Below are 112,661 nucleotides of genomic sequence, written 5' to 3' on the forward strand. Positions count from 1 at the left end.
CCTGCACGACGCCTTCAAGCTGGCAGTGCATGACCCGCAGCACTTGGCCGTGCTGGCCCGCTTTGACATGCCCGTGCGTTACCTGGACAGCGAGGCCTATGCGGATGATGTGCGCCAGGTCAACGCGCAGGAGATCGCAACGGTGGAAGCCCTCGGCCTGCGCCCCGGCGGCTGAGTAGCCCCGGACCTTGGAGTAGAGCGCCTTCACCGCTTGACTGTCGGATTGGGCGTCAGCTGAGCGGTCGAAGAGGGGGCGCTTCAGGCACCTTCGGCGGGGTCGTACAGCACGCCCGCCGCGGCGAAGCCGCCATCCACGTTGAGCATGTGTCCGGCGACGAAGGCGCAATCATCCCCGCTGAGGAAGGCGACCGCGCCGGCGATATCCGCCGGCGTGCCGTAGCGCTTCACCGCCATGCGGTCGAGGAAGGCCGCACGCTGCCGCGGACCGTGCGCCGTGCGGGCGATCTGCGTCGGGCCCGGCGCGACGCCGTTCACCACGATGCCGTAGGGGGCGAGTTCGACCGCGAGCACCTTGGTGAGGGTCTCGATGCCTCCCTTGCTCGCCCCATAGGCAGCTCGCCCGGTGCCGCCGAACTGGCCAGACACCGAGGAGACCATGACGATCCGGCCGCCGGGCCCGCCCTCGACGTCTCGCGCCATCGCGCGCGCCGCGGCCTGTGCCGTCACGAAGCAGCCGAGCAAATTCGTCCGGATCACCTTCTCGAAGGCCGCCACTGGCATTTCCAGTACCGGGACACGGTCGGTGATGCCCGCATTGCAGACGGCTATGCGCAAACGCCCGAATTGTGCTTCGGCCTCCGCGACCGCCGCAGCCGCGTCCGTCTCCGAGGCCACATCCATGCGGAACGGCTGTGCCTTTCCTCCGGCGCGCCGAATTCCGTCCGCGACCGATGTCGCGCCTTCGAAGTTGATGTCCGCGACCAGCACGGACGCGCCCTCGCTGGCGAGCCGCTCCGCGATGCCAGCGCCGATGCCCGAGCCGCCCCCTGTCACGAGGGCTGTGCGTCCTGCGAGCCTCACGGCGTGTCGTCCGTCTCGACGGCGATAACGCGGGCTGGAGCACCATCGGAGTCAGGGAGGCGGATCGGCAGGCCGATCATCTGATTGCGCGCCTGGCGGAGCGCGCCCGTGTTGCAGAGATACTCGAACATGATCACCCCGCGCGCGAGCAGGTGGAAATGCGTGACGTGTTCCGGCAGGGGCGGGCGAGCCTCGCCGGTCAGGAAGAAGCGGATGCAGTGGTCCTGCGGGAAGTCGAAGCCGACCGCCTTGATCCCGCGCTCGCGCAACCAGATCGAGCCCTCCGCCGTCATCCATGGGGCTTGCAGCCAGAAATCCGGCGTGTCGATGCTCGCCCGCTCGTCCCAGCGGGTGCGGATCAGGGCGAAGTCGCCGGGCTGGAGATGCGCGCCAGCGGCGGCCAGGCGCTCCAGTTCGATCGGGGTGTTCGCCGGAACGTCCGAGACATCCAGCACCGCACCGGGACCGACCGTCATGTCCAGCGCGATGGCGTCCGTGGTGAAGCCCTCGGGATCGACGTGGCGAGGGCTGTCCATGTGGGTGAAGGCATGGACGTTCCAGCCTGCCCAGGTCGCCTGACCGGCGCCGGCGTCGTGGCTCTTGGCCAGACGGCGCTCGACCGGCCAGCGAAAATGACCGGTCCGGACGGGGGTGGAGAGATCGATCAGGCGCGACATGGAGATGGTCCCTACCCGTCCCGCCAGGGGCGCTGCTGCCAGACGGCGCGCAGAGCTTCCGCCTCGCGGAAGACGAGGGCGCGCGTCTCCTCCGCGCTGCGGTAGCGCAGTGGGATGAAGAGTCGCTCGGCCTCGGCGGTCCAGGCCGGGTCGCGCATGGTCGCCGCGATCATGCTGGAGAGGCGCTCCCTTATGGAGGGTGGCGTCGCGGCGGGGACGACGAGGCTGCGCACGACGCCGGTGTCGAGCGGGTAGCCAGCCTCCCGGAAGGTGGGCACCTCCCTCGTCATGGCGAAACGCTCCGTTCCAGCCGTGGCCAGGGGGCGCACCCTTCCCTCCCGGATCAGGGAGACGCTTTCACCCATGTTCATGGAGGCGACCTGGATGTGCCCCGCTATCAACGCGGTCACCGTCGGCGCCTGACCCGCATAAGGTATGTGATTGAGGCGGATGTCGGCCGCGCGCTCAAGACCGATCATGAGCAGGTGGTCATCCGAGCCGATCCCGGCGGTGCCGACCGCGACCACCCCGGGATTGGACCGTGCGAAGGACACAAGGTCGGCCACGGTGCGGAACCGGCTGTCGGGAGCGACGTGGAAACCGCTCGGATCCTCCACGATCGAGCCGAGAAAGGCGAAGTCCTCCAGTCGGTAGCGCGGCTGGCGCTCGATCATGATGGTTTGGAGGCTGGGGGTGATGACGGTGCCCATGGTGTAGCCGTCTGGCGCGGCCTGGGCCGTTGCTGTGTAGCCAACCTCGGCCCCGGCGCCGGGGCGGTTGATGACGATGAAGCGCGCCCCGGGCAGGCGCCGTTCGAAATGGCTCGTCATGGCGCGGATGTTGATGTCGGTCCCGCCGCCGGGTGGGAAGGGAACGATGATCTGAATCGGCCGCTCGGCCGGCCAGGCACTGGCGCCCCCTGGAGCGGCCTGCTGCGCTCGCGTAATCTGCGGCGCAAAGAGCATGCCGTTGGCAAGACCGGCACCAAGACTGGTGGTGGCGGTCAGCAACCCACGACGCGACATCCTCATGCGGCGATCCCCCTCTCGGCCCGTCCTCATCGGGGTGGGCTCGTCTTGCCGGGGAGACTAGCACCGCAACTCGGCACGGCAAGGCGTTCTGGGTTTATCGCTCCGACACGTCACGACAACACCCATTGCCCGCGTCGCCCATTGCCTGCACAGTTTCTTCGTTCGGGAGATTGGACGCATGTCGGGACCCGTTCGGATTGCGATGGTCACGGGTGCGCAGCAGGGCATCGGCCGCGCTGCCGCACTCGCGCTCGCTGCCGATGGCTGCGACATCGCAATCAACTGGCTTGATGACGAGGAAGCCGCACGCGCACTTGCTGGGGAGATTGCAGCTCTCGGACGGCGCAGCGTGCTGCTGCGTGGTGATGTTTCGTCGGTGGATGAATGCCGCTGCTTGGTGGCTGATACCGTCAGCGGGCTCGGCAGGATCGACCTGCTCGTCAACAATGCCGGCATCTTTCCCCGCGTGCCCTTCCTGGAGATGACGGAAGCCGAGTGGGATCGCGTGACCACCGTCAATCTAAAGGGCAGCGTCTTCTGCGCACAGGCCGCTGCGCAGGCCATGGTCGAGGCCCGGACCTGTGGGGCGATCATCAACCTCAGCTCCGCCGCACTGCGCGGCATGCCGCTGGGCGTGCACTATGCCGCGACAAAGGCCGGGCTGGTCGGTGCGACGCGCTCCATGGCGCTCGCCCTCGCACCGCATGGCATCCGCGTGAACGCCATCGCGCCGGGCCTGACCGACACGGCCCAACCGCGCTACGGGAACACCGAGGAAGAGCTGGCCGAAATGGCGAAAGCCATTCCCCTCGGACGCATGGGGCGCCCTGCCGACATTGCGGAGTTGGTGGTCTTCCTCGCATCGGACCGCGCCGAGTGGATCACCGGACAGACCTATCACGTCAACGGCGGCGCCTACATGCGGTAGCGCAGCCCGAGCAGCTTGGAGACCAGGACGATGAAGCACGACACGAATCTCGGGCGCCGCACCCTCCTGGTCGCGGGAAGCACGGCTCTGGCACTGCCCGCACTCGCGCAAGGGCGGGCCGGCCGCACCGACAAGGTCGTTTTCGGCATCGGGCTTTCTGCGCCCTTCGCGCCCTATGTCGCGCTGGTCGATCGTGGCATCGCGGCGCGGCACGGGCTGAATGCCGAGTATCGCATCTTCGAGTCCTCAATCGGCGGCATGGAAGCCGTGGTCACCGGCAACGCACACGTGGCCTTCGGGAGCGAACTCTCGGCCCTGCGGCCGCGCGCGTCCGGGGCGCGCATCCTTGGCGTCGGCCGGCCCTTGGTGTCGGATAAGGATATTGGCATCGGGGTCAGCGCAGCCATCCAGGGACCGCAGGATTTCCGAGGCAAGCGCGTCGGCATGATCCGTGGCACGGCGGCGGACTACCTCTTCCATCTGTTCTGCCGACGCCATGGTCTTACTGAAGGCAATGGGCCGAACGACGTCCGTATCCTGGCCGTCCAGGCGCCGGAATGGGTGCCGGCACTTCAGCGCGGCGACATCGATGCCTTCTTCGGGTGGGAGCCGTGGCTGACACGCCTGCCGACCATCGTGCGTGGCGCGCGCGTCTACGCCTATTCGTCCGACGACGGCCTGTATCAGCTCTGGTACACCATGGTGTTCCGGGAAGACTGGGCGCGCGAGGACCCGGACAGCGCCGGGGCCGCATATCGCGCGGTGGCGGACGCCATGACTTGGGTGAATGCGAACCGGGACGAGGCAGTCCAGCTTGCCGCACGCACCTTCCGGACACCGGTCAACGACATGCGCGTGCAGATGGCGGGAAACACCTACCTTCTCGACACGAAGCGCGAGCATCCCGTGCGGATCAAGCAGGTCGCGGCCTGGGCGAAGGATCGAGGGCTGCTCAACGCCGACAATACGGACCGGCTGGTCGATGACTACTACTACCCCGAGATTGCGCGGCGATACGCACCACAGCTGACGGATTTCTGAGCGGCATGAGCTTGATCCGCTTTGCCGGCGTCGACTTCCATTACGGTCCGGCGGGACCTTCAGCTTCCGCCATCCTGAAGGGTTTCGACCTCGAGATCGCGCGGGGCGAGTTCTACGTCCTTCTTGGTCCGTCGGGATGCGGCAAGACGACGGCGCTGAACCTCCTCGCGGGATTCGAGAGGCCGAATGCGGGCACTCTCATCATGGACGGCCGGCCCATTGGCGCGCCCGGGATGGACCGCGTCGTGATCTTTCAGGGCGATGACAGCCTCTATCCCTGGTTGACGGCGCAGGAGAATGTTGAGTTTCCGCTGCGCATGACCGGCATCAGCGCGGGCGAGAGGCGGAGGCGGGCCAAGCTCTGGCTCTCCCGGGTCGGGCTGGCGAACCATGGGCAGAAGTTTCCGCACCAGCTGTCGGGCGGCATGAAGCAGCGCATCCAGATCGCGCGTGCCCTGGTCTGCGATGCGCCCGTCCTGCTGATGGATGAGCCCTTCGGGGCGCTTGATGCCCAGACGCGGACGATCCTTCAGGACGAGCTTGTCGCGATCTGCAGCGGCTCCGGCGCGACCGTCTTGTTCATCACGCATGACATCGCGGAGGCCATCATCCTGGCCGACCGCATCGGTGTCATGCGCGCGGGCCCAGGCAGCGCCATCAAGGACGAGTTCGCGCTTGATCTCCCTCGCCCGCGCAACCGCGGCAGCGTTGAGTTCGCCGCAGCCTATGACCGCATCCAGCGTGTGCTGGGTGAGGAGGTGAGGAAGGTCGTCTCCCGGGAGGCGGCAGCGTGAGCAGTGCAGGCCATTATCTTTCCTGGCTTGCCCTGCGCGTTCTCCCCTTCATCGGCCTGATCTTCCTTTGGGACGCTGCGGCGAGAGCATTCGACGTGCCCGTGCTGTTTCCCACGCCCCTCGCGACCTGGGATAAGGCAGTGCAGCTTGTTGGCGAGGGACAGCTGCAAAGCGACATCGCCATCAGCCTCTGGCGCATCGGGGTCGGATTTGCCGTCGGCTGTGTCCTCGGAACGGTCCTGGGCCTGATGATGGGATTGTCGCGCCCTGTCGCCGATATCCTCGGCCCCTTCGTCCACACGCTGCGCTTCATCGGACCGATCGCCTGGATCTCGGCGGTGATGATCTGGTTCGGACTGGGCGAGACCTCGAAGATCGTCCTGATCGTCTACACCACGACCTTCGTCGTGCTTGTCAGCGCCATGATCGGCGTGATGACCATCCATCCCAACAAGCTGCGCGCGGCCCGTGTCTTCGGTGCGCGTGGCTGGCGGCTGTTCCTCTATGTCACCTTTCCCGCGACGCTTCCGCACATCCTCTCCGGCGCACGGCTCGCGATGATGAACTCTTTCATGACCATCATCGCGGCCGAGATGGTCGCGGCCCGCGAGGGTCTCGGGTTTCTGATCTTCAACTCGCGCCAGTGGATGGAGGTGGACGCGATCTTCGTCGGCATGATCGCGCTCGGCCTTCTGGGGCTCATGGCGGACATGCTGATGGTCCTGCTCACCGGCCTCCTGTTCCGCCGCTTCAGGCCGCTCTCGCCTTGAACGCCGCGGTCCGGCAATCGCTGCTCCGCAGCGCACTGGCCGTGATCGGCTTCCTGGCGATCTGGGAGGTCGCGGGACGGACCGTCTTCATTCCCGCCGTTCTGCCGGCACCCAGCGTGATCCTCGGCGAAGCATGGTCGCGCGCGGCGTCGGGGCTGCTGGGCGTAGACGTCGCGATGAGTGCCTCCCGGATCATCGTCGGCTTCCTGGCCGGAAGCCTGCTCGGGGCCGGGCTGGGCCTGCTGTTCGGGGCCGTCGAACCGGTTCGCCGAGCCTTCGAGCCCATCGTGCAGTTCTTCCGCTTCATCCCCCCCATTGCATGGCTCACGCCGGTCCTCATCTGGTTCGGCATCGGGGAGATGGGGAAGTGGGTGCTCATCACCTACACCACGACCTTCATGGTGTTGTTGAACACGCTGGCCGGCTTTGCGGAGCCGCAACGCGACCGCATGCGCGCCGCTCGGGTGTTCGGAGCCGGCCCCTGGCGCGCCTTCTGGCATGTGCGGCTGCCTGCGACCGTGCCCTGGATCCTCGCCGGCATGCGCATCGGCATGGGGAATTCCTTTCAGACCCTGATCGTCGCGGAGATGCTCGCGTCGAACGAAGGGCTGGGTCACCTCATCCTGAACAGCCGGATCCAGCTCTCGACCGAGCGGATGTTCGTGGGCATTCTTGGGATCGCTGTTCTGGGTATCGCTGCGGATCTTGGCTTCCGCGCTCTCACCCGCCGCCTGTTCAGCCGCCATCGCCTCGGTTGGTAGCAGTCAGGGACGAGCGCGGGGGATGATGTCCAGTTCACGGCGCCACCCATTCGGGCACCCAGCTAGCCGGAGCAGCCTTCAGGTCTCCAACGGCGGGACCGTGCCCGGCTTCGGGTCCACCGGCACCAATCGGTGGAGACCAGCCGCCTCCTCAAACAAGGCTGCGGCCTGCAGCGCCACATCCTCGCGACGTGGGGGAGCCGCGATCTGCAGCCCAATGGGACGTCCGTAGCGATCGAACCCACAGGGCACGGCGACCGCAGGGCAACCAGCCAGGGTAATCGCCGCGTTGAGCATGGACCCAGCCACGTAATGTTCCAGCTTCACGCCCGCGATGCTGACCGGGTTGCGCAGCATCACATCGAACGCGGGCGTTGGGGCGCCAGCGGTGACAAACACATCGTATTTCGCGAAGAGCGCAGCCATGCGCCGGTAGAAGGCGGCACGCTCGCGGTCGGCCCAGGCGAGGCGACTCGGCGTTGCCGAAAGGCCGCGCTCCGTATTCCAGATGATGTCCGGCTTGAGCATGTCACGCTTGGTGAGAATCTGCTCTTCGCGATCCACGACGAAAGCTTGGCTGCGCAGGACAAGAAAGGCCTCGGCCAGATCCCCTAGATCGGGCGCGAATTCTTCCACCGTGCAGCCAAGTGCCTCGAAGCGCCGGACCTCGCGTGCGCAAATCTCGCGCGTCTCGCGATCCACCGGGAGTTGGCCGTTGAAGTCGGCTGTGAAGGCGACGCGGCGCGGGCGATGTCGCCCGGCCTCGGCGACGACCTGGGCGTAGGGGACCGCAGGCGCATCATAGGTGAGCGGATCGAGCGGACACCAGCCTGCCATGGTGTCGAGAAACAACGCGACATCGGCGACGGTCCGCGCCATCGGCCCCTGTACGGAAAGCGGCGAGAAGAGGTTATTTGGGGTCCCACGCGTCACGCGCCCCGGCGAGGGCCGCAGCCCGACGACGGAGCAATAGGTTCCGGGCCGACGCAGGCTGCCGGCATGGTCCGTCCCCTGAGCGAGCCAGGCCTCTCCCGTAGCGACCGAGACGGCGCCGCCGCCCGTGCTGCCGGCGCAGGTGAGCGAAGTGTTCCAGGGGTTGCGCGTGCGGCCGAAGACCTCATTGAAGGTCGAGCCGCCAGCGCCGAATTCCGGCGTGTTCGACTTGGCGATCACGATACCGCCGCGCGCTTCGATCCGCTTCACGACCGGGTGCGAGTCTGTCGGCACGTGATCCTTGAAGATGGGCGACCCGTATGTGGTGCGCACCCCCGCGACGTCCGTCAGATCCTTGATAGTCACGGGCAGGCCGCCGAGCCAACCCGGCGCGTCTTCGGGCTCCTTCCTCTCCCCGGCCATCAGGCGCTTCGCATGGTCGCGTGCGCGGTCGAGGCAGAGCGTGGGGAGTGCGTTCACCGCCGGCTCCACTTCCGCGATACGGGCAGCTGCCGCCTCGATCAGGTCGAGAGGTGAGATTTCCCCGCGTCGCAGCAGCGCGACGGCCTCTGTCGCTGTAAGGCGGATCAAATCGGAGTGCATTCCTTGTGAGCCTCCCATGAAGACCGGAGGCCCATTCGCCCCTCAGTGATCTTTGCCCGTAGCCTGGGCCATGGAAGCATGGTTTCCCCCGGGCGGCGAGATTGGGTGAGCCTTTCGCTGCCTGCGGCGTGCATCGCTCGGCAGCCGGCTCCCTTTCGGCGAGGCGCTGCACCCTCAAGCTTGCTTGAACGACCCTAACCCATGCACCGGCACTCCGGCATTGGATCCGCAGTTGGCAGGCGAGCGGCCGCTGACCCCGGCAAGACCATGAATTTCCATCGGGCAAAGTCCGCGCTACGGAGGAATCCGGATTTCATCCAGGGGGCCGATAGGCATCTTGCGGCCCACTGCAATTTTCTGGTGATCCATGTCCGAGCAAGAGCTTATCTCTTCCGCCTTCTACATCGCCGCCTTCGTGCTCGGCGTCTGGCTCTACCGGATCATTTCCGAGGAGCTGAGGGCACGTGCCGGGAGAGGTCCACATGACTAAGACCTTCCAAGCCTTTAGCTGAGCTTGCTGCGCCAAACACACTGAATGGAGAGGCGGGGCGAATCCATTCCCAAGGAACATTGGTTCGCCGCCAGCTCCCCCTTCGTCCTCCTCCGCACGGGTGCCTTGCGTTGGGCCGCTCCATGCTGGCTCAATCCGCCGCACACTTCGAAACGGACAGCGTGTTGTCGAAACCGGCCCCCGGTGCAAGCATCGGCCAGCACAAGGGCAGGGAGACATCAGGTCAGATGCAGCCATCCCGGGAGGGCGCGATCGCGCGCGCCGAAGACTGCTTCGATAGCGGCCGCTACCTCGAAGCCCTGCGCCGGCTGGTGGCCGTTCCCACCGAGAGCCAGATGCCAGACTCCCAGCCCGCGCTGCGCCGCTATTGCAGCGAAACCATTCCCGAGCTGGTGCAGGGAATGGGCTTCGAGGGCGTAGTCGTCGAGAACCCCATCCCCCGCTTCGGCCCGGTCTATGTCGGCACGCGCACCGAGGACCCCGCGTTTCCCACCGTGATGATCTATGGCCATGGCGACGTGGTGCGCGGCCTGGCCGGGAAGTGGGCCGGTGGGCTCGATCCCTTCGCCGTCACCGTCCAGGGCGACAAGTGGTATGGCCGGGGCACGGTGGACAACAAGGGTCAGCACCTCATCGCCATTGAGGCGCTCCGCGCCGTCCTGGCCGAGCGTGGGCGGCTCGGGTTCAACGCCAAGCTTCTGATCGAGACCGGCGAGGAACAGGGCTCGCCCGGGCTGCGCGACCTCCTCATCCAGCAGCGCGACGCGCTTGCCGGGGACGTGTTCATCGGCCTCGACGGGCCGCGCCAGACCACCTTCATGCCCGAGATCAAGCTCGGCTCGCGCGGCGGCATCGCCTTTGACCTCGTGGTGCATCTGCGCGATCAGGCACACCATTCAGGCCACTGGGGCGGCGTGCTGCGTGACCCCGGCTTCGTCCTGGCCCATGCGCTGTCCAGCATCGTGACGCAGGATGGCAAGATTCTGGTGGAGGGCTGGACACCCAGGGCGGTCCCCTCGAGCGTGCGCCAAGCTATCGCAGGGCTGGTCTTCGAGGATATTCCCGGCTTGCCCGAGGAGGACCCGAGCTGGGGCGAGCCCGGCCTAACCAAGGCCGAGAAGATCTTCGGCTGGACCAGCGTCATCGTGCTGGCGCAGATCACGGGCCACCCCGACGCGCCCACCAACGCCGTGCAGGGCGAGGCGCGCGCGCGGCTGCAGATCCGCCACACTGCCGATGTGCCCGCGAAGGATTTCGTGCCGGCGCTGCGCGCCCATCTGGATTCGCGCGGCTTCGAGGCGGTGCAGATCATTCCCGTCACGGAGCGCGACGTCTTCGGCGCCGCCCGCACCGACCCGCACAATCCTTGGGTCGGCATCGTGGCCGACAGCATGACGCGCACCGCGGGTCGTGCGCCTAACATCGTGCCCAACTCCTCGGGCTCCAACCCTTCGGACATGTTCATCGAGGAACTCGGCATGCCCGTGCTCTGGATTCCCAACTCCTATGCCGGCTGCAACCAGCACGGGCCAGACGAGCACGCGCTTGCACCGCTTCTGCGCGAGGGGCTGCGGCTGATGGCAGGGATCTGGTGGGACATTGGTGAAGGCGGGCGCGGATAGGCGCGCCAGCCGGACATCTCGTGCAGGGGAAAAGATTTCCGCAGGAAGTGTTTGCGGCTGAAGGTCGCCTTCGGCAAACTCGACGCAATGGCGAACCGGGTGGCCATGGTGCCGCACCAGCTGGGACAGGGCGGAATGGGCCGAATGAAGAATGATGCTGTGGGCCGCCCTTCCGTCGTCACGACAATCAAGGAGGCGCCAAGCATGAGAAGACTGCTCCTGGCGGCTGTGGCCATGGCTGCGGCGCTGACCACCGGCATGCCCCCAGTGATGGCGCAACCCGCGCAGAACACCATCCGCTGGTTCTCCGACACTGAGCCCGCGAACCTCTCCCCCTACTTCAACTCGACGCGCGAGGGGGTGATCTTCGGTTTCCACGTCTGGGACGCGCCGCTCTACCGCAACCTGCAGACCGGCGAGTACGAGATGCACCTCGCGGAATCAGTTCGCGTCGTCGACGACACCACGATCGAGCTTCGCATCCGCGAGGGCATCGTCGCCCATAATGGCGACACGGTGGATGCGCGCGACGTGGTGGCGACGGTCGAGTTCGCGCTGAACCCTGCCAGCCAGCTCACCAATCTCGGCCGTACCCGCTGGCTGTCGGGCGCGGAACTGGTGGATGACCGCACCGTGCGCCTGCGTACCCCGGCCCCCTTTGGACCGTGGCAGGAATATCTGACCACGCTGCTGATCATTCCGCGCGCATCGCTGGCAGGCGGCCGTGACGGAATGGGTCGTAACCCGATTGGCACCGGGCCGTACCGGGTCACGGAAGTCAGCCCTGGCCAGCGCATCGTCTTCGAACGCTTCGACCGCTATTTCGGCGGCGCCAAGGGCCGGCCTGAGGTAGAGAAGCTGATCTTCCGTCGCGTGCCCGAGGCCAATACCCGCGTGGCCGAGCTGCTGACTGGCGGCGTGGACTGGATCTGGCGCGTCACCCCCGACCAGGCGCGCAACATCCAGCGTCGGCGGGGCGTAACCGTTGCTTCCGGCGGGACGGTGCGCTTCCACTACCTGCAGATGGACGCGGCCGGCCGCACCGGCACCGAGGACAATCCCTTCCGCGACCTGCGCGTGCGCCGCGCGGTGAACCACGCCATCGACCGCGCCGGCATCATCCGCAACCTGGTGGGTGAAGGCGCCGACCTGCTGCAAACCCCCTGCCACCCCGATCAGTTCGGCTGCGTGCAGGAAGGCATCACCCGGTACGACTACAACCCCGCCCGCGCCCGTGAATTGCTGGCCGAGGCTGGCTATCCCAATGGCTTCACGGTGAACATGGGCGGCTACCGCGAACGCCCCTGGGCCGAGGCGATCATCGGCAATCTGCGCGCTGTCGGCATCACGGCGAACCTGCAATGGGCGCAGTACGACGCCTACCAGCGCGCCACGCGCGAGGGGCAGATGCGGCTTGCCTACGGCTCGTGGGGCTCGACCTCGCTCTTCGACATCGCGAACTCCACCTCCTACTTCTTCCGTGGCTCGCCCGACGACCTGACACGGGATCCGGAGGTGATGGCGCTGCTCGAACGCGGCGACAACACTACCGACCCTGCGGCGCGCCGCGAGGCATATGCGGCGGCCATTCGCCGGATCACGGAGCAGGCCTACTGGGCGCCGCTCTGGACCTTCCCGCTGACCTACGCCCACAATGCGCAGCTGCACTTCACCCCGACGGCGGACGAGGTGCCCCGCTTCTATCGGTCGCGCTGGAACCGCTGATCCATGCTGCGCTTCACGCTTCGGCGGCTGGTCCTGGCGGCATTGGTCGGCATCGCCGTCTCCTTCATCGCCTTCATGCTGCTGCGGGTCTCGGGCGACCTCGCCATCGCGCTTGCCGGCGAGGATGCGAGCCCGGCGGATGTCGAGCGCATCCGCCAGGAATACGGCCTCAACCGCCCCATCATCGTGCAATACGGGGAGTGGCTGTGGCGGGCCCTACGGGGTGACCTGGGACGCTCGCTCTTCTATCCGGAGAGCGTGGCGAACCTGATCCTCACGCGGCTTCCCGTCACATTGTCGCTGGCGGGGATGGGGCTCGTGGTCGCGATCGTCATTGCGCTTCCACTCGGCATTGTCGCGGCGCTGCGGCGCAACACCTGGGTGGACCGGACGGCGCTGGGCATCGCCGTCATCGGGCAGGCCATGCCGAATTTCTGGTTCGGCCTGCTCATGATCTTTGTGTTCGGCCTCGCACTCGGCTGGCTGCCCATCTCGGGCTCGGACAGCTTCGCCCATTTCATCATGCCGGCCATCACGCTGGGCTGGTTCTCGGCACCGGTCCTGATGCGCCTGACGCGCGGTGGCATGGTGGAGGTGATGACCTCGGACTACATCCGCACGGCGCATGCCAAGGGCCTGCCCGCTCGGGTCGTGGTGCTGAAGCACGCGCTGCGCAACGCCATCGTGCCAGTGGTGGCACTGTGCTCCGTGCAGTTCGGCAACATGCTTTCGGGCTCAGTCGTCATCGAGACAGTCTTCGCGTTGCAGGGGATCGGCTATCTGGCCTGGGAGGCGATCTCCCGCCGCGACTTCCCTGTGGTCCAGGGCATCCTCCTCCTGGTGGCGCTGTTCTACGTGGTCCTGACGCTGTTGGCGGACATCGCCAATGCCTGGCTCGACCCTCGGATCCGGCGAGGCTGACATGAGTGACGCCACCCTCCCGAAGCCGACTGCGCCCGCGCTGCAAAAGAAGCGCGGACGCATCCTGGGCAATCCCGGCCTCGTCGTCGCCGCCCTGGTGCTCGGGCTGATCACGCTGATGGCGGTCTTCGCGCCCCTGATCGCGCCGCACGACCCCTATGTGCAGGTCCTGGACGACCGCCTCATCCCGCCCGCCTTCGTGGACGCGGAGATGTCCGACCCGCGCTACCTGCTGGGTACGGATAACCTGGGGCGCGACTACCTTTCCCGCCTGATCTATGGCGCACGGATCTCCCTGCTGATCGGTTTGCTCACGGTGCTCGTCTCCGGCGTCATCGGGACGACGCTGGGGGTGGCGGCCGGGTATTTCGGCGGCCGCGTGGACACGGTGGTGTCCTTTCTCATCACCACCCGCCTTTCCCTGCCGGTGGTGATGGTGGCGCTGGCCGTCGTGGCCGTCGCCGGGGGCTCGCTGCGGGTGGTGGTGCTCGTGCTCGGGCTGCTGCTGTGGGACCGCTTCGCCGTGGTCATGCGCAGCGCCACCATGCAGCTGCGCAACCTGGAATACGTGGCGGCGGCGCGCTCCGTCGGCTGTTCCACGCCGCGCATCCTGCTGGGCGAGATCCTTCCCAACCTCGTCTCCGCGCTGGTCGTGGTGGCCAGCTACGAGATGGCGCAGGCCATCCTGCTGGAGGCCGCCCTCTCCTTCCTGGGCCTCGGCGTGCAGCCGCCGCTGCCCTCCTGGGGGCTGATGGTGGCAGAGGCCAAGGAGGTGATGCTGTTCGACCCCTGGGTCATCCTGCTGCCGGGCCTCGCCATCTGCATCCTCGTGCTGGCGATCAACATGCTGGGCGATGGCATCCGCGACGCCACGGCGCCGGAGGGCCGCTCATGAGCACGCCGGTCCTCGATGTCCGGCATCTGGCCGTGCAGATCCCCGTGGCGGACGGCGTGCTGCACGCGGTGCGCGACGTGTCGCTCACCGTGGCGCCGGGTGAGACGCTCTGCGTGGTGGGCGAGAGCGGCTGCGGCAAGTCGCTCACCTCGCTGGCGGTGATGGGGCTGCTGCCTTCCACCGCCCGCCGCACCGCCGAGCGCATGAGTTTTGCCGGCGAGGATCTGCTGACGATCACGCCGTCGCGCTTGCGCGCGCTGCGCGGCAACCGCATGGCGATGATCTTCCAGGAGCCGATGACCAGCCTCAACCCGGCCTGGACCATCGGCGACCAGCTCACCGAGCCCTTCCTGCGCCACGGCAAGGGCAGCCGCCGCCAGGCGGTGGACCGCGCGGTGCAGCTTCTCGAGCGCGTGGGCATCGCGGCCGCCGGCCGGCGCCTCGTGCAATACCCTCACGAGCTTTCAGGCGGGCTGCGCCAGCGCGTCATGATCGCGATGGCGCTGATGTGCGGCCCCGACCTGATCCTGGCCGACGAGCCCACCACGGCGCTCGACGTCACCATCCAGGCCGAGATCCTTCACCTGCTCGCGGAACTCCAGCGCGAGATGGGTATGGGCCTCCTGCTGGTGACGCACGATCTTGGCATCGTGGCGCGCGTCGCCCACCGCGTGGCGGTGATGTATGCCGGCGAGGTGGTGGAGAGCGGCCCCACCGTCACCGTCTTCAACGACCCGCGCCACCCCTATACGCGCGGGCTCATCGACTGCATTCCCATTCCCGCGCGCAGCAGGCCCGGAGTGCCGCTCGGCACCATCCCCGGTCTGGTGCCCAACCTCGTGGGTGGCATCGAGGGCTGCGCGTTCCGCGAGCGCTGCGCCTTTGCCACGGCCCCCTGCACCCGCACCGTCCCCGTCAGCCACGGCGGCGACGGGCACGCCTGGCGCTGCGTGCTGCCCGAGGGGGTGCCCTCCCTCCTGGAGAACCCCGCATGAGCGGTGAGGCGCGCCCCATCCTCGAACTGCGCAACGTGGTGAAGCGCTATTCGGTGGGCCGCGGCCTCTTCGCGCGGAAGCGCGCGCTGATGGCGGTGGGCGGCGTCTCGCTCGCGGTGCAACGCCGGCAGGTGCTGGGGCTCGTGGGAGAATCCGGCTGCGGCAAGAGCACGCTCGCCAAGATGGTTCTGGGCCTCGAGGTGCCCACCGAGGGCGAGGTGCTGATCGACGGCCGCCCGATCGCGAGCCTTGGCCGGCTGGAGCGGGCACGTCTGGTGCAGCCGGTCTTCCAGGACCCGTATTCCTCGCTGAATCCGCGCAAGACCGTCGCCTCCATCGTGGGGCTGCCGCTCTCCGTGCATGGCGAGGGGAGCGCGGCCGAGCGTCAGGGCCGGGTGGAGGAGATGCTGCGCCTCGTGGGCCTCGCCCCGCGCCATGCCGCTGCATATCCTTCGCAGCTTTCCGGCGGGCAGCGGCAGCGCGTCGCCATCGCGCGTGCGCTGATCCTAAAGCCGCAGCTTCTCATCTGCGACGAGCCGACTTCCGCCCTCGACGTTTCCGTGCAGGCGCAGATTCTGAACCTGCTGATGGACCTGCAGTCGAGGCTCGGCCTGACCTGCCTGTTCATCAGCCACAACTTGGCCGTGGTGCAGATGCTGGCGACGCGCGTGGCCGTGATGTATCTCGGCCGCGTCGTGGAAGAGGGGCCGACGGCCGAAGTGATGGTCCACGCCCAGCACCCGTATAGCCGTGGCCTGCTAGCGTCGGTGCTCACGCCCGACCCCTCCCTTGGTCTGCCCGAGACGGGGCTGGGCAGCGTCTTCCCCGACCCCCTGGACCCACCCCCCGGCTGCGCCTTCCACCCGCGCTGCCCGCTCGCCTTCGACCGCTGCGGGGTGGAAGCGCCGCTTCTCCTCGCGCATCGGGGCAATGCGCGCGCCGCCTGCCATGCGGCCGAGCGCCAAGCGATGGCGGCGGCGTGATGCGGATCCGCAGCGTCTCGGCAGAGGTGCGCAGCCTGGCCAAGCTCGGCAGTGCCGCGCGCGGCTACGCGGCGCTGGACGCGCCCACCTTCGTGCTCTGCCGCGTCGAGGGCGAGGATGGGCTGGTCGGCCAGGGCGTCACCGGCCGCTTCCTGGCGACGCAGGTCGCGGACCTCATCGCGGGCGGCATGGCCGAGGCGCTGGTGGGGCAGGATGCAAGCCGCATCGAGGCCATCGGCCCTGCCCTCGCCGCGCGCTTCAACCCGCGCGGCGCCGGGACCGTCTTCACCGCTGCACTTTCCGCCCTCGACATGGCGCTGTGGGATTTGCGGGCACGGGCGCTCGGTGAGCCGCTCTGGCGGCTTCTGGGCGGAGCGCGGGAGACCGTGCCCTGCTACGCCACGGTCGGCCTGCCCGGCTACGACGAAGCGGAACTCGTCGCCGTCTGCAAGCAGTCCGTGGACGCGGGCTATCTCGGCGTGAAGATGCTGGTCGCGGCGGGTGGCCGCTCTGTTGCCGAGGATGCGGCGCGGGTGCGGGCCGTGCGCGCGGCCATCGGCCCCGCTGCGCGACTCATCATCGATGCCAATTGCGGAATGAACCTGGGCGACGCGAAGCGCCTCGCGCTCATGGTCGAGGAGTGCGACATCGCCTGGTTCGAGGAGCCGCTGCGCGACAACGACATCGAGGCGCTGGTGGCGTTGCGCCGGGCTGTGCGCGTCCCGATCGGCGCGGGTCAGATGATGCACGGGCTCGTCTGGTTTCGCGAGGCGCTGACGCGCGGCGCGCTCGACTGGGTTCAGCCCAACGCCGCCTTCTGCGGCGGCATCACGGGGCTGATGCGGGTGCTGGCGCTGGCCGAGGCGCATGGCCTTCCGGTGGCTCATGCAGGCGGGTGGGACATCGCCAACGCTGCCGCGCTTGCCGGGCATGGTGTGGGCGGGTGGCTCGAGATGCATGGCGCCCAGGCCTCGCTGCGCGCGATGCTCGCCGAGGATATGGTGGCCGAGGGTGGCGTAATGCGCTTGCCCGAGCGGCCGGGGATCGGCTTCGCCTTCCGCTGAAGGCGCCTTGTTCCAGCATCGCACCGAAAGTGGGTCGCGTGACGGCCACGACTGGTGATGACTCCGATCGTGAGGGCTCAAGGCCGAGCGCTTCAGGGACGCGAATCGGTCGTCGCATCTGAGGGCTGCTCCCTCCCTGAGGTCGGCAGGGTTCCGTCGCCCTCCGGACCACTGGGACCGGCCGCGCTTCGCGATGATGGCTCCGCTGTGCGCCACCTTTGCCGCGCTGTCCCGTCCCCCTTTCAGACGCCTGGCTCGAGGTCCCACCGAACACCTCCGAGGGTTCGGGAGATGCCGCCCCCGGCGCGAGAGCATCATGACACCCAGGCAATCTCCTATTGCAAATGAGAATCATTCCTAATAAGCGGGCAGCCACCGCTTCGTTGCATCAACCCGGAGGCAAGCTGGCTTGACGATTCACCTTTCCCCCCACCGCGCCGGGCGGAATGCAGGGATCGGCTCGCGCAGCGTGGCGGCGATCCTGGGCGGATACGGGCTGGCCTCCCTGGCCGCCATGTCGCTCGCGCTGCTCCCAGGGCCGCCGGCCGAGGCCGTGCTCTGGGGCATGATGGCCAGCTATGCCGTGATGGCCGCGGCGGTGATGTGGTGCTTCGCCGCGGGAAGCGCGCTTCGCGCCTGGACCGGCCTCCTCATCCCCGCGCTGCCGCTGGTGGCCTGGCTCTGGATCAACGTCGGAGGCGGCGCGTGAAGGGCGGCTTCCGGCAATCCATGGCGTGGCTCCATACCTGGAGCGGCCTGCTGGTGGGGTGGGTCCTGTTTGCCGTCTTCCTCACCGGCACCGTCAGCTATTTCCGGGCCGAGATCTCGTTCTGGATGCGGCCCGAGCTGCATGCGGCGCGCGTTGCGCCGGATGCGGCGGAGAACGTGCTGCGCCGCATGCACGCCCTGGCGCCCTCATCCTCCAGCTGGATCATCAACCTTCCGAGCGAGCGCGACCCCCTAGCGCGCGTCTTCTGGCGCGACCCCTCGGCCGGCGGCAACCGGTTCCGCCGCGCCATCCTCGACCCCGCGACGGGCGAGGACCTGCCGGCGCGCGAGACGCTAGGCGGGGATTTCTTCTACACCTTCCACTACCAGTTCCATCACATGCCGGTCCTCTGGGGCCGATGGATCATCTCCGTCTGCGCCATGTTCATGCTGGTCGCGATCCTCAGCGGCATCGTGACGCATCGCCGGATCTTCGCGGATTTCTTCACCTTCCGGCCGCGCAAGGGCCAGCGCTCCTGGCTGGATGGCCACGCGGTCACGGCGGTGCTCGCCCTGCCGTACCACCTGATGATCACCTACACGGGCATCGTCACCCTGATGCTCATGACCATGCCCTGGGGCGTGCAGGTCGCCTTCAAAGGGGACAACCAAGCCTTCAGCGCCACCGTGTTCGGGCTGGAACGCCCGTCCCCGCGCAGCGGGCAGGCGGCGCCGCTGGCCCCGGTCATGCCGATGCTGGACGCAGCCTCGCGCCACTGGGGCGGCGCGCAGCCGGGCCGCATCACGGTGAACAATCCGGGCGACGTCACCTCCACGGTGCAGGTGTTCCGCGTTGATGACGACCGCCTCTCCGTGAACCGTCAGGTGGTTTCCTTCAACGGCGTCACGGGCGCCATGGTCTCGGCTTCGGGCGGCAACCGGCCGGCGGCGGAGACGCGCGGTGTCATGGTGGGGCTGCATCGCGGCGTGTTCGGCGGCGGCGCGATGCGCGCCCTGTTCTTCCTTTCCGGCCTGATGGGCACGGTGATGGTGGCCACCGGCATCATTCTGTGGGCGGTGAAGCAGCGACAGAAGCTGGGCGCGCGTGCCGGCGCAGGCACGCGGCTGGTGGAGGTGCTCAACGTCGCCGCCATTGGCGGGCTGCCCATCGCAATGACGTCCTATCTCTGGGCCAACCGGCTCCTGCCGGTGGAGATGGCGCAGCGCTCCGCTTGGGAGGTGCATGTCTTCTTCATCGCCTGGGGCATTGCGGCGATGCACCCGCTTCTGCGCACGCATCGCCGTGCCTGGGTGGAGCAGCTCGGCCTGGGCGCGGCCCTGCTTCTGCTGCTGCCAGCGCTGAATGCGGTGACCACGCATTCCCATCTCGGAATCACGCTGCCCGCCGGGCAGTGGGCCCTGGCCGGGCTCGACCTGCTGGCACTCGGATTCGGCGCGGCGCTCGCCTTCGCGGCGTGGCACGTCGGACAGCCAGTGGCCGAGAAGCGGCACGCGCGCCATCCAGCGCGCCAAGTCAATCCCGTTCCGGCGGAGTAGCGCGATGCTGCCCCTCGGCTTCGTCTCCGCCTTCGCGGGGTTTGCCGCCCTCTGCCTCGCCATGGAGCGCCACCACGGCGACGCCCTCGGCACGCGCCGGATCCCGGCACGGCGCGCCCTCGTGCTGCGCGTCGCGGGCTGGCTCCTCCTCGCCCTTTCGCTTCCCCTCTGCGCATCCGGCTGGGGATGGGGAATGGGAGTGGTGGCGTGGTGCGGCACCTTGAGCGCGGCCGCGCTGCCGCTGGTGCTGCTGCTGAGCTACGCGCCTCGCCTCATCACCTGGCTGGCCCTCGCATTGCCGCCCCTCGCCGGCTTGTCGCTGGCGCTCCGCACACCCTGAACCACCAACAAGGAGAGAACACCGTGTCCCGTCACCTTCCCACCCTCGCCCTTGCCTCCCTGGTTGCGATCCTGCCGGGAATGGCCTCCGCGCATCAGATCTGGCTGGAACGTGAGGGCAGCACCGCCCGTGCCTATTTCGGTGAGCCCGTGGAGAACCTGCGCGAGCCTCGCGGCGGATTGCTGGACCGCATCGCCTCGCCGCGCGTCTTCCTGGGCGAAGGCGGCCAGCCCTTGACGCTGCGGCGCACGGAGAACGCCATCGAGGCCACGCTTCCCGCAGGCACTGGCGATGTGCGTCTCGTGGAGGAGGGCCTCGGGACCCATGGCCAAGCGGAGACCGGCCGGACGAAGCCGGTCCTCCTCGCGCGCGAGGGCCGCAGCGAGACGCGCCCGGCGATGGAGCTGGAGCTTGTCCCGGAAGCTGCGGGCGGGAACCGCTTCACGCTCATGTTCCGCGGCCAGCCGCTGCCACGTGCGGAGGTGACGCTGGTGGCCCCGCCGCGCTGGGAGCGGCGGATGCGGACTGATGCCGAGGGTCGAGTTTCCTTCGAGACCCCCTGGGCCGGCCGCTACGTGGCCGAGGCGGTGCATATCGAGAACGCGCCGGGCGGCGACGGAGACGGCGCCTATGCCCGCCGGCGCCTCGTCTCCACCGTCTCCTTCACCGTGGCCCAGGGCATCGCCTGGACGGGGCGCTAGCCCCACCCGCCCGCGAAGGGCCGCGACGCTTCCATCCTCGCTGTGAGGGCGCAGTGCCCCGGAACCGGCCCTCGGGCCGGGACGGTGGCGCATGCGCGGAGCGTCGCGGCGGAACCCAGCAAACCCCCAATGAGTCCAAGGAACGATTGAGATGATCCGCTCTCGCGCAGAATGTGGCGATCCGACACCCGGGCAGCAGGCGATGGCGGCGACCCGTGGTGGTCGCCGGCGCCGGGCCAGTGCCTGCAAACCGGGCCGGATCGGCGTGCCGCTCGTCGCCGCGCTGATCGCGGCAACGGCGCTGGAGGCGAATCCCGCGCTGGCGCAGGACGGGGCGCCGGAAGGCGGCGGCCTCGAACTGCCCGAGGTGCGGATCGACAGCGGCCTCCTCCGGGGATGGGCGCCGGTGCGCGGCTATGTCGCCGATGTCTCCGCGACAGGCACCAAGACCGACACGCCCATCATCGAGACGCCGCAATCCCTCTCCGTCGTCACGCGCGACCAGATCGAGGCACAGGCGGCACAGAACCTCAACGCCATCCTCCGCTACACGCCCGGCGTGACGGTGGAGACGCGCGGCGTCGTCGGCCGGTTGGACCAGTACACGGTCCGCGGCTTCAGCGCGCCGCAATTCCTGGACGGGATGCGGACCTTCGGCGGGCGCGATGCCAATCCGAGCGTCGATCCCTACCGGTTGGAGCGGGTGGACATCCTGCGCGGGCCGGCCTCGGTGATGTTCGGCCAGTCGGGACCCGGCGGCCTCGTGAACCTCGTCAGCAAGCGCCCGACCGAGACCCCCTATCGTGAACTGCTGCTGCAGGGCGGCACCTGGGGGACCTTCCGCACCAGCGTGGATCTGAGCGGCGCCCTGAACGAAAGCCGCACCTTGCTCGGCCGCGTCATCACCTCCTACTCGCGCTCGGACACGCAGATCAACGGAGCGCGGGAGGAGCGCTATTTCATTGCGCCCTCCATCACCTGGCGGCCAACCCCGAACACCGACATCACCTTCCTTGGCCTTTATCAGCGCGATCCCTGGGGCGGCACCTACGGGGCGGTGCCGGCCTATGGATCGGTCCTGCCCAACCCGCGCGGCCGCATCTCCTCCAGCCTGTGGGACGGCGACCCGAGTTTCGACCGCCTGAACCGCACGCAGTACCAGATCGGCTACCTCGCGGAGCATCGCTTCAGCGACTCCCTGCGCGTGCGCCAGAACTTCCGTTATGCGCATTCCGAAGGCGAGTACCGTCAGCTTTACGGAATCTACTCGGCCAACCTGCTCACGGATTTCCGCACCGTTCAGCGTGCCATCACGGGCACGAACGTCACCTTCGACTCCATCACCCTGGACAACCAGGTGGAAGGTCGCTTCCGGACCGGGCCCCTCAATCACACGCTGCTCGCGGGCCTGGACTATTATAACGTGGCGAGCGACACCTACAGCGGCAGCCTGACGGCCGGCGTGCCGCCGCTGGATGTCTTCGCGCCGATCTATGGGCTTCGCATTCCCAACCTCAACTTCCAGACCCGCGCGCGGCAGGACCAGAACGGCACCGGCCTCTATGCTCAGGACCAGATCCGGGTCGGGCCCTTCGTGGTCCAGCTCGGCGGCCGCTATGACTGGTACAACTCCGACATGCGCAACCAGACGCTGGCGACCGGTGCGACGACGCGGGCCACGATGGACACCAGCGCCTTCACCGGCCGCGCGGGCATCGTCTACCTGACGAGCTTCGGCCTTGCGCCCTACTACTCCTACTCGGAGAGCTTCGAGCCGCAGAGCGGCACCTTCGCGCCCGCGCGCGGCGGCGGCGCCTTCGACCCGACGACCGGGCAGCAGCACGAGATCGGCATCCGCTACCAGCCACCGGGGGTCAATGCACTGTTCTCAGCCGCGATCTTCGACCTGCGGCGGCAGAACGTGCTGACGACGGATCCGAATGACAGCCGCTATTCGATCCAGACCGGGGCGATCCGCACGCGTGGCCTGGAGCTGGAGGCGAAGGCGAGCCTCACCTCCGGCTTCGACGTCACCGCCTCCTACGCCTATCTGGACAGCGAGGTAACGAGCAGCAACGCCACCGTCACCGCCAATCGTGGCATCGTGGGGGCGCCCGTCACCTCACGGACCGAGCGGGGGACGATGCCCATCGCCGTGCCGCAGCACACGGCCTCGCTCTGGGGCAGCTACACGTTCCAGGAGGGGTCGCCGGCTGCGGGGCTCAGGGTCGGCGCCGGCATCCGCTATGTCGGCGCGACGTGGGGCGACACGGCCAACACGCTGCGGGTGCCCGACTTCACCCTGGTGGACCTGTCGGCGCGCTATGAGCTTGGACGGTGGAGCCCTTCCCTGGAGGGGGCCTCGCTGCAGGTGAATGTGAATAACCTGCTCGACAAGAACTACGTCTCGTCCTGCAACACCTATGCCTGGTGCTGGTATGGCTTCCGCAGGTCGGTCATCGCCACCTTGCGGCACCGGTTCTAGGCACTGACCCGCCCGAAGCCACGAAGGCTGCCACCCATGAGGTGGCAGCCTTCAGGCCCCGATGACGGGGGGAGCATGAGCCATCAAGATGGTTCATGCCATGGAAGCGTTCCGCCGCACCGCAAATCCGCTCGGCCCAGCTGCCGATCGCAGCGGACCGGGACCGACTGCAAGGCGCGCCGTGGCGCGTCCCGAAGTTACCCGCGCGCGCGCGGAACCGCGACAGGAGCCGGGGCAGGAGCCGGTGCCGGAGCCACGTAGGTCGTGGTCGGCGGCGGCGGCGGCGGATCCTGGGCGCACGCCGCGAGCATCGCGGTGGCGAGCCCAATGGCAGCCACGGGAGCAATCCGGGACATGCCGCGGCGAACCAGCCCTTCGGAATCAGTAAGCATCTGCTTCTCCTTGCATCGACTCGTAGACACAACGCGAATTGGAGAGCAACGATCCGTAGTCAGTCAAACTTTTCCTTTCGTGCGTGGATCAACAAAGGTCGTTAAATGGTTTTCGTTCATGCGTCGGGATGCAATTCCGAGTTCGGTCACCAGGAATCTGCGACCCTGACTCGTTCCAAGATTTCTAGACGTAGCGCCATTTCGGGCGGCCCGTTCGCTCTCGCCGCCGCATGCGCCCTCGCCGCATGCGGTTCCGACCCGGCGCCTGAACCGGTCCTGGCGGCGCCGCGGTCCACCGAAACGGGAATCGACCGGCTGAGAGAGGGCTCACCCCGACTGGTCGTCGCCGGCGAGCGGCTGAATTCCCCTCTGCTGCGGCGCTTCTATGCGCGCCACGGCTTCGAACCGGTCTGGACGACCCGGCAGGCCCAGGCGGATTTGCTGAGGGCGGCGGTTCTGCGCGCCGGCGGGCACGGGCTGGACCCCGAGATGTTTCACGCCAGCGCGCTGCGTCGCCTATCGGATTTGTCGCAGCCCGATCGCGATTTGGTTCTTTCGAATGCGTTTCTCTCATATGCTGATGCATTGGCCCACGGCGCCGTCCCGGCTGACCGCCGAAGGCCCGGAGAGGATTTGAGGCCGGAGCCGGTCGATATAGCAGCCACGCTCGATGGGGCGATCACCAGATCCGACGACCCCGTTGCGGCGATCGAGGCGCTGGCTCCGGGAAATTCGGCTTACCTGGCATTGCGCGAGGCCCTGCAACGCCATGGCACGAATGCATCGGCCGGCGACCCGGTCAGCAGGAATCGGCTGCGCGTCATCGAAGTGAATCTTGAGCGGCAGCGCTGGCTGCCGCGCCGGCTTCCAGCGGATCGTGTCTGGGTCAACGTGGCGGACCAAAAGCTGGAGCTTTATCGCGCCGATCAGCCCGTTTTCGCCACGCGGGTCGTGGTTGGCAACGAGGCGGATCACCGCCAGAGTCCAGAGTTCCGCGCCACGATCGAGGGGAGCTTCTTCAACCCTCCCTGGGTCGTCCCGAGGGATATCGTGGCATCGGAGCTCCTGCCGAGGATCCAGCGTGATCCGAATTATCTGGCGAAGAATAACATGGTCATGCTGGAGAATGGCGAGGTGGAGCAGCGCCCAGGCCCCAATACGGGGGTCGGCGCCATCATGCTCGATATGCCGAACCGCTTTGACGTCTATCTGCACGACACTCCGGCCCAGTACCTCTTTGGCCGCGACAATCGCCGCCTGAGTTTTGGCTGCATCCGCGTCGAGAATCCGCGCGCATTCACGGCGCTGCTGATGGAGCAGACCCTTGAGGCGATCGATCAGGTGATCGGGACTGGCGTGACCACCCGGCGTGCCCTGCCGAAGCCGACGCCGGTTTTCGTGATCTACCAGACTGCCTTCGTGGATGCAGAAGGAATGGCGCAGTTCCGACCGGATTTCTACAACCGCGACGCCCGTATTTGGCAGCAGCTCCAAAGACGCCCCTCAGCCGAGCGAATGAACACGGTTTCCTGACGGGAGAGCTTCCGGGATCCGTGGATTGGGCGGTGCTTGGCGGCCAATTCCGGGCATCTTGCCCTTGGCGGACGGCGGCACGCTGAGGAATAGCGCGTGCCGCCGCCCCTCCTTCGGTCATGCCCCCCCTTCCACGGCGCGGCGGAAGGCCTGGTCGAGGTCGCGGATCAGGTCCTCCGGATGCTCGAGCCCGACCGAGATGCGGATGAGCCCTTCATGTACGCCGGTCGCGGCACGGATCTCGGCAGGCACTCCGGAATGCGTGGTGGAGGCCGGATGACAGACGAGCGACTCCGTCCCTCCCAATGAGACGGCCAGCTTGAAGATCTTCAGGTTGTTGAGGATGCGGAAGGCCAGTGTCCGGTCATCGTCCACGACAAAGGAAAAGGTCGAGCCGGGACCAGAGCATTGACGCTCATAGATGGCTCGGTCGCGCTCGGCGGTGAACAGGGCGGGGTGCAGCACCTGGCAAGGAATACGCCCATTGGTGGCCAGCCAAGTCGCGACCTTCATGCCGCTCTCGGCGGCACGCTCCATCCGCAACGACAGGGTCTCCATGGACCGCGACAGCATCCAGCAGGAATGCGCGTCCAGCTGGAATCCATAGGCCGACCGCGCCTGGCGCACCGGCTTCAGCATCTCCCTTCAGCCAGTGACACCCCCGGCCACGAGGTCAGAATGGCCGCCGACATACTTGGTCAGCGAGTACACGCAGAGATCCACCCCGAAATCGAGCGGCTGTTGGAACACCGGGCCGAGTATCGTGTTGTCGCACACGATGATCGGGCGCCCATCCGCCTCGCGCGACCATTCATCCACGGTGCGGCGCACGAGCGCGAGGTCGATCATCGCATTGGTCGGATTTGCGGGAGTCTCCAGGTAGACGAGCTTGACCGGTCCCTCCTGCCTGGCCCGATCCAGCGCGGCGAGCAGGCTCTCGGCGCTGGCGCCGTCGGTGAACGGGAAAGGCTTGATGCCCCACTGCGTGAAGACCTTGCCGAAGAGCGTCTCCGTTCCGCCGTAGAGCGGCGTGTAATGCACGATCGCGTCGCCGGGCCGGAGGTAGCTCAGCGCGACCGAGCTGATCGCCGCCATGCCCGAGGAGGTGATCAGGGCCGCTTCGGCATGGTCGTAGAGGGCGAGCCGATCCTCGACGATCTCAAGGTTGGGGTGGTTGAAGCGGGAATAGACCAGCCCGCCCAAGCCCATCCCGGAGGGCGCCAGCTTGCGCCCGGCGACGACATCAAAGAACTCGGCCCCCTGCTCGGCCGTCTCGAAGACAAAGGTCGAGGTGAGGAAGACCGGCGGCTTCACCGCGCCCTCGGACAGTGCCGGATCGTAGCCGAATGCCATCATCTGGGTCTGCGGGTGGAGCGGACGCCCATCCAGGTGGGTCCGGCGAAAATCCTTGGTTACGACTGCCTCCGCGCCTGATGCCTGACGCACCGGTCGAGCATACGCCTGGGTAGTGGCGGAGTCTGGCTTCAGGCCACACTATCGCTTCTGAGGCCGTTAGCGGCTTCCCTGGACATCCGCGTCACCCCGTGCAGCATGGCGCGGAAGCGGGCCAGCCGGCACGTGGCACGATCCATCTCACTCCCGTCGAGGAAGGTGAATCCATGGCTCTGTCCCCTCCCCGTCCTTCGCCGTCCGGCCCCACCCACCTCGGCGCACCGCACCACCTCCGGCGGCGAAATCTGCTCGCCTTGGTCCTGGCCAGCAGCGGAGGCGCCGCGCTCGCCAGCGTTCCGGAGGTCGCGCGCATGCTCGCGCCCACGGGCCGCCTTCGGCTCGGTGTCTATCCGGGCAGCCCCACCTCCTTGATGAGGGGCGCGCAGCCCGGCGAGGAGCGAGGGCTGACCATGGACATTGGCAGGGAACTCGCGCGCCGCCTTGGCGTACCCTTCGAGCGCGTCGAGTTTCCGAGGGTCGCCGAGGTCCTGCGAGCGGTGGCGGCGGGCGAGGCGGATTTCACCATCAGCAATGCGACACCCGCCCGCGCCCGCGAGGTGGACTTTGCCAGGCCCCTGATTTCGATCGAGCTGGGCTTCCTGGTGCCGGCCGGCTCGCCGGTCTCCGCCATCGCCGATCTCGATCGCCCCGGCATCCGCATCGGCGTCGTGCAGGGCAGCACCTCCGAGCGGGTCCTCCCGCGAGAGATGAGGGCAGCCAGCGTCGTCGCTGCGCCGAACCTGAGGGAAGCGGCGCAGATGCTCTCGAGCGGAGCCCTCGAGGCGTTCGCGACGAACAAGGCCGTTCTGTTCGAGATGTCGGACAACCTGCCGGGGGCACGCATCCTCGACGGAAGATGGGGCGTCGAGCACCTTGCCATGGCGATCCCGAAGGGTCGCGACGAGGCCAGGCCCTATATCGAGAGCTTCGCCGAGGACGTCAAAGCCTCGGGTCTCCTGGCACGCGCCGTCGAGCGCGCGGGGCTCAGAGGATGGATCCCGGCTGGCTGATTATGTTCCCGCCCGCCAGGCAAGTTGCGGGAATGAGCACCGGTCCTTCCCCGTTGAGGGACATCAAGATGCAGGAGGCATGAAGGACCGCCATGGTGTCGGGACGAATCTGGGCGCTCGCGAGAGGCACGGTCGAGGGCTTTATCGAGGACGAGGCGATGACCCGAGGCGCCGCCATTGCCTGCTACACGCTCTTCTCCATCGCCCCGCTCCTCGTTGTCGCGGTCGCAATTGCCAGCACCATCTTCGCCGAGACTGCGGTCTGGGATGCCGTAACGGCGCAGCTTCACGCCCTCGTCGGCGAGGAGGGCGCCGCGGCCGTGCAAGGAATGGTCAGGGGCGTGGACATGGGCGGTGGCAGCAACCTGCCGGCACTCCTCAGTATCGGGCTGCTCCTGCTGACCGCCAGCGGGGTCTTCGCCGAGATCCAGGCAGCCCTGAACGTCATCTGGAAGGCCGCACCGAGCGCGATCTCGCTGTCCTATCTCGTCAGGGCCAGGCTGCTCAGCATCGGGCTGGTCGCCGCCACGGGCTTCCTGCTGCTGGTCTCGCTGCTGGCAAGCGCCGCCGTGGCCGCGCTCGAAGCCTGGGCCCGGGGCCGCCTGCCGAATCTCTCGGCCCTGCTGCAGGTGCTGGGCTTCGTGATCTCCTTCGTGCTCACCGCGGCGCTCTTCGCCGCCATCTACAAGATCCTTCCGGACCGCCGCCTGCAATGGAGGGACGTAATGGTGGGCGCGTTGGGCACGGCCTTTCTCTTCACTCTCGGGAAGACGCTGATCGGCTGGTATATCGGCGGCAGCGGACTGGCGCGGAGCTATGGCGCGGCCGGCGCGCTCGTGGTCGTGCTGCTCTGGGTCTACTACTCGGCCCAGGTCTTCCTGCTCGGGGCGGAGTTCACCCGGGCCTGGGCGGGGCTGGAGGGAAGCCAGCAGCATGCTCCAATCAAGCCGACGGATCCGCCCCCCAGTCGCGCGTAGCCCCCTTCTTCGGCGGTGCCTCAGCCGTTCCGGCCATGAGCGGGCCGACTGGCCGATCGCTCACGCCTTGGAGGTGCCGCCCGAGGACCCCGTGCCTGATGCAGCCCCCGCCGCTGCCGTCGCGCCACCAGCGACATTCATGGCCATCAGGCCCGCGGCGAGGCGGACCAGACAACGCGCGGCGCGTAGCCGGACGGCGGGTTGGCCGCTCACCCCTTCGGGAAGGGTGCAGCCCGCCAGGGTGATCGCCGTGCCGAGGATGCGCGCTTCGAGCGCGCCGACCACCTCCTCCGCGGATGCGGTGGGGCCGTGGGCGCCATCGAGCGCCTCCCCCGCGCGGTCAATTTCGGCCTCGACCTCCCCATCCTGGGCGGCGATGTCCATGATCTCCGCGGGCGGGTCCGGTTCCTCTCCCGCCAGGATGGCCATCAGGCCCAGCGAGGCGATCAGCGTCTGGATCGTCCCGCCATCGCCGCCGCGGGAGGCGAAGGCGCCAAAGGCCACCGCGAGCGCCGCCTCGCCCAGCACCTCCCGCGACGTGTCATCCATGGCCGCGATGGCTGGAGAAGGGTCGGGGGTCGCGTCGCCCGGCGCGGCATCCGCACCGGGAAGCGTCGGGATGCCGCCATCGGCGAAGGCACGCGTGATGGTGGCCAGAGCGTCGAAGAGGCGTTGTTCGGAGATGTTGGCCATGATCCGGTGGTGCTCCTCGGAGCTCTAAAGTCGCGGAGCGCCGGCCCGTTGCTACGGCCTGCCAACCCGCGTGGCTGCGTCCGATCACCACCGACGGCCCGGTGCAGCAGGCCCCGCCTCAGGACGCGAGGAATTTCTGAATGTAGAGCTGCCTCGCCCGATCCATGTGCGTGACCGACAATTGTTCCAGCGTGTCCCGGTCCCCGTCGCGCAGGGCCTGCACCATGGCCGCGTGCTCCTCGCAGGCCTGGGCCAGTGCGCCGGGATCGGCCGCACCATAGGCGCGGGCGGGGAAGCTCAGCCAGTCATGCAGGCGGATGGATTCCGCCAGGTAGGGGTTGTCGCAAAGGCCGAACAGCGCGCGGTGGAAGGCCATGTTCTCCTGATGGATGCGGATCAGGTCGCCGCTGCGCGCCGCCGCCGCATGGGCCTTCTCCGCCGCGATGACCTGCGCCATCCGGGCGCGCGGCACTGGCAATGGCGTCGCCTGCACGGCGGCGCGGTGCAGCACGGCGCGCATGGCATAGAGGTGGTCGAGCTGCTCCCGCTCGAAACGGGGAAGCTCCGCGCCGCGATGGCGCGGCTTCACCACGACCCCGAGGCGCTGCAACTCGGCCAGCGCCGCGCGCACAACGTGCCGCTTGGCGCCGTAATCCTCCATCAGGTGATCCTCGATCAGGCGCGTGCGCGGCAGGATGCGGCTGCGGATGATGTCGGTCTCGATGGCGGCGATCACGGCTGCCACCTGCTCCGGCAGTTCCACATCCAGGTCGAGGCGCGGCGCGGCGGGGGTTGGGGCGGATTTCACGGTGGCTCCTCCACGGGGGCCTCGCAGGATTATCGATAATTTTATCGGTTAGATTACCGACATCGACCTCCTTTGCAAGGTTGGCCGAAGCGCGCAAACCCCGGGCGCGAGATTTGAGGAACACGCCGCATGGATGCCTTGCCACCGGTCATGGACGGGGACGAACTGGTCAGCACGGACCCCGCGACCGGGGCGGTCGTCGGACGCGTCAGGACCACCACGCAACAGAACCTCGATGCGATGGTCGAGCGGGCTTGGCACGCCTTCCACCACTCGGGCTGGAAGTCGCTTCTGCCGCATCGTCGCGCCCTGGTGCTGCAGGCCATCGCCGACCGCCTCGTGACCGAGAAGGAGGCGCTGGCGACGCTCCAGATGCGCGACAATGGCAAGCCCCTCGCCGAATGCCGCGCCATGGTCGAGAGCGCCATCGGCACCTTCCGCTACTATGCCGGCGTCTGCGAGACGCTGGAGACCGACGTGACGCCGAGCCGCGGCGACTATGTCTCCTTCACCGTGCTGGAGCCCTTCGGCGTGGTGGCCTGCATCACGCCCTGGAACTCGCCGATCATGAACGACGCGACCAAGGTCGCGCCGGCGCTGGCGGCGGGCAACGCGGTGCTGCTGAAGCCGTCCGAGGATTCGCCGCTGCTGGCGCCCGAACTGGCGCGCATCGCGCGGGAGGCGGGGCTGCCTGAGGGGATGCTGCAGGTGGTTCAGGGCCGCGGCGCGGATATCGGAGCGGCGCTGGTGGCCCATTCCGGCGTGCGGATGATCAGCTTCACCGGCGGCACGACAACCGGGCGCGCCATTGGCCGCGTGGCGGGCGACCGACTGGTGCCCGTGGCGCTCGAACTCGGCGGTAAGTCCCCCCATGTGGTCTTCGCCGACGCCAATATCGAGCACGCCGTGGCTGCCGTGGTCGCAGGCATCTTCGGCTCGGCGGGCCAGTCCTGCGTCGCTGGCTCCCGCCTCTTCATCGAAGCCGGCATCTATGACGAGGTGCTGGCAAAGGTGGTGGAGCGCGCGCGCACTCTGCGCGTCGCGGCCCCGGATGCGCCGGGCGTGGAGGTGGGGCCCCTTGCCTCCTTCCATCATCGCGAGCGCGTGATCCGCTTCGTGGACCGCGCGCGGGAAGAGGGTGGCCGGATCCTGTGCGGCGGTGGCATGCCGGAGGGCGAGGAATACGCGAAGGGCGCCTACTACCTGCCCACCGTCATCGACGGCCTGCCCCCCGAGGCCCTGACCTGCCAGGAGGAGGCCTTCGGCCCCGTGCTGGTGGTCTTGCCCTTCCGGGACGAAGCCGATCTGATCGCCCAGGCCAACGGAACGGCCTTCGGCCTCGCCTGCGGCATCTGGACGGAAAGCTTCAAGCGCGCTTGGCGCATCGGCCGCGCGCTGGAGGCGGGTTCCGTCTGGATCAACACCTACAAGCAATCCGTCACCACCACGCCTTTCGGTGGCTTCAAGAACAGCGGGATCGGCCGGGAGAAGGGCATCGACGGCCTCCGCCTCTATGCACAGGTGAAGAGCATGTATTTCGGACTGCACGAGACCCCGATGTCGGTGGCCCGCTGACCATGGCGCACAAGGACAGCGCCGCCGTCCCGGTGAAGGACGCCCGCATCATGGTCATCGGCGGCGCGAGCCTCGTCGGCTCCGCCACCGTGGACGAGTTGCTGGCGCGCGGCGCCCGCGAGGTCGTGATCTTCGACAACCTCTCCTTCGGCGGACAGCCCAACATCGCGCATCTCGAGGGCAACCCGAAGGTGAAGGTGGTGCAGGGCGACATCCTCAAGCTGCACCAGCTTCTCGCCGCCACTGAAGGCGTGGACGGCATCGTTCACCTCGCCGCCTACATGACGCTGAACTTCGACCGCGACCCCTGGGGCGGCATCGACGTGAACGTCCGCGGCGTGCAGAACGTGCTGGAGGCCTGCCGTGCCAACAAGGTGCGGAAGCTGATCTTCTCCTCCTCCAACGCCGTCTACGGGTACGGCCCCGGCGTGAAGGGTGAGCTGGTGGAGGATACGCCGTTCCACGCCGCCGGTGCGCCGCCCGCCGCCATCCTCTACGGCGCCAGCAAGATCATGGGCGAGCAGCTTTGCCGCGACGCCTTCCGCAAGCACGGCCAGGACTACGTGGTGCTGCGCTACTCCACCGTCTATGGCGAGCGGCAGCACTACCGCGCCGCCAATGCCCTCTACATCGTCGAGACGCATGACGCCATCAAGCGCGGCGAGCGCCCGAAGGTGATCGGTGACGGCAGCGAGACGAAGCACTTCGTCTATGTCGGCGACCTCGCGCGCGCCAACTGCATGGCCCTGGAAGCGCCCGCGACCGATGTTGCCGTCAACACCTCCGGCCCCGAGCCGGTGACGACGCTCCAGCTCGTCACGCTGGTGGCCGAGCTCTCGGGCCGCCCCGACCTGAAGCCAGAGCATGTTCAGCCCGACCCGACGAAGGTCCGCCTCACTTCCGGCGGCGCCTTCGAGATCGTGCACAAGGCGGCCAAGGACGCCATCGGCTGGGAGCCGCAGGTGACGATGCGCGAGGGGCTGCGCCGCCTCCTCGCCTGGCGCGACGCCGCCACGGCCAAGGCTGCCGAGTAACCTTTCGATGCCGGGCGCCCAGCGCCCGGCACCACACGGCCGCCACGCTGAATGACGCGCCGAAGAAACTGGAGATGTCCACGATGACGCTGAACCGACGCGCGCTCGGCCTGCTGGCCGGCGCTTCCCTGCTTCCCGCGCCTGCCCTGGCGCAGCCCGCCTTCCCCTTGCGCCCCGTGCGCATCGTCGTGCCCTATCCGGCGGGCGGCGCCACCGACGTGATCGCGCGCATGATCGGCGAGAAGCTGCCCTCGCTCTGGGGCCAGCCCGTGGTGGTGGATAACCGCGCCGGCGCCGGCACCACCCTGGCCGCCGAGCAGGTTTCGCGCGCCGAGCCGGATGGGCACACGCTGTTCGAGACGACCAGCGCGCATACCATCAGCAAGAGCCTCTACCGCAACCTGACCTACGACCCGATCCGCGACTTCACGGCGATCACCCTGACCTCCGTGGTTCCGCTCGTGCTCGTGGTGTCGAAGCGCGTGCCGGCGACCGACCTCGCGAGCTTCATCGCCTGGGGCAAGGCGCAGCGCCAGGGCGTGACCTTCGGCACCACCGGGAATGGCACGGCGCAGCACCTCACCGCCGCCCTGTTCAAGCTGCGCGCGGAGGTGCCCTCCGAATACGTGCCCTATCGCGGCGACGCGCCGCTGAACACGGACCTTCTCGCGGGGCTGGTGGACGGGTCCTTCAGCACCCTCTCCGCCGTCCTGCCCTATATCCGCAGCGGCGAGATGAAGGCGATCGCCCTCGCGCATCCGCGCCGCATGGACGCGATCCCGGACGTGCCGACCTTCGCCGAGGGCGGGATGGCAGGCTTCGAGGCCGCGACCTGGTTCGGCACCTTCGCCCCGGCCCGCCTGCCCGAGGCGCTGCGGGAGCGGATCGCGCGCGACATCCAGGGCATCGTCTCCGACGCCGCCTTCACCCGGCGACTGGTGGAGATGGGCGGCGACGTGACCAATTACGGCCCTGCCCGCTTCGACGAATTCATTGCCGCCGAGACGGCGCGCTGGGCCGAGGCGGTCCGCGTCTCCGGCGCCACAATCAATTGAGGGTGCCATGACCGACGAAGAGATCCTGACCCGGGCCGGCGCCATTCCGGTCAGCACCTGGGCCGACGCCCTGGACCAGTTCGACGTCTGGGGCGTGGTGCAGGGAATGACCTTGCGTTCCGGCGAGGGCCGCATCTGCGGCTTCGCCACCACCGCGCGTCAGGTGCCCGGCCGCCTGCATGAGTTCGAGAAGGCCGAGTTCGCGGTGGGGCGCATCGTCTCCGCTGCCGCGCCGGGACGGGTCCTGATGGTGGATGTGGGCGGCGAGCCCATCTCCACCATGGGCGGCCTCGCGGCCTATGGAACGAAGCAGCTTGGCGCCGCGGGCGTGGTGATCGACGGCGCCTGCCGCGACGTGGACGAGATCCGCGCCACCGGCCTCTGGCTCGCCAGCCGCCATGTCGCGCCGACCACCGGCAAGGGCCGCCTGCGCCTGATGCCGCTGGGTGAGCCGGTCGAGATCGGCGGGATCACCGTGCGCCAGGACGACCTCGTCGTGGGCGACGAGACCGGCATCGTCGTGGTGCCCCGCGCCCTGGTGGCGGAAGCGCTGCCGAAGGCGGAGGCGCTGATGGCCGCCGACCAGGCGGTGGAGGAGCGCATGCGCGCCGGCCAGACCTTCGCCGATGCAGGCCGCGCCACCGGCTATCTCTCCCCGAAGGGCTGAATTCGGATGCTGCTGCAGATCGCTCCCATCGGCCCCCTGGCCGACCGTCTGCTGAGCGAGGAGTTCGGAGCCATACGCCTCTGGGAGGAGCCGAAATCCTGGCTCACCCAGCATGGCGCCGAGGTGGAACTGGTGGCCACCAGCGTGCGCGCAGGGTGCGGGCCGGAAATTCTGGCCGCGCTGCCCCGGCTGCGCGCCATCTCCAGCTGGGGTGTCGGGCACGAGACGCTGGACGTGGCGGGTGCACACGCACGCGGAATTTCGGTCGCCACCACACCCGACGTACTGGATGACTGCGTGGCCGACCTCGCCTGGGGGCTGCTGATGGCCGCCGCCCGTCGCATCCCCACCGCCGACCGTTACGTGCGCGCGGGACAGTGGAAGGAGGTGGGCCACTTCCCCCTCACCACCAAGGTCTCGGGCAAGAAGCTGGGTATCCTCGGCCTCGGGCGCATCGGCGCGGCCATCGCCCGGCGCGGCCTGGGCTTCGCCATGGAGGTGCGCTACCATGGGCGCGGACCGAAGCCCGGCGTTTCCTATGGCTTTGAGCCGTCCCTCAAAGATCTCGCCGCTTGGTGCGACTTCCTTGTCGTTGCCTGCGAGGGCGGGCCGGCCACGCGTCATCTCGTCTCGGCCGAGGTGCTGGATGCGCTCGGCCCGCGCGGCATCCTGGTCAACATCGCCCGCGGCTCCGTCGTGGATCAGGAAGCGCTGATCGCCGCGCTACAAGCCGGACGCTTGGGCAGCGCCGGGCTCGACGTGCTGCAGGGCGAGCCGGGTGCGCCCCTGGCGCTGCGCCAGCAGGACAACGTCGTCCTCACCCCGCATGTCGGCAGCGCCACGCACGAGACGCGCGAGGCGATGGAGAGGCTGGTGGTGGACAACCTCCGCGCCTTTCGCCGTGACGGAACGCTTCTCACGCCAGTGCGGGCCTGAGCGCGCTGGAACTCCCGAAGGAAAAAGAAGACATGACTCAGTTGCTGCGTCGCCGCGTGGTGCTCTCCCTCACCACCTTCATGCTCGCCGCCCCTGCCCTGGCCCAGACGCGCCGTTACCCGGACCGGCCCGTGGAGCTGATCGTCGGCTTCGCCGCTGGCGGCGGCACGGATGTGACCGCCCGCACCTTCGCCCGCTTCTTGGAGCGCGAGCTCGGCGGCGCGGTGGTGGTGAACAACCGCCCCGGTGCCTCGGGCGAGATCGGACTGGCCTATGTCGCGCGCTCGCGCCCGGATGGGCATGTCATGGGCATCACCAATATGCCCGGGCTGGTCAGCCTGCCGATCGAGCGCCGCGCGCCGCAATTCACGCTGAATGACTTCGAGTACGTCGCGAACCTCGTCGCCGATCCCTCGGCCTTCAGCGTCCATGCCGCGAGCCCGATCCGCGACTTCGCGGACCTCGTGGCCCGTGCGCGCCAGGCGCCGGAAACCATCAGCTTCGGCTCCACCGGGGTCGGCACGGATGAGCACTTGGCGCTGGTGCTGTTCCAGGCTGCGACCGGGGTGAAGCTGGTCCATGTGCCCTTCCCGGGCGCGGGTCCGATGCGCACCGCGATGCTGGGCCGGCAGGTGGATGTGGGTGGATTGAATGTGGGCGAGGTTGCGGCCACCCCTTCCGGACTCCGCATGCTGGTGCAGGGTGGCACGACGCGCTCGGCCTTCGCACCCGACGTGCCGACCTTCCGTGAAGCCGGCTTGGATGTCGCCATGAGCTCCGAGCGCGGCATCGTGCTCGCCAAGGGCACGCCGGAGGATGTGGTGGCGCGTCTGCGCGAGGCGACCGCCAAGGTGGCCCATGACCCTACCTTCCAGGAGCAGTGCCGGGCACAGTTCACGGAGCTGGACTACCTGGATGGCCCGGCATGGCGGGCGCGTCTGGCCGAGGCGGATACCCGCTTCCGGCAGATGTGGCAGCGCCAACCCTGGGCGGAGGCCTGACGCCTCGCATCGCGGCGTGACGGGCGGCTCCGTCGCTCGTCACGCGCTTCCTGGCGTCGGTGATGCGACGACGGAAGTGCGAAGTGGCAGGATTGAAGGAGTGGCGTCCCGTACGGGATTCGAACCCGTGTCGCCAACGTGAAAGGCTGGTGTCCTAGGCCTCTAGACGAACGGGACAGACCGTGACGCCGCGAATAGAGGCGATGCGTTCGGCGGTCAATCCTTCGGGGCGCATTGCCGTTCCAGTTCGTGATGCCGCCCCGACGAACTCTCCTTTCCCTGCTCGCCCTCACCGGGTGCTCGCCGACGGGTGTCGCGAACCTCCTCACCCCAGCAGGCGGCGTCTCCGTCCAGGCGGACATCCGTTACGGTCCGCTGCCCAGGCAAAGCCTGGATCTCTATTCCCCTGAGGGGCTGGCTGACACGGCCCCCCTCCTCGTCTTCCTGTATGGGGGCGGGTGGGTCAGTGGCAGCCGCGAGGATTACGCCTTCGTCGCACGTCCCCTGGCCAGGCTTGGGGTAATGGTCGCGGTGCCGGATTACCGCCTCTACCCCCAGGTGCGCTTTCCGGATTTCGTGGAGGATGCAGCGCTTGCCCTTCGCGTCTTGGCGGCTCGGGAATCGCAGCGCCCCCTTGTGGTCATGGGTCATTCGGCCGGCGGCTTCATCGCTGCGAGCTTGGCAGTCGACCCGCGCTGGGGTGTGCGGGACATGGTCCGCGGCTTCATTGGCTTGGCCGGCCCCTATGATTTCGGTGCCGAGGAAGCGTCGCCGCCCGACATCTTCGCCGGCACGCCCCGCATCGCCGCCGCCCCTGCTTCCGTTGATCTGCGCGGCGCTGCTTCCATGCTGCTACTCCACGGGGCGGCGGACCGGACGGTGGGGCCGTACCATTCCCGAATCCTCGCCGCGCGCGCAGTCGCAGCCGGGGTTCCGGTCCGGCACCGCGAGTTTCCCGGCATGGGCCATGTCGGCATCATCGCCGCCTTCGCCGGCCCCGTCCGCGGGCTCGGCCTGGCGCAAGGCAACGTGCTGGACGAAGTCGCGTCATTCCTGCGAGGCCTACCGCCGCTCGCATAGAAAAAGGGCCCCAGCGGCTTCCCGCCAGGGCCCTTCGTTGCTTGGCCGGTGGCCCTTACTGGACCGATTCCGGCTCCTTCTCCGCCTCGCCATCGCCCTCGGGCTTCGGCAGGGCGGCCATAGGCGCCTCCGCGATGTCGAAGGTCAGCGCACCGTCCTCGAGGTTAACCTTCACGCCGCCACCCTTGACCAGCTTGCCGAAGAGAAGCTCCTCGGCCAGCGGCTTCTTGATGTGCTCCTGGATCACGCGGGCCAGAGGCCGCGCGCCATAGAGCGGGTCGTAGCCCTTCTCGGCCAGCCACTCCTTCGCGGCCGAGGACATCTCGATCGTGACGTTGCGATCGGCCAGTTGGGCCTCCAGTTGCATCACGAACTTCTCGACGACCTGGGCCACGATCTCCGGCGTCAGCCCGCTGAAGGGGATGACGGCGTCGAGGCGGTTGCGGAACTCCGGCGTGAAGAGGCGCTTCACTGCCTCCTGGTCCTCGTCCGTCCGCACCTCCCGGCCGAAGCCGATGGCGGGCTTGGCGAGGTCCGCCGCGCCGGCATTCGTGGTCATGATCAGGATCACGTTGCGGAAATCCACGGTCTTGCCGTTGTGGTCCGTGAGCTTCCCGTGGTCCATCACCTGCAGGAGGATGTTGTAGAGGTCCTGGTGGGCCTTCTCGATCTCATCCAACAGCAACACGCAGTGAGGGTGCTGGTCCACGCCGTCGGTCAGCAGCCCGCCCTGGTCGAAGCCCACATAGCCCGGGGGCGCGCCGATCAGGCGGGAGACGCTGTGCCGCTCCATGTACTCGGACATGTCGAAGCGCAGCATCTCAATGCCGAGCGTCTTGGCCAGCTGCTTCGCGACCTCGGTCTTGCCGACGCCGGTGGGGCCGCTGAACAGGTAGTTGCCGATCGGCTTCTCCGGATCGCGCAGCCCGGCGCGGGACAGCTTGATCGCAGAGGACAGCGCCTCGATCGCCTTGTCCTGGCCGAAGACCATGGCCTTCAGGTCGCGCTCCAGGTTGCGGAGCGTCTCCTTGTCATCGGCACTGACGGACTTGGGTGGGATGCGGGCGATCTTCGCAACCGTCTCCTCCACGTCCTTCAGCGTCACGGTCTTCTTGCGCTTGTTCTCGGGCTGCAGCATGCGCGAGGCGCCGACCTCGTCGATCACGTCGATCGCCTTGTCCGGCAGCTTGCGGTCATGGATGTAGCGGGCCGAGAGCTCCACCGCCGCCCGGATGGCCTCGGGCGTGTACTTCACCTTGTGGTGCTTCTCGTAGTTGACCTTCAGCCCGGACAGGATCTTCACCGTGTCCTCGACCGTCGGCTCATTCACGTCGATCTTCTGGAAGCGCCGGACGAGTGCCCGGTCCTTCTCGAAGTGGTTGCGGTATTCCTTATAGGTGGTCGAGCCGATGCAGCGCAGCGTGCCCTGGGCCAGCGCCGGCTTCAGCAGGTTCGACGCATCCATCGCACCGCCGCTGGTCGCGCCAGCGCCGATCACCGTGTGAATCTCATCGATGAACAGCACCGCGCCAGGCTGCGCCTCCAGCTCGGAGACGACGGCCTTCAGCCGCTCCTCGAAATCGCCGCGGTAGCGCGTGCCGGCGAGAAGCGAACCCATGTCCAGCGAGTAAATGGTGGACTTGGCCAGCACCTCGGGCACGTCACCCTCGACGATCCTCTTGGCGAGACCCTCGGCGATGGCGGTCTTGCCCACGCCCGGGTCGCCCACATAGAGCGGGTTGTTCTTGGTGCGGCGGCACAGGATCTGGATCGTCCGCTCGATCTCCGAGTCACGGCCGATCAGCGGGTCGATCTTGCCCTGCCCTGCCTTCTTGTTGAGGTTCACGCAGTAAGTGGACAGGGCGTCCTGGTTGCGCCCGCCGCGCGGCTTCTCCTCGCGGTCGGGACCGCTGGAGTTGCTCTCCTCCTGCCCAGGGCCCGAGCCCTGGACGGGACGCGGCTGCGACCGGCCCGGCGCCTTGGCGATGCCGTGGGAGATGAAGTTCACCGCGTCCAGCCGCGTCATGTCCTGCAGCTGCAGGAAATACACGGCATGGCTCTCCCGCTCGCTGAACAGGGCGACGAGGACATTGGCCCCCGTCACCTCGTCGCGGCCGGAGGACTGGACGTGGATGGCGGCGCGCTGGACAACGCGCTGGAAGCCGGCGGTCGGCTTCGGATCGCCGCCGCGGTCGCTCACCAGCCCGGCGAGGTCCTTGTCGAGGAACTCGGTCAGGTCGCGCTTCAGCTTCTCGACGTCCACGCCGCAAGCGCGCAGCACGGTGGCCGCGTCGCTGTCGTCGCCAAGGGCGAGGAGAAGATGTTCAAGCGTGGCGTACTCATGCCGGCGGTCATTGGCGAGGCCGAGGGCACGGTGGAGCGTCTGCTCAAGGTTGCGGGATAGCATAGATCAACGCTCCCCTAGGAGTGGTCCGGTGCCTGGATCGGGCACGCGGAATGGTTAACGGACATGTGGGGCGCCCCCCTTGGGCCTCACAGCCTCCGACACATGTGAAAAACGCAACTCACGTCGGAAGGTCACTCCTTCTCGATAGTGCATTGCAAAGGATGCTGGTTCTGCCGGGCGAGGTCCATGACCTGGGTGACCTTCGTCTCGGCGACCTCGTAGGTATAGATGCCACAGACCCCCACCCCGCGCCGGTGGACATGCATCATGATGCGCGTGGCCTCGTCCCGGCTCTTCTGGAAAAATCGCTCCAGCACATGAACGACGAACTCCATCGGCGTGTAGTCGTCGTTCAGCATCAACACCTTGTACATGGCGGGCTTCTTGGTCTTCGGCCGTGGCTTGACCACCACGCCCGTCGCCGGCCCGCCCTCGCCTTCGCGTTTGTCGCCTTCCGCCATGGATTCCCGCTCAATCAATCAGAATGGGCTGTGCCCGCTGTCCCAGGATATCGGTCCCCGCGCGCCGGGTAAAAGGTCTCTGTCATCATCGGAGCACGGAATGAACAAAAGCAAAGCCCGGCGCGCTTTCGCGGCCGGGCCTCCCGGCGCCCTGTCGGGCGCCCCGGATGGAGGGGACCGGCGAACCGGTCCCCTTTTACCGCGCTTCAGGCGGCGAGGGGCTTGCCGACCTTCTCCATCGCCAGCGTCATGCGGGCGGAGAGCGGGGCGAAGCTCTGCTCGGCCAGCTTGAACGCGGCCTCCTGCAGCTTCACCGTGTCGTTCATCGCACGCTCGAAGGTCGTCTTGGCGAAGGAGGCCTGGAACTCGGCGGCTTCCTTCAGCGACTTCGCGGTCGAGAGGGTCTTCACACCCTCCAGCGTGTGGTCGGACAGGGCCTGGAGCATCGCCAAGGTCTGGCGGGAAAGGTCCTGCATGCCGGTCATGTACAGCTGGCTGGCCTTGGTGACGGCCTCCAGGTTGCCACGGCCGAACTCGGTGGCCTCCTCGGCGACCTTCAGCAGGTCGGTGGCGGTCTTGTTGGCCTGCTCGAGGCCCTTCTCGACGGCGGCGCGCGCCTGCACGCCCGTCTCGGCAACGGCCGTCTGGCCAACCTGCGCGGCGTCGGTCATCACCTTCTTCACATCTGCCTGGGACTTCATGGTCTCTACCCTTCCAATGCCTGTTCGGACCGTCCCGATCCCGAATGGGCATGGACGGCGCTTATGCTGCGATGCAGCAAAACCTATCTAGGCGAGGCGCAAGCTGGGTGCAAGAGATTTTTTGTGCAGCGCACAAAATCCGTTAACCTACGGATAGAGCCTGATTTTGCCCGAAACCGCTGGACAGGCCCAAGGGCTTGGTGTTCCCTGGACGCGGATGGTTCCGCGCCTGGGGGGGTGCGCATCCGTCAAATGGGGGGATTTCCTGAGATGCGACTGCCTGTCCTCGCACGGCAACTAGCCATGTGCGCTGCCTTTGCCGTGACCGCGGCCCTCCCTGCCAGGGCGCAGCTTCTCGAAAGTCCCCGCTACGCCTCCATCGTGACCGAGGCCCGGACGGGCAACGTGCTTTCCGCCGCCAATGCCGATGAGCTCCGGCACCCCGCCTCGCTCACGAAGATGATGACCCTCTACATGCTGTTCGAGGCCCTGCAGGCCGGCCGCATGGACCTTTCGACCCCCATCCAGTTCTCCTGGCACGCGGCCTCCCGCCCCCCCTCCAAGCTTGGCGTCCCGGCCGGCGGCACGATCAGCACCGAGACGGCGATCTTGGCCCTCGTCACCCGGTCGGCCAACGACGTCGCCTCGGCCGTGGGTGAACACCTGGCGGGCAGCGAAGAGGCCTTCGGCCGCATGATGACCATGCGCGCCCGCTCCCTCGGCATGACGCGCACCACCTTCCGCAACGCCTCCGGCCTGCCCGACCCCGAGCAGGTGACGACGGCCCGCGACATGGCGCTGCTCGGCCGCCGCCTCTTCATGGATTTCCCGGACCGCTACTCTTATTTCGCGGTGACGCAGTTCGCCCATGGGCGGCAGATGATCCGTAACCATAACGGCATGCTGCACGACTATCCGGGCGCCGACGGCATCAAGACCGGCTTCATCAACGCCTCCGGCTTCAACATCGTGACCTCCGCCCAGCGCGACGGGGTGCGGCTGGTCGGCGCCGTGTTTGGCGGCAATTCCTGGTACCAGCGCAACCGCCACATGGCTGAACTCCTCGACGACGGCTTCGAGCGAATGGGCGTGCGCCGCGGCGCCGTCATGGCCTCCGCCCCCGTTTCCCGTCCCGCCCCGATCCGCGTCGTGGCCCCCATCGCCATGCCGAACACGGCGGCTTCCCGTCGCGCTGCCGCTTCCGCCAGCCGCGCCGAGGGGAGCCGAGCCCAGGGAAGCCGCGCCGCGATGGCGCGCCCGGTCGCCCGGCCGTCGGCGCAGCTGCCAGTCCGCGTGATCCATCGCCCGACTGCCCCCACGCGCCCTACCGCTTCCCGCCCCGCTTCCGCTAGCTCCGCCGCGACTCCCGCGCCGCGCTCGCGCCCCGCGACCTCTCCCGCGCGCCCGGCCTCCCGGTCCACCCGAGGCTGACGCGCGCCCCGCTTGGCGAAGGGAGCCGGGCGTGGCATCCCGGCCCGACAGCTCTTGCGGAGTGAACGCCTCGTGACCAAGCCTCTCAGGAAGGCCGTGATGCCGGTGGCCGGCCTCGGCACCCGGTTCCTTCCCGCTACCAAGACCGTCGCCAAGGAACTCCTGCCGGTCGTGGACCGGCCTCTGATCCAGTACGCGGTGGACGAGGCGCGCGAGGCGGGGATCGAGCAGTTCTGCTTCGTCACCGGCCGCGGCAAGACCGCCATCGTCGAACAGTTCGACGTCGCCTACGAGCTCGAGCGCACGCTGGAGGAGCGCGGCAAGGCCAAGGAGCTGGCCGAGCTTCGTGCTGCCGCCCTGCCCCCCGGCTCCGTCGTGACCACCCGGCAGCAGGTGCCGATGGGACTCGGCCACGCCATCTGGAGCGCCCGGCACTTCATCAACGACGAGCCCTTCGCGATCCTCCTGCCCGACGACCTGATGATGTGCGACGTGTCCTGCACGAAGCAGCTGGCCGACGCCTATCGCGAGACGGGCGGCAACGTCGTCGCGGTCGAGGAAGTCCCCCGAGAGCGGGTGAACAAGTACGGCGTCCTTGCCCCCGGCAAGGATGATGGTCGCCTCGTCGAGGTGAAGGGCCTCGTCGAGAAGCCGAAGGTGGAGGAGGCGCCCTCCAACCTCACGGTCATCGGCCGCTACGTGCTGATGCCCGAGGTGATCGGTCACCTGTCCAAGATGGAGAAGGGCGCGGGTGGCGAGGTCCAGCTGACCGACGGCATGGCGAAGCTGATCGGTTCCCAGCCCTTCCACGGGCTGCGCTATCAGGGCCGGCGCTTCGACTGCGGCGACAAGCTGGGCTTCCTGGAGGCGCAGATCGCCTTCGCCCTGCGCCGTCCCGACCTCGCGGACGGAGTCCGCGCCTTCCTTCCCTCCTATCGCTGAGGCGCCCCATGGCTGGCTTTTCCCACAGCTTCGACCCGACGACTCTGCGCGAGTACGACATCCGCGGAATCGTCGGGAAGACCCTCTCGGGCGATGACGCCTTCGCCATCGGGCGGGTCTTCGGCACCATCGTGTCCCGCGCCGGAGGTTCCCGCGTGGCGGTGGGCCGGGACGGACGGCTTTCCTCGCCGGATCTGGAGCCACGCCTCGTCGCCGGGCTGATGGCGAGCGGCATGGAGGTGCTGCGCGTCGGCACCGGGCCAACCCCCCTGCTCTACTACGCTGCGTACGCGCTGGAGGCGGACGGGGCCATCATGGTTACGGGCAGCCACAACCCGCCCGACTACAACGGCTTCAAGTCGATGCTCGGCCGCAAGCCCTTCTTCGGCAAGGACATCCAGGAGCTGGGCCGCATGGCCGCCGCCGGCGACGTGGTGCCGGAAGCCAAGGGCAGCGAGCGCAGCGTGGACCTCGCGGCCGACTACGTCGCCCGGATGATGAAGGATTACGATGGCGGCGACCGGGCCCTCACGGTGGTCTGGGATCCCGGCAATGGCTCGGGCGCGGAGATCGTGAACCGGCTGGTGCAGGAGATCCCGGGCCGGCACACCGTCATCAACGGCACGATCGACGGCACCTTCCCGGCCCACCACCCCGACCCCACCGTGGCCAAGAATTTGGAGCAGATCATCGCCGAGGTGGCGCGGGTGGGCGCCGATCTGGGCATCGCCCTGGATGGCGACGCCGACCGCATCGGCGTGGTGGACAATGAGGGCAACATCCTGTTCGGCGATCAGCTTCTGGTCGTGCTGGCGCGCGACGTCCTGCGGCAGCGCCCGGGCGAGACCATCATCGCGGACGTGAAGGCCAGCCAGGTCCTGTTCGACGAGGTGGCGAAGGCCGGCGGCAAGCCGCTGATGTGGAAGACCGGCCACTCCCTGATCAAGGCCAAGATGGCCGAGACGGGCGCGCCGCTGGCCGGAGAGATGTCCGGCCACATCTTCTTCGCCGACAAGTGGTACGGCTTCGACGACGCTCTGTATTCCGCCGTGCGCCTGCTGGGCATCGTGGCACGGATGGACGGGACGCTGTCCCAGGTGCGCGCCGCCATGCCGCAGGTGATCAACACCCCCGAACTGCGCTTCGACTGTGACGAGGCCCGCAAGTTCTCCGTGGTGGAGGAAGTGCGCCAGCGCCTCGCCGCCGAGGGGGCGGATGTCTCGGCCGTGGACGGCGTCCGGGTGAACTCCTCCGATGGCTGGTGGCTTCTGCGCGCCTCCAACACCCAGGCCGTGCTGGTCGCCCGCTGCGAGGCGTCGAGCGAGGAAGGGCTGGAGCGTCTCAAGGCGCAGCTCGTCCGGCAGCTGGAAGCCTCCGGCCTCGCGGCACCAGATTTCTCGGGCAACAACGCGGGGCATTGACCCCGCGGCGCGGGCGTCACCAAATCTCCGAGCGCGGCCCCGAAACAAGAGGGCCGCGCGAAGGAGGAAGTCCATGACGACTCGCCGCGCGCTCCTGGCCGCCCCGCTTTTCCTGCCCGCGCTCGCCCGCGCGCAGAACTGGACCCCCAGTGGTCCCATCCGCATCATCGTGCCCTTCCCGGCCGGCGGCACGACCGACATCCTTGCCCGCCTTTACGCGCAGCGCCTGACGGAAACGCTCGGCAGTTCCGTGGTCGTGGAAAATCGCGGCGGGGCGGGTGGGTCCATCGGCGCGGACGTGGTGGCGAAGGCGGCGCCCGACGGGCAGACCCTGCTCTTCCACAACCTGACCTTCAGCACCACCACCGCGGCGCTGGAGCACATGGGCCGCGCACCGCACTCCATCGAGCGCGACTTCGCCCCCATCACCCTGGGCGCCAATGTCCCGATGATGCTGCTCGTCGCCAAGGATGTGCCCGTCAACAATCTGCGCGACATGGTGGAGTGGGCGAAGCGCCAGCCCACCACGCCTTTCTATGGCTCCACCGGCCCCGGCTCGACCATGAACCTGGTCGGCGAGGTGCTGAAGCGTGACGGCAGCTTCCCCATGGAGCACGTACCCTTCCGCGGCGCCGCGCCCCTGGTGCAGGAGATGCTGGCGGGCCGCATCCACTTCGGCGGCGACCAGCTTTCCTCCTCGCTCCAGCACATTCGCGGCGGGGCGCTGAAGCCCGTCGCCACGCTCTCGGCCACGCGCGCCCGCGCCGTGCCGGACGTGCCCACGGTGCGGGAACAGGGCTTCCCCAATGCCGAGCTTCTCGGCTGGAACGGGTTCTTCGCCCCGGCCCGCACGCCGGAGCCGATCCTGACACGCCTGCACACGGAGATCGCGGCAGCGGCGCGCCACGCGCCCGTCGCCGCCCGCATCGAGGAACTGGGCGCCGAGCCGGGCGGCAACTCGCCCGCCGAGTTCGGCGCCATGGTCCATGCCCAGGTTGCGCATGTGCGCCCGCTGGTGCGGGAGCTGCAGCTACAGATGGGCTGAACCCTAACGGGCGAGGCGCGACGCCGCCTCGCCCGACAGCCACGCCCCGGCCACCGTGCCGGCGAAGCGCGAATGTGCCGCTTCCCCGGCGAAGACCAGCCGCCCATCGCCCAGGGGCTGCGCCAGAACGGCGCGGCTGCCGTGATGCCCAGGCCGGGCATGGGTGTAGGCGCCCAGGAACAGCGGATCCGCGCCCCAGCGTGTCAGTGTCGCGGGGCCAAATGGCAGGTCCCCGAAGATGTCGCGCAAATCGCGCCGCGCCGCTGCCTCCAGCGCCGCTGGCCCTTCGCGCGACAATTCCCAGGCGTGCTCGCCGCCCACGAAGCCGAAAAGGTGGTCGCGACCGAAGGGACGGCAGATCCAACCGAAGGGAAGCGGCGCGGCGGCGCTGGGCACTTGGCGGACCGAATGAAAGGGCGGAACGGGGAAACGCTCCGGCTCCGGCAGGCGGAAGCCCAGCTTGGTGAGCAGCCCCATCGGCAGCCCATGGACCGCTTCCATCACCTCGGGCGGAAGGTCGGGGGTGAAGCGGATGCCGCCCGAAGCCAGCACCCCGGTCGAGACGGTGACGATGGCCGAGCGCGCCCGCACCGCGCCGAAGCCGCCTTCTGCCACGACGCCCGCCCCGTCCCAGCGCAGCCTCTCCACCCGTGCGCCGAGGCGGATGGGAAGTCCCTCCGCCAGACGCGCGACGATCGCACCCACACCCTGCTCGGGCAGGAGGTTCGGGCCGCCCAGATCCGTCTTGAGGAAATCCTCGAGCGAGATCGTCTCCAGCGGCGCCGCATTGATCTGGTTGCCGAGCCAGTGGGCGATGCTGGCACTCCAGCGTCCGCCGCGCGGCGCCACCTCCGCGACCGACACATCCGGTCCATCGCGCGAGGCCTCCACCGCCGCGTCGAAGTCATCGGCTGCGCTTGCGTGGTCGTCCAGCTCCTCCTTCGTCGCGAAGCGCGTGCCGAGCCAGAGGTGCCGCTCCCGCAACGCGTCATGGTCGCAGGCGGGGCCGGCATGGGGGGTGAGCGGATTCTCGTTGGCCTGGTGCAGCCATGTCGCACCATGGTCGAAGGGCGCGCCCAGCGAGGTGGATTCGGTGAAGGCGCGCCCGCCGACGCGCCCGCCGCCTTCCAGGACCACGCAGCTTCGCCCAGCGTCGCGCAAGGCCCGGGCCGCCGCGATGCCGGCGCATCCCGCGCCGATCACCACCACCTCTGGATCGCTGGGGATCATGCCCGCATCATGCGCCCGAAACCGAGGACCGACCATGATGCAGCCGCCGCCCGCCGAACCCGGAATGCGCGAGGAGGAGGTGGATACCCCTGCCCTCCTGCTCGACCTCGACGCCTTCGAGCACAATCTTGACACCATGGCGGCGCTGCTGGCCGAGCATCCGGTGAAGCTGCGCGCCCATGCCAAGACGCATAAATCGCCTGTAATCGCGCGGCTGCAGATGGAGCGCGGCGCCATCGGCCAATGCGTGCAGAAGGTGGCGGAGGCGGAGGTGCTCGCCTGGGGCGGCATCCCCGACGTGATGGTGACCAACCAGATCTGGGGCGTGCGCAAGCTGGCGCGGCTGATGGGCCTGGCGCGGATCAGCCGCGTCTCGGTCTGCGCCGACGACGCGGCGCAGGTTGCCGCGATCGAGGCAGCGGCCGAGGTGGCGGGCGTGCGGATCCCGGTGCTGGTCGAAATCGACGTTGGCGCCGCCCGCTGCGGCGTCGAGCCCGGCCCGCCCGCCGTGGAATTGGCGGAGCGCATCGCCGCCTCGCGCCACCTCCAGTTTGGCGGGTTGCAGGCCTATCATGGCTCCGCACAGCACATCCGCTCGCCGGAGCAGCGCGCCGAGACGATCCGCGGCGCGGCCGACGCAGCGCGGCGCACGGTGGAGCAACTGCGGCAGCGTGGCCTCGACTGCCCGGTGGTCGGCGGCGCCGGCACCGGCACCTTCCGCCACGAGGCGGCGAGCGGCGTCTATACGGAGATCCAGGCCGGCTCCTACGCCTTCATGGACGCCGATTACGCCCGCAACGAGGAGGCGCCGCCCTTCCGCCACGCCCTCTTCGTGCTGGCGACGGTGATGAGCGCGGCCCAGCCGCACATCGCCGTGGTGGATGCGGGCCATAAGGCCATCCCGACCGATAGCGGCCTGCCGCTGGTGTGGGAGCGGCCCGGCGTCACCTATGCCGGGGCGAGCGATGAGCATGGCAAGCTGACCGTGGAAGATCCGTCGCTGCGCCCGCGCCTGGGGGAGAAGCTGCGCCTCGTCCCCGGCCATTGCGACCCGACGGTAGACCGCTTCGACTGGTATGTGGGTGTCCGCAAGGGCCGCGTGGAAGCGCTCTGGCCGGTCGCCGCGCGCGGCGCCATGGCCTGAGGCTGAGGCGTGATCCGAGAGGGCGGAGCACGCCTCAGCAACTTTTGCGGGTCTGATTTACCGCCTCGGTGATTCACCTCGGCGGATCAGGCTCTAGAGATCCAGCGCGCCGTCGCGGATCGTCGGGGCGCCCTTCACCTCGGAGCGCTTGCCAAGCTGCGTGTCGAGGAGGGCGCGCAGCTTGCGCGTCGCCCCCTGCGCGGCCTCGTGCGGCGTCGCGGCGTGGTGCGTCACCGCCACGGGCTTCTGACCCGTTGGCCGTGCCTCCATGGCGCAGCGCATATCGGTGTCGCCGCCCTTCTTGGGAGAGTTGGCGTCGCCCAGATGCACCTCGATGCGCGTGATCTGGTCCGCGAAACGGCCTAGCGAACGCTGGATCTCCTCGGCCAGGCGTTGGGAGAACTCCTCGCTGCCGCGAACGCCGTCATCCGTGTTGATCTGGATCTGCATGCGGGGAAAACGGGGTCGGGCGGGGGTGGTTTCGCCCCTCACCCGCCCAGCAGCACGTCCCGCGCTTCGTTCACCTGGGCGGCAAGCCAGTCGCTGCCGCCGCGATCGGGGTGGGCGGATTGCATCAGGCGACGATGCGCGGCGCGGATCTCCGCCTCCGTCGCCCCTTCGGAGAGCCCCAGGACCGAAAGCGCCTGCTCCCGCCCCATCCGGCCGCCGGGGGAACGCGGTGGCTCCTCATGGAGGGATTCCTCTCGCCAGCCGGGGTGGGCGCGGTCGAGCCATGCTTCCAGCAGGCCAACGCTCTCATGATCCGCAGCCGCGCAATGCTCCAGCAGCATCAGCAGTTCCGGCAGGGAAAGGCCGGCGAGTTCCCGCCCACCGAAGGGGCCCTGGCGGACCCGGCCGGACAGGGCACCGGTTTCCATGTCGAGCCGCATCTCCAGCGTCTCGGTCTCGACGCCGCTGGCCTCGCCGCCCGGGGAAGGCCGTCGGAAGCGGCGTCGTGTCCACCAGCCTCGCAGCGCTTGGCCGATGGCGGGGCCGAAGAGAAACAGCGCCCAGAAAGCACCGGCCCCGCGCCCGCTCAGCAGCAGCAGCATCACCAGAAAAGCCCCAGCAATGCCGAGGAACCAGATCAGCACCACCTTCACCTGCCCAGGCTTCGCGTTGGCGAAGCCGTGCAGCAGCACCAGGGCCAGCACCAGCGCCAGCCCGCCCAGGGCGAGGTAGCCCACCGCCTAGCTCCGGCGCGGCGCGGGAAGCTGTCCCGCGATGCCCGAGGCCGCGCGTCCCGGCAGCTTCGCCAGCGCAGAACGCCCGCCTGCGGCGAAGACGGCCACGGCGCGAAGGAGGTCGCGCAGAGCATCCGGGCTTGCGGAGTCGAAAGGCGCCCAGGCCCCGCCCGACAGCTTGGCGATCTGACGGAAGCCCCATTCCACCTGCGGATTGCCGCCTTCCTGGAAGCAGAAGACCGGTGTGCCGCGCAGCCCAAGCTGCGCCGCGAGGTGGCCGATCGGGTCCAGCGCCTCCTCCAGCGCGTCGCCCACCAGCACCAGGGCGTGGACTCGCTCCGCCGTCGTCTCGCGCAGCGCATGCTCCAGGCAGCGATGGATTTGCGTCTGCCCCGCCAGCACCGAGACGCCGGACATACGCCGCGCCAGTTCGGCGGCATCAGTCAGGAAAGGCGTGGCGGCGAATTCGTGATGGCCGCGCCAGTAGCATAGCTGCACGGCCAGCCCGCCCAGCCCCTCGGCGGCCGCGAACATCTCGGCCTGGACGTGGCAGGCCCGGTCCCAGCTCGGCTGGCGGCTCGCCGTCGCGTCCACGGCAAAGAGCAACCGCCCACGCCCGGTGGGGCGGACGGCGGGAAGCGTATCGAGGCGCCGCAGGAACTCGGCCACGGCGCCGCCGGATTTGGGGGCGGGAAGCTGCGCCATAAGGGAAATGTGGGGCTGCCCCGGCACGAAACCAGGGCGCGCCGCCTCAGCCCCGGTTGACCTGCGCCCCCGCCACGGCGGCGAGGTTGGCGATGCCGCGCGCCGTCACGCTGGGCACCATGATGTGCACCGGCTTGTTCATGCCGAGCAGCATGGGCCCGAGCTGCAATCCCTCGCTCACCGCCTTGGCGAGGTTGAAGGCGATGTTGGCAGAGTCGATGCCCGGGAAGACGAGCAGATTGGCCGGCCCGTCCAGCGTCGGGTCGGGCACGGCGCGGGCGCGAATCGCCGGCACCAGCGCGGCATCGCCATGCATCTCGCCATCCACCTCGAGATCCGGCGCATGCTCGTGGATCAGGCGCAGCGCCGCGCGCATCTTGCGGGCTGATTCCGCGCCGGAAGCGCCGAAGGAGGAATGCGACAGCAGCGCCACCTTGGGCGGGATGCCGAAGCCACGCACCTCCTCCGCCGCCAGTTGCACCATCTCGCAAAGCTGCTCGGCCGTGGGATCGACCAGCAGGTGCGTGTCCACGAAAAATAGCGTGCCCGCCGGCAGGATTAGGGCGGACATCGCATAGGCGCGGCCCACGTCGGGACGCTTGCCGATGCAGGCCAGCACATGTTCCCAGTGGCGCATCCAGTCGCCCGTGCCGCCGACGATGGCGGCCTCGGCCTGCCCGGCTTCCAGCAGCAGGGAAGCAGCGATGGTGTTGCGGCTCTCGACCCGCCGGGCCGCCGCGTCGGGGGTGATGCCGCGCCGCCCCACCTTGCTCTGGTAGAGCTGCACCAGCGGCGCGAAGAGCTCCGGGTCTTCCAGCGGATGGACGACCTGGACGGAACCGCCAACCTCCATCCGCAGGCCGAGCGCCCGGATGCGCGCCTCCACCACCTCGCGCCGCCCGACCAGGATGGGCTCGGCCGTGCCCTCGTCCAGCACGGTCTGCACGGCGCGGAGCGTGCGCTCATCCTCGCCCTCGCCGAAGACGATGCGCGCGGGGCGGGAGCGCGCCAGTTCCTGCACCGGCCGCATCAAATTGCCCGAACGGAAGACGAAGCGCCCCAACTCGCGCCGGTAGATGTCGAGATCGGCAATGGGGCGCGTGGCGACGCCGCTTTCCATCGCGGCCTTCGCCACCGCCGGCGCCACCTCCAGGATCAGCCGCGGGTCGAAGGGCTTTGGGATGATGTATTCCGGTCCGAAGAGCGGCGGGGTGCCGCCATAGGCCGCGGCCACCACCTCGCTCGCCTCCACCCGCGCCAGGGCAGCGATGGCCTCGACGGCTGCGACCTTCATCGCCTCGTTGATGGTGGTCGCGCCGGCATCCAGGGCGCCGCGGAAGATGAAGGGGAAGCAGAGGACGTTGTTGACCTGGTTCGGGTAGTCCGTGCGGCCCGTGGCGACGATGGCGTCGGGCCGCGCCGCGCGCACCGCCTCGGGCAGGATCTCGGGCTCGGGGTTCGCCAAGGCCAGGACGAGGGGGCGCGGTGCGAGGCGGCCCAGCCACTCGGCCTTCAGCACGCGGGGCGCCGAAAGCCCAAGGAAGATGTCGGCGCCGTCCAGCACCTCCTCCAGCCGCCGCGCCTCCGTGTTTTGTGCGTAGCGCGCCTTGTAGGGGTCGGTGTTCGGACGGCCCTCCCAGACCACGCCCTCGATGTCGCAGACCGTCACGTTCTCCCGCCGCAGCCCCATGGCCACCAGCAGGTCCAGGCAGGCGAGGGCCGCCGCGCCGCCGCCCGTGTTCACCAGCTTCACCTCCTCCAGCCCCTTGCCCTGGACGAGGAGGCCATTGCGGATCGCCGCCGCGACGATGATGGCAGTGCCGTGCTGGTCGTCGTGGAAGACGGGGATGTTCATCCGCTCGCGCAGGCGGCGCTCGATCTCGAAGCACTCGGGCGCGCGGATGTCCTCCAGGTTGATGGCGCCGAAGGAAGGTTCCAGCGCCGCCACCACCTCCACGAAGCGGTCGGGGTCGAGCGCGTCCACCTCGATGTCCACGGAATCGATGCCCGCGAACTTCTTGAACAGCACCGCCTTGCCTTCCATGACCGGCTTGGAGGCAAGCGGGCCGATATTGCCCAGCCCCAGCACCGCGGTGCCGTTGGTGATGACGGCGACCATGTTGCCGCGCGTCGTGTAGTCCCAGGCGGTCTGCGGGTCGCGCGCGATCTCCTCGCAGGCGGCAGCGACCCCGGGCGAATAGGCCAGCGAAAGGTCGCGCTGGGAGGCCATTCGCTTGGTCGGCTCGACGGTGAGCTTCCCAGGCCGCGGCAGGCGGTGATAGTCGAGCGCGGCGCGGCGGAGGTCTTCGTCCATCGGTGTCCCCTGGTCGGGACCGACCATACTATCCTTGGCGCGCCGGCAAAACCGCGCTGTCATCCCTCCCGGACAGGAAAGCGCAGCCTCGCCACGGCCCCATGCGTGCCGGAAAGCTGGAACTCCCCGCCCAGCTGGTCGGCGAGCTGCCGGACGATCTGCAGGCCGAGGCTGTTGGAACCACGCAGGTTGAAGCCGTCCGGCAGCCCGGCCCCGTCATCCTCCACGGACAGGGCGGCGACCCCCTGCCCCTCATCCGCCAGGGCGACCACGAGGCTGCCCTCCCGCCCATCGGGGAACCCGTGCTCCACCGCGTTCGCGATGAACTCGGCCGCGACGAGTCCCACCGGGATGGCCCGTGCCGGGGACAGGGCGATGGGTGCGGCACGCAGGACGTGCCGCACCCGGTCGCTCACGCCGGCGGCCGCCAGATTGTCCTCGCACAATTCCCGCAGGAACTCGTCCATGCGGATCTCCGTCGCCTCCGGATCGTGAAGCTGGCGATGCAGGCGGGATATCAGGTCGAGGCGCCGCCGCGCGTCCTGCAGCACGTGCTGCGCCCGATCATCCGTCACCGCCCGACTCTCGACGGCGAGCAGGGAGGAGACCATCTGCAGATTGTTGGAGATGCGGTGCTGTAGTTCGCGATACAGGGTCTCGCGCGACTCAGCGAGGCGCCGGTTGCGCTCCCGCTCCTCCCGCACACTCCGGAGCGAATGGGTCATGGCACGGATCAGGGCGATATCCACCGACGCGATCAGCGCGAAGAAGCCGAGGGCCAAGGCTCCGCTCAAGTTCAGCTCGAACGAGCCGATGGGCGCGAGGAAGAAGTAGTGGGATGCGATCAGCGAGGCGACGGCCACCGCGGTCCCGGCCCGCGCACCGCACAGGAAGGCAACGATGATCACCGCGGGAAAGAAGGTAAGGAACGGGAAGCCAGAGGGCAGCAGAGAATCCAGGGCGACGCGCGCCCCGAACGCCACGAGGAACGCCAGAAGGGCGACGCCCCAACGGAAAAGCGGGCCACGCGGCGCAAGCGCGAGCCCTGCGAGGAAACGCGTCATGCGCAAGGGGATTCCCGGTGGGCAGAAGCGCCGCGCCTCTGCGTTCATCTATTCCGGGCGGGCCGGATGGTGCGGTCGAGAAGATTCGAACTTCCACGGGGTTGCCCCCACTAGCACCTCAAGCTAGCGCGTCTACCATTCCGCCACGACCGCGACGCGGGGTGGCTTTAGCGCAGGAAAGCCATGGGTTCAACCGGCCCCGAATGGGTGATTTCCCCAGGTCTCACCCTCTACCCCGATGCCCTGTCGCAAATGAGGGACCATGTCGCGGCGATTCGCGACTACGGCGCGCCCGAGCGGGTCTGGATGGTGGAGCATCCGCCCAGCTACACGGCCGGCACCTCCGCCAAGCCCGAGGAACTGCTGGAGCGGCGCTTCCCGCACTACGAGGCTGGGCGCGGCGGGCAATGGACCTATCACGGCCCGGGCCAGCGCACCGCCTATGTGATGCTGGACCTTGCGCATCCGCATGGCGGTGTGCCGCCACGCGACGTGCGCTGCTACGTCCATGCCCTGGAGGAATGGATGATCCGCGCCCTGTGGCGCTTCAACGTGAAGGGGGAGCGGCGCGCGGGCCGCGTTGGCATCTGGGTGGCCGACACGCCGGTCGGCGAGGCGAAGATCGGCGCCATCGGCGTGCGCGTGTCGCGCTGGGTGTCGTGGCACGGCATCGCGCTGAACGTCGAGCCGGAACTTTCGCATTTCGCGGGCATCGTGCCCTGCGGCATCCCCGAATTCGGGGTGACCAGCCTCGCCCATCTCGGCATCACCGCGACGATGGAGGAGCTGGATTCCGCCCTGATGGCGGAGTGGCCGGGGGGGGTGGGGGAGAAAAACCCCCCCCCCCCGGGGCCGCCGCCCCCCCGCCAGAAAAACCGGGGCCCTGATGGCGGAGTGGCCGGGGGTGTTAGGCTATAAAACCCCCGGCCCTTCGGCTCAGCGGCCGCGCGCCATGAAGACGCGGCCCGAATCGTCGCCGGGGCGGCGGCGCGGAGCCTCACCGCCACGCGGCGCGTCGGGACGGCGCTGCTGACCCTGCGGCTTCGCCTGCTGCCCCTTCGCCGGCGGCTGGTGACGCCCCTGCGACTGCTGCGGCTTGCGCGAGGGTTGCTGGTCCCCGCCCCGACCCGGACGCGGGCCGCGCTGCGGGCGCACCGGGGTGGCGCGGTCATCCAGGCGGCCGGACTTGTCGGCGCGCTGGTCCTCCATCGGCACGGATTGGCGCGTCAGACGCTCCACCGCACGCAGCAGGCCCAGCTCGTCCGGCGCCACCAGGGCCACCGCCTCGCCCTCGGCCCCGGCGCGCGCGGTGCGGCCGATGCGGTGGACGTAGGTTTCCGGCACCTCCGGCAGATCATGCTGGATGACGTGCGTCACCTCGCGCACGTCGATGCCGCGCGCGGCGATGTCGGTCGCCACCAGGATGGGCGCCCGGCCCGACTTGAACTCGGCCAGCGCCCGCTCGCGCTGGCTCTGGCCCTTGTTGCCGTGGATGGCATTGGCGGACAGTCCGTCCTGCTCCAGCGCCTTCACGATCTTGTCCGCGCCGTGCTTGGTGCGGGAGAAGATCAGGGTGCGGCCCACGCCCTCGCCGCGCAGCAGCTTGGCGAGCATCGCGCGCTTCGCGTTCGGCTCCAGCAGGATGGCGCGCTGATTCACGCGCTCCGCCGTGGTGGCGACGGGCGTCACCTCCACGCGCACCGGGTCGCGCAGCATGTCGCGCGCCAGGTTGGCGATGTCCGTCGGCATGGTGGCGCTGAAGAACATGGTCTGCTGGCGCTGCGGCACCGCGGCCACGATCTTGCGGATCGGCGGCAGGAAGCCCTTGTCGAGCATCTGGTCCGCCTCATCCAGCACCAGCACCTCGACATGGTCGAGGCGGGCGTGGCGCGTCCCCATGTGGTCGAGCAGGCGGCCCGGCGTCGCCACCAGCACGTCCACGCCGCGGGCCAGCGCCTTCTGCTGCGGCACATGGCCGACGCCGCCGAACACCACTTCGGTCGAGAAGCCGAGGTGCTTGCCGTACTTCTTGAAGCTGTCCGCGATCTGCGAGGCTAGCTCGCGCGTCGGGCTCAGCACCAGCACGCGGCAGCCGCCGCGCGGTGGGCGGCCGCCGCCCTGCTTCAGCCGATGGAGGATGGGCAGGGCGAAGGCAGCAGTCTTGCCGGTGCCGGTCTGGGCGATGCCCAGCACGTCGCGGCCCTGAAGGGCGGCCGGGATGGCCTGGGCCTGAATGGGAGTGGGAGTCTCGTGCCCGGCTTCCGCCAGCGCCTGCAGCAGCAGGGGGTCGAGGCCGAGTTCAGCAAAATTGGTCATGAATCATCCTGCGGCGCGAGCGCACCGCGTGTCGTCGTATAGGGGGAAAGCCCCGCGTTCTGGGCCGTTCCGGGCTTGAGAGCCTCATGGAACCGGCAGGACGGGCCCGGGCTTTCGCCAGGCCGGCTAACGCGGCCGGTTCCGGGCGGGCCAGGAGGCCCGCGCGACATTTCCAACATGCTGCATTGCAGCGGTGATTGCAAGGTCAGGCGGTCGGCAGGCGGCGGAATCCGGGTTCTTCCGGATCATCCGCAATGCTCTCCTCCAGCGAATCGACCCGCGCCGCGGGCGGGCCGCGACGGCAGGCCAGCAGGACGGCCTGCACCGAGGGGCGGTCGCCGGCCAGCAGCGCCTCCACCGAGCCGTCGCGCCGGTTCCGCACCCATCCGGCGAGGCCATGCGACCGCGCCTCCACGACCAGCCAATCCCGGTAGCCGACGCCCTGCACGCGCCCGGCGATGCGGACCAGCGTCGCCATCAGCGCGCCAGCGCGGCGAGGCGCGCGGCCAGGGCGATGTCCGCCCCCACGCGCGTGCGCCGCTCCTCCGCCTCCCAATCCAGGCCCCAGCGCTCCTCCTGGAACAGCTCGTCCAGGACGGCGAGGCGATGCGCCTCCTCGGGCGTGAGGCCGCCGCGCGTGACGGCGAGCCCCAGCACGAGGGAGCCGAGCGCGGGCACCAGCACCCCGAGTGCCGCGAGCGGCACGGGAGGATGCGCCGCAACCGCCGCCTCCAGCGCGCGCAGCGCCGCCGAGGGTTGGCGCATGGGCATGATGCCCTCCGTCACTGCCAGTTCCGCGCCGAGCGTGTCCCGCGACCAGTCGAGCCAGGGCTGCCACGCCTTTGCCTGCCGCGCCGCCAGGGCAGGGTCGTCGGCGCGATAGCAGAGCAGGTCCGTCTCCCCGTAGCGGGCGATGGCGGCGACGGTGGGCGCCGGGTCGGGCGCGATGCGCTCCGCCGCCGTGCCGACGAGGCGGGTGAGCGGCACGTCGTCCCACCGCATCTCCCCGCCCTTGCCGCCGCCCGCCGCCTGCCATTCCGCGGCCAACGCCTCGGCGAGAGGCGCCTGCTCGACGGAGAGCGTGCCGCCGCCCGGAAGGCGCACCGGGCGCCCGTCCAGCCGGATGGCGAAGCGGCCATTTTCCGCCACCACCCCCGCCTCGTCCCAGAAACGCTTCATCGCAGCAGTCCCCGCAGCAGGTTCTCGATCACCGGGGCCGGGTTGGAGGCCGGGTTGCGCCCCGGGTCGGCGGGGCGCGCGGCAGGAGCAGGCACCGGCCCGTCGCGACCGCCCCGCGCGATGCGCAGCGCCGCGCCGCATTCCGGCAGGGATGGCCCGGCCTGGTTGGGCAGCACGCCGCCCAGGCCGGGCACCAGCCGCTCCAGCTGGTTGCCCAGATCACCGGCCAGCGCCCCTTCCACCAGTCCACGCGATTCCAGCCGCGGATCCAGCAACGTGCCCGTCACGGGGATCGGCGCGCGCACCCGCACTCCCGCCACGCGGAGATCCACTGATATGCGTCCATTCAGCGTCTCGTCGCGCAGGTTGATCGTTCCCTCGCCGGCCGCGCGGCCCGGCGCGCCTTCGAGGTAGAGCACCTCCGTCCGCGCCACGCCGCGGTCGAGCCGCCAGCGGAAGGCGCCGCAAGACAGCGGCACGGCGCCACCCGCCCCCGGCACCACCTGTCCGACCGCGCTGGCCCAGCCGCCAGTCAGCCGCCCCTCCGTCACGGCGAGGCCGAGATGGCCCGTGGCGGTCGCCGCCAGGGCACGGCTGGTCGGGCCCTGCCCCCGCAGATCCATGTCGAGATCCGCGCGACCCTGCACCGGCCCGCCCCGCGTCAGCGCACCGAGGTCAAGCCCCTGCCCGCCCCCAGCCAACTGCAGAGCCGGCGGATCGGCCGTCGCATCCGCCGCGACACGGAGGTTGAGACGCCCGCCCGGCACTGTGGCCTGGAACGGGTCGAGCCGCGCGCGCCCGCCCTCGTTGACGAGACGGCCGGACACGTCGCGGTAATCCGTCCCATTCCAGCGCAGCGTGCCGAAGCGGAAGCGCAGGTCGGAATCGAAGAGCCGCAGCGCCGAGACATTCACGGGCACATCCGGGATCAGCCGGGCCGGGCCTGCTGGCGCGGGGGCAGGTGCCGGCGCCGCCTGGGCCGCCGGGGCGCCTTGTGCCGGAGCACGTGCGGTGAGCGCATCCACGTCCATCCGGTTGGACTGCACCTCCCCGCGCAAGGATGGCCGGCCGCCCCAGGCCAGTTCCAGCCCGCCGCGCAGATCGCCGGCCGAGGAGTTGAAGTTCAGATCCTCCAGCACCGCGCCCGTCGTCCCGCGCGCCGTGACGCGCGCCGCCAGCGCCACGTCGCGCAGCGGCGGCAGGGCTATGCCGGCCAGGGCAGCGACGGGGGCGAGTTCAGGCGCCCTACCCTCCAAGCGCAACGCGCCGGGCCATTGCCCGGACACAGCGAAAGTGCCGCCCGCCGCCTCGGCGCGAAGTGCGACGGGGGCCGGGCGCCCTTCGGTGAAGGCAATAGGCGTCGCCTCGCCAGTCACCACCAGGGGTTGGCCGCGGAACTGGCCGCGCGCCTCAAGCCGCGCCGGGCCGTCGAGCGCCGCCATGGAAAGCCGCGCCCCTTCCAAGGTGAACTCAGGCAGCGCACCGCCCTGCGCCGTCGCCTCCAGCGAGGCGAGGCGCGGCGTGCCGCCCACGATTCCGCCCTCTGCGCGCAAGGACACGCCGGTCAGCGGCGGCAAGGGGCGACCCGCGAGGCCAGACAGGTCGGCGAGGCGCGGCGCCTGTGCTTCCAGCCGCCCCTGCCAGCCCTCGCCCTCTCGCCGGGCCTCGGCGGAGATGCGCGCACCGGGCAGCGTGGCGGAGAGCCGTCCTCCCCCCGGCCCGCCCCGCCCTTCGACCAGCGCCTCCGCCCCGCGCGCCACCAGTGTCGCGGTCAGGTCGAAGGGCTGGCCCGGCCCGGCGCCGGCGATGCGGGCACGCGGCACGGTGATGCGCTCACCCCCAGCCGTCACCACCCAGTCGCGCAGCGTCACCTCGCGGATGTCGAGCACGGTCCCATCTTGCGATTGGGGCGCTGCCGGTTCGGGAGCGGGTGCGGCCTCGGGCCGGCGCGGCGCGAAGTTCCAGTTGCCACGCTCCAGCAGCAGGTCGCCGCCTTCAAGCGTCAGGGCGCGCACCTCGGCCCGCCCGCCGATCAGCGGCAGCAGGGCGAGGCGAAGCTCGGCGCGGCGCAGCGTCAGCATCTCGGGCCGTGAGCCACCCTCGACATTGCCCAAACGCGCGCCCTCCAGCATCACCACGGGCACGAGGCCCGGCGTCAGCGCCAAGCGGTCCGCGGCAAACTCGCGCCCGGTGGCGCGCGACACCGCCTCGACGAGGCGCGGCCGGAAGGAGTCCGCGTCGAAGAACAGCAGGAAGCCGCCGACGACCAGCAGCGGCAGGAGGATGACGACGCTCAGCGCCACGAGCATCCAGCGCCTCATGCCCGGCGCCTCGACGGACGGGGGGCGGGGTTGTCGAAGCCCAGGAAGCGCATCGTTTCCTCCATGTGCGGCGGAACCGCCGCCTCGACCTCCAGCGTGCCTCCTTCGGGATGCGGCAGGCGCAGCGCGCGGGCATGGAGGTGAAGCTGCCCCGACAGCCCTTCCACATGCGCCGCCGCGCCACCGTATTTCCCGTCGCCCAGGATAGGGGTGCGCAGCGCCTCAGCGCAGTGGACGCGAAGCTGATGGGTGCGTCCGGTCAGCGGTTCCAGCCGCAGCAACGCCGCTCGGCGGCGCGCCTTGTCCAGCACGGCGAACTCGGTCGTGGCGCGGCTGCCCTTGGGGTCGGGGATCATGCGCTCGCCGCGCGGGCCGCCCTCCTTGGAAAGCGCCATCTCGATGCGGCCGCCCACGTGCTCCGGCTCGCCCACCACCACGGCCCAGTAGGTCTTGTGCACGTCGCGGCCCCGGAAGGCCGCGGCCAGCGCCCCCGCCGCGGCTTGGCTGCGCGCCAGAACCAGCAATCCGGAGGTGTCACGGTCCAGGCGATGGACGAGGCGCGGCCGCTCCTCCGCATCGAAGCGCAGCGCGTCCAGCGCACCGTCCAGGTGACGCGTGATGCCGGGACCGCCCTGCACCGGCAGGCCATGCGGCTTGTCCAGCACGATCACGCTTTCGTCACGGAACAGCACCCGTGCCTGGAGATCGCGCGCCAGGGCCTCGGGCACCGGCTTGGCCTCGGCGCGAGGCGCGGGTTCGGTAGGCATGGGCGGGACGCGCAGCTCCGCCCCAGCAGGCAGGCGGGTATTGGCCTCGGCCTTGCGCCCATCCACGCGGATCTGGCCGGTGCGGAGCATCTTCTGCAGCGCTCCCTGGGTGAGCGCGGGAAAGCGGCGCTTCAGCCAGCGATCGAGGCGCGTATCAGCCTCGGCGGGCGGGACGGTGAGGATCTGGGGCATGGCCGCATCATAACGCAGCCGGGCCGCCCTGGTCAGGCGGCCCTTTCGGGCGGCCGGTCCACGGCCCGCACACCGCGCAGGAAGGCCAGTGTTCCCGCGAGCCGCGCCGACCACTTGTCACGCGAGGGATGAAAGGGCCGGAAGGCCAGCCGCGCCGCCAGTTCCACCGCGAGGCCCAGCCCATGCGCCGTGGCCCGCGCCCCACCACGATGCTTGCGCTCGACGTGCAGCGCCGACCACGCCATGTGCCAATGCTTCCACCATTCGAGGCGCGGCGAAGGCGCGGAGGAACGCCCGGCCGCATGGTCCAGCGCCGCGCCCTGCACGTGCACCAGCGAATACCCCGCTTGGCGCAGGCGGAAGCAGAGGTCGTCATCCTCGAAATAAAGGAACAGATCGTCGTCGAAGCCGCCCACGGCGCGGAACGCGTCCATGCGGAAGAACATGGCCGAGCCGCCGACATAGGACGCGCAGCAATCGCCCGAGGGCATGGCGGGCGCCGCTCCGCCGCGTAGCTCGAACAATCCAGGCCGGCCGAATTGCAGCGCCCCGTCCGGCGTCCAGGAGCAGGGCGCGAGCATCCCTGCATCGGGGTAGCGCTGCGCCGCCTCCAGCAACGCCTCGAACATGCCGAGGCGGCAGCGCACATCGGCGTTCAGCAGGATGCCGAAAGGCGTCGTCACCTCGGCGAAGCCCAGATTGGCCGCGCGCCCGAAGCCCAGATTGCGCTCCGGCCGCAGCACGCGGGCGCGGGGCGCGAGGCGGGCGGCGAAGTCGGCGCTGCCGTCGCCACTCGCATTGTCCACCACGACCAGCGGCACCGCCTCCGGGATGGAGGCGAGGCAGCCGGGAAGCACCTCCGCGCTGTTGAACGACACCACGACGGCGGAAACCGCGCCGATCCCCTCCGTCATGCGTGCCGTGCCCACATCAGTCCTGCGCCCACTCCCAGGCATAGCCCTTCGTGGAGCGCTTCAGCCGCCCGGCAGTCGGGCTCGGGAAGTGGATGGGCAGCAGCACCGTGTCCGTGCCCGCCACCTCGGAGAAGACCTTGCGCCGAGTCGCACGCGCGGCCTCCGGGTCCCAGCAGAAGATGGTCGAAAGCTCGGGATCGGAGCATTGGAGCTGGTGGTGGAACATGTCGCCGGTGATCAGCGCACGCTTGCCGCCCCTCTCGATGCGCAGGCAGCAATGGCAGGCGGAATGGCCGGCGGTGAGCATCAGCGAGATGCCCGGCTCGATCTCGAACCCCTCCTCCACCAGCAGTGCCTGCCCAGCCTCGACGATCGGCTTGCAGTTCATGCGCCACACGCCGCCGGCGCCGCCCGGACGATCGACGCCCTCCTGGTCCAGCTTTTCCCACGCCTCGTACTCGCCTTTGTGGAAGACGTACTTCGCGCGCGGGAAGAAGGGCACCCAGCGCCCGTTCTCCAGCTTCGTGTTCCAGCCGGAGTGGTCGATGTGCAGGTGGGTGCAGAAGACGTAGTCCACATCCTCCGGGTTCAGCCCGGCGGCGGCCAGCTCGTCCAGCCAGCGCTGCTTCGGGAAATCCATGGGCGGACCGTAGCCCTTGTCCTCGCCGGTGCAGGTGTCCACCAGGATCACGTGGCGCGCCGTGCGGACGATGAAGGTCTGGTAGGTGATGACCATCTTGCCCGACTCGCGATCGAACACCTCGGGCTGGAGCTTGGCGATGTTCTCGGCCTGCTTCGCGGAATCGTAGCCGAGGAAGAAATCCTCCGGCCGCCGCCACGGACCGTCGCGCTCGATCACGCTGGTGATGGACACGTCGCCGACGCGCAGTTCCTTCATGTCGTTTCCCCTGATTGCGCGTGCAAAGCTGCCCCCTTCCAGCGCGGGAGGGAACCCCGCCCCGTCAGGCCCCGCGCGCCAGGAGGCCGCGCGCCAGAGCCTCGAAGGCGGGAACAGGAAGCTCCTCCGCCCGCTTCTCCCCGGCGATGCCGGCGCCCGCCAGCAGCGCCTCGGCCCCGCCCAGCGACTTCAGCGCGCCGCGCAGCATCTTGCGGCGCTGGCCGAATGCGGCGGCCGTCACGCGCTCCATGGCCCGGAACAGCGCCTGCTCCGGCTGCTCCGCCCGCGGCTCCAGCACCACCACGGCGGAGTGGACGCGCGGCGGCGGGCGGAAGGCGCCGGGGGGCAGGCGCATCCCGATCCGGCACGTCGCCACCCATTGCGCGATCACGGCGAGGCGCCCGTAATGCTCCGTGCCCGGCGCGGCCACGATGCGTTGTGCGACCTCCTCCTGGAACATCAGCACCAGCCTCTCCCAGGCGGCGGCCTGTGCCAGCCAGCCGAGCAGCAGCGGCGTGCCCACGTTGTAGGGCAGGTTCGCCACCACCTGGCGCGGCGCCGGCAGCGTCGTCCCGTCGAAGCGCAGCGCATCCTGCCGCAGCACAGTGAGCCGCCCGGGATGGGCCGCCTCCAGCTCCGCCAGCGCGGCCAGGGCCCGCTCATCGAGTTCGACGGCGGTGAGGTGCGCGAGCGGCGTCCCGAGCAGCGCGCGGGTGAGGCCGCCGGGGCCGGGGCCGACCTCCAGCACGTGGCGCCCCGAAAGGTCGCCGGCCAGCAGGGCGACGCGGCGGCACACCGCCTCGTCCAGCAGGAAGTGCTGCCCCAGCGCCTTGCGGGCATCCAACCCGAAGCGCCGCGGCACCTCGGACAGGGGGGTCAGCGTTTCCCCGCTCAGGCGCGGGTCTCGATGATGGCGCGGCGGCGTAGGTCGCGCAGCAGCTGGCGGCTGATCACCTCCACCCGCTCGCGCAGAATCTGCGCCCGCGCCTGTTCGGGGGTGAAGCGCGGCGCCTCGCGCTGCTCCCGCTCGCACACCATCAGCAGCAGGATGCCGTCATTCGAAATGACGGGCTGCGAGGCGCGCCCGATGGGCAGGGAGGCCAGAAGCTGCCGCAGCGGTGGCGGGTTCAGCCCCTCCAGCCGCAGCGGACCCGGATCCGCCGGGCGGTCGCTGGTGCGGGGCTGCTGCTCCATCGCCTCGCAGCCGCGCAGCGTGGAGGAGAGGCGCTGCGCCCGCTCCAGCACCTGGCGGTGCTGGTCCGTCGGGTTCTGCGGGTCGAGGCGCGTGGCGAAGGGCAGGAAGAGCTGCCGCACCGAGATCATGGTGGAGCGCTGCTCGGTCCCGGCCTCGCGCTTCGCGCGCAGCGTCACGATCTGGTAGCCGCCTGCGACGCGGATCGGGTTGCTGACCGCACCCGGCGGCATGCGCTCGACGATGGCGGCGACCTCGGGGTCCAGCGAGCGCGGGACGACCCAGCCGATATCGCCGCCCTGGAGCGCCGATTGCGACTGGCTGAACTGCGTCGCCACCACCGGGAAGGGAGAGCCGCGGCGAAGCTGGCCGATCACGTCCTCGGTGAAGCCGCGCACCTCGGCTTCGGTGCGGGGGTCGTCCACAGGAATGAAGATCTCGCCGAGCAGGTACTCGGTCTGGCCCCGGCGGGCCTCATGCGCGGCGATGGCATCGCGCACCTCGGCCTCGGTCACCTCTGCCTGCGGGCCGAGGGTGACGCGCAGCAGGCGGCCCCAGCCGATCTGCACGCGGATCTGATCGTAAAGGACGCGCGGCTGCACCCCGGCGGTGCGAAGCTGGGCGCGCAGCGCGCCGGAGGGCAGGCCGTTGCGCGACTCGATCTCGCGCACCGCGTCGGCGATGTCGTTGTCGGTCACGGCGATGCGCTGGCGCTGCACTTCCTGCAGGCGCAGCTTCTCGTCGATGAGGAGACGCAGCACCTGCGGCTGCAGCCGCGCCAGCGTCTCCGGCTGGACGGGAACGCCGGCATTCAGCGCGAAGAGCCGAGCGCGCGACGCCACCTCGGCCTGCGTCACCACGTCGCCATTCACCACGGCGAGGATGCGGTTGGTGGAGGCAGGCGCTTCCGCCGCGCGCGGGGCCGCGCCGCGAGTCTGGGCAGGGACGGACCCGGCCATCAGGGCCAGGAGGGCGAGGGAAGAGGCGGCGACGCGGAGCATGGTTGCGCGTCTTAGCCCAGTTCCGCGTCAGACCGGAACTGCCCGCCCTGGCAGGGTTGCCACGGCACTGTCAGATCGCCCGCAGGAAGTAGTCGCCCACGGTCTTGAAGCCGACCCGCACGAGGAAGACGGTGTTGCCCAGATACTCGCGGTTGGTGACGGGATCGCTGGCGAAGCGGCGCAGGAGTCTGCCTTCGACGATGAAGCATTCATCCTCGTAGCCGCCGGAGGCGATGACCGCGACCGGTTCCTGGCGCCGCACGTCGTAGCGGACGCTGGCATTCAGGCGCCACACCCCGCCGGCCTGGCTTCGCACCTGGCCGCCCACGCCGAAGGACACCTCGTTCCGTCCCTGGTCGCCGGTCAGGAAAGGCAGGGGCGGGGCATACAGGTATCCGGCGGTGAAGGAGAGGCTTTCCACCGGCCCGACCCGCCCCAGGGAAAGCCGCGCCACGGCCTCGCTCTGCCGGTGCTGGCCGGTCTCGCTGTCCAGGCGGGTGCGGCCGGTCAGGTCCAACCACGACACGGGCGAGATGCCGACACGTCCCACGTAATCGGACCAGCGGCGCTCAAGCCCAGTGTTGCGCGGGAAGATCGCCTCGTCCGACATGCGGTAGGAGCGGCCCACGATGCCCTCGACCCGCCCGCCATTGGGGAAGGACCAAGCGCCGCGCAGCGCCGCGTCCACGCGCGTGCCGCCCTCGAACCGGTCTCGCCCGGTGAAGCGGTCCAGCTGGAACAGATTGGCGTCATTGAACTCGAAATCGACCGCGTCCTCATTCGGGAACATGGTCTGGCGGCCGGTGGAGGGTCCCGTCACCACCTGCACGCGTGGCTCGATCAACTGGCTGCCCCAGGCGCCGGCATCGCGCACAAGCGGCATTCGCCAATCGAGGGCGAGGCGGAAATTGCCTGCCACGTGCTCGCCATTGGCCGCAGGCTGGGGAACGGTCAGCTTTTCCTGCCCCCGTGCCACGACGCCGCGCAGGTCGCCCTGCGCGCGCACGGTCCAGATGCCACCCACCGCATCATGGAAGGGGCGATCCCACCGGGCCCGTGCCGTGACGCGCTGGCTCCAGGCACCCACGGGGCGCGTCAGGCCGAGCAGGCCGGAATCCACCGTCAGATAGCCGCCCAGGATCTTTCGTCCCGGCGCCCACTCATAGAAGGCGTTGGGCGTGACATATGGCGTCTGGCTGAGATTGTCGGTGGAGCGCAGGCCTTGATAGGCGCGCACATCCACACGCGCATACGACTCGGTGCCCCAGAAACCCTCCGCATAGATGTCGCTGACCAGGAAGCGCCGGATGTCGAAGCGGTAGGTGCGGAGATACTGCTCGGAGGAGGCGCGGTTCAGGTTGAAGCCCGCGCGCCAGTTCTCGTTAAGGGCGACGCGGCCGCGCGCGAAGATATGGCCCGAAAGCTCCGGGCTGGTGCGGAGCCCGGCCGAAAGCCGCTCGGCATCGTTGCCGTCGAAATAGCCGATCGAGCCCTGGATCTGCAGCTCACCGTTGTTGAACCGGCGGCGATATTCCAGGCCGAGATTGGGCAGAACATGCTGCGCGATGATCGGCGTCACCAGCAGGTCCTGTGTGTCGTCGATGGCCCAGAAATATGGGACCTCGGCGAAGGCGCCCAGGAAGCGCGTGTAGCCCAGCGTCGGGAACAGGAAGCCCGAGGCGCGCGGTGATTGCGGATCGGGGTGCGAGAAGAAGGGCGTGTAGAGCACCGGCACGCCGCCAATCTGGATCGTGGCGTCGCGGTAGGAGATGCGCTGCGCCTCGCGGTCCTGCGTGGCGAGGCGGGCACGCATCTGCCATAGCGGCGGGCGCTGCGGGTCTTCGGCGCAAAGATTGCAGGACGAGTACACGACGCGCGCGAGGTCGGTGACCGTGCCCCCCGTGCGCCGCGCCCCGTTGGCCGCCATGCGGGCATTCTGCGCGAGTCGCGCCCGGACCTCGCGCAGCACGCCGTCGCGGAAGCCCCCGGTCAGCTCGACTTCCTCGGCATAGAGGATCGTGCCGTCCGCCTCGATCAGCTGCACCTGGCCGCGCAGGATCGCGACGCCCGTTTCGCGCGCGTAGATGAATTCCTGGGCACGAAGGAAGCGCTCGCCCTGCCAGGCCTCGACATTGCCGCGCGCGGTGACGATGCCCCGCTCGCGGTCATACTCCACCTCCTCGGCAGTGAAGGTGACGGGCTGCTCGCCGCCCGAGGGCTGGGCCTCGGAGCGTGGCGTGGAAGGCGCGGCGGGCGGCAGCGCTGGCAGGTCCCGCAGCGTCGGCCCCGGCACGCTCGCCAAGCCCTCGGCGGAGGGGGCGAGGTTCACCACGGAGCCCTGCGCGAGGGCGCTGCCCGAGGCGACAGCGAGCGCGAGGCCCGCGGCACCGCCCAGGAGGAGGGAATGGCGGCTCCAGCCGCGATGAAAGGGGGGCGGGGCGGCCATTATCCGTCCTCCTGATGGACAAGCAGTGCGGCGGAAGTCAGCAATCCGGTCAAGGCTGGCACCCAGGCGGCGATCGCCACCGGCAGGGCGCCGCTCTCACCGAATTCGCCAGTGACGCGGTCGAGCACGAAAAGCGCGAAGCCTGCGGCCACGCCAGCGCCGATCATGCGCGCGACGCCGCCGCGGCGCGAGTGCCGCATGGAGAAGGCAGCGGCCAGCAGCGCCATGGCGACGGCCAGCACGGGCGCGCTCAGCATGGACTGGAATTGCAGCCGGTGCCGCAGGGCCGAGAACCCGGCCGCCTCCAGCACCGCGATGAAGCCAGGCAAAGCCCAGAAGGACAGCGTGTCGGGCGAGGCGAAGCTGTCCTCGATGCGGTCGGGTGTCAGGTCGGTGGGCAGGGTCATGGTGCCGGCGGCGCGGGGCTGGCGGTCGGCGCCGAACACCACCGCCTCGTCGAGCAGCCATGAATTAGGCATCAGCCGCGCATGCGGCGCCTCGACGCGCTCCAGCGCACGGTCGGCGGCGGAAAGCCGCCAGATCGTCACCTCGGTCAGGACGAACTCCGCCCGGGCCGAGGCGAGAAGCCGCGCCGGCCGGCCGGACACGATGGCGACCCCATTCGGCTCGATGCCCCGATCGGACTGGCGCAGCCAGAGCCGCCCACCCGCCAGCGCAGTCACTCCGCCGCCGGCGCGCAGGAAGGTGGCGTCGAGCCGCTCGGCCCGCGCCAGCATGGCCGAGGAAAGCGGCGAGATGGCGGTGATGGACACGACGCCGAAGGTCAGCGCCACCGCCACCGGCCCGGCCAGGAAGCCCCAGGCCGAAACGCCGGCCGCCCGCGCCACGATCAGCTCGGAAGCGCGGGCCAGGCGCCAGAAGGCGACAATGCCGCCGAGCAGGACGGCGAAGGGCAGGATCTGCATGGCGACGAACGGTACGCGCAGCCCGGCGATGCCGGCGACGAGGCCGAATGTCGCCTCCGGCCGGGTCGAGGCGCGGCGCAGCAGCTCGATGAAGTCGAACATCGAGACCAGCAGCGTCAGCGCCGCCAGCATCAGCACCGTCGCCCCCAGGAAGCGCCGCGCGACATAAAGGGTGAGGGTCGGCGCCAGGATCATCGCGCCCAGCTCCGCAACCGCTTGGCGAGGCCAGGCATGCCGCCCACCACCCAGGCGGAGATGATCCCCGGCAGCAGCGCATGCAACCAGATCAGGAAGATGAGCTTCGGCTGCCGCGCAGCCATGGAGCCGATGCCGAGGCCCAGCGCCAGCAGCCCGACCATGACCAGCGCCCCGATGGCGAGTGGCCCGGTGCCGCCATGGCGCCGGAATCCGGCGGTGAGCGCCACCGACAGCGCCATCATGGCGAAGCTGAGCGCCGTGAGCGGGCCCGCGAGGCGCTGATGCGCCTCCGCCAGGAAGCGGCGCCGGTCGCGCACCGAGACCTCTGGCTCAGGATGGAACAGCTCCTCCAGCGTGCGCTCCTGGGCGTTGCGGAAGCGGATCGACTCGCCTCCCCTCCCCGCCCGGGCGAGGTCCAGGCTGTTCTCCTGGAAGGACAGCACGGAGAGCCGCGGCACCGCGTTCCCATCCGGCTGCGCGGCGCGCTGCAACTGCTGACGCTGGCCGTTGAACAGCGTCACGCGCGGCCCCTCGGGCGTCTGGGTCAGCCGGCCGCTTTCCGCGAGGATCGTCACCGGCGCGCCGCGTTCCCGCGAATCATGGACCAGGATGCCGCGCAGCGTCCCGTCCGCGTCGCGGGAGCGCGTATAGACGGTCAGCTCCTCGCCCACCGAGGAGAAGACGCCCTCCTGTAGGAGCAACCCGGCCATCTGGTTGCGGATCTCGAACTGCCACTCGCGGAATGCCCGAGCGGAAACCGGCGTAAGCCAGAGATTCAGCACGTAGCAGAGCATCGTCGCCACCGTGCCGATCACCAGGGCCGGCCGCGCGAGCTGCCAGTTCGACAGCCCGGCGGCGCGCATCACCACCAGCTCCCGGTCGCTGGCGAGGCGGACATAGGTGAAAAGCGTCACCACGAAGGTGGTGATGGGCAGGATGATCCCGAAGAAGGAAGGAAGCAGCAGCCCTGTCAGCTCCAGGAACACCAAAAGCGACAGGCCGCGGTCGAGCACCAGTTCGATGAAGCGCAGCGACTGCGTGAGCCAGACCAGCGCCGCCAGCCCAATCGTTACGGCGAGGAGGGCAGCGCCAAGCTGGCGCATCATGTAGGTGTCGAGGCGACTCATCACCCGGTCATGCGTCCCCGGGCAGCACCTTGCCCGGATTCATGATGCCCTTCGGGTCCAGCGCCGCCTTGATGGCGCGCATCGCCGCCAGCTCCGCCCCGCCGCGCCACTCCGCCATCATGTCGGTCTTGAGCCGCCCGACGCCGTGCTCCGCGCTGAAGGAGCCGCCGAGGCGGCGCACCACCTCGTTCACCGTCTCCATGATGTCGTGCGATCGGGCGAGGAACGCCTCGGCCGTCATGGCTTCCGGCTGCTGCAGATTCATGTGGATGTTGCCGTCCCCCATGTGGCCGAACGGCACGGGGCGCGAGCCGGGAATCAGCGCGCGGCAGGCTTCCGACGCCTCGCGGATCAGCGTGGGCACGGCGGAAACCGGCACGGAGACGTCATTCTTCACGGAAGCGCCCGCGCGCTTCTGCGCCTCGGGATGCTCCTCGCGCAGGCGCCAGATCGCCGCGCGCTGCGCCTCGGACTCGGCGAGGGCAGCATCCGTCACCTCGCCCGCCTCCATGGCCGCTTCCAGCACGGTTTCCATCAGCGCGCGCAAACCCGCGCCTTCCCGGCTGGCCGAAAGGTCCACCAGCGCGTAGTGCGGCGACGCCTCGGAAAGCGGCAGGGTCGCGCCTTCGACGTAGCGGGTAACGAGCTCCATCCCGATGCCGGACATGTACTCGAAGGCGCGCACGGCGCCCTCGTCCGCGGCGCGGAAGCGGCGGAACAGCGCCAGCGCCGTATCCTCGTCCGGCACGGCGCAGAGCGCAGTGGCTGTCTCGCGCGCTGCCGGGAAGATGCGCAGCACCGCACGGGTGATGATGCCGAGCGTCCCCTCTGCACCAACGAAAAGGTGCCGGAGCGCATAGCCCGTGTTGTCCTTGCGCAGCCGCCGCAGTCCGTTCATCACCGAGCCATCGGGAAGCACCACCTCGAGGCCCAGCATCAGCTCGCGCGCATTGCCGTAGCGGACCGTGGTGTTGCCGCCCGCATTGGTGGAGAGCAGCCCGCCGATCATCGCCGTCCCCTCGGCACCAAGCGAGAGCGGGAAGAGCGCCCCGTGCTCCTCGGCCGCGCGCTGGGCATTGGCCAGGACGAGGCCGGCCTCGACCGTCATGGTCATGTCGGCCGTGTCCACCTCCAGCACGCGGTTCATGCGCGCGAGGCTGAGCACGACCTGGCGCGGCTTCGCCTCCGGCGTGGCGCCGCCAACCATGGAGGTGTTGCCACCCTGCGGAATGATGACGATGCCTTCCCGTGCGCAGAGGCGCACGCAGGCGGCGACCTCATCCGTACTCGCGGGGCGCAGCACGGCCATGGCCTCGCCGCGCCACAGCCCGCGCCAGTCGCACAGATAGGCTTCCATGTCGGCCGGATCGGCGATGATGCCGCTTTGGCCAAGGATGGCGGCGAAATCCGGGGGAAGGCTATCCAGGGACATGGATGGGTTATACCCGCCCCGGCGCGAGAGTCACCGAGGAGCAGCAGCGCGGGCCAGACGATCGCGGATCGCCTCGGCCAGTCCCTCGCCCGGAACCGGCATGACGGCGATCCGTGCGAGGCCACGACGCGACCCTTCCGCATCCAGGAAGCGCAGCCCGGCAAAAAGGCGCGCCGCCGCTTCCCGCAAATCGCCCGCTTCCGAAAGCTGGAAGCTCAGCCCTGCGCCGGACGGGGCCGGGCCGAAGGCGAGCAGCGCCTCGTCCGGCCCGGCTTCGCTCGCATCGAGCCGCACCGGCAGGCCCGGCGCGTAGTGGGACAGCAGCAGCCCCGGCGAGCGCAAGGTCGGGCTTGGCCCGGCATCCAGCTTCAGGGGCCGCCCGACCGGGCCGATCACGGCTTCGATCGCCTCGGTTGGGACGCCGCCCGGGCGCAGCAGCACGGCACCGCCTCCCGAAAGGTCCAGCACGGTGGATTCCAGCCCCACCGCGCATTTGCCCCCTTCGAGCACCGCTGCGATGCGGCCGCCCAGCTCCTCCAGCACATGCGCGGAGGTGGTGGGCGAAACGCGCCCGGAACGGTTCGCGGAAGGTGCGGCGACCGGCGTTCCAACCGCTTTCAGGAGGTCCAGTGCGATGGAATGCGCAGGCACCCGCACCGCCAGAGTGTCCAACCCGGCCCCGGCCAGTAGCGCCACGCGGGAATCCGTCCGGCGCGGCAGAACCAGGGTCAGCGGCCCCGGCCAGAAGGCCTCGGCGAGGGCACGGGCGCGCTCGTCGCGGCGCACCTCGGAAAAGGCCGCGTCGGCATCGGGGAAGTGGCAGATTAGCGGATTGAAATGAGGCCGCCCCTTCGCCTCGAAGATCGCGGCGACGGCCCGGTCGTTCCGCGCATCGCCGCCCAAGCCGTAGACCGTCTCTGTGGCAAAGGCGACGAGTTCGCCCGCCCGCAGCAGGGTCGCCGCCTCCCTCGGATCGTGCAGCAACCGCGTCACGGCCGCGTGCCGAAAGCCAGGAACCCGTCCTGCCGGTAGCCCGGCTTGCCGTATCGCAGAGGGCGGCCCTGGAGATCCAGCACGGCGCCTCCCGCCCCTTCCAGCACGGCCTGCCCGGCCGCCACGTCCCATTCCATCATCGCGGCGCGCGGGCGGGGCGACAGATCGGCCTCGCCCGCCGCGAGGCGGGCGAATTTCAGCGCCGAGCCAAGCTTCAGCACGCCGGCCAGCTTCATCCCGGCGCAATGCTCGGCCACCGCCGCCTCGTCGGAGCGGGAACGGCTCTGCACGACGATCACGCCCTCGGGCGGCGGGCGGCGGGTGCGGAGCGGCGTGCGTCGCCCCTCCGCGTCCTCGGTCCAGGCGCCGATCCCCTCCCCGCCAGCATGGACGAGGCCGCGCGCCGGTTCCGCTAGCACGCCCAGCACCGGGCGGCCCGCTTCCACCAGGGCGATGCAGGCGCAGAACTCGTCGCGGCCCGCAGCGAACTCGCGCGTGCCGTCGAGCGGGTCCACCAGCCAGAAGACCGGCGCGGGCGGCGGGGGGTCGGAGGATTCGCAGGCCTCCTCCGCCACCACGGGCCAATCGGGCGCCAGGGCCATCAGCCCTTCGGTGATGATGGTTTCGGCCAGACGGTCGGCGGCGGTGACCGGACTCTGGTCGGATTTGCGCTCCACCGCGAAGCCGGCCCGCCGCACCGCCATGATGGCCTCTCCGGCCTGCCGGGCGAGGCGGGCCATGGCGTCGAGGAGGCGGTGATGTTCCATGCTCCGGGCTTATCGCCCCGACCCACATGACGCAACGCGGGGGGCAGCCTATCCTTGTGGCACCTCTTCGCGGAACCGGAGCCTCCATGCCCGACATCGCCTTCACCAAGCCGACCCTGCCCCGCTCCGGCGCGCTGGTCCTGCCCTGCTTCGAGGAGGAGGATCTGCCCTCCCTGGCGCAGGCGCTGGACAAGCAGGCAGGCGGCATCGTCAACCGCGCGGCGCAGGCTTCGGCGTTCAAGGGGCGCAAGGGCCAGTCGGTCCTGCTCTGGGCGCCCGTGCCTTCGCTGACGCGCGTCATCCTGGTCGGCCTCGGCAAGCGCGAGGCCTTCCGGCCCGAGGAAGCGGGCGGCAGCCTGATCCCGCATGTGCGCATGGAGCGTGAGGCGACGGTCGCCACGGAAGCGATCTCCGGCGCCGAGGTGGCGGAAATGGCGTTGGGCGCCATGCTGCGGAACTGGCGTTTCGACCGCTACCGCACGACGGAAAAGCCGGAGGACAAGCCCAAGCTCGCGAAGCTCTTCTTCGCGACGGCCGAGGCCAGCGCCGCCAAATCCGCCTTCCCCGCCCTGCGCGCCGTGGCCGATGGCGTCTTCCTGGCCCGCGAACTCGTCGCGGAGCCGGCGAACATCCTCACCCCCGCCGTGCTGGCCGATCGCTGCCGCGAGCTGGAGCGCCTGGGCGTGCAGGTGGAGGTGCTGGGGCCGAAGGAGATGCGCAAGCTGAATTTCGGCGCGCTACTCGGCGTGGCGCAGGGCTCGGCCAACGAGGCGCGCATGGTGGTGATGCGCTGGAACGGCTCGGGCCGCCGCAAGCCGGAGAAGCCGCTCTGCTTCATCGGCAAGGGCGTCACCTTCGACACGGGCGGCATCTCCATCAAGCCGGCAGCGGGGATGGAGGACATGAAGTGGGACATGGCCGGCGCCGGTGCCGTGATCGGGCTGATGGCGGCGCTGGCCGGGCGAAAGGCCAAGGCCGACGTGGTGGGTTTGGTGGGCCTCGTGGAGAACATGCCCTCCGCCACCGCGCAGCGCCCCGGCGACGTGGTGACGACGGCGAGCGGCCAGACTGTCGAGGTCATCAACACCGACGCGGAAGGGCGTCTCGTCCTCGCTGACGTGATCCACTACGCCATCGAGCGCTTCGACCCGCAATTCGTCGTGGACCTCGCGACGCTGACCGGCGCGATCATCATCGCGCTGGGCCATGAGCATGCGGGGCTCTTCGCCAATGATGACGGCCTCGCAGCGCGCATCGAGGCGGCGGGCCGCGCGACGGGCGAGCTGTGCTGGCGCATGCCGATGGGCGAAGCCTATGACAAGCAGCTGAAATCCGAGATCGCCGACATGAAGAATGTCGGCGGGCGGCCCGGCTCCTCCATCAGCGCGGCGCATTTCATCGCACGCTTCGTGCAGGGCAAGCCCTGGGCGCATCTCGACATCGCCGGCACGGCCTGGAGCAGCAAGGACACGGCGACCGTGCCCAAGGGCGCGACCGCCTTCGGCGTGCGGCTGCTCGACCGTCTCGTCGCCGAGCATCACGAGGGGTGATCCGGCTCCGCCGCGCCCCCAGCGAGGGGGCACACCGCCTCCTCCCCGACCTCGAGCTGCCGCGCGGCGAGACAAGGGGTGAGGCAGGGCTGACCCGCATCGGCGCCGCCGGGACCGAATCCCCGCGCGACTTCGAGGCGCTGGGCGCCCGCGCCGTCGCGGCCGCGCCAGTGGAGGCGCGGCACCTTGCCCTGGATACACGCGGCTTTCCGGCCGGGGCGGCGCGCTCCCTGGCCATGGGCGCCGCAATCCGGGTTCATCGTTTTTCCCTGAAATCCGCGCCCGGCCACCGCAAGCTAGAGGTGGTGACCGACGCGCCGCGCAGCCTCGGCTGGGAGCGGGCAGAGGCGACCCTTGCAGGGATGGCATTCGCCCGCGACTGCATTGCCGAGCCGGCGAACCGCCTCTCGCCCGAGGGCTTCACCCAACGCCTCCAGGCGCTGGAGAAGGAAGGGCTTTCCGTTCGCGTCCTCGATGCGGCGCGGCTGAAATCTCTGGGCGCCGGCGGGCTGCTGGCCGTGGGGGGCGGGGCGGTCGAGCCGCCGCGCCTGGTCGAGATCCGCTGGAAGGGCAGCCTCGACGCGCCGCCCGTCGCCTTCGCCGGCAAGGGCCTGTGCTTCGACACGGGCGGCATCTCCATCAAGCCCGCGGCGGGAATGGAGGCGATGCGCGCCGACATGGCGGGCGCCGCCGCCTGCGCGGGCGCAATGCTCTCCCTGGCCCGCCGCCGCTCGCCCTGCCCTGCCGTCGCGCTTCTCGCCATCGCGGAGAATACGACGGGCGCCCGTTCGTACCGGCCTGGTGACGTCCTGCGCATGGCCTCCGGCCTGACGGTGGAAGTGCTGGATACGGATGCGGAAGGGCGTCTTGTCCTCGCCGACGCGCTGCACCTCGCCGCGCGGCGCCACCGGCCGCGCGCCCTGATCGACCTTGCCACCCTGACCGGCAGCGTCATCGTCGCCCTGGGCCATGTGCGCGCGGGGCTGTTCGGCAACGACGCCGCCCTCGCCACGGCCATCGCCGCAGCCGGCGAATCGGTGGGCGAGAGGGTCTGGCCCCTGCCCATTGGCGAAAGGCACCGCGAGGATCTGCGATCCGACATCGCCGACCTCCGGCAATGCGCCCCCGCTGGCTCGGGCGCCTGGGGCGGGCGTCTCCTTCCCGATGCCTGCCATGCCGCCGCCTTCCTGCGCGAGTTCGCCGGCAGCCTGCCTTGGGCACATCTCGACATCGCCGGCGTCGACACGGCGGAGGATGACGAAGGGCTTGCAGCGCGCGGCCAGCCGACCGGCTTCGGCGTCCGCCTGCTGGACGCGCTGGTGGAGCGGCATTTCGAGGATCCGCACAGGGTCTGACGAAATCCCGGCCGGGGTGGTAACCACTCCGGGTGACGGAGATCGGCTTCTACCACCTGACGCGCTCGCCGCTGGAACAGGCCTTGCCGCGGCTTCTGGGCCGCGTGCTGGAGATCCCGGCCCGCGCCCTCCTGCTCTGCCGGGACCCTGAGCGGCTGCGCGCGCTGGACGATGCGCTCTGGACATGTCCCGAGCCCGATTGGCTGCCGCACGGGACGGAGGAGGCGGCGGACCAGCCCATCTTCCTGACCGCCGAGGACCAGCCGCCGCCCAACGGGGCGCGTCACCTCTTCCTGGTGGACGGCGCCGAGTCTGCGCATCTCGCCCTCTACGAGCGCGGCTTCGACCTGTTCGACGGCAATGATCCGGCGGCCGTGGAGGCGGCGCGACGCCGCTGGCGCGCGGCGAAGGAGGCCGGGCACGGCCTCACCTACTGGCAGCAAGGCCCGCGTGGCTGGGAACGCAAGGCATGAATGACGACCCCACCCCGCCGGCGCTGGAAACGGCGAATTTCGTGCTCGAACGCCTCGACACGCTGCCGCGCTTCCGCGCCGGGATGGGCGCACTGGCGGGCTCCGAGATCGCAGGATGGGCGCTGGACACGGCGGACCCTTCCCGCCCCGTCACGGTGGAGATCTGGGTTGCGGGCGAATTGCTGGGCGCGGAGGAAACCGGGCTCGAGCGCGCGGACATTGCCCGCTTCGTCCCGGGAAGCTGGTCGGGCTTCCTGCTCGACCTGCGGCGCTGCGTGCCGGAGCGGCTCATGGCCGTGCTGCGCGCCCTCCTGCCCCTGCCCGACGATGCGCGCCCCCTGACCCTTCGCATCGAGGGGCTGGCGCAGCTCCCGCCTCACCCCTCCTCCAGCATCACGGCCGAGGCGCTGCGCCGGGCGATCATGACCCTGCCGCCCGGCCTGCTCCTCGCCGCGCAGGAGGAAGCGCCCTCGCCCGGCTATGGCGCGCTGCTCGCCACCCTCGCCGGGGAAGCGGCGCTGTTCGACGAGGATGCGCACCTCGCAGCCTATCCCGAGGCGCGGCGCACCGACCGCTCGGAACTGGCCGCGGCCTTCGACGACGCCCTTGCCCGCGCCCTGCCCCCCGCCGACCCCGAAGGCACCTATCCTTACGGCGATGCCGTGCTGCTGATGCGCGGCGAGGTGGCACTGGCTGAGGGCCGCGCGGGCGAGGCACGGCAGGCGCTGATGCTCGCCACCGCGCGCCTGCTCGGCGAGGCACTGGCGACGCATGCAGCGACGGCGCTGGACGCCGCCTGCTCTGCGCTGGAGGCTGGGCAGCTTGCCGCCGACCCCTGGCGGGAACGATTGCTCGCCCGCGGCGCCTTCTTTCTCGCCCTGGCGCTGGAGGACGGTCCGCACGTCGCCGAGGCTTGGCTCGGCCGGCTGGCGCTTCTGCTCGACCGGCTGCACACGGCCGATTCCGGCGGGCCGTCGCGCCTGTCCGATTTGCGCTGGTGGGTCCGCCTCGCCCCCTTCCTGCTCCGCAACCGCGCGCCTGGGGCCGGGGCGCTGCGCGCGCTATGCCTGGAGGCGTGGCAGCAGGCGCCGCCAGGCCAGCGCCATGGCAGGCCGATGCCGCCCACGCCGCGGATGCGGCGCATCCTCCTTCTCGCCTGGTCGGCCGAGGCCGCCGCCGCTGGTGAATGGAACGAGGCCCTGGCCGCCGCGCTCCAGGCCTCGCGCGAATTGCTCGCCCTGCGCGAGAACCCGTGGCGCCGCGCCATCCGGCCCGCCCTCCTGGCGCTGTTTGAAGCCACCGCTCCGGAAGCGCGCGATCATGCCGCCGTGCTGGCCGCGATCTTCGAGGCGAATGCCGCGCCGCGCCGCGCCCCGGCGGGACTTGCCTTTCTCCGGCTCTGCGGGCTGGCCGCGATGCCCGCGCGCCGCATCGCCCCGCGGCGGGAAGCGGCGCGGCCGGCGGTGGATGTCGCCTTCCTGGTCGGTGCCCCGGAAGGGGAATCGCTGCGCTACCGCGTGCTCAACCTGGTGGAAGCGCTGGAGGAGCGCGGCCTGCGCGCCGAGACCTTCCTGCCGCATGAGGGCGACCGCCTCGCCGCGCATTGCGGCTCGCTTGCGACGATGGTCGCCTTCCGCGCGCCGTTGGGCGAGCGGCTCGAATCCGGACTGTGCGCGGCGCGCCGCCTCGGCGCCCGCGTCGTGTTCGACGTGGACGACCTCACCTTTGACCCCGCCCTGGCGCACGAGATGCGCTCCCTCGCGGAGATGGACCGGCAGGAGCGCGAGGGCGCGATGGTCGGGCTGCGCCTGTATCGCGAGGCGCTGCTGTCCAGCGATGCCGTCACGGGCTCGACCGCCGCCATCGCCGAGGCGGCGGAGGCGCTGGGCCGCCCGGCGCGCGTCGTCCCCAACACCCATGGCGCCTTCGAGCGCCACATCGCCCGCCGCACGTCGCGCCAGGACGCGCGGGACATCGTGCGCCTCGGCTATTTCAGCGGCACCTGGACCCATCGCGGCGACTTCGCGCAGATGGAGCGCGCGGTGCTGGAGGCGATGCGCCGCCATCCGCAGACGCGCCTGCTCGTCGCGGGCGCGCTCCGGCTCGGGCCGGAATGGGATCAGTTCGCGGGACGCATCACCCGGGCGCCGCTGCTGCCGCATCCGCTGATGCTGGAACTCTACGCGCAGGTGGACGTGAACTTCGCCCCGCTGGAGCACGGCGCTCGGTTCTGCGAGGCGAAGAGCGAACTCAAGGTGTTCGAGGCGGGGCTGTTCGGCGTCCCCTCCATTGCCAGCCCCACCGCCCCCTACGCTGCGGCCATCACCGACGGGGTGGACGGTTTCCTGGCCCCGAGCGAGGCCGACTGGACACGGGTCCTGGACCGGCTGATCGCCGAACCGGAGCTGCGCCGCCGGATCGGCGATGCGGCCCGCGAACGCGCCCTGCAGCAATTCGCCGATGCGCGCGCCGGGGAGGCCTGGGAGGCTGCACGGCACGACCTCCTCGCCGCCATGCCGCGCCGGCTCTCCCTCTGCCTCCTCCCCCCATCTGGGAAGGCCGAGGCGGCCGAGGTACTGCGCCTGGGCGAGGCGCTTTCCCTGCTCGGCCACCGCGTCGCGCTGGACGCCGCGCCGGGCGGTGCTGCGGAGACCTCCTTGCCCATCGCTGCGAGCCCGGCCGGGCTCACGCCTGATCTCCTGCTGGCGACGGACGGCGCCAGCCTACCACGGCTGCGCGCGTTGGAGGCGCAGACGGATTCCCGCGTCGCACGGCTGATCCAGGTGGACGAGGCAGCGCGGGAGCCGCTCGGCGCGCGGCGCTTGGCTGCCGAAGCGGCACTCACCCTTCAGATGCCGCGCATCGCCCGCGGGGCCGCGTTGGCGGAACGCCTGGGCGCCGCGCGCTTCGACCCAGCGCCCGACCGCACCCTGTTCCACCCGCGCCCGGAAACAAGCCGTGCGGCGCGCCTCGTCGCCTTCCGCACCGACCCTGGCGACCCGCTTCGCTGCCACGAACTCGGTATCGCGGCGCTGGAGCAGCTGCGCGCCCTGGTGCCGGGGGTGGAGATCGTGGTTGCCGGCATCCCGGCGCCGAAGCCGCGCAAGCCGGAAGACCCGCCGCCGCGCCGCCCAGTGCGCGCCCTGCCCATTGGCCTCTTGGAGGAGAAGGCGTGGCCAGACCGCATCGCCCGCGCCACGCTCTACAGCGCCGCCACGGTGGGGCTGTGCTTCTCCCCCGACGGGATGGACGAGGTGGGGTTCGAGATGGTGGCTTGTGGCCTGCCGGTGGTGGACGCGCTCTCGCCCCTCGCCCCGCGCGAGGACGCGCTGTGCCGCCGCGTGGAGCCGGCCCCGGAGCACATCGCGCGCGCTCTGGCCGAGTTGCTGGACGACGCGGCCGCGCGGGAGACTCAGTCGTCGCGCGCGACAGCCGCGCTCGACGCGCTGCCCGGACCAATCGGGCAGGCGCGTCAGGTGGAAGCGTGGCTGCGGGGGCTGCTCAGCTCTCCATCATGATGCCGGTGAGCTGAGCCATCTCGCGCCAACGCTCGACTTCCTCGCGCTGGAAGGCCGTGAAAGGCACGGGGGGCATTGGCGCGGGGTTCAGTCCAGCCTGGGCGAGGCGCGGCGCCATCTCGGCCGCGCCTAGCGCGCCCAGGAAGGCTTCGGCCAGCCGCGTCACGCGCGCCGGATCCGTGCCCGCCGGCGCGAAGAGGCCGAACCACGCATCCACCGCCATGTAGGGCATTCCCGCCTCGGCGGCGGTGGGCAGTTCGGGGAAGCCCTCGATCCGCGAGGGCGCGCCGATGGACAGGGCACGTAGCCGGTTGTCGCGCACGAGGCTCACCACGCCCGGCCAAGTCGAGACGTAAAAGTTGACCACGCCTGCCACCGTGTCCTGCGTGGCCGGGCCGCCGCCGCGATACGGCACGTGCGTCGCATCCATGTTGTTCCGCCGCACGAAGGTCTCGGCGATGACGTGGGAGGCGGAGCCGGCCTGGGAGGAAGCGTAGGTGACGCGCCGCCCGTCACGCCCCATCGCCACCAGCCCCGCCATGTCGCGCGCCGGGGAGTTCGCCGGCACCACAGTGGCGTGATGCACCGTCGCCAGCCGTGCCACCGGGGTGAAGCTCTCCACGACGTGGTAGGGCAGGTTGCGCGCCATCCACTGGTTGCTGGCATGGGTCTGGTTGTGGCCCAGCACCACCGTGTTGCCATCCGCCGGGGCGCGCGACGCCGCCTCCGAGCCGATGATGCCGCCAGCTCCGCCGCGATTATCCACCACGATCGCCTGGCCCAGCGCGGCGCCCGCGCGCTCCGTCAGCAGCCGGGCCAGGATGTCGGTCGAGCCGCCGGGCGGCGCCGGGACGATCAGGCGCAGCGGCGAGCCGCCCTGGGCCAGCGCGAGGGCGGGCGCGGCGAGCGGCAACGCGAGGATATGGCGGCGGCGGATCATCTCTTTCCTCCCGGATTTCGGCGCCGAGCATAGCGGCGCCGGGCCAGCCCGGCGAGGCGGCTTGCTGCCCCCTGCCCCCGCCGATACAACCCTCGGCTCAGGCTGGGGGACGCGCGATGGCGGAAAAACAGGACGACATCCGGACCAGCATCGCGGCCGACTGGGCCGAATCCGACTACTATGACGAGGCGGAGCAGTTCACCGAGGTCTTCTGGACCCCAGGCTTCGTCTTTCGCCCGCGCTTCGAGAAGCTGGATCTCTCCAACGTCATCGAACTCGCCTGTGGCCGCGGCCGCCACGCCGCGCGCTGCATCGATCGCTGCGGCATGCTCTCGCTCGTGGACGTGAACCACAGCAACATCGAGGCGTGCCGCCGGCGCTTCGCCGGACACCGCAATGTCCGCTTCCTCGTCACGCCGGGCAATTCCCTGCCCGAATGCCCGGACGGACGCTTCAGCGCGCTCTATTGCTACGATGCGATGGTCCATTTCGAGCTGCTCGACATCGTGGACTACCTGCGGGAAACGCGCCGCGTCCTGCAGCCGGGCGGGCGCGCGCTGCTGCATGTCTCCAACAACATGCGAAACCCGGGCGGTCACTATCACGAGAACACGCACTGGCGGAATTTCGGCCACGTGGACATCGTGCGCCACCTCGCGGACCGGCTGGGGCTTTCCGTGCTGGAGCACGAGGCGTTCGACTGGTCCGGTGCACCCAGCCTCGACGCGGTCGTGCTGCTGGAGCGCCCGGGGGCCTGACCGTCAGGCGGTCTCCAGCGCCTCGCTCAGTTCCAGCCACTCCATCTCCAGCGCCTCGACCTCCTTGGCGATGGCGGCGCGCCGCGCCGTGGCACGGGCGATCAGGTCCGGCTTGGAACGCTCGTAGAGACGCGGGTCGGACAGGGCGCTGTCGATGGTGCGCGCCTCTTCCGCCAGCTTCGCCATCTGGGCTTCCACCGTCTTCAGGCGCTGGCGCAGCGGCGCGGCGGCGGCGCGGCTTTCGGCACGGGCGCGGCGATCCTCCACGCGCGGCGCGGGCGCCGCCTCGGGCTCGGAGGCCGCACGTGCCGCGCGGGCGCGTTCGGCCAGATGGACGCGATAGTCGTCCAGGTCACCCTCAAAGGGCTGCACCGCCCCATCGGCTACCAGCCAGAGCCGGTCCGCCACCAGCCCGACCAGATGCGGGTCGTGCGAGATCAGGATCACCGCGCCCTCGTAATCGGCCAGCGCCTTCACCAGCGCGTCGCGCGCGTCGATGTCGAGGTGGTTCGTCGGCTCGTCGAGGATGAGCATCTGCGGCGCCTCGCGCGTGCAGAGCGAAAGCAGCAGCCGCGCCTTCTCCCCGCCCGAGAGCGAGCGCACCCGCGTCTCCGCCCGGTCGGCATCCAACCCGAACCGCGCCAGCTGAGAGCGGCATTGCGTCTCGGTCGCCTTCGGCAAGGCCGCCTGCATGTGGGAGAGCGGCGTGCCGTCGAGGTCGAGGTCGTCCTCCTGGTGCTGGGCGAAGAAGCCCACGCGCAGCCGCCGGTCGCGGTGGATGTCGCCGGAAAGCGGCTCCAGCCGCCCGGCCAGCAGCTTCGCCAGGGTGGACTTGCCGTTGCCATTCGCACCCAGCAGCGCGATCCGGTCCTCCTGATCGATCCGCAGGTCGAGACCGCGCAGAACCGGAACGCCGCCATAGCCCACCGCGCCACGCCGGATGGTCAGAACGGGGGGCGGCAGGGTCTCGGGTTCCGGGAAGGAGAAGCGGGTGGGCACGTCCTCCACCAGTGATTCCACGGCGGGCAGCTTCTCCAGCGCCTTCAGGCGGGACTGCGCCTGCCGCGCCTTGGTGGCCTTGGCGCGGAACCGGTCCACGAAGGCCTGCATGTGGGCGCGCTGCGCGACGATGCGAGCGTTCTGCGCCGCCTGCTGCGCCTGCCGCTCCGCCTTCACCCGCACGAAGCTCTCGAAATTGCCGGGGTAGAGGGTGATGCGCTGCCGATCCAGATGCGCGATGGAATCCACGCAGCGGTCGAGCAGCCCCCGGTCGTGGCTGACGATGATCGCCGCACCGGGAAAGCGCTGCAGCCAGGATTCGAGCCACATCGCCGCCTCGAGGTCGAGGTGGTTGGTCGGCTCGTCGAGCAGCAGCAGGTCGGGCTGGGTGAAGAGCGCGCGGGCCAGCGAGACGCGCATGCGCCAGCCGCCGGAGAATTCGCGTGACGGGCGGGACTGGGCGGCGGCGTCGAAGCCCAGGCCGGAGAGGATGGTGGCGGCACGCGACGGGGCGGAATCCGCCTCGATGGCGATCAGCCGCTCATGGATCTCGGCGGCGCGTGATGCCTCCGGCTCCGCCTCCAGTTCCGCCAGCAGGGCGGCGCGCTCCGTATCGGCCGCGAGGACGATGTCCAGCAGCGGGGTCTCCCCGGCCGGGGCTTCCTGCGCCACGTGACCGAGCCGCGCCCGGGCCGCGAAGCGGATCTCTCCGGCATCGATGGGCTGCTCGCCGAGGATGGCGCGTAGCAGGGTGGACTTACCCGCTCCGTTGCGCCCGACGAGCCCGACCTTCCGGCCGACGTCCACTTGCAGGGACGCCCCTTCGAGCAGGGGGCGCCCCATCATGCGGAGGGTGACGTCACGGATGGCGAGCACGGTCATGGCGGCCCCTTCTATCCGCGGCGCCGCATTCCCGGCTAGGCGGGCTTGTCCTTGGCGGGCGGTTCGGGCGCCCATTCATCGGTGATGAGCTTCTGCTGCTCGCTCACCTCCCGCAATTCCTCCTCCGAGGGAGGGCGGGGGATATAGCCCTGCTTCTGCTTAGGGGCCTTCTTCGTCTCGTCCATGCACGGGCTCCTCTTGTCACGAAGGCTCAACGCATGAAGCGGCACCAGGACTTGCGCGGCGCGGCGCGCCCGGCCATAGCCCCGGCCATCCGAAGCCAGGAGACGATAGGCATGGCCACCGAGCGCACCTTCAGCATCATCAAGCCCGACGCCACGCGGCGCAACCTCACCGGCGCCATCAACGCCGTGTTCGAGAAAAACGGCCTGCGCGTCGTGGCGCAGAAGCGCCTGCGGATGACGCAGGAAATGGCGGAAACCTTCTACGGCGTGCACCGCGAGCGGCCCTTCTTCAAGGACCTCGTGTCCTTCATGACCTCCGGCCCCGTGGTCGTGCAGGTGCTGGAAGGCGAGAACGCCGTGGCCAAGAACCGTGACCTGATGGGCGCGACCAACCCGGCCAATGCCGCCGAGGGCACGATCCGCAAGCTGTTTGCCGAGAGCATCGAGGCGAACAGCGTCCACGGCAGCGACAGCGCCGAGAACGCGGCGATCGAGATCGCCTATTTCTTCGCTGGCTACGAGATCGCGCCGTAACAAGCGCGTGGGCGGGCGCCGCGCCATCGCGCGGCCCCGCCGAAAGCCGGGCTCAGCCCCAGAACAGGTAGAGGCCGACCAGCACCACCACCGTGATGCCGACAGCGAGCGGGATGCTCTTGGTGAAGGCATCATACAGGGCGCGCCGGTCGCCGATGATGTCCTCCGCCTTCACGGGGATGAAATCAATCTCGGTGTTGTGTTCGGCCACCTTCGCGCTTCCCTCAAAACTCAACTGGTGGCGTCGTGTGTAGGAAGCCCGGGGATTTCGGGCAAGGGGTTCGCCAGCGAACGCCCGCGCGCGCCCTCCGCCGCCACGATCGCGCGCCCCGCCTCCAGCCAGGCATGGCCGGCGACCAGCCAGCCCAGCGCCGCCGGATAGAGGCGGTGCTCCTGCTCCAGCACGCGTGATGCCAGCGTCGCCTCGTCATCACCTTCCAGCACGGGGACGGCGGCCTGGGCGAGGATCGGCCCCTCATCCACGCCGGGGGTGACGAGGTGAACGGTGCAGCCATGCAGCCTCACCCCCGCCGCCAGGGCGCGGCGATGCGTGTCCAGCCCCGGAAAGCTCGGCAACAGAGACGGATGGATATTCACCATCCTGCCTTCCCAGCGCCGGACGAATCCCTCGGTGAGGACGCGCATGAAGCCGGCCAGGGCCACGTAATCCACCTGCGCCTCCTCCAGCGCGGATTGGAGCTCGGCCTCGAAGGCTTCGCGCGTCCGGCCGCGGCTCGGCACCACCCTTCCGGGGACCCCAGCCTTCCCAGCCAGTTCCAGCCCAGGCGCGTCGCCCCGGTTGGACACGACCAGCGCGATCTCGGCCGGGTAGGAGGGGACGGAGGCCGCGGCGAGCAGCGCGGCCATGTTGGAGCCGCGCCCGGAAATCAGCACGGCGACGCGTGACCTCACAGCGGCAACTTCCCCTGAATCTCCACCCCCGGATCGCCGTCCTTCAGCACGCCGATGCGATGCGCGCCGACCCCGGCCGACTGCAGGGCGATAGTGGCGGCGGGCACATCCGTCTCGGCGACGACGAGAACCATGCCGAGGCCGCAATTGAAGACGCGCAGTATCTCCGCCTCCTCGACATTCCCGAGCTTCGCCAGCCAGGGGAAGACCGGCGGAAGCGGCCAGGATCCGCCCTCCACCACGGCACGCATTCCATCAGGCAGGACGCGCGGCAGGTTGCCCGGCAGACCGCCCCCGGTGATATGCGCAGCGGCCTTCAGGAGCCCTGCGCGATGGAGCGAGAGCACCGGCTTCACGTAGATCCGCGTCGGTTCCAGCAGCGCGTCGGCCACGGTGCCGCCCTCCGCGAAGGGCGCTGGGTCGCCCAGCCCGACTCCGGCGGCATCCAGGATCCGCCGCACCAGCGAGAAGCCGTTGGAATGCACGCCCGAAGAGGGCAGGCCCAGCAGCACATCCCCCGCCGCGACCTCGCGCGGCAGCAGCGCGTCCCGCTCCGCCGCGCCGACCGAGAAGCCGGCGAGGTCGTAATCCTCGCCGTGATACATGCCGGGCATCTCGGCGGTCTCGCCGCCCACCAGGGCGCAGCCCGCCTCGCGGCAGCCCTCGGCGATGCCGGCGACCACCGAGGCGGCGCGCTCCACCTCCAGCTTTCCGGTGGCAAAATAGTCCAGGAAGAAGAGCGGCTCCGCCCCCTGCACGACGAGGTCGTTCACGCACATGGCGACGAGATCGATGCCGACCTTGTCGTGCCGCCCAGCATCGATGGCAAGGCGCAACTTGGTCCCGACCCCGTCGGTGGAGGAGACCAGCACCGGGTCGCGGAACCCGGCGGCTTTCAGGTCGAACAGCGCGCCGAAGCCGCCGAGCCCACCCATCGTGCCCGGCCGGTCCGTGGCGCGGGCATGCGGCTTGATCCGCTCCACCAGCGCGTCGCCGGCCTCGATGCTGACTCCGGAAGCCGCGTAGGTCAGTCCGTTGCTCGGGGCGTTGGTCGGGGAACTGGTCAGGGAAGCCTCCGATGCGGTAAGGCGTTGAAAGGAGGGAGAATGGATGGGGGACCCCACGTGACCGACCGAATTCGCCGACGCGTAGCCCTCCTGGCCCCTCTCTCCGTGGTGGCGTTTTGCCTTCCCGGGGCGGCGCAAGACAACCCCCTGGTCCAGCGCGGGGTGCCGGCGGAGGCCACGGCGGAGAATGCAGTGCAGGCGCGCGACCGCGCCTTCGCGTCGGCGCGCCGCATCGCCTGGCAGCGCCTCCAGGCCGCGACCGGCGCTTCCGGCAACCCGTCCGATTCCCAGCTTGAATCCATGGTGAGCGCCATCGTGGTTGAGGAGGAGCGCACGACCCCGACCCGCTATGTCGGGCGGCTAACCGTGCAATTCGCCTCCGGCACGGCAGGGCTGAGCCGCTCCTCGGGCGGTGGCGGTGGGGGCGGCGTCTCCGTCGCCATGGCGCCCGTGGCCACCATCGAGGCGGCGGCCAGCTTCGGCAGCCTGGCCGAGTGGCTGGAGCTTCGCCGCCGCCTCCTCGCTGCCGAGCCGGTGGCCGGGGTGGAGATCTCGTCCATCGCCCTCAACCAAGCGCGACTGCGACTTTCCCTGCGCGCCCAACCCGGCGACGCGCAGGGCGGCCTCTACGCCGCCGGGATCGTGGTGGACGGCAATGGTCCCTCCTGGCGGATCGGCCTTGCCCCAGGGCGCTGAGCCCCCTTCGGCAGAGGGGCCGCCGCGTCACGCCCTGTTGACGCTGCCCAACCTCATCACCCTGGCCCGGCTTGTCATGGTGCCGCTGACCATCTGGCTGGTCGTGCAGCACCGGCTGGACCTCGCCTTCCTGGTCTTCCTCGCCGCCGGTATCTCCGACGCGCTGGATGGATGGCTGGCGCGGGCGCTGAAGGCGCGCAGCGTGGTGGGGGCGATGCTCGACCCGCTGGCGGACAAGGCGCTGCTGGTCTCGGTCTATGTCACCCTGGCGGTGATCGGCGTGCTGCCGGACTGGCTGGCCATACTCGTGGTCTTTCGCGACGTGATGATCCTGGGCGGGCTGATGCTGCTCTGGGTGCTGGGGCTGCGGCCGACCATCCGGCCGCTCGCCATCTCCAAGATCAACACCTTCGCGCAGCTGGCGCTGGCCGGGCTGGTCCTGTTCACCGAGGGCTTCGGCGTGCCGCTCGGCCCTTCCGTCAGGGTGCTGATCTTCGCCACCGCGATCACCACCGTGGGTTCCCTCCTTGCCTATGTCGGCGCGGCGTCGGGCCAGTTGCGGGGCCACGGATGAGCGAGGCCGCCCCCTCCCCCGGACGCGGCCGCCCGCGGCCCCGCACCGCCACGCCGCGCCAGCGCCTGATGCTGACGACGGGCGCGCTGGGCGTCGCGCTGCTCGTGCTCTGGATCTTCTCGCCGATCCTGACGCCCTTCGTGCTGGCGCTGGTGTTGGCCTATTTCCTTGACCCGGTGGCGGCGCGCCTCGCCCGCATCGGCATTCCGCGCGGCCTCGCCGCCGGGCTCCTGGTGCTCATGATCCTCGCCGCGGGGCTGCTCGCTGCGCTGCTGCTGTATCCCTTGGTCATCGCGCAGATCGGCGTCCTGCTCACCCGCCTGCCTGGCTACATCGCAACGATCGGCCAGGCACTGCGGGACTTCATGATCTCGCTGGAGGAGCAGGCGGGACCGGATGTCGTGGATGCGCGGCTGCGCGAACTCGTCATCGGCCAGGCGGGGGCCATGCTGGGCTGGCTCGGCACGGCGGCGACGCGGCTGATCGGCGGCGGCTTCGCGCTGTTCAACGTCTTCACCCTCGCCATCGTGACGCCGGTCGTCGCGTTCTATTTCCTGCGCGACTGGCCGCGCATGATCGCGCGCATCGATTCCTGGCTGCCTCGCCGCTCCGCCGCCACACTGCGTCAGCTGGCGCGCGACATGGACCGGGTGCTCTCCGCCTGGCTGCGCGGGCAGCTCCTGTGCTGCCTGCTGCTCGGCGCCTTCTACGCCATGACCCTGTCCGCCATCGGGCTGGAACTGGGGCTGATGGTGGGACTCCTCGCCGGACTCCTGTCCTTCATCCCCTATGTCGGCTCCTTCACCGGCTTCGCCATCGCCGTGCTGCTGGCGATCGGGCAATGGGGCACCATCGGCGCGGCACTGCTGGTGACCGCGATCTTCGGCGTGGGGCATACGGTCGAGGGCTATGTCATCTATCCGCGCCTCCTGGGTGACCGGGTGGAACTGCATGCGGTCTGGGTCATCTTCGCCCTCTTCGCCGGCGGTGTGGCCTTCGGCTTCCTGGGCGTCCTGCTCGCCGTGCCGCTGGCCGCGGCGATGGGCGTGCTCGCGCGGTTCTGGCTGCGGCGCTACCTCGAAAGCCCGCTCTACCTCGACCCGCCGCGGCCCTGATGTCCCAGCTCGTCCTGCCCATCTTCCCCCCGGCCGAGTTCCGGGAGGAGGAATTCATCGCCGATGCGAGCAACGAGGCGGCGCTGCGCTGGCTTGAGGCCCCCGAGCGCTGGCCGAACCGGCGCCTCGTCCTTGCAGGGCCGCTGGGCACCGGTAAGACGCACCTTCTGCACATCATGGCCGCACGCAATGGCTGGGAGCTTCGCGACGGTCCGGCGCTGCGCGGCCTGCCACCCGCGCCCCGTCGTGGCGTCGCGCTGGACGATTCCGACATGCCGGGCGAGGAGGCGGCTCTGTTCCACCTCGTCAATGCCTGCGCCGAGGCGGGGCATCCGCTGCTGATGGCCGCGCCACGCCCGCCCGCCGCCTGGCCCGTCCGCCTGCCCGATCTCCGCTCCCGCCTCGCCGCCAGCGGCCTCGCCACGGTGGAGGAACCTTCCGACACGTTGCTGGAGGCGCTGTTCCGCAAGCAGCTGGCCGAGCGCCAGCTCCAGCTGGATCCTGCGGTGCTTGCCGCGGTGCGGCTGCGCCTGCCGCGCTCCGCGGCCGCAGTGGCGGAGGCCGCGGCACGGCTGGACCGCGCCTCCCTCGCCGCCGGGCGGCTGACACGCCCCATCGCCCTTGCCGCCATCGAGCCGCTCGCCGCAGATGACGATCCTGAGACGGCAGGCAGTGACCCGGTGCGGCAAGGCCCGGCGCTGTTGTAGGCTCTCCCTCATGTCGCAGGCCGAAACCCTCCTCCGCGCACCCGAGATGGGCCCGGAGCGCTTCTTCAACCGGGAGATTTCCTGGCTCGACTTCAACAACCGCGTGCTGGAGGAGGCGGCAAACCCCCAGCACCCCCTGCTGGAACGCCTGCGCTTCGTCGCCATTTCCGGCTCCAACCTCGACGAGTTCTACTCGGTGCGCGTCGCGGGGCTGGTGGGGCAGGAGCGCGAGGGCATCACCATGGCCTCGCCGGACGGCCTTTCGCCGACGCAGCAGCTTGCGGCCATCGAGACCCGGGCCCACGAACTCGTGGAAGCGCAGCAGGAGGCTTGGCGCACCGTGCGCGGCCTGCTGCGCGAAGCACGGCTCTGCGCGCTGGAGGCGGACGAGCTTGGCGAGCCGGACATCGCCTGGCTGGAGACCTACTTCATGGAGCGGATCTTCCCGGTCCTCACGCCGCTGGCGGTGGACCCGGCGCATCCCTTCCCCTTCGTGTCCAACCTCGCCATCTGCATGGTCCTCAAGCTGGTGCGGGAGGAGGATGGCGGCACGATGCGCGCCCTCATCACCCTGCCGCCGCAGGTGGAGCGCTTCATTCGCCTGCCCGACGGAGACGGCGCCGGAATCCGCTTCGCCGCGCTGGAAGATGTGGTGACGCTGAACCTGCACCACCTCTTCCCCGGATTCATCGTGGCGGAGCGCGGTCTGTTCCGCCTGATCCGCGACACCGACGTCGAATTCGAGGAGGAGGCGGAGGACCTCGTCCGCTCCTACGAAAGCGCGCTGAAGCGCCGCCGCAAGGGCCGTGCCATCCTGCTGGCCGTCGAGGCCCGCATGCCCGCCGACATGGTGGATTTCGTGGCGGAGGAGCTGGATGCCGACCGCAAGTCGGTGGTGACGGTGGACGGGCTGCTCGGCGTCTCCGACCTGCGGCAGCTCATCGTGGATGACCGCCCGGACCTGCTCTTCACCCCCTACACGCCCCGCTTCCCGGAGCGCATCCTCGATTTTGGCGGCGACTGCTTTGCCGCGATCCGAACCAAGGACATCATTGTCCACCACCCCTATGAAAGCTTCGACGTGGTGGTGCAGTTCCTGCGCCAAGCGGCGCGCGATCCCAACGTGGTGGCTATCAAGCAGACCCTCTATCGCACGACTCGCGACAGCCCCATCACCAAGGCGCTGATCGAGGCGGCGGAGGCCGGCAAGAGCGTCACCGCCATGGTTGAGCTGAAGGCGCGCTTCGATGAGGAGCGCAACATCGCCCTGGCGCGCGAGCTGGAGGCCGCGGGGGTGCAGGTCGTCTACGGCTTCGTGGAGCTGAAGACCCACGCCAAGGTCTCGCTGGTCGTGCGGCGCGAGGGGGCGCTGATGCGCGCCTATGCCCATTTCGGAACCGGCAACTACCACCCGATCACCGCGCGCATCTACACTGACCTGTCCTTCTTCACTGCCGATCCGGCCCTGACGCGCGACGCCGCCAAGCTGTTCAACTACATGACGGGCTATGCCCGGCCGGAGGCGATGGAGAAGCTGGCCTTCGCGCCGCTCACCATCCGCCCCACGCTGCGCGGCCTGATCGAGCAGGAGATCGGCTTTGCGCGGGGCGAAAAGCCCGCCGGCATCTGGCTCAAGATGAACTCCCTCGTTGATGAGGAGCTGATCGACCTGCTCTACCGTGCCAGCCAAGAGGGGGTGCGCATCGAGTGCATCGTGCGCGGCATCTGCTGCCTGCGCCCGGGCGTTCCCGGTCTTTCGGAGAACATCCGCGTGAAGAGCATCGTCGGGCGTTTCCTGGAGCATTCGCGCATCTGCGTCTTCGGCAACGGTCACCGCCTGCCGTCGCGCCGCGCGCGGGTCTATGTTTCCTCGGCCGATTGGATGGCCAGGAACATGGATTGGCGCGTGGAATCCCTGGTGCCGATCGAGAACCCCACCGTCCATGCCCAGGTCCTCGACCAGATCATGGTGGTGAATTTGCGCGACGCCGCCCAGAGCTGGGAGTTGGAGCCGGATGGCGCCTGGCGCCGCCTGCCCCCCGACCCCAACCAGTTCTCGGCGCACGGATACTTCATGACGAACCCATCCCTCTCCGGCCGCGGCTCTGCCCTCAACCGCCCACCCCGGCGGACCCCGCGCCGCAAGGCCAACCGGCTCTACCAGGACTGAGCGCGTGGAGCCTGAACGCTTCGGGGTCGTGGACCTCGGCTCCAACTCCGTGCGCCTCGTCGTCTACGAGGGGCGGGAACGCAATCCGCACGCGATCTTCAACGAGAAGGCCGTCCTGGGCCTCGGTCGTGGCCTGCACACGACGGGAAGGCTGAACGACAACGCAGCCACCCAGGCGCTGACCGTGCTCGGCCGATACCACGCCCTTGCCCGCGGCATGGGCGCCGAGCCGATCGAGTTGCTGGCGACCGCAGCGGTGCGCGATGCCTCCAATGGCCAGGAATTCCTTGCCGGAGTGCAGGACGCCATGCCCGGCGTGGCGCTGCGCATCCTCTCGGGCCATGAGGAGGGACGGCTTTCCGCCGAGGGGCTGCTGCTCGGCGTTCCGCATGCCGACGGGGTGCTGGGCGATCTGGGCGGCGGCTCCCTGGAATTGGTGCGCCTCGTTTCCGGCCGGATCGAGGACACGGTCTCCCTGCCGATCGGCACCATCCGGCTCTGCGACCGCGCCGAAGGCGACGTGACCCGTGCCCGCGCCATCGTGGAGGCGGAACTCAAGACTGTCCCATGGCTGGGGGCCGCCCCCATGAAGGATCTCTTCCTCGTGGGCGGCACCTTCCGCGCCCTGGCGCGCATGCACATCGCCCAGACCGGCTACCCGCTGCATATCGTCCACCACTACGCCATCCGGCGGGAGGAGGCGCGCGACCTCGCGGGGGTCGTGATGAACGCGCCGCGCCGCGCGCTGGAGCGGATGCCCGAGGCGCCGGCCAAGCGCGCGGGCGACCTGCCCTTCGCGGCGGCGGTGCTGCGGCGCCTCCTCCGCGCCTCGGGCGCGGGGCGCGTGGTGTTCAGTGGCAATGGCCTACGGGAAGGCTGGTACGCCCGCCACCTGCCGGAGTCCGTACGCGCGGAGGATCCGCTCCTCGCCGCCGCGCGGGAATTGGGGCTGCGGCTGGGGCGCGACCGGGCCCTGCCGGATGCGCTGGTGGAATGGACCGCCCCCCTCGCCGAGGACGGGCCAGGCGAGGCGGAGCTGCGCATCGCGGCCTGCTGGGTGGCGGATACGGGCAGCCGCGACCACCCGGATTACCGCGCCGAGCAGGCGCTCTTGCGCCTCCTGCGCCTGCATGGCGTCGGGCTGGACCACCATTCGCGCGCCTTCCTCGCCCTCACCACCGCCATGCGCTACGACGCGGAGCCGGCGACGCCAGGGCTTGCCGTGGCGCGCGGCCTGCTCTCTGCCGCGACAATCCGCCGCTGTGAGGTGCTGGGCGCTGCCTTCCGGCTCGCCTTCACGCTTTGCGGCGGCGTGCCGGCGCTGCTGCAGGCCACCTCACTGGAGCGGAAGAACGGCACGCTGCGCCTCCTCCTGCATCCCGGAGCGGGCGTCTTCGTGGCTGAGCCGGTCCGGCGGCGGCTGGAGGCACTGGCCCTGCTGTTGGGGCTGGAGCCGGTGCTGGAGGCGGCCTGAGCCTCACATCGGACGGAACAGCGCCAGCACCAGGGAAAGGGTGGCGATGCTGAGCGTCGTGCTCACCAGCACGGCCGCCCCGCTCTCGTCAGCGCCGCTGCTGTAACGCCGCGCCAGCAGGAAGGCATTGGCGCCGGTGGGCAGGGAGGCGGTGAGCACCGCCACCGCCGTCTCCAGCGGCGAAAGCTCCAGCAGGCGGCAGAAGCCCCAGACCAGCAGCGGAAGCGCGCCCAGCTTGAGCACCACGGTCATCGCCGTGCGCCCCGCCGCGCCGCGCGCGTCGAAGCCGTGCAGGCTGCCGCCCAGGCAGAACAGGCTGACCGGCGGCGCGGCGGCGCCCAGCAATTCGAGCGTCGCCCGGGCCGGGGCGGGAACCGGCAGGTGGAGGGAGGACCAGACCAGCGCCGCCAGCACCGCCATCACCACGGGGTTCCGCACCACCCCACCCAGCGTGGCGCGAAGGAGCGGCCAGGACCGGGCGCCGGGGTTGCGCGCCACCTCGGCCACCACCGTCGCCGTGCCGAGCAGGACCAGCGAATGCAGTGCCAGGATCGCCAGCAGCACCGCCAGCCCGCGCTGCCCATAGGCGGCCGCGACCAGCGGGATCCCCATCATCACCGTGTTGCCGAAGGTGACGTTGAGGGCGAGCATTCCCGCCCCCGCGAGCCCCAGCGGCCGCCGCGCCAGCAGGATCGTCCCCACGTAGAGCACGGCCGCACCGCCGAAGAAGGCGAGCGCGGCGCCCCCGCCCCCGGCATGCCCGGCCGTGCCGCCCGCGAAGATGAGCGCCGGCGCCGCGAAGGAGAAGGCGAAGCCGGTGAGCCCCTTGAACCCGGCTTGGTCCACCCAGCCGCGCATCGCCGCCAGATAGCCGGCGAGGATCAGCGCGAAGACCGGCGCCGCGACGGAAAGCACCGTGGCGGCAGCATCCCTCATGCCAGCAGGCTTTCCACGAAGCCCGGCAGCCAGGGCTGGCGGGACCGGTGGGTGCGCGCGGCATGGAGGATGGCGCGCGCCTCGGCCACCGTCGCCTCGAAGTCGCGATTCACCAGGACGTGGTCGAACTCGTCCCAGTGACGCATCTCCTCGCGCGACGCGGCCATGCGGCGGAGAATCTCCTCCTCCGGATCCGTCGCGCGGCCCCGCAGGCGGCGCTCCAGCTCCTGCATGGAGGGAGGCAGCAGGAAGATGCCGACCACGTCGCTGGCCATGCGGTGCTTCAGCTGGCGGTGACCCTGCCATTCGATGTCGAACAACACGTCGCGCCCCGCCGAGAGCGCTGCTTCCACCGCGGCGCGCGGCGTGCCGTAGGAGCGGCCGAGGAAACGCGCATGCTCCAATAATTCCTCGCGCGCCACCATGGCGTCGAACTCCGCCTCGCTGCGGAAGAAGTAGTGCAAACCTTCCGTCTCGCCGGGGCGGGGGGCGCGGGTGGTGACGCTGACCGAAAGGGCGAGGCCCGGCTCGCTGGCCAGCAGCGCGCGGGACACGCTGGTCTTGCCGCCGCCCGGCGCGGCGGCGAGGACGAGGCAGACGCCGCGGCGCGAGGGCACGCTACTCAACATTGGCCGCCTGCTCCTTCAGCCGCTCGATCGCCGCCTTCAGCTCCAGCCCCAGCCGCGTCAGCTCCGTGCTCGCCGACTTGGAGCAGAGCGTGTTCGCCTCGCGCACGAATTCCTGTCCGAGGAAATCCAGGCGCCGCCCGATCGCCTCGCCTTCCTGCAGCAGGGCGCGTGCGGCGGCGATGTGGGAATCGAGCCGGTCCAGCTCCTCCCGCACGTCGGAGCGGGCGGCCAGCAGCGCCACTTCCTGCGCCAGACGCTCCTCGGGGAAGCGACGGCGCCCCTCCTCGCCCAGCAGCCGGTCCAGCGCCTCCTCCAGCCGGGCGCGCTGCGCACCGGGCTGAGTCTCCGCCTCCTGGCGCGCAGCGGCGGACAGCGCCGCGACCTCGTCCAGCAGCCCTTCGAGCACGGCACGCAGCCTCTCGCCCTCGCCGATGCGGGAGGAGGCCAGCGCGTCCAGGGCACGGCCGAAGGCGGCGAGCAACGCAGCGCGGCGCGCCTCCTCCTCGCCCTCGGCCGGTTCCGGGATCTCGGCGCGCAGGATGCCCGGGAGGGCCAGCAGCGCCTCGGCGCGGGGGGCCGGGGCGCCGGGGATGCGCGCGGAGAGTTCCAGCGCCATGCCCAGGGCACGTTCGAGCGCCGCGGGATCGGGGGAGAGCACCGGGCGCTGATCCCGCTGCACGGAGAGCGCGACCTGCACGCTGCCGCGCTTCAGCGTCTTACCGGTCGCCTCGCGCGCGGCAGCCTCCAGCGCCTCCATGCCCGGCGGAAGACGGAAGCGTAGTTCCAGCCCGCGCCCATTCACCGAGCGCAGCTCCCAGGCGAAGGGCGCCCCATCGGGCAGGGCGCCGGCCTCGCGCGCGAAGCCGGTCATGCTGGAAAGCGGGGAGGAGGCAGGCATGGCCGGTGTTTCCCGCGCCATGCCGCTTGAGGCAAGGTCTAGAACGGCGCCAGCTTGAACTCACTGTACACCGGGTCCCCGCTGCTGGCCGGGGTGAAGCGCGCGTCACCGAGGAGCTGGCCGCCGTTCATCGCCGCTTCCAGCTTCACCCGATGGGAGACGCGGTCCAGAAGCACCTCACCGACGGCGACGAAGCCGCCGCCTTCGACGGCACGCCCTCGCAGTTCACCCGTGCCCACGAGGCCGCCATGGGATTCGAGGCGGACCCTCACCTCTCCCGCCCCGGGTCCTGGCTCGACGAAAAGCCGCAGCCAGCCGCCGCGCGACGCGGTCGCGTTGAAGTGGGAACCGCGATAGCCGCCCGCCGGAACGGCCAGGACCGGCGCCGGGACTGGCTGCGCGGCGGGCGTCGCGGCCGCTTGGGCTTCGCGCGCCGGTGGCGCGGCCTCAGCCACCGTGGCAGGAGCGCTGGCGGATGCAGCCGGAGCCGGCACGGAGGGCGCTTCCGCAACAGGGGCAGGCCGGTCGCCTCTATACAGCCAAGCCCCGGCCAGGAGTGCGGCCACTGCCACAACCCCGAACCAGACCAGCCAGTTACGACGGGGTGATGCGGGCTCCCTCGGCGTAGGCTCGGGGACGAGGGCGGGCGGACCGGAACGGACGGGCATGGGTTCGGGTGCCAGACCCACCCGGGGTTTTGGCTCGGTCTCCGGCGTGGCCCGTGGCCGCATCGCATCCGCGGCCTCCACATGTTGCGCCCCCACATGCGGAGCGCCCTCCATCTCGGCGAGGAAAGTCGCTGCGCGGCCCAGCGAGTTCACGAGGCGTGGCAGGCCGCGCGACAGGATCGCCAGCACTTCCACCGCTTCGGCGCTGAACCGGTCCGGGTCGCTGCCAACGGCGGCAAGGGCGGCCGCGACGAAACGCCGCACCTCTTCGGGCGTCAGCGGCGCGAGGGGGACCAGCGCGGCCGGACAGGACACGCTCTCCAGCCGCCCGACGAAGCTTGGCAAGGCGGCAATGGCTACGGGGACAGAGGCGCTGCACAACCGGCGAAGCGCCGCGTCGTCCAGCGATCCCGCCTCGTCCACCAGAAGGGTCGAGCCAACCTCGTCAGGGTCGGCGAGCAGCGCATGTTCGAGGAAGCGAACCGGACGACCTTCGTCTCGAAGGCTTCGTTCCAGTTCGCGCAACAGAAGGGTCTTCCCTGAACCCGCCTCGCCCAGAATCAGGACGACGCGGCCTTGCCGCAACGCCTCCATCGCAGCGGCACGGGCGCGCTGCCAGGAAGCGTGCGGGATCGCGTCCGCCACCTTCATCTGCAACTGAAAAGGCAGACTGGCCGCTGGCGGCCGCGCCAACTCGTTCACCCGTGCCCCCGGTCAGTTCCTGGCGGGTTCTTACACCCACTTTGGCAGAAACGCACCAAGAGAGGGAAAGTTTGTCCGGGTGGGATGGTACCCCACCCGGGCTGTGTCAGCTACGCTGGATCAGTTCGATCTTGTAGCCGTCCGGGTCCTCGATGAAGGCAATCAGCGTGGTGCCGAACTTCACCGGCCCCGGCTCGCGCGTAATCCTCACCCCCTCCGCGCGCATCTTCTCGCAGCTTGCGTAGATGTCGGGCACGCCGATGGCCAGGTGGCCGAAGGCGCCGCCCATCTCGTACTTCTCCACCCCGTAATTGTAGGTGAGCTCGAGCACGGTCTCCTTGCTTTCGTCGCCATAGCCTAGGAAGACGAGGGTATACTTGCCGTCCGGCACGTCGTTGCGGCGAAGCTCCCGCATGCCGAGGTGCTTCGTGTAGAAATCGATGCTGCGCTGCAGGTCGCCGACGCGCAGCATGGTGTGCAAGTAGCGGAAGCTCATTCCATTCACTCCTCGATTCCGGTGATGAAGATTTGCGCCTGCTCCGCGGCGCGCAAGGCTTCGGCACGATCGGCGATGATGGTTCCCCCCGCGCCCACGGCGATGCCGCGCAGCCCAGCCACCCTGGCCCCCTCGACCGTGCGCGGGCCGATGGCCGGCGCGTCCACGCGCATCTCCTGCCCGCGCTTGGGCAGCTTCACCAGCACGCCGCCCGGCCCTTCCCGGCGCAGCGTCGCGGCACGAGCCAGCAGGGCATCCGTGCCCTCGATCGCCTCGATCCCGAGGACGAGGCCCTGCTGAACCACCACGGCTTGCCCGACATCCTGGGCCGCCAGGGCATGCAGCACCGCCACGCCACGCGCGATGTCTTCGCGCGCCGTAGCGTCCGGCTCCGGCCCCACGAGCAGGCCGGAGGGCGCCATCGCCCCCTGGATCAGGGATTGCGGTGCCACGACGTCGAACCCCTCCTCCTCCAGGATTCGCACCAGCCCGCGCAGCAGTGCATCGTCCCCGCGAAGAAAGGCGGTGCCCAGCCGCGCCACGGCCCGTGCGGTCCAGGCATCGGGCCACAGGCCAGACAGGGAAGGACGGCGTGCCGCACCGCACAAGGCGATCCGTGTGACTCCCTCGCGCCGGAAGCGGTCGAGGATGGAACCCCCTGCTCCGGCCCGCTCCACCATGTGAGGCAGGTGCGCGAAGGCGGCGGGGTCGCAGAACTCGCGGATGCAGGCCACGAAGACGGGGCCCTGGGCGGCGGCGGCCTCGGCGACGCGGAGGGGAAAGGGACCGCCCCCCGCGATCACCCCGATTGTCACGCCCCGCTCTCCTCCTCGTCGCCGAACTCGGCGGCCATCCGGCCGGGGCGGATTAACTCGCGTCGCCGGTCGCCAGCACGGAGGAAGGCGATGACCTCGCTCACCAGCGCATCGCCGGCGAATTGCGCTTCGGCCTGGTTGAGCCGCTCCTGGAAGGTTCCAGGCTCGCGGAAGATGAGGCGGTAGGCGGCGCGCAACGCATGCAGGTTCTCACGCGCGAAGCCGCGGCGCCGCAGCCCTATCACATTCAGCCCGACGAGGCGCGCGGGCAGGCCGAACACGTTGCCGAAGGGCGGCACGTCGTTGGTAACGCCCGCAAGGCCGCCCACCATCGCCTGCCGCCCGATCCGCACCATCTGGTGCACGGCCGCGCCACCGCCCAGGAAGCAGTTGTCGCCCAGCCGCACATGGCCGCCCAACATGACGTTGTTGGCCAGGATCACGCCGTTGCCGACCACGCAGTCATGCCCGACATGCGAGCAGGCCATCAGCAGGCAGTCCGTGCCGATGCGGGTGAAGCCGTCGCCGCCCACGCTGCCGCGATGCACTGTCACATGCTCGCGTAATGCGCTTCGTGCGCCGAGCAGAACGCCGGTCGGCTCGCCCTTGTACTTCAGGTCCTGCGGCGCGAGTCCGACCGAGGCATAGGGGGCAAGCTGCGCCCCCTCCCCGATCACGGTCCGCCCCTCCACCACGTTGTGCGAGGTGAGCATGGCGCCGGGGCCGATCTCGACCTCCGGCCCGATGATGCAGAACGGGCCGATCCGTGCTCCGGCGCCGATCACGGCTCCGGGCGCGATGACGGAGGAAGCGTGGACCTCCGCCGTGGGGGCGATGGAATCCAAGTTCCTCACCGGTCCCGGATCATCGCGGCATAGGTGGCCTCGGCGACCACGACGCCATCCACCTTGGCCTCGCCCCTGAACTTCCAGACGTTCATGCGCCGCTGGACCTTCTGCACATGCACATGGACTTGGTCGCCCGGCACGACGGGGCGGCGGAACTTCGCGGCCTCCACGGTCATGAAGTAGACGAGCTTGCCTTTCGACGCCTCGCCCAGGGTGGCCACCACCAGCACGGCGGAGGTCTGGGCCATGCTCTCGATCAGCAGGACGCCTGGCATCACCGGCTCCTGCGGGAAATGGCCCTGGAAGAAATTCTCGTTGATCGAGACGTTCTTGATGCCGGTCGCGCGCTCGTCCAGCACGATGTCCACGACGCGGTCGATCAGCAGGAAGGGGTAGCGATGTGGGATCGCCTCCATCACCTGCCGGATGCCATAGGTGCCGAGCGTCATGCCCGCATCATTTCCGTCCATGGCGCCTAGTCGCCCTCTCTCTTGCCGCCGCGCGTCCGCGCAGCCAACCGCTTCAACACCGCCGCCTGGCGGAAGACTTCCTTAACGGGCATCGCGGGCGTGCCGAAGAGCTCGGCGCCTGCGGGCACGTCGCTGATGACGCCAGCCTGCGCGCCGATGCGCGCGCCACGGCCGATGGTCAGGTGACCGGTCATTCCCACCTGCCCCCCCACCTGCACGAAATCGCCGAGCGTGGTGGAGCCGGAAATGCCGACCTGCGAGACCAACACGCAGCCCCGGCCGGTCCGTACGTTGTGGGCCAGCTGAACCAGATTGTCCACACGCGTCCCGGATCCGACCACCGTGTCACCCTGGGAGCCACGGTCCACGCAGGCATTGGCACCGATCTCGACCCCATCCTCCAGGATGACACGCCCGAGCTGTGGCATGGTGACGAATCGTCCGTCCGGCGTGGGAGCGAAGCCGAACCCCTCCTGCCCGACCCGGGCACCCGGATGCAGCACCACGCCACGGCCCAGGAGGGCGTGGCTGACGCTGGCATGGGCATGGAGGCGGCATCCCTCGCCCAGCACGACGCCTGGGCCGATCACCGCATGAGGGCCGATCAGGCAGCGCGACCCGATCTCGGCGCCGGCACCGATGACGGCCAGCGGCCCGATCTCCGTCCCCTCGCCGATGCGTGCGGTCGGGTCGACCACCGCGCTCGGGTGGACGCCCGGCACGGGAGCCGGGGCGGGATGGAACAGCGCGGCGATGCGGGCGAATGCGAGGTAGGGCGCCGCCGAGACGATCGGGACACAACCGCCGGGCACCTGAGCGACGAACTCCTCCGTCAGGACAACGGCACCGGCCCGCGTCGCCTGCAGTTCCTTCAGGTAGCGGCGATTGTCGAGGAAGCTGACCTGCTCCTCCGTCGCATCCTGCAACCGCGCGACGCCGCTGAAGTGCCGCGCCGGATCGCCCGCGCTGGTCGCTTCGGCAGCGTCGAGGATGGCGGCCAGGCTTTGCGGCCCGGCCTGGAGGAAGAAGCGCGGGTCGGCGGCCATGCGGCCCCCCGCCCCCTCAGTTGCGGCCTTGGGCCGGGCGCTGGCCGCCCTGCGCGGCCGGAGCCGGGGCCGGGGCGGGAGCCTGACGTTGGTTGCCCTGCGCGGCCGGGGCCGGCGCCTGGCCACGCGGGGTGACCTGCTGCGGCGGAACGGGCGGGGTGGAGCCGTCGCTGTCGGCCGGAATATTCACCCGCGCTAGGACGCGGTTGAACTGCTGGCTCACCTCCTCCGTCATGTCGAAGGCGGGCTCGTTCATGATGACCAGCGGGCGCGGCAGCACGATGTTCACGTTGCGCCCGGCCGCCACCTGCCGCACGACGTTCGCCAGCGACTCCTCGATCTGCGACAGGGACTGCTGTGCCGCCTGCTCGATCGCCTGGGAGCGGTTGCGGAAGATGCGCTGCGAGTCGGTGATGCGGTCCTGCAGCTCGCGCTCGCGCTGGCGGATCTGCTCCGGGTTCAGCGTGGCGCGCTGCGTCGCAAGCTGCTGCTGCGCCTCGCGCCAGGTGTTCTGCTCACGCTGGAGATCGTCGTTCAGCCGGGTCCGGCGCCGCTCGATCTCCTCCCGCACCTGGTTGAAGGCAGTGGAGACGCGCTGCACCTCGGGGATGTCCACGATGCCGATCAGCGCCGCCGGCGGCTGCTGCCCCGGACGCGGAGCCTGGGCCTGCTGCGCTGGGCGCTGCGCGGGAGGCTGGGCGGGGCGCTGCTGCGCCTGGGCCGGGCGCTGCCCGCCCTGGCCCTGTCCGGGCACGAACCACTCCTGCCCACCCTGCTGCGCGAGGGCGAAAGCCGGAAGAAGGCCCATGGACAGGCCGAGGACGAGTCGGGAAAAACGCATGAGGATCAGACTTTCCGGTTCAGAAGCGTGTGCCGAAGCCGAAGCGCACGACCTGGGTCTCGTCATAGCGCTGCTTCGCCACCGCCTGCGCGACGTCGATGTTGATCAGCCCGAAGGGCGACCGCCAGGAAATGCCCACGCCTGCGCCCACGCGCGGCGTCGCGGTGTCGCCGATGCCCGGGCCGGAGACTGTGCGCGAGAGCGAGCCGACATCTATGAATGCACGGCCGATCAGGCCGATCTCCGACGGGACGGGCAGCGGGAAGCGGAACTCGCTGCTCTGGGTCCACATGAAGCGGCCACCCAGCGCGTCGCCCGTCGTGAGGTCGCGCGGGCCGGCGCCGGCCAGGGCGAAGCCGCGCAAATTCTCGCCGCCCAGGAAGAAGCGGTCCACGATGCGGTCGGGGCGGCTGCCGAAGGATTCGAGGATGCCAACGCTCGCCGTGAATGAGAGCACATAATCCTCGTGGCCCAGGATGCGCTCGAAGGGCAGGTGCAGGCTGCCATCGAGGCGGCCGCGGAAATACGCCACGTCGCCGCCAAGCCCCGCGAGGTCGGTGCCCAGGCGGATGAGGTAACCGCGGCGCGGTTCAAGGAAGTTGTCGCGTGTGTCGTAGGACAGCGTCTGGCTCACCTGCGACAGCAGGGTGGTGCCGCGCTGCTCGGTCACGTAGCGGCTCGCACCGGCCTGGATGTCGTACACCTCGCGCTGGACGAGGCTGTAGGACACGTTCTGCCGCAGCCGCTCGTTGAACTCCCAGCCCGCACGGAGGGCGAAGCCAGCGCGGCGCTCGCTGTAGTTCGCGATGTTGAGCAGGTTGCGCTGGATGTAGAACACGTCCGCGCCCAGGGCGAGGTTGCGGTCCATGAAGGCCGGGTCGGTGATGGACAGATCCAGCTGAGACCGGCGCTGCGCGATGGTCGCGGCGATGCGCGCGTCGAGCCCGGTGCCCGACAGATTGCGCTCGCGGATGCCGAAGTCGGCGAGGAAGCCGGCATCGGTGGAGTAGCCACCGCCCACGCTCACCTCACCCGTCGCGCGCTCCTGCAGGCGGGTGGTGATGATGGTCCGGTCCGGCGCGGAACCAGGAGCGCTGGTGATCTGGACGTCGCCAAAATAATTCAGGTTGCGGATGCGCTCGCGCGAGCGGCGAACCTGCGCGGCGTTGAAGGCATCGCCCTCCGCAAGGCGGAACTCGCGTCGGATCACGCGGTCCTGGGTGCGGGTGTTGCCCTCGATGTCGATGCGCTCGACGAAGATGCGCGGCGCCTCATTGATGGCGAAGGTGATGTTGATGCGCCGCGCTTCCGCGTCGCGGGTGATCTGCGGCTGCACGTCCACGAAGGGAAAGCCGCGCAGATTCGCCGCGTCGGCGATGGCCTGGGAGGTGCGCTCCACCGCGTCGCCATCGTACCAGTCGCCCGAACGGATCTCGATGAAGCGCCGCAGCTCCTGCGTGTTCAGGTTCGGGAAGGACGAGGTGATGTTGATCTCGCCGAAAGAGAAGCGCTGCCCTTCGTTCATCGGATAGGTGATGAAGAAGCCCGAACGGTCAGGAGACAGCTCCGCCGAGGGATTGCCCACCTGGATGTCGGGGTAACCGTTGCGCAGGTAGTAGCGGCGCAGCAGCTCGCGGTCGAAGGCAAGCCGATCCGGGTCGAACGTGTCGGAGCTGGAGAAGATCCGGTAGAAGGCCTGCTCCTTGGTCGCTACCACTTCGCGCAGCCGCGAGTCGGAGAAGGCCGAGTTGCCGACGAAGTTGATGCGCGCAACCTGCGCGACCTCGCCCTCCGTGATCTCGAAGACCACATCCACGCGGTTCTGGTCCAGCTCGATGATCTTGGGCTCGACCCGCGCCGCGTAGCGGCCACGGCGCGCATAGAGGTCGAGGATGCGCTGGCGGTCGCCCTGGGCCAGCTGCGGCGTGAAGACGCTGCGGGCGCGAAGCTGGATCTCGGGGCGGAGGTTGTCGTCGGAGACGCGCCTGTTGCCCTCGAAGGCGACGCGATTGACGATCGGGTTCTCCTGCACCTGCACCACGAGGCTCGAGCCATCGCGCGTGATGCGGACGTCGCGGAACAGCCCGGTCTGGAACAGGGAGCGCAGCGAGCGGTCGGAGCGATCTGGATCATACGGGTCGCCCGGCTGCAGCAGCATGTAGGAGCGGATCGTCTCCGCCTCGATGCGCTGGTTGCCGCGAATGTCGATGGACGTGATCACGCCCTGGGGCGGCTGGGGCGCAGCAGCGGGCGCCGCGCGACGCGGCGACTGGGCCGCAGCGTCGGGCATGGCAAGCAGGCCGATTCCGGCGGTGGCGAGCAGCAGGGCGCGGAAGGTGGCGTGCAAGGGGCGACCCATTGGTTTCGGGTTGGCGACGAACGCGGGGACCATAGCGGCGGCGGGGCGGCCCCGCCACCCCGGCCCGCCTGCGGCGGAGCTCGACCGGCGGCTCATCCGAGCATCCCAGCAACCCAGCGCCCGATCCCGCCATGGGCGATGTCGTTCCAGGTGGCGAAGACGAAGAGCGAGATGAGCAGCGCGAAGCCGGCGCGGAAGCCGTATTCGAGCGCGCGCGGCGGCAGTGGCCGCCCACGCACCGCCTCGGCGGCGTAGAAGAGCAGGTGCCCGCCATCGAGCAGCGGAATCGGAAACAGGTTCAGCAGGGCGAGGCTGATGGAAAGCAGCGCCATCAGGTTCACCAGCGGCACGATGCCGAGGCTCGCCGCCTCGCCCGATACTTCGGCAATGCGGATCGGCCCACCGAGTTCGCTCGCAGAGCGGCTGCCGGACAGCATCTCGCCGATGCCGCTCAGCGTCATCCAGGACATCTCGAAGGTCTGGACCGTGCCGGCCCAGAGCGCGCTGAACGGGTCCAGACGCTCGAACCGCGCCTGTCCGCCCTGGATTCCGAGGATGCCGACCGGCTGCGTTTCGGAGCCGGGACGCGGCGCAGGTGTGGCGGTCAGCGTCACCTCGCGCCCCTCGCGCGTCACCCGCACCTCGACCGGCACGTTGGCGCGCGGCTGGATGTGGCGCTGCACCTGGTCGAATCGGCCTACCCGCATCCCGTCAAGGGCCACGATCTCGTCGCCCGGCTGGATGCCCGCCTGCTCGGCCGGCGAGCCGGCGGCGACAACGCTCACCGCGGTCATCCCGCGTGGCTGGCCATAGGTGGCGTAGAGGCCGGCGAAGAGCAAAATCGCCAGCAGGAAATTCGCGATCGGCCCGGCGGCGACGATGATGGCGCGGTCGCCGACGGGCTTGTCGTGGAAGGTCTCGCCCTCGCGCGGCGGCGGGGTGTTCGGCTCGGGCGAGCCGTCCAGCGGCGACTGCCCATGCAGCTTCACGTATCCGCCGAGCGGGATCCAGGAGACGCGCCATTCCGTGCCGCGCCGGTCGGTCCAGCGCGCGATGACCCGCCCGAAGCCGATGGAGAAGGCATCCACATGGACGTTGCGCCAGCGCGCCGCCAGGTAGTGCCCCAGCTCATGAAAGAAGACGAGCACGCCCAGCACCACCACGAAGGCGAGCAGGGTGCGGACGGCATCAGGCAGGAAGTCGAGCATCGCGTTTCCTCAGGCGGCGGCGCGCCGGACAGCATTGCGGCGCGCGTGATCACGCGCCCGCCCGTCCAGCGCCAGCACGGCGGGAAGATCCGGCACGGCCTCCCCGCCCAGCGCGGCAAGGGTATCCTCCACCACGGCGGCAATGTCCAGAAAACCGAGTTCGCGGCGCAGGAACATCTCCACGCCGATCTCGTTCGCGGCATTCAGGACGCAGGGTGCCCCCCTCCCCGCCTCCAGCGCCTCGCGCGACAGGCGCAAGGCCGGGAAGCGCGCCGGGTCGGGCGCGGCGAAGTCCAGCCGACCCAGTGCGGCGAGGTCCAGCGGTTTCACCTCCGCCCTCATGCGTCGCGGCCAAGCGAGGCAATGGGCGATGGGCGTCCGCATGTCCGGAGAGCCAAGCTGCGCCAGCACCGAGCCATCCTGGTACTGCACCAGCCCGTGAACGGTGGATTGCGGGTGGATCAGCACCTCGATCGGCGGGCCGGGGAAAAGCCGCGCCGCCTCGATCACCTCCAGCCCCTTGTTGAACATGGTGGCGCTGTCCACGCTGATCTTGGCCCCCATGGACCAGACCGGGTGGCGAACCGCCTGCTCCGGCGTCGCGGCGCGCATCTCGGCGAGGCTCGCCTCGCGGAACGGGCCGCCGGAGGCGGTGAGGATGATCTTCGCCACCTGCTCCGGCGCCCGCTCGCCCAAGGCCTGGAACACGGCGTTGTGCTCCGAATCCACGGGCAGCAGGGTGGCGCCCGAGGCACGCGCGGCCTCCAGAACGATCTCGCCGGCGCAGACCAGGCTCTCCTTGTTGGCCAGGGCCAGCGTCCCGCCGCGCCGCAGCGCCTCCAGGGTGGAAGCGAGCCCCGCCGCGCCCACGATGGCGGCCATGGTCCAGTCCGCCGGCCGGGCGGCCGCTTCCACCACGGCTTCCGGCCCGGCGGCCGTCTCGATTCCGGTCCCAGCCAGGGCCTCGCGCAGGGCAGGAAGACCATCCGGGTCGGCCACGACGGCAAGGCGGGCGCGGTGCTCCCGCGCCTGGGCCGCCAGCGCCGCCACGTCGCGCCCGGCGACCAGCGCCTCGACCTCAAACTCCCCCGGTGCGGCGGCGGAAAGCAGGGACAGGGTGGAACGGCCGATGGACCCCGTGCTGCCCAGGATGGATACGCTGCGGCCCAAGGCCTTTACCTCCAAAGTTGCGTGCCCGGACCGATCGCCCAGGACAGCAGGGCGGCGACCGGCGCGGCAGCCAGGACCCCGTCCAACCGGTCGAGCAGGCCCCCATGGCCCGGAATCAGGCCGGAGGAGTCCTTTACTCCGAAACGGCGCTTGATCCAGCTTTCCAGCAGGTCACCTCCCTGGGTGGCGATGCCCAGCAGCCCCGCCACTAGGGCTGCCCGGATCCCGGCCGAGCCGGGCTCCAGCGCCGCGGCCGCCAGCACCCCGACCAGCATGGCGCCCGCCAAGCCGCCCAGGGCACCCGCCCAGGTCTTGTTGGGCGAGACAGCCGGCCAGAGCTTCGGCCCGCCAAAGCTGCGCCCGGCCAGGTAGGCGGAGATGTCCGAGGCCCAGACCACCAGAAACAGGAAGATGACGTTCTCCCGCCCTGCCACATCGGCGTGGCGAAGCTCGATCAGCGCCACCCCGGCGAGGCCGATATAAAGCGCCCCGAAGGCAAGCCAGAGCGGTGGGACCAATCCCCTTCGCCGCGCCGAGTGGCGCGCCGCATAGGCGCCCACCAAAAGCAGCACCACGGCCGTGGGGAAAGACCCTGCGGTCGAGGCGGCACCGGCCAACAGCACCGCCGCCGGCACGAACAGCCCGGGGCGCGAGCGGGTGGAACCGCCGCAGAGCCGCACCCATTCCCAGGCCAGCCCCGCGGCGCAGACCGCCATCAGCACCGTCCACCAATACGCGCCCAACCAGATGCAGAGCAGCGCCGCCGGCCCCAGCAGGCCGGCAGTCAGGGCACGCTTGCGGAGGTCGCTCCAGTTCCGCCCGCCGGCGGCGCTCACCCCGCCCGCGCCCCGAAGCGGCGCTCGCGCGCCGAAAAATCGGCGAGGCAGGCGGCGAAATGCTCGGCACCGAAATCGGGCCACAACACCGGCGGGAAGGCCAGCTCGGCATAGGCGGCTTGCCAGAGCAGGAAGTTGGATAGGCGCTGCTCGCCGGAGGTGCGGATGATGAGGTCCGGATCCGGCTGGCCGGCCGTGTAGAGGTGTCGGGCGAAGCTCGCCTCGTCCAGCGCCTCAGGCGCGACGCCGGCGCGCATCGCTGCCCGCGCCGCCGCCACGATCTCCGACCGCGCGCCATAGGACAGGGCGACGGTCAAATTCAGCCGGACATTGCCGCGCGTACGCGCCTCCGCTGCCTCGATATCGGCCAGCGTGTCTGGACCGAAGCGGTGCCGCTCGCCGATCACGCGCAGCCGCACCCCCTCCCGATCCAGCTGGGCGACCTCGGCGCGCAGGTAGTGGCGCAGCAGGCCGGTGAGCTCCTGCACCTCCTCCTTCGGGCGCGACCAGTTCTCGGAGGAGAAGGCGAAGAGGGTCAGCCAGGGCACGCCATGGGTGATCGCGGCTTCGATGGTGCGGCGCACGGCTTCGGCGCCCGCGCGATGCCCCATGGCGGTGGGCAGGCCGCGTTGCTCCGCCCAGCGGCGGTTGCCATCCATGATGACGGCGACGTGGCGCGGCGGGACGCCGCCCGCGCCCGCCGGTTGGGCGGGGCGGTGGAGCATCAGACGGTCTTGATGTCCTTTTCCTTCGCCGCGAGCGCCGTGTCGATCTGCTTCACGTAATCGTCGGTCAGCTTCTGCACCTCGTCGGACCAGCGCTTCGCGTCGTCCTCGCTGATCTCGCTCTTCTTCTTCCAGCCCTGAATCTGCTCCATGCCGTCGCGGCGCACGCCGCGGATGGCGACCTTGGCGCCCTCGGCGTACTTCGCCGCCATCTTCGCCAGCTCGTTGCGGCGCTGTTCGGTCAGGGGCGGCAGGTTGATGCGGATGGTCTGGCCCTCCGACTGCGGATTCAGGTTCAGCCCGGAATCGCGGATCGCCACCTCGACCTGCTTGGTAACGGAGCGGTCGAAGACCTGGACCACCAGCATGGACGGTCCACCTACCGAGACGTTCGCCACCTGGTTCAGGGCTTGGTTCGCGCCATAGGCTTCGACTCGGATGTTCTCCAGGAGGGCGGGCGCGGCACGGCCGGTCCGCAGGCCGGAGAATTCCTTCTTCAGCGTCTCCATCGCGCCATCCATGCGGCGCGAAAGGTCGGCGCGGAGGGCGTTCCGGTCGGGCGGTGCGGCGGGCATGGTTCTTTCCCCTCTTGCTTCGGCGTCAGGCGGCGTCGGTCACGATGGTGAAGCGGCCCTGGCCCTTCATCACCTCGGTGAAGGCGCCTGCCTCGTGGATATTGAAGACGATGATGGGCAGGTGGTTCTCCCGCGCCACGGAGATCGCGGCTGCATCCATCACCGCAAGGTCGCGCGAGAGCATCTCGAGGTAAGGGAGCGTGGTGTAGCGCTTGGCGTCCGGGTTCTTGCGCGGGTCGCTGTCATAGACGCCATCCACCTGCGTGCCCTTCAGCAGCGCGTCGCAGCCCATCTCGGCAGCGCGCAACGCGGCAGCGGTATCGGTGGTAAAGAAGGGGTTGCCCGTGCCGGCCGCGAAAATCACCACGCGGCCCTTCTCCATGTGGCGAATGGCGCGGCGGCGGATATAGGGCTCGCAGATGGCGGACATCTCGATCGCGCTCTGCACCCGGGTCGGCACTCCCAGCCGCTCCAGCGCCGACTGCATGCCCAGCGCGTTCATCACTGTCGCCAGCATGCCCATGTAGTCGGCCTGGGCGCGGTCCATCCCGGCTGCCGCCCCGGCGACGCCGCGGAAGATATTCCCGCCGCCAATCACCAGCGCGACCTGCACGCCCAGCTCGGCGGCGTCCTTGATGTCCTCGGCGATCCCCTTCACCGTCGCGGTGTCCAGGCCATAGGCGCGGTCGCCCATGAGCGCCTCCCCCGAGACCTTCAAGAGCACGCGCTTGTAGGTAGGGGTCATGGCGTTTCCGGTTCCGTTCCTTGGGAAGCTAGCAGGGGGCGGGGGGCGCGGCCAGCCGCGCCCTCCCCTTTCCTGGCCTCAGGCCTTCAGCCCGGCCTGGGCGGCGACCTCGGCCGCGAAGTCGGAGGACTCCTTCTGGATGCCCTCGCCGAGCTGGAAGCGGGCGAAGCCGGCCAGGTTCAGCCCGGCCTTCTCCACCACGGCGCGCACCCGGCTCTCGCCGTCGTGCACCCAGACCTGCTCCAGCAGCACCACTTCCTCGTAATACTTACGGATGCGGCCCTCGATCATCTTCTGGATGACCGCGTCGGGCTTGCCGGAGGCGCGGGCCTGCTCGGTGAGCACGGCGCGCTCGCGCTCCAGGGCCGAGGGGTCCACAGCGTTGACGTCCAGAGCCTCGGGACGCGTCGCGGCGACGTGCATGCCGATCTGGCGGCCCAACAGCTCCATCACCTCGCCCTCGCCCGCGCCTTCCAGCGCGACGAGCACGCCGATCTTGCCGAGGCCCGGCTTCACGGCGTTGTGCATGTAGGTGGCGACGGTGCCGCGATCGACCCGGAACACCTTGGCACGCCGGATCGTCATGTTCTCGCCGATCGTGGCGACGAGGCGCGTCAGCTCCTCCTGCGTCGAGTGCGTCGTGCCGGGATAGGTCGCGGCCTTCAGCTTCTCGATGTCGTCGCCGACCGAGAGGGCGAGACCCGCCACCTCGGACACGAAGGCCTGGAAGGTCTCGTTGCGCGCCACGAAGTCGGTCTCGGCATTGACCTCGACCATGGCGGCGACGCCGGGGCCGGAGGCGGTGCCGACCAGCCCCTCGGCGGCCACGCGGCCGGACTTCTTGGCCGCGGCAGAAAGACCCTTCTTCCGCAGCCAGTCGATCGCGGCCTCCATGTCGCCGCCCGTCTCGGTGAGGGCCTTCTTGCAGTCCATCATGCCCGCGCCGGTCTGGTCGCGCAGGTCGCGGACCATTGCCGCCGTGATCTCAGCCATCGCTCGTGCTCCTGCTTACGGGGTTCAGGCCTGGGCTTCGGTGGCGGGCGCCTCGGCGCCTTCCTCCGGAACCAGTTCCTCCATCGCGCCGATGTCACGGCCCGAGGCGGTCATCTCGGCCGAGATGCCGTCGAACACGGCGCCGGCGACGAGGTCGCAATACAGGTTGATGGCGCGGATCGCGTCGTCATTGCCCGGGATCGGGAACTGGATGCCCGAGGGGTCGGCGTTGCTGTCCACCACGGCCACGACTGGAATGCCGAGCGTGTTGGCCTCCTCGATCGCCAGCTTCTCCTTCACCACGTCGATGACGAAGATCAGGTCGGGCAGGCCGCCCATCTCGCGGATGCCGCCCAGGGCGCGGTCCAGCTTCTCCTTCTCGCGCGTCAGCATCAGGATCTCCTTCTTGGTGAGACCCTGCACGTCGCCGGACAGGCGCGCATCCATCTCCTTCAGGCGCTTGATGCTGCCCGTGATGGTCTTCCAGTTGGTGAGCATGCCGCCCAGCCAGCGGTGGTTCACGTAGTACTGACCGCAGCGGGTCGCGGCCTCGGCCACGTACTCGGCCGCCGCCTTCTTGGTGCCCACGAACAGGACGCGGCCGCCGCCGGCCACGGTGTCGCGCACCTGGCGCAGCGCGCGCTCCAGCATCGGTACAGTCTGCTGCAGGTCCAGGATGTGGACCTGGTTGCGCACGCCGAAGATGTAGGGCGCCATGCGCGGGTTCCAGCGCCGCGTGTGGTGGCCGAAATGCACGCCCGCCTCGAGAAGCTGGCGCAGGGAAACCTCAGGCATCGCCATCGCGATCATCCTTCCATCGATAGTCCGGTTGAGCCTCCGCGGCGCAATGAACCCGGGATTGACCGGGACCGGACCCTCGCCATGGGGGAAGGGCGCGCCGCGTGCGGATTTCCGGCGGACAAGCCCCGCCGGCGGCCGGGTCATGGCGGAAAATGGCCCGCGGCGCAACCCTCCAGCACGCCACGCAGGGCTGCGACGGCCGCATCCACGGGGCCGTCATTGATGATCCGGACCCGCCGCAGCCCCGCTGGCAGGGCTCCCTCCCGGTCCAGCCGGGCTGCGATCTCGGCCTCCCCTTCCCGTCCCCGGGCCCGCAACCTTTCGGCGAGGACAGAGCGAGGGGCCGTCACTTCCACCACCAGCAAGGGGTGGCGGGACGCCGCCTCCTCGAGCACGGCGCGGGAGAGGTTCAGCAGGGTGACGGGTGCCCGCACCACCTCCGCGCGCCGGATGCCGTAGCGCAGCCCATGCGCCTCCCAGTGCAAGACGAGGTCCGCCGTGGCGAAGCTGTGATGCGACAGGTACTCGTGCGCCTCTCCGCCCGCATCCTCGGGGCGGGAAATGACCCGGCGGGCAAAGTGGAAGCGCCCATCGCATGCGAGTTCCTTGCGCAGCGCGGCCAGGATCGTGTCCTTCCCTGCCCCCGAAGGCCCCACGACCGCGACCCAGACCATCCTGCCCCCCGATTGACGAAACCGGCCCGAGCCCTCCCTATCCCGGCAACAGGAGCGTCACCAGCCATGTTCACCACCCGCCCCGAGATCGCCGGAACCTTCGGCGTCGTCGCCTCCACCCATTGGGTCGCCAGCCAGGTCGGCATGGCGGTGCTGGAGCGGGGCGGCAACGCCTTCGACGCCGCCGCCGCCGCCGGCTTCACCCTGCAGATGGTGGAGCCGCACCTGAACGGCCCGCTGGGCGACTGCCCGATCATCCTGCACTCCGCCGCTTTGGGGACGCAGCAGGTGATCTGCGGCCAGGGCCCCGCCCCGGCCGGGCTGACCGTGGCGCATGTGAAGGATCATCTCGGCCTCGACATGATGCCTGGCACCGGCTTCCTCGCCGCCCCGGTGCCCGGTGCCTTCGACGCCTGGGCGCGGATGCTGCAGGAGCATGGGACGTGGCGCCTGCGCGACGTGCTCGCCTACGCCATCGGCTATGCCCGCCACGGCGCGCCCATGGTCGGGCGCGTGAAGGCGACGGTCGAATCAGTGCGCCGCCTGTTCGAGCAGGAATGGACCACCTCCGCCGCCATCTGGCTGCGTGACGGCGGACCGCAGGGGGGCGGACTCTACAGCAACCCCACCCTTGCCGACACCTATGAGCGCGTGCTGCGTGAGGCCGAGGCACCCGGCCGCACCCGCGAGGCCGAGATCGAGGCGGCGCGCGAGGCCTGGTATGGCGGCTTCGTCGCCGAGGCCATCGACCGCTTTGTCCGCTCCCCGGCCATGGACACTTCCGGCGAGCGCCATGCCGGCGTGCTGACCGGCCAGGACATGGCGAAATGGCGCGCGGGGGTGGAGAAGCCCCTCACCCACGAGTTCAGGGGCCACACCGTCCTGAAGTGCGGCCCCTGGAGTCAGGGTCCGACCATGCTCCAGACGCTGTCCCTGCTCGACGGGATGGACCTCGCCGCCATGGACCCGGTGGGGGCGGAGTTCGTCCACGCCGTCACCGAGGCGATGAAGCTGGCCTATGCCGACCGCGAAGCGCATTACGGCGACCCGGACTTCACCGACGTGCCGATGGAGGCGTTGCTCTCTGCCGAATACGTGGCGCAGCGACGCGCCATGATCGGCCGCGAGGCCTCGATGGAGTTCCGCCCCGGCACGCCCGGCGGGCGCCCGGTGCGCGGCGTGGACTATGCGGCGGCGGTGGCCCGCGCGGAGGAGATGCGCGCGGCGGAGGGCAGCGGCGAGCCGACCGTCTCGCGCCTCGGCGCCTCGGGTGGCGATACCTGCCACGTGGACATCATCGACTGCTGGGGAAATTTCGTTTCGGCGACGCCTTCGGCCGGGTGGCTGCAATCCTCGCCCGCCATCCCGGAGCTGGGCTGCTGCCTCGGCACGCGCTGCCAGATGTTCTGGCTGGACGAGACGCTGCCCAACGGCCTGCAGCCGGGCAAGCGGCCGCGGACCACGCTTTCGCCCTCGATGGTGCTGAAGGATGGCGCGCCCTACATGGCCTACGGCACGCCGGGCGGCGAACAGCAGGACCAGTGGCAGCCCATCATGCTGGCGCGGATGCTGGCGCATGGCTTCAACATCCAGGAAGCGATCGACCTTCCCAGCTTCCATTCGGAGCACTGGGTGTCCTCCTTCTGGCCGCGCGGCGCCAAGCCCGGCAAGCTGGTGCTGGAAGGCCGCTTCAAGGCCGAGGTGGCCGACGAGCTGCGCGCTCGTGGCCACAAGGTGGAGATGGGCGGCGACTGGTCGGAAGGGCGCCTCACCGGCGCACGGCGTCTTCCGGACGGCCAGCTCCGCGCGGGCGCGAACCCGCGCGGCATGCAGGGCTACGCGGTGGGGCGCTGAGCCAGCGCCCCCAGGATCCGCACCCAGGAGCGGGTGCCCTTCCGGAAGCTTTCGAGGTCGTATTTCTCGTTCGGGCTGTGGACGCGGTCGTCCTTCTGCCCGAACCCGGCCATGACCACGTCCATCCCGAGTTCTCGCCGGAAATCCCCGGCGACGGGAATGGAGCCGCCGCCACCGATGAACACAGCCTCCCTGCCCCACTCGGCGGTCAGCGCATCGCGCGCCTGGATGAAGGCCGGGTCGGCGGTATCGAAGCCGATGGCGGAGGCGGAGCCATGCTCGATGAATTCGGCACGGCAATCGGCGGGCAGGCGGGCGCGCACGAAGTCACGGAAGGCGGCGCGGATGGCGTGCGGGTCCTGGTCGAAGACCAGGCGGAACGACACTTTCGCCGAGGCCTGGGCGGGGATGACCGTCTTGAACCCCTCGCCCTGGTAGCCGCCGCC

104 protein-coding genes, 2 tRNA genes and 1 pseudogene (2 of these 107 cut by a window edge) are annotated in these 112,661 nt (G+C 69.9%); 47 read left to right on the forward strand and 60 right to left on the reverse strand.

Features of this window, described 5'->3' with window-relative positions:
* Positions 1-175, forward strand: the final stretch of a protein-coding gene (locus JTJ31_RS08920; protein ID WP_236020035.1) for a tripartite tricarboxylate transporter substrate binding protein. It extends 800 nt beyond the left edge of the window; 175 of the gene's 975 nt are visible here — the last part of the coding sequence; its start codon lies beyond the left edge, outside the window; it ends in the stop codon at positions 173-175.
* An 83-nt stretch (positions 176-258) separates the two neighbouring features.
* Here JTJ31_RS08920 and JTJ31_RS08925 read toward each other — a convergent pair whose 3' ends face one another.
* Genes JTJ31_RS08925 through JTJ31_RS08935 form a run of 3 tightly spaced genes read right to left on the reverse strand, consistent with a single transcriptional unit; the run spans position 259 to position 2,749 of the window.
* Positions 259-1,041 carry an SDR family NAD(P)-dependent oxidoreductase gene (locus tag JTJ31_RS08925; protein ID WP_207538306.1) on the reverse strand — a complete coding sequence of 261 codons (783 nt, stop codon included), beginning with the start codon at positions 1,039-1,041 and terminating at the stop codon, positions 259-261.
* The gene (locus JTJ31_RS08930; protein WP_207538307.1) at positions 1,038-1,718 is read right to left on the reverse strand and encodes a cyclase family protein; all 681 of its coding nucleotides are present in this window, start codon (positions 1,716-1,718) and stop codon (positions 1,038-1,040) included. The genes JTJ31_RS08925 and JTJ31_RS08930 overlap by 4 nt, the downstream gene beginning before the upstream one ends.
* A gap of 11 nt (positions 1,719-1,729) precedes the next feature.
* Complete coding sequence (locus tag JTJ31_RS08935; RefSeq protein WP_207538308.1) at positions 1,730-2,749, reverse strand: tripartite tricarboxylate transporter substrate binding protein; 1,020 nt, start codon at positions 2,747-2,749, stop codon at positions 1,730-1,732.
* Positions 2,750-2,927: 178 nt separating this feature from the next.
* Between JTJ31_RS08935 and JTJ31_RS08940 the strand changes: the two genes are divergently transcribed.
* The 5 genes from JTJ31_RS08940 to JTJ31_RS08960 are packed head-to-tail and all read left to right on the forward strand — an operon-like array spanning position 2,928 to position 7,043.
* Complete coding sequence (locus JTJ31_RS08940) at positions 2,928-3,677, forward strand: SDR family NAD(P)-dependent oxidoreductase (RefSeq protein ID WP_207538309.1); 750 nt, start codon at positions 2,928-2,930, stop codon at positions 3,675-3,677.
* A gap of 30 nt (positions 3,678-3,707) precedes the next feature.
* A complete protein-coding gene (locus tag JTJ31_RS08945) occupies positions 3,708-4,718 on the forward strand; it encodes an ABC transporter substrate-binding protein (protein ID WP_207538310.1) in 1,011 nt (336 codons plus the stop codon).
* A gap of 5 nt (positions 4,719-4,723) precedes the next feature.
* Positions 4,724-5,512: an ABC transporter ATP-binding protein gene (locus JTJ31_RS08950; RefSeq protein ID WP_207538311.1), complete on the forward strand. Its 789-nt coding sequence runs from the start codon at positions 4,724-4,726 to the stop codon at positions 5,510-5,512.
* Positions 5,509-6,282, forward strand: a complete 774-nt coding sequence (locus JTJ31_RS08955) for an ABC transporter permease (RefSeq protein ID WP_207538312.1) — start codon at positions 5,509-5,511, stop codon at positions 6,280-6,282. Before JTJ31_RS08950 ends, JTJ31_RS08955 begins: the two co-directional genes overlap by 4 nt.
* On the forward strand, positions 6,279-7,043 hold the full coding sequence (locus JTJ31_RS08960) for an ABC transporter permease (protein ID WP_207538313.1): 765 nt from the start codon (positions 6,279-6,281) through the stop codon (positions 7,041-7,043). Before JTJ31_RS08955 ends, JTJ31_RS08960 begins: the two co-directional genes overlap by 4 nt.
* A gap of 78 nt (positions 7,044-7,121) precedes the next feature.
* On the opposite strand, the gene JTJ31_RS08965 is transcribed toward JTJ31_RS08960, so the two are convergent.
* Positions 7,122-8,579 (reverse strand): amidase, encoded by a 1,458-nt coding sequence (locus JTJ31_RS08965; protein WP_207538314.1) that lies wholly within the window; start codon positions 8,577-8,579, stop codon positions 7,122-7,124.
* A gap of 738 nt (positions 8,580-9,317) precedes the next feature.
* Between JTJ31_RS08965 and JTJ31_RS08970 the strand changes: the two genes are divergently transcribed.
* From JTJ31_RS08970 to JTJ31_RS09030, 13 genes are all read left to right on the forward strand, one after another.
* On the forward strand, positions 9,318-10,712 hold the full coding sequence (locus JTJ31_RS08970) for a M20/M25/M40 family metallo-hydrolase (RefSeq protein WP_207538315.1): 1,395 nt from the start codon (positions 9,318-9,320) through the stop codon (positions 10,710-10,712).
* Positions 10,713-10,916: 204 nt separating this feature from the next.
* Positions 10,917-12,437: an ABC transporter substrate-binding protein gene (locus JTJ31_RS08975; protein WP_207538316.1), complete on the forward strand. Its 1,521-nt coding sequence runs from the start codon at positions 10,917-10,919 to the stop codon at positions 12,435-12,437.
* Between the two features lie 3 nt (positions 12,438-12,440).
* On the forward strand, positions 12,441-13,358 hold the full coding sequence (locus JTJ31_RS08980) for an ABC transporter permease (protein WP_207538317.1): 918 nt from the start codon (positions 12,441-12,443) through the stop codon (positions 13,356-13,358).
* A gap of 1 nt (position 13,359) precedes the next feature.
* Positions 13,360-14,253, forward strand: a complete 894-nt coding sequence (locus tag JTJ31_RS08985; RefSeq protein ID WP_207538318.1) for an ABC transporter permease — start codon at positions 13,360-13,362, stop codon at positions 14,251-14,253.
* Positions 14,250-15,248 carry an ABC transporter ATP-binding protein gene (locus JTJ31_RS08990; protein ID WP_207538319.1) on the forward strand — a complete coding sequence of 333 codons (999 nt, stop codon included), beginning with the start codon at positions 14,250-14,252 and terminating at the stop codon, positions 15,246-15,248. Before JTJ31_RS08985 ends, JTJ31_RS08990 begins: the two co-directional genes overlap by 4 nt.
* Positions 15,245-16,231 (forward strand): ABC transporter ATP-binding protein, encoded by a 987-nt coding sequence (locus JTJ31_RS08995; RefSeq protein ID WP_207538320.1) that lies wholly within the window; start codon positions 15,245-15,247, stop codon positions 16,229-16,231. Before JTJ31_RS08990 ends, JTJ31_RS08995 begins: the two co-directional genes overlap by 4 nt.
* Positions 16,231-17,295 (forward strand): mandelate racemase/muconate lactonizing enzyme family protein, encoded by a 1,065-nt coding sequence (locus JTJ31_RS09000; protein WP_207538321.1) that lies wholly within the window; start codon positions 16,231-16,233, stop codon positions 17,293-17,295. The genes JTJ31_RS08995 and JTJ31_RS09000 overlap by 1 nt, the downstream gene beginning before the upstream one ends.
* Before the next feature lie 409 nt (positions 17,296-17,704).
* The gene (locus JTJ31_RS09005) at positions 17,705-18,004 is read left to right on the forward strand and encodes a DUF3649 domain-containing protein (RefSeq protein ID WP_236020036.1); all 300 of its coding nucleotides are present in this window, start codon (positions 17,705-17,707) and stop codon (positions 18,002-18,004) included.
* Positions 18,001-19,560, forward strand: coding sequence for a PepSY-associated TM helix domain-containing protein (locus JTJ31_RS09010; RefSeq protein ID WP_207538322.1), 1,560 nt, complete (start codon positions 18,001-18,003; stop codon positions 19,558-19,560). The genes JTJ31_RS09005 and JTJ31_RS09010 overlap by 4 nt, the downstream gene beginning before the upstream one ends.
* Positions 19,561-19,564: 4 nt before the next feature.
* Positions 19,565-19,900 carry a DUF3325 domain-containing protein gene (locus JTJ31_RS09015; RefSeq protein WP_207538323.1) on the forward strand — a complete coding sequence of 112 codons (336 nt, stop codon included), beginning with the start codon at positions 19,565-19,567 and terminating at the stop codon, positions 19,898-19,900.
* Between the two features lie 23 nt (positions 19,901-19,923).
* Entirely contained in the window at positions 19,924-20,601 is a 678-nt protein-coding gene (locus tag JTJ31_RS24985; RefSeq protein WP_207538324.1) for a DUF4198 domain-containing protein, read from the forward strand.
* Positions 20,602-20,752: 151 nt separating this feature from the next.
* Positions 20,753-23,086 carry a TonB-dependent siderophore receptor gene (locus JTJ31_RS09025; protein ID WP_236020037.1) on the forward strand — a complete coding sequence of 778 codons (2,334 nt, stop codon included), beginning with the start codon at positions 20,753-20,755 and terminating at the stop codon, positions 23,084-23,086.
* A gap of 497 nt (positions 23,087-23,583) precedes the next feature.
* A complete protein-coding gene (locus JTJ31_RS09030) occupies positions 23,584-25,011 on the forward strand; it encodes a L,D-transpeptidase scaffold domain-containing protein (protein WP_207538325.1) in 1,428 nt (475 codons plus the stop codon).
* 117 nt (positions 25,012-25,128) lie between these two features.
* On the opposite strand, the pseudogene JTJ31_RS09035 reads toward JTJ31_RS09030, so the two are convergent.
* Positions 25,129-26,367, reverse strand: a pseudogene (locus JTJ31_RS09035) (cystathionine gamma-synthase family protein).
* 350 nt (positions 26,368-26,717) lie between these two features.
* On the opposite strand from JTJ31_RS09035, the gene JTJ31_RS09040 reads away from it, so the two are divergent.
* Both JTJ31_RS09040 and JTJ31_RS09045 read left to right on the forward strand, forming a co-directional pair.
* Complete coding sequence (locus JTJ31_RS09040) at positions 26,718-27,473, forward strand: transporter substrate-binding domain-containing protein (RefSeq protein ID WP_207538326.1); 756 nt, start codon at positions 26,718-26,720, stop codon at positions 27,471-27,473.
* 92 nt (positions 27,474-27,565) lie between these two features.
* Positions 27,566-28,450, forward strand: coding sequence for a YihY/virulence factor BrkB family protein (locus JTJ31_RS09045; RefSeq protein WP_207538327.1), 885 nt, complete (start codon positions 27,566-27,568; stop codon positions 28,448-28,450).
* A 60-nt stretch (positions 28,451-28,510) separates the two neighbouring features.
* Here the strand turns inward: JTJ31_RS09045 and JTJ31_RS09050 are convergent, their stop codons facing one another.
* On the reverse strand, positions 28,511-29,143 hold the full coding sequence (locus tag JTJ31_RS09050) for a hypothetical protein (protein ID WP_207538328.1): 633 nt from the start codon (positions 29,141-29,143) through the stop codon (positions 28,511-28,513).
* Positions 29,144-29,261: 118 nt separating this feature from the next.
* Positions 29,262-29,951, reverse strand: coding sequence for a GntR family transcriptional regulator (locus tag JTJ31_RS09055; RefSeq protein WP_207538329.1), 690 nt, complete (start codon positions 29,949-29,951; stop codon positions 29,262-29,264).
* 129 nt (positions 29,952-30,080) lie between these two features.
* Here JTJ31_RS09055 and JTJ31_RS09060 point away from each other — a divergent pair, with 129 nt between their 5' ends.
* From JTJ31_RS09060 to JTJ31_RS09085, 6 genes are all read left to right on the forward strand, one after another.
* On the forward strand, positions 30,081-31,526 hold the full coding sequence (locus tag JTJ31_RS09060) for an aldehyde dehydrogenase (protein WP_207538330.1): 1,446 nt from the start codon (positions 30,081-30,083) through the stop codon (positions 31,524-31,526).
* 2 nt (positions 31,527-31,528) lie between these two features.
* The gene (locus tag JTJ31_RS09065; protein ID WP_207538331.1) at positions 31,529-32,560 is read left to right on the forward strand and encodes an NAD-dependent epimerase/dehydratase family protein; all 1,032 of its coding nucleotides are present in this window, start codon (positions 31,529-31,531) and stop codon (positions 32,558-32,560) included.
* Positions 32,561-32,634: 74 nt separating this feature from the next.
* On the forward strand, positions 32,635-33,615 hold the full coding sequence (locus JTJ31_RS09070) for a Bug family tripartite tricarboxylate transporter substrate binding protein (protein ID WP_207538332.1): 981 nt from the start codon (positions 32,635-32,637) through the stop codon (positions 33,613-33,615).
* 7 nt (positions 33,616-33,622) lie between these two features.
* The gene (locus JTJ31_RS09075; protein ID WP_207538333.1) at positions 33,623-34,282 is read left to right on the forward strand and encodes an RraA family protein; all 660 of its coding nucleotides are present in this window, start codon (positions 33,623-33,625) and stop codon (positions 34,280-34,282) included.
* A 6-nt stretch (positions 34,283-34,288) separates the two neighbouring features.
* Positions 34,289-35,218, forward strand: coding sequence for a 2-hydroxyacid dehydrogenase (locus tag JTJ31_RS09080; RefSeq protein WP_207538334.1), 930 nt, complete (start codon positions 34,289-34,291; stop codon positions 35,216-35,218).
* A 32-nt stretch (positions 35,219-35,250) separates the two neighbouring features.
* On the forward strand, positions 35,251-36,219 hold the full coding sequence (locus tag JTJ31_RS09085) for a tripartite tricarboxylate transporter substrate binding protein (RefSeq protein WP_207538335.1): 969 nt from the start codon (positions 35,251-35,253) through the stop codon (positions 36,217-36,219).
* A 101-nt stretch (positions 36,220-36,320) separates the two neighbouring features.
* Here the strand turns inward: JTJ31_RS09085 and JTJ31_RS09090 are convergent.
* Positions 36,321-36,396: transfer RNA gene (locus tag JTJ31_RS09090), tRNA-Glu, on the reverse strand.
* Positions 36,397-36,471: 75 nt separating this feature from the next.
* On the opposite strand from JTJ31_RS09090, the gene JTJ31_RS09095 reads away from it, so the two are divergent.
* On the forward strand, positions 36,472-37,299 hold the full coding sequence (locus tag JTJ31_RS09095) for an alpha/beta hydrolase (protein WP_207538336.1): 828 nt from the start codon (positions 36,472-36,474) through the stop codon (positions 37,297-37,299).
* A gap of 55 nt (positions 37,300-37,354) precedes the next feature.
* Here the strand turns inward: JTJ31_RS09095 and clpA are convergent, their stop codons facing one another.
* From clpA to JTJ31_RS09110, 3 genes are all read right to left on the reverse strand, one after another.
* Entirely contained in the window at positions 37,355-39,706 is a 2,352-nt protein-coding gene (gene clpA, locus JTJ31_RS09100) for an ATP-dependent Clp protease ATP-binding subunit ClpA (RefSeq protein WP_207538337.1), read from the reverse strand.
* A 131-nt stretch (positions 39,707-39,837) separates the two neighbouring features.
* Positions 39,838-40,167, reverse strand: coding sequence for an ATP-dependent Clp protease adapter ClpS (gene clpS, locus JTJ31_RS09105; RefSeq protein ID WP_207538338.1), 330 nt, complete (start codon positions 40,165-40,167; stop codon positions 39,838-39,840).
* Between the two features lie 206 nt (positions 40,168-40,373).
* Entirely contained in the window at positions 40,374-40,868 is a 495-nt protein-coding gene (locus JTJ31_RS09110) for a phasin family protein (RefSeq protein ID WP_207538339.1), read from the reverse strand.
* A 270-nt stretch (positions 40,869-41,138) separates the two neighbouring features.
* Here JTJ31_RS09110 and JTJ31_RS09115 point away from each other — a divergent pair, with 270 nt between their 5' ends.
* The 4 genes from JTJ31_RS09115 (at position 41,139) to JTJ31_RS09130 (ending at position 45,707) form a co-directional block, all read left to right on the forward strand.
* Positions 41,139-42,299: a D-alanyl-D-alanine carboxypeptidase family protein gene (locus JTJ31_RS09115; RefSeq protein WP_207538340.1), complete on the forward strand. Its 1,161-nt coding sequence runs from the start codon at positions 41,139-41,141 to the stop codon at positions 42,297-42,299.
* Positions 42,300-42,398: 99 nt separating this feature from the next.
* Positions 42,399-43,241, forward strand: coding sequence for a UTP--glucose-1-phosphate uridylyltransferase (locus JTJ31_RS09120; protein ID WP_207538341.1), 843 nt, complete (start codon positions 42,399-42,401; stop codon positions 43,239-43,241).
* 8 nt (positions 43,242-43,249) lie between these two features.
* A complete protein-coding gene (gene pgmG, locus JTJ31_RS09125) occupies positions 43,250-44,662 on the forward strand; it encodes a phosphoglucomutase/phosphomannomutase PgmG (protein WP_207538342.1) in 1,413 nt (470 codons plus the stop codon).
* Positions 44,663-44,735: 73 nt separating this feature from the next.
* Positions 44,736-45,707: a Bug family tripartite tricarboxylate transporter substrate binding protein gene (locus JTJ31_RS09130; RefSeq protein ID WP_207538343.1), complete on the forward strand. Its 972-nt coding sequence runs from the start codon at positions 44,736-44,738 to the stop codon at positions 45,705-45,707.
* A 3-nt stretch (positions 45,708-45,710) separates the two neighbouring features.
* On the opposite strand, the gene JTJ31_RS09135 is transcribed toward JTJ31_RS09130, so the two are convergent.
* Positions 45,711-46,937, reverse strand: coding sequence for a flavin monoamine oxidase family protein (locus tag JTJ31_RS09135; RefSeq protein WP_207538344.1), 1,227 nt, complete (start codon positions 46,935-46,937; stop codon positions 45,711-45,713).
* A 34-nt stretch (positions 46,938-46,971) separates the two neighbouring features.
* Between JTJ31_RS09135 and JTJ31_RS09140 the strand changes: the two genes are divergently transcribed.
* Entirely contained in the window at positions 46,972-48,081 is a 1,110-nt protein-coding gene (locus tag JTJ31_RS09140) for a DSD1 family PLP-dependent enzyme (RefSeq protein WP_207538345.1), read from the forward strand.
* Between the two features lie 93 nt (positions 48,082-48,174).
* Here JTJ31_RS09140 and JTJ31_RS09145 read toward each other — a convergent pair whose 3' ends face one another.
* From JTJ31_RS09145 to JTJ31_RS09170, 6 genes are all read right to left on the reverse strand, one after another.
* On the reverse strand, positions 48,175-48,531 hold the full coding sequence (locus JTJ31_RS09145) for a ribosomal subunit interface protein (RefSeq protein ID WP_207538346.1): 357 nt from the start codon (positions 48,529-48,531) through the stop codon (positions 48,175-48,177).
* Positions 48,532-48,569: 38 nt separating this feature from the next.
* Complete coding sequence (locus tag JTJ31_RS09150; RefSeq protein WP_207538347.1) at positions 48,570-49,268, reverse strand: J domain-containing protein; 699 nt, start codon at positions 49,266-49,268, stop codon at positions 48,570-48,572.
* Positions 49,269-49,271: 3 nt separating this feature from the next.
* The gene (locus JTJ31_RS09155; RefSeq protein WP_207538348.1) at positions 49,272-49,970 is read right to left on the reverse strand and encodes a VWA domain-containing protein; all 699 of its coding nucleotides are present in this window, start codon (positions 49,968-49,970) and stop codon (positions 49,272-49,274) included.
* 46 nt (positions 49,971-50,016) lie between these two features.
* Positions 50,017-52,284, reverse strand: a complete 2,268-nt coding sequence (locus JTJ31_RS09160) for an NADP-dependent malic enzyme (protein WP_207538349.1) — start codon at positions 52,282-52,284, stop codon at positions 50,017-50,019.
* Between the two features lie 59 nt (positions 52,285-52,343).
* The gene (locus JTJ31_RS09165; RefSeq protein ID WP_207538350.1) at positions 52,344-53,348 is read right to left on the reverse strand and encodes a sensor histidine kinase; all 1,005 of its coding nucleotides are present in this window, start codon (positions 53,346-53,348) and stop codon (positions 52,344-52,346) included.
* Between the two features lie 67 nt (positions 53,349-53,415).
* Positions 53,416-53,501 (reverse strand) — tRNA-Leu (locus JTJ31_RS09170).
* Between the two features lie 30 nt (positions 53,502-53,531).
* Here JTJ31_RS09170 and lipB point away from each other — a divergent pair.
* Entirely contained in the window at positions 53,532-54,266 is a 735-nt protein-coding gene (gene lipB, locus JTJ31_RS09175; RefSeq protein WP_207538351.1) for a lipoyl(octanoyl) transferase LipB, read from the forward strand.
* Positions 54,267-54,284: 18 nt separating this feature from the next.
* Here lipB and JTJ31_RS09180 read toward each other — a convergent pair whose 3' ends face one another.
* From JTJ31_RS09180 to JTJ31_RS09250, 15 genes are all read right to left on the reverse strand, one after another.
* Positions 54,285-55,664, reverse strand: a complete 1,380-nt coding sequence (locus JTJ31_RS09180; RefSeq protein ID WP_207538352.1) for a DEAD/DEAH box helicase — start codon at positions 55,662-55,664, stop codon at positions 54,285-54,287.
* A 205-nt stretch (positions 55,665-55,869) separates the two neighbouring features.
* Positions 55,870-56,145, reverse strand: a complete 276-nt coding sequence (locus JTJ31_RS09185; RefSeq protein ID WP_207538570.1) for an acylphosphatase — start codon at positions 56,143-56,145, stop codon at positions 55,870-55,872.
* Entirely contained in the window at positions 56,142-56,843 is a 702-nt protein-coding gene (locus tag JTJ31_RS09190; protein WP_207538353.1) for an ATP12 family chaperone protein, read from the reverse strand. The genes JTJ31_RS09185 and JTJ31_RS09190 overlap by 4 nt, the downstream gene beginning before the upstream one ends.
* On the reverse strand, positions 56,840-59,164 hold the full coding sequence (locus JTJ31_RS09195) for an AsmA family protein (protein WP_207538354.1): 2,325 nt from the start codon (positions 59,162-59,164) through the stop codon (positions 56,840-56,842). Before JTJ31_RS09195 ends, JTJ31_RS09190 begins: the two co-directional genes overlap by 4 nt.
* Entirely contained in the window at positions 59,161-60,123 is a 963-nt protein-coding gene (locus tag JTJ31_RS09200; RefSeq protein ID WP_207538355.1) for an RluA family pseudouridine synthase, read from the reverse strand. The genes JTJ31_RS09195 and JTJ31_RS09200 overlap by 4 nt, the downstream gene beginning before the upstream one ends.
* Before the next feature lie 32 nt (positions 60,124-60,155).
* On the reverse strand, positions 60,156-61,037 hold the full coding sequence (locus JTJ31_RS09205) for a glycosyltransferase family 2 protein (protein WP_207538356.1): 882 nt from the start codon (positions 61,035-61,037) through the stop codon (positions 60,156-60,158).
* A 16-nt stretch (positions 61,038-61,053) separates the two neighbouring features.
* A complete protein-coding gene (locus JTJ31_RS09210) occupies positions 61,054-61,935 on the reverse strand; it encodes an MBL fold metallo-hydrolase (protein WP_207538357.1) in 882 nt (293 codons plus the stop codon).
* 64 nt (positions 61,936-61,999) lie between these two features.
* Complete coding sequence (gene rsmA / locus JTJ31_RS09215; RefSeq protein ID WP_236020038.1) at positions 62,000-62,779, reverse strand: 16S rRNA (adenine(1518)-N(6)/adenine(1519)-N(6))-dimethyltransferase RsmA; 780 nt, start codon at positions 62,777-62,779, stop codon at positions 62,000-62,002.
* A gap of 47 nt (positions 62,780-62,826) precedes the next feature.
* Positions 62,827-64,128 (reverse strand): peptidylprolyl isomerase, encoded by a 1,302-nt coding sequence (locus JTJ31_RS09220; RefSeq protein WP_207538358.1) that lies wholly within the window; start codon positions 64,126-64,128, stop codon positions 62,827-62,829.
* A 70-nt stretch (positions 64,129-64,198) separates the two neighbouring features.
* Positions 64,199-66,574 carry an LPS-assembly protein LptD gene (locus tag JTJ31_RS09225; protein WP_207538359.1) on the reverse strand — a complete coding sequence of 792 codons (2,376 nt, stop codon included), beginning with the start codon at positions 66,572-66,574 and terminating at the stop codon, positions 64,199-64,201.
* A complete protein-coding gene (lptG, locus tag JTJ31_RS09230) occupies positions 66,574-67,695 on the reverse strand; it encodes an LPS export ABC transporter permease LptG (protein ID WP_207538360.1) in 1,122 nt (373 codons plus the stop codon). Before lptG ends, JTJ31_RS09225 begins: the two co-directional genes overlap by 1 nt.
* Positions 67,692-68,825: an LPS export ABC transporter permease LptF gene (gene lptF, locus JTJ31_RS09235; RefSeq protein WP_207538361.1), complete on the reverse strand. Its 1,134-nt coding sequence runs from the start codon at positions 68,823-68,825 to the stop codon at positions 67,692-67,694. The genes lptG and lptF overlap by 4 nt, the downstream gene beginning before the upstream one ends.
* Before the next feature lie 7 nt (positions 68,826-68,832).
* A complete protein-coding gene (locus JTJ31_RS09240) occupies positions 68,833-70,257 on the reverse strand; it encodes an FAD-binding oxidoreductase (RefSeq protein ID WP_207538362.1) in 1,425 nt (474 codons plus the stop codon).
* A 30-nt stretch (positions 70,258-70,287) separates the two neighbouring features.
* Positions 70,288-71,250 carry an L-threonylcarbamoyladenylate synthase gene (locus JTJ31_RS09245; protein ID WP_328805711.1) on the reverse strand — a complete coding sequence of 321 codons (963 nt, stop codon included), beginning with the start codon at positions 71,248-71,250 and terminating at the stop codon, positions 70,288-70,290.
* Positions 71,247-72,017 (reverse strand): 3'(2'),5'-bisphosphate nucleotidase CysQ family protein, encoded by a 771-nt coding sequence (locus tag JTJ31_RS09250; protein WP_236020039.1) that lies wholly within the window; start codon positions 72,015-72,017, stop codon positions 71,247-71,249. Before JTJ31_RS09250 ends, JTJ31_RS09245 begins: the two co-directional genes overlap by 4 nt.
* Before the next feature lie 86 nt (positions 72,018-72,103).
* Here JTJ31_RS09250 and JTJ31_RS09255 point away from each other — a divergent pair, with 86 nt between their 5' ends.
* The 4 genes from JTJ31_RS09255 to JTJ31_RS09270 are packed head-to-tail and all read left to right on the forward strand — an operon-like array spanning position 72,104 to position 78,913.
* Positions 72,104-73,567 carry a leucyl aminopeptidase gene (locus tag JTJ31_RS09255; RefSeq protein WP_207538364.1) on the forward strand — a complete coding sequence of 488 codons (1,464 nt, stop codon included), beginning with the start codon at positions 72,104-72,106 and terminating at the stop codon, positions 73,565-73,567.
* A complete protein-coding gene (locus JTJ31_RS09260) occupies positions 73,564-74,922 on the forward strand; it encodes a leucyl aminopeptidase family protein (RefSeq protein WP_207538365.1) in 1,359 nt (452 codons plus the stop codon). Before JTJ31_RS09255 ends, JTJ31_RS09260 begins: the two co-directional genes overlap by 4 nt.
* A gap of 32 nt (positions 74,923-74,954) precedes the next feature.
* A complete protein-coding gene (locus JTJ31_RS09265) occupies positions 74,955-75,395 on the forward strand; it encodes a DNA polymerase III subunit chi (RefSeq protein WP_207538366.1) in 441 nt (146 codons plus the stop codon).
* Positions 75,392-78,913 (forward strand): glycosyltransferase family protein, encoded by a 3,522-nt coding sequence (locus tag JTJ31_RS09270; RefSeq protein ID WP_207538367.1) that lies wholly within the window; start codon positions 75,392-75,394, stop codon positions 78,911-78,913. Before JTJ31_RS09265 ends, JTJ31_RS09270 begins: the two co-directional genes overlap by 4 nt.
* Here JTJ31_RS09270 and JTJ31_RS09275 read toward each other — a convergent pair.
* Positions 78,897-79,853, reverse strand: a complete 957-nt coding sequence (locus JTJ31_RS09275) for a Bug family tripartite tricarboxylate transporter substrate binding protein (RefSeq protein ID WP_207538368.1) — start codon at positions 79,851-79,853, stop codon at positions 78,897-78,899. The genes JTJ31_RS09270 and JTJ31_RS09275 overlap by 17 nt on opposite strands.
* Positions 79,854-79,969: 116 nt before the next feature.
* Here JTJ31_RS09275 and JTJ31_RS09280 point away from each other — a divergent pair, with 116 nt between their 5' ends.
* Positions 79,970-80,611, forward strand: coding sequence for a class I SAM-dependent methyltransferase (locus JTJ31_RS09280; RefSeq protein ID WP_207538369.1), 642 nt, complete (start codon positions 79,970-79,972; stop codon positions 80,609-80,611).
* Positions 80,612-80,614: 3 nt separating this feature from the next.
* Here JTJ31_RS09280 and JTJ31_RS09285 read toward each other — a convergent pair whose 3' ends face one another.
* Positions 80,615-82,492, reverse strand: a complete 1,878-nt coding sequence (locus tag JTJ31_RS09285; RefSeq protein ID WP_207538370.1) for an ABC-F family ATP-binding cassette domain-containing protein — start codon at positions 82,490-82,492, stop codon at positions 80,615-80,617.
* Positions 82,493-82,527: 35 nt separating this feature from the next.
* On the reverse strand, positions 82,528-82,677 hold the full coding sequence (locus tag JTJ31_RS09290) for a hypothetical protein (RefSeq protein ID WP_207538371.1): 150 nt from the start codon (positions 82,675-82,677) through the stop codon (positions 82,528-82,530).
* Between the two features lie 111 nt (positions 82,678-82,788).
* Between JTJ31_RS09290 and ndk the strand changes: the two genes are divergently transcribed.
* The gene (gene ndk / locus JTJ31_RS09295; protein WP_207538372.1) at positions 82,789-83,211 is read left to right on the forward strand and encodes a nucleoside-diphosphate kinase; all 423 of its coding nucleotides are present in this window, start codon (positions 82,789-82,791) and stop codon (positions 83,209-83,211) included.
* A gap of 52 nt (positions 83,212-83,263) precedes the next feature.
* Here the strand turns inward: ndk and JTJ31_RS09300 are convergent, their stop codons facing one another.
* From JTJ31_RS09300 to purM, 3 genes are read right to left on the reverse strand one after another with little or no spacing between them, the layout of a single operon-like run.
* The gene (locus JTJ31_RS09300; protein ID WP_207538373.1) at positions 83,264-83,422 is read right to left on the reverse strand and encodes a preprotein translocase subunit SecE; all 159 of its coding nucleotides are present in this window, start codon (positions 83,420-83,422) and stop codon (positions 83,264-83,266) included.
* A gap of 20 nt (positions 83,423-83,442) precedes the next feature.
* Positions 83,443-84,123 (reverse strand): phosphoribosylglycinamide formyltransferase, encoded by a 681-nt coding sequence (gene purN / locus JTJ31_RS09305; protein ID WP_207538374.1) that lies wholly within the window; start codon positions 84,121-84,123, stop codon positions 83,443-83,445.
* Positions 84,120-85,190, reverse strand: coding sequence for a phosphoribosylformylglycinamidine cyclo-ligase (gene purM, locus JTJ31_RS09310; RefSeq protein ID WP_207538572.1), 1,071 nt, complete (start codon positions 85,188-85,190; stop codon positions 84,120-84,122). Before purM ends, purN begins: the two co-directional genes overlap by 4 nt.
* A gap of 39 nt (positions 85,191-85,229) precedes the next feature.
* On the opposite strand from purM, the gene JTJ31_RS09315 reads away from it, so the two are divergent.
* Genes JTJ31_RS09315 through JTJ31_RS09340 form a run of 6 tightly spaced genes read left to right on the forward strand, consistent with a single transcriptional unit; the run spans position 85,230 to position 91,926 of the window.
* Entirely contained in the window at positions 85,230-85,886 is a 657-nt protein-coding gene (locus JTJ31_RS09315; RefSeq protein ID WP_207538375.1) for a hypothetical protein, read from the forward strand.
* Positions 85,870-86,460 carry a CDP-alcohol phosphatidyltransferase family protein gene (locus JTJ31_RS09320; RefSeq protein WP_236020040.1) on the forward strand — a complete coding sequence of 197 codons (591 nt, stop codon included), beginning with the start codon at positions 85,870-85,872 and terminating at the stop codon, positions 86,458-86,460. The genes JTJ31_RS09315 and JTJ31_RS09320 overlap by 17 nt, the downstream gene beginning before the upstream one ends.
* Positions 86,457-87,575, forward strand: coding sequence for an AI-2E family transporter (locus JTJ31_RS09325; RefSeq protein ID WP_207538377.1), 1,119 nt, complete (start codon positions 86,457-86,459; stop codon positions 87,573-87,575). Before JTJ31_RS09320 ends, JTJ31_RS09325 begins: the two co-directional genes overlap by 4 nt.
* A complete protein-coding gene (locus JTJ31_RS09330; RefSeq protein ID WP_207538378.1) occupies positions 87,575-88,282 on the forward strand; it encodes a P-loop NTPase family protein in 708 nt (235 codons plus the stop codon). The genes JTJ31_RS09325 and JTJ31_RS09330 overlap by 1 nt, the downstream gene beginning before the upstream one ends.
* Positions 88,224-90,452, forward strand: a complete 2,229-nt coding sequence (locus JTJ31_RS09335) for an RNA degradosome polyphosphate kinase (RefSeq protein WP_207538379.1) — start codon at positions 88,224-88,226, stop codon at positions 90,450-90,452. Before JTJ31_RS09330 ends, JTJ31_RS09335 begins: the two co-directional genes overlap by 59 nt.
* A gap of 4 nt (positions 90,453-90,456) precedes the next feature.
* A complete protein-coding gene (locus JTJ31_RS09340) occupies positions 90,457-91,926 on the forward strand; it encodes a Ppx/GppA phosphatase family protein (RefSeq protein ID WP_207538380.1) in 1,470 nt (489 codons plus the stop codon).
* 3 nt (positions 91,927-91,929) lie between these two features.
* Here the strand turns inward: JTJ31_RS09340 and JTJ31_RS09345 are convergent, their stop codons facing one another.
* The 20 genes from JTJ31_RS09345 to JTJ31_RS09440 all read right to left on the reverse strand — a co-directional run bounded on the left by JTJ31_RS09345 (position 91,930) and on the right by JTJ31_RS09440 (position 110,361).
* On the reverse strand, positions 91,930-92,862 hold the full coding sequence (locus tag JTJ31_RS09345) for an AEC family transporter (RefSeq protein WP_207538381.1): 933 nt from the start codon (positions 92,860-92,862) through the stop codon (positions 91,930-91,932).
* Entirely contained in the window at positions 92,859-93,491 is a 633-nt protein-coding gene (gene gmk / locus JTJ31_RS09350) for a guanylate kinase (RefSeq protein WP_207538382.1), read from the reverse strand. Before gmk ends, JTJ31_RS09345 begins: the two co-directional genes overlap by 4 nt.
* Positions 93,481-94,389: a YicC/YloC family endoribonuclease gene (locus JTJ31_RS09355; protein ID WP_236020042.1), complete on the reverse strand. Its 909-nt coding sequence runs from the start codon at positions 94,387-94,389 to the stop codon at positions 93,481-93,483. Before JTJ31_RS09355 ends, gmk begins: the two co-directional genes overlap by 11 nt.
* Positions 94,390-94,427: 38 nt before the next feature.
* Positions 94,428-95,702 (reverse strand): AAA family ATPase, encoded by a 1,275-nt coding sequence (locus tag JTJ31_RS09360; protein WP_207538383.1) that lies wholly within the window; start codon positions 95,700-95,702, stop codon positions 94,428-94,430.
* 163 nt (positions 95,703-95,865) lie between these two features.
* Positions 95,866-96,255 (reverse strand): lactoylglutathione lyase, encoded by a 390-nt coding sequence (gloA, locus tag JTJ31_RS09365; RefSeq protein ID WP_207538384.1) that lies wholly within the window; start codon positions 96,253-96,255, stop codon positions 95,866-95,868.
* A 5-nt stretch (positions 96,256-96,260) separates the two neighbouring features.
* Complete coding sequence (locus JTJ31_RS09370; RefSeq protein WP_207538385.1) at positions 96,261-97,070, reverse strand: LpxI family protein; 810 nt, start codon at positions 97,068-97,070, stop codon at positions 96,261-96,263.
* Positions 97,067-97,924, reverse strand: a complete 858-nt coding sequence (lpxA, locus tag JTJ31_RS09375; RefSeq protein ID WP_207538386.1) for an acyl-ACP--UDP-N-acetylglucosamine O-acyltransferase — start codon at positions 97,922-97,924, stop codon at positions 97,067-97,069. The genes JTJ31_RS09370 and lpxA overlap by 4 nt, the downstream gene beginning before the upstream one ends.
* On the reverse strand, positions 97,921-98,388 hold the full coding sequence (gene fabZ / locus JTJ31_RS09380; protein ID WP_236020043.1) for a 3-hydroxyacyl-ACP dehydratase FabZ: 468 nt from the start codon (positions 98,386-98,388) through the stop codon (positions 97,921-97,923). Before fabZ ends, lpxA begins: the two co-directional genes overlap by 4 nt.
* A gap of 5 nt (positions 98,389-98,393) precedes the next feature.
* Positions 98,394-99,434 carry a UDP-3-O-(3-hydroxymyristoyl)glucosamine N-acyltransferase gene (lpxD, locus tag JTJ31_RS09385; protein ID WP_207538387.1) on the reverse strand — a complete coding sequence of 347 codons (1,041 nt, stop codon included), beginning with the start codon at positions 99,432-99,434 and terminating at the stop codon, positions 98,394-98,396.
* 16 nt (positions 99,435-99,450) lie between these two features.
* Complete coding sequence (locus tag JTJ31_RS09390; protein ID WP_207538388.1) at positions 99,451-100,275, reverse strand: OmpH/Skp family outer membrane protein; 825 nt, start codon at positions 100,273-100,275, stop codon at positions 99,451-99,453.
* A 19-nt stretch (positions 100,276-100,294) separates the two neighbouring features.
* The gene (bamA, locus tag JTJ31_RS09395; protein WP_236020044.1) at positions 100,295-102,730 is read right to left on the reverse strand and encodes an outer membrane protein assembly factor BamA; all 2,436 of its coding nucleotides are present in this window, start codon (positions 102,728-102,730) and stop codon (positions 100,295-100,297) included.
* Positions 102,727-103,842, reverse strand: coding sequence for an RIP metalloprotease RseP (rseP, locus tag JTJ31_RS09400; protein WP_207538389.1), 1,116 nt, complete (start codon positions 103,840-103,842; stop codon positions 102,727-102,729). The genes bamA and rseP overlap by 4 nt, the downstream gene beginning before the upstream one ends.
* A 9-nt stretch (positions 103,843-103,851) precedes the next feature.
* Positions 103,852-105,012 (reverse strand): 1-deoxy-D-xylulose-5-phosphate reductoisomerase, encoded by a 1,161-nt coding sequence (gene dxr, locus JTJ31_RS09405; protein ID WP_207538390.1) that lies wholly within the window; start codon positions 105,010-105,012, stop codon positions 103,852-103,854.
* Positions 105,013-105,017: 5 nt separating this feature from the next.
* Positions 105,018-105,848 carry a phosphatidate cytidylyltransferase gene (locus tag JTJ31_RS09410; protein ID WP_207538391.1) on the reverse strand — a complete coding sequence of 277 codons (831 nt, stop codon included), beginning with the start codon at positions 105,846-105,848 and terminating at the stop codon, positions 105,018-105,020.
* Complete coding sequence (gene uppS, locus JTJ31_RS09415) at positions 105,845-106,573, reverse strand: polyprenyl diphosphate synthase (protein WP_207538392.1); 729 nt, start codon at positions 106,571-106,573, stop codon at positions 105,845-105,847. The genes JTJ31_RS09410 and uppS overlap by 4 nt, the downstream gene beginning before the upstream one ends.
* Positions 106,573-107,148 carry a ribosome recycling factor gene (gene frr, locus JTJ31_RS09420; RefSeq protein ID WP_207538393.1) on the reverse strand — a complete coding sequence of 192 codons (576 nt, stop codon included), beginning with the start codon at positions 107,146-107,148 and terminating at the stop codon, positions 106,573-106,575. The genes uppS and frr overlap by 1 nt, the downstream gene beginning before the upstream one ends.
* Before the next feature lie 25 nt (positions 107,149-107,173).
* Positions 107,174-107,893 (reverse strand): UMP kinase, encoded by a 720-nt coding sequence (pyrH, locus tag JTJ31_RS09425; RefSeq protein ID WP_207538394.1) that lies wholly within the window; start codon positions 107,891-107,893, stop codon positions 107,174-107,176.
* Between the two features lie 78 nt (positions 107,894-107,971).
* Positions 107,972-108,886 carry a translation elongation factor Ts gene (tsf, locus tag JTJ31_RS09430; RefSeq protein WP_207538395.1) on the reverse strand — a complete coding sequence of 305 codons (915 nt, stop codon included), beginning with the start codon at positions 108,884-108,886 and terminating at the stop codon, positions 107,972-107,974.
* 24 nt (positions 108,887-108,910) lie between these two features.
* The gene (gene rpsB / locus JTJ31_RS09435) at positions 108,911-109,687 is read right to left on the reverse strand and encodes a 30S ribosomal protein S2 (RefSeq protein WP_207538396.1); all 777 of its coding nucleotides are present in this window, start codon (positions 109,685-109,687) and stop codon (positions 108,911-108,913) included.
* Between the two features lie 140 nt (positions 109,688-109,827).
* The gene (locus tag JTJ31_RS09440; RefSeq protein ID WP_207538397.1) at positions 109,828-110,361 is read right to left on the reverse strand and encodes an AAA family ATPase; all 534 of its coding nucleotides are present in this window, start codon (positions 110,359-110,361) and stop codon (positions 109,828-109,830) included.
* Between the two features lie 66 nt (positions 110,362-110,427).
* Here JTJ31_RS09440 and JTJ31_RS09445 point away from each other — a divergent pair, with 66 nt between their 5' ends.
* Entirely contained in the window at positions 110,428-112,215 is a 1,788-nt protein-coding gene (locus JTJ31_RS09445) for a gamma-glutamyltransferase family protein (protein ID WP_207538398.1), read from the forward strand.
* On the opposite strand, the gene JTJ31_RS09450 is transcribed toward JTJ31_RS09445, so the two are convergent.
* Positions 112,197-112,661, reverse strand: the 3' portion of a protein-coding gene (locus tag JTJ31_RS09450; RefSeq protein ID WP_207538399.1) for a M20/M25/M40 family metallo-hydrolase. Its footprint extends 930 nt past the window's final position; 465 of the gene's 1,395 nt are visible here — the last part of the coding sequence; its start codon lies off the right edge, out of view; the stop codon is at positions 112,197-112,199. The genes JTJ31_RS09445 and JTJ31_RS09450 overlap by 19 nt on opposite strands.

It is taken from the genome of Sabulicella rubraurantiaca (assembly GCF_017355885.1).
Classification (GTDB): Bacteria; Pseudomonadota; Alphaproteobacteria; order Acetobacterales; family Acetobacteraceae; genus Roseococcus; species Roseococcus rubraurantiacus.

What these genes read in the sequence shown, in the direction of transcription:
- fabZ (WP_236020043.1), bottom strand. Translation starts at nt 98,388, where the DNA reads ATGGACGGAAATGATGCGGGCATGACGCTCGGCACCTATGGCATCCGG.
- JTJ31_RS09270 (WP_207538367.1), top strand. Translation starts at nt 75,392, where the DNA reads ATGAATGACGACCCCACCCCGCCGGCGCTGGAAACGGCGAATTTCGTG.
- JTJ31_RS09290 (WP_207538371.1), bottom strand. Translation starts at nt 82,677, where the DNA reads ATGGACGAGACGAAGAAGGCCCCTAAGCAGAAGCAGGGCTATATCCCC.
- JTJ31_RS08965 (WP_207538314.1), bottom strand. Translation starts at nt 8,579, where the DNA reads ATGCACTCCGATTTGATCCGCCTTACAGCGACAGAGGCCGTCGCGCTG.
- JTJ31_RS08975 (WP_207538316.1), top strand. Translation starts at nt 10,917, where the DNA reads ATGAGAAGACTGCTCCTGGCGGCTGTGGCCATGGCTGCGGCGCTGACC.
- JTJ31_RS09065 (WP_207538331.1), top strand. Translation starts at nt 31,529, where the DNA reads ATGGCGCACAAGGACAGCGCCGCCGTCCCGGTGAAGGACGCCCGCATC.
- tsf (WP_207538395.1), bottom strand. Translation starts at nt 108,886, where the DNA reads ATGGCTGAGATCACGGCGGCAATGGTCCGCGACCTGCGCGACCAGACC.
- JTJ31_RS09345 (WP_207538381.1), bottom strand. Translation starts at nt 92,862, where the DNA reads ATGAGGGATGCTGCCGCCACGGTGCTTTCCGTCGCGGCGCCGGTCTTC.
- JTJ31_RS09355 (WP_236020042.1), bottom strand. Translation starts at nt 94,389, where the DNA reads ATGCCTGCCTCCTCCCCGCTTTCCAGCATGACCGGCTTCGCGCGCGAG.
- JTJ31_RS09000 (WP_207538321.1), top strand. Translation starts at nt 16,231, where the DNA reads ATGCGGATCCGCAGCGTCTCGGCAGAGGTGCGCAGCCTGGCCAAGCTC.
- JTJ31_RS09155 (WP_207538348.1), bottom strand. Translation starts at nt 49,970, where the DNA reads ATGGCGCAGCTTCCCGCCCCCAAATCCGGCGGCGCCGTGGCCGAGTTC.
- JTJ31_RS08970 (WP_207538315.1), top strand. Translation starts at nt 9,318, where the DNA reads ATGCAGCCATCCCGGGAGGGCGCGATCGCGCGCGCCGAAGACTGCTTC.
- rseP (WP_207538389.1), bottom strand. Translation starts at nt 103,842, where the DNA reads ATGCTCGACTTCCTGCCTGATGCCGTCCGCACCCTGCTCGCCTTCGTG.
- JTJ31_RS09280 (WP_207538369.1), top strand. Translation starts at nt 79,970, where the DNA reads ATGGCGGAAAAACAGGACGACATCCGGACCAGCATCGCGGCCGACTGG.
- JTJ31_RS09085 (WP_207538335.1), top strand. Translation starts at nt 35,251, where the DNA reads ATGACTCAGTTGCTGCGTCGCCGCGTGGTGCTCTCCCTCACCACCTTC.
- JTJ31_RS09335 (WP_207538379.1), top strand. Translation starts at nt 88,224, where the DNA reads ATGACGATCCTGAGACGGCAGGCAGTGACCCGGTGCGGCAAGGCCCGG.
- clpS (WP_207538338.1), bottom strand. Translation starts at nt 40,167, where the DNA reads ATGGCGGAAGGCGACAAACGCGAAGGCGAGGGCGGGCCGGCGACGGGC.
- JTJ31_RS09025 (WP_236020037.1), top strand. Translation starts at nt 20,753, where the DNA reads ATGATCCGCTCTCGCGCAGAATGTGGCGATCCGACACCCGGGCAGCAG.
- JTJ31_RS09140 (WP_207538345.1), top strand. Translation starts at nt 46,972, where the DNA reads ATGATGCAGCCGCCGCCCGCCGAACCCGGAATGCGCGAGGAGGAGGTG.
- JTJ31_RS09095 (WP_207538336.1), top strand. Translation starts at nt 36,472, where the DNA reads ATGCCGCCCCGACGAACTCTCCTTTCCCTGCTCGCCCTCACCGGGTGC.
- JTJ31_RS09165 (WP_207538350.1), bottom strand. Translation starts at nt 53,348, where the DNA reads ATGACGCGTTTCCTCGCAGGGCTCGCGCTTGCGCCGCGTGGCCCGCTT.
- JTJ31_RS09445 (WP_207538398.1), top strand. Translation starts at nt 110,428, where the DNA reads ATGTTCACCACCCGCCCCGAGATCGCCGGAACCTTCGGCGTCGTCGCC.
- lipB (WP_207538351.1), top strand. Translation starts at nt 53,532, where the DNA reads ATGGGTTCAACCGGCCCCGAATGGGTGATTTCCCCAGGTCTCACCCTC.
- JTJ31_RS09200 (WP_207538355.1), bottom strand. Translation starts at nt 60,123, where the DNA reads ATGCCCCAGATCCTCACCGTCCCGCCCGCCGAGGCTGATACGCGCCTC.
- gmk (WP_207538382.1), bottom strand. Translation starts at nt 93,491, where the DNA reads ATGTTGAGTAGCGTGCCCTCGCGCCGCGGCGTCTGCCTCGTCCTCGCC.
- clpA (WP_207538337.1), bottom strand. Translation starts at nt 39,706, where the DNA reads ATGCTATCCCGCAACCTTGAGCAGACGCTCCACCGTGCCCTCGGCCTC.
- JTJ31_RS09210 (WP_207538357.1), bottom strand. Translation starts at nt 61,935, where the DNA reads ATGAAGGAACTGCGCGTCGGCGACGTGTCCATCACCAGCGTGATCGAG.
- JTJ31_RS09285 (WP_207538370.1), bottom strand. Translation starts at nt 82,492, where the DNA reads ATGACCGTGCTCGCCATCCGTGACGTCACCCTCCGCATGATGGGGCGC.
- JTJ31_RS09275 (WP_207538368.1), bottom strand. Translation starts at nt 79,853, where the DNA reads ATGATCCGCCGCCGCCATATCCTCGCGTTGCCGCTCGCCGCGCCCGCC.
- JTJ31_RS09050 (WP_207538328.1), bottom strand. Translation starts at nt 29,143, where the DNA reads ATGGCCAACATCTCCGAACAACGCCTCTTCGACGCTCTGGCCACCATC.
- uppS (WP_207538392.1), bottom strand. Translation starts at nt 106,573, where the DNA reads ATGCTCCACCGCCCCGCCCAACCGGCGGGCGCGGGCGGCGTCCCGCCG.
- JTJ31_RS09255 (WP_207538364.1), top strand. Translation starts at nt 72,104, where the DNA reads ATGCCCGACATCGCCTTCACCAAGCCGACCCTGCCCCGCTCCGGCGCG.
- lptF (WP_207538361.1), bottom strand. Translation starts at nt 68,825, where the DNA reads ATGAGTCGCCTCGACACCTACATGATGCGCCAGCTTGGCGCTGCCCTC.
- JTJ31_RS08980 (WP_207538317.1), top strand. Translation starts at nt 12,441, where the DNA reads ATGCTGCGCTTCACGCTTCGGCGGCTGGTCCTGGCGGCATTGGTCGGC.
- JTJ31_RS09115 (WP_207538340.1), top strand. Translation starts at nt 41,139, where the DNA reads ATGCGACTGCCTGTCCTCGCACGGCAACTAGCCATGTGCGCTGCCTTT.
- JTJ31_RS09440 (WP_207538397.1), bottom strand. Translation starts at nt 110,361, where the DNA reads ATGGTCTGGGTCGCGGTCGTGGGGCCTTCGGGGGCAGGGAAGGACACG.
- JTJ31_RS09045 (WP_207538327.1), top strand. Translation starts at nt 27,566, where the DNA reads ATGGTGTCGGGACGAATCTGGGCGCTCGCGAGAGGCACGGTCGAGGGC.
- pgmG (WP_207538342.1), top strand. Translation starts at nt 43,250, where the DNA reads ATGGCTGGCTTTTCCCACAGCTTCGACCCGACGACTCTGCGCGAGTAC.
- JTJ31_RS09030 (WP_207538325.1), top strand. Translation starts at nt 23,584, where the DNA reads ATGGTTTTCGTTCATGCGTCGGGATGCAATTCCGAGTTCGGTCACCAG.
- JTJ31_RS09060 (WP_207538330.1), top strand. Translation starts at nt 30,081, where the DNA reads ATGGATGCCTTGCCACCGGTCATGGACGGGGACGAACTGGTCAGCACG.
- JTJ31_RS09390 (WP_207538388.1), bottom strand. Translation starts at nt 100,275, where the DNA reads ATGCGTTTTTCCCGACTCGTCCTCGGCCTGTCCATGGGCCTTCTTCCG.
- JTJ31_RS09180 (WP_207538352.1), bottom strand. Translation starts at nt 55,664, where the DNA reads ATGACCAATTTTGCTGAACTCGGCCTCGACCCCCTGCTGCTGCAGGCG.
- frr (WP_207538393.1), bottom strand. Translation starts at nt 107,148, where the DNA reads ATGCCCGCCGCACCGCCCGACCGGAACGCCCTCCGCGCCGACCTTTCG.
- JTJ31_RS09145 (WP_207538346.1), bottom strand. Translation starts at nt 48,531, where the DNA reads ATGCAGATCCAGATCAACACGGATGACGGCGTTCGCGGCAGCGAGGAG.
- JTJ31_RS09120 (WP_207538341.1), top strand. Translation starts at nt 42,399, where the DNA reads ATGCCGGTGGCCGGCCTCGGCACCCGGTTCCTTCCCGCTACCAAGACC.
- JTJ31_RS09330 (WP_207538378.1), top strand. Translation starts at nt 87,575, where the DNA reads ATGTCCCAGCTCGTCCTGCCCATCTTCCCCCCGGCCGAGTTCCGGGAG.
- JTJ31_RS09080 (WP_207538334.1), top strand. Translation starts at nt 34,289, where the DNA reads ATGCTGCTGCAGATCGCTCCCATCGGCCCCCTGGCCGACCGTCTGCTG.
- JTJ31_RS09190 (WP_207538353.1), bottom strand. Translation starts at nt 56,843, where the DNA reads ATGAAGCGTTTCTGGGACGAGGCGGGGGTGGTGGCGGAAAATGGCCGC.
- JTJ31_RS08930 (WP_207538307.1), bottom strand. Translation starts at nt 1,718, where the DNA reads ATGTCGCGCCTGATCGATCTCTCCACCCCCGTCCGGACCGGTCATTTT.
- JTJ31_RS08990 (WP_207538319.1), top strand. Translation starts at nt 14,250, where the DNA reads ATGAGCACGCCGGTCCTCGATGTCCGGCATCTGGCCGTGCAGATCCCC.
- JTJ31_RS09325 (WP_207538377.1), top strand. Translation starts at nt 86,457, where the DNA reads ATGAGCGAGGCCGCCCCCTCCCCCGGACGCGGCCGCCCGCGGCCCCGC.
- JTJ31_RS09225 (WP_207538359.1), bottom strand. Translation starts at nt 66,574, where the DNA reads ATGGCCGCCCCGCCCCCCTTTCATCGCGGCTGGAGCCGCCATTCCCTC.
- JTJ31_RS09070 (WP_207538332.1), top strand. Translation starts at nt 32,635, where the DNA reads ATGTCCACGATGACGCTGAACCGACGCGCGCTCGGCCTGCTGGCCGGC.
- JTJ31_RS09315 (WP_207538375.1), top strand. Translation starts at nt 85,230, where the DNA reads ATGGATGGGGGACCCCACGTGACCGACCGAATTCGCCGACGCGTAGCC.
- ndk (WP_207538372.1), top strand. Translation starts at nt 82,789, where the DNA reads ATGGCCACCGAGCGCACCTTCAGCATCATCAAGCCCGACGCCACGCGG.
- JTJ31_RS09195 (WP_207538354.1), bottom strand. Translation starts at nt 59,164, where the DNA reads ATGAGGCGCTGGATGCTCGTGGCGCTGAGCGTCGTCATCCTCCTGCCG.
- JTJ31_RS09160 (WP_207538349.1), bottom strand. Translation starts at nt 52,284, where the DNA reads ATGGACGAAGACCTCCGCCGCGCCGCGCTCGACTATCACCGCCTGCCG.
- JTJ31_RS09130 (WP_207538343.1), top strand. Translation starts at nt 44,736, where the DNA reads ATGACGACTCGCCGCGCGCTCCTGGCCGCCCCGCTTTTCCTGCCCGCG.
- pyrH (WP_207538394.1), bottom strand. Translation starts at nt 107,893, where the DNA reads ATGACCCCTACCTACAAGCGCGTGCTCTTGAAGGTCTCGGGGGAGGCG.
- JTJ31_RS08985 (WP_207538318.1), top strand. Translation starts at nt 13,360, where the DNA reads ATGAGTGACGCCACCCTCCCGAAGCCGACTGCGCCCGCGCTGCAAAAG.
- JTJ31_RS08945 (WP_207538310.1), top strand. Translation starts at nt 3,708, where the DNA reads ATGAAGCACGACACGAATCTCGGGCGCCGCACCCTCCTGGTCGCGGGA.
- JTJ31_RS08935 (WP_207538308.1), bottom strand. Translation starts at nt 2,749, where the DNA reads ATGAGGATGTCGCGTCGTGGGTTGCTGACCGCCACCACCAGTCTTGGT.
- rpsB (WP_207538396.1), bottom strand. Translation starts at nt 109,687, where the DNA reads ATGGCGATGCCTGAGGTTTCCCTGCGCCAGCTTCTCGAGGCGGGCGTG.
- JTJ31_RS09135 (WP_207538344.1), bottom strand. Translation starts at nt 46,937, where the DNA reads ATGATCCCCAGCGATCCAGAGGTGGTGGTGATCGGCGCGGGATGCGCC.
- JTJ31_RS09015 (WP_207538323.1), top strand. Translation starts at nt 19,565, where the DNA reads ATGCTGCCCCTCGGCTTCGTCTCCGCCTTCGCGGGGTTTGCCGCCCTC.
- JTJ31_RS09220 (WP_207538358.1), bottom strand. Translation starts at nt 64,128, where the DNA reads ATGCTCCGCGTCGCCGCCTCTTCCCTCGCCCTCCTGGCCCTGATGGCC.
- JTJ31_RS09075 (WP_207538333.1), top strand. Translation starts at nt 33,623, where the DNA reads ATGACCGACGAAGAGATCCTGACCCGGGCCGGCGCCATTCCGGTCAGC.
- JTJ31_RS08940 (WP_207538309.1), top strand. Translation starts at nt 2,928, where the DNA reads ATGTCGGGACCCGTTCGGATTGCGATGGTCACGGGTGCGCAGCAGGGC.
- JTJ31_RS08995 (WP_207538320.1), top strand. Translation starts at nt 15,245, where the DNA reads ATGAGCGGTGAGGCGCGCCCCATCCTCGAACTGCGCAACGTGGTGAAG.
- JTJ31_RS09250 (WP_236020039.1), bottom strand. Translation starts at nt 72,017, where the DNA reads ATGGAACATCACCGCCTCCTCGACGCCATGGCCCGCCTCGCCCGGCAG.
- lptG (WP_207538360.1), bottom strand. Translation starts at nt 67,695, where the DNA reads ATGATCCTGGCGCCGACCCTCACCCTTTATGTCGCGCGGCGCTTCCTG.
- JTJ31_RS09240 (WP_207538362.1), bottom strand. Translation starts at nt 70,257, where the DNA reads ATGTCCCTGGATAGCCTTCCCCCGGATTTCGCCGCCATCCTTGGCCAA.
- lpxD (WP_207538387.1), bottom strand. Translation starts at nt 99,434, where the DNA reads ATGGCCGCCGACCCGCGCTTCTTCCTCCAGGCCGGGCCGCAAAGCCTG.
- gloA (WP_207538384.1), bottom strand. Translation starts at nt 96,255, where the DNA reads ATGAGCTTCCGCTACTTGCACACCATGCTGCGCGTCGGCGACCTGCAG.
- bamA (WP_236020044.1), bottom strand. Translation starts at nt 102,730, where the DNA reads ATGAGCCGCCGGTCGAGCTCCGCCGCAGGCGGGCCGGGGTGGCGGGGC.
- JTJ31_RS09205 (WP_207538356.1), bottom strand. Translation starts at nt 61,037, where the DNA reads ATGACGGAGGGGATCGGCGCGGTTTCCGCCGTCGTGGTGTCGTTCAAC.
- JTJ31_RS09110 (WP_207538339.1), bottom strand. Translation starts at nt 40,868, where the DNA reads ATGAAGTCCCAGGCAGATGTGAAGAAGGTGATGACCGACGCCGCGCAG.
- JTJ31_RS08950 (WP_207538311.1), top strand. Translation starts at nt 4,724, where the DNA reads ATGAGCTTGATCCGCTTTGCCGGCGTCGACTTCCATTACGGTCCGGCG.